Origin of the sequence: Streptomyces oceani, from assembly GCF_001751245.1 — a bacterium.
Taxonomy (GTDB): Bacteria; Actinomycetota; Actinomycetes; order Streptomycetales; family Streptomycetaceae; genus Streptomyces; species Streptomyces oceani.
The window spans coordinates 22,106-137,448 of the sequence record NZ_LJGU01000148.1 but is presented as its reverse complement, the minus strand read 5'-3'; the positions used below and the strand labels follow the sequence as shown (position 1 = coordinate 137,448).

The 115,343-nt window shown below is 68.9% G+C and carries 98 protein-coding genes, 2 tRNA genes and 2 pseudogenes (1 of these 102 cut by a window edge); 43 read left to right on the top strand and 59 right to left on the bottom strand.

From position 1 onward, the window contains the following. Together pknB and AN216_RS31145 are read left to right on the top strand one after the other, a co-directional pair. Nucleotides 1-970, top strand: the end of a protein-coding gene (gene pknB, locus AN216_RS22370; protein WP_070198506.1) for a Stk1 family PASTA domain-containing Ser/Thr kinase. 1,016 nt of this gene lie to the left of the window's left edge; the window shows 970 of its 1,986 coding nt (coding positions 1,017-1,986); its start codon lies off the left edge, out of view; it ends in the stop codon at nucleotides 968-970. Nucleotides 971-1,133: 163 nt separating this feature from the next. Then, a complete protein-coding gene (locus tag AN216_RS31145) occupies nucleotides 1,134-1,232 on the top strand; it encodes a hypothetical protein (RefSeq protein ID WP_244502597.1) in 99 nt (32 codons plus the stop codon). Here AN216_RS31145 and AN216_RS29430 read toward each other — a convergent pair. From AN216_RS29430 to AN216_RS22335, 6 genes are all read right to left on the bottom strand, one after another. Then, complete coding sequence (locus AN216_RS29430) at nucleotides 1,195-1,689, bottom strand: tetratricopeptide repeat protein (RefSeq protein WP_170843192.1); 495 nt, start codon at nucleotides 1,687-1,689, stop codon at nucleotides 1,195-1,197. The genes AN216_RS31145 and AN216_RS29430 overlap by 38 nt on opposite strands. Nucleotides 1,690-2,064: 375 nt before the next feature. Next, nucleotides 2,065-2,856 carry a class E sortase gene (locus tag AN216_RS22355; RefSeq protein WP_070198550.1) on the bottom strand — a complete coding sequence of 264 codons (792 nt, stop codon included), beginning with the start codon at nucleotides 2,854-2,856 and terminating at the stop codon, nucleotides 2,065-2,067. Between the two features lie 267 nt (nucleotides 2,857-3,123). Continuing rightward, nucleotides 3,124-4,830 (bottom strand): class E sortase, encoded by a 1,707-nt coding sequence (locus AN216_RS29820; protein WP_079166855.1) that lies wholly within the window; start codon nucleotides 4,828-4,830, stop codon nucleotides 3,124-3,126. After that, a complete protein-coding gene (locus tag AN216_RS22345; protein WP_070198503.1) occupies nucleotides 4,827-5,456 on the bottom strand; it encodes an aminodeoxychorismate/anthranilate synthase component II in 630 nt (209 codons plus the stop codon). Before AN216_RS22345 ends, AN216_RS29820 begins: the two co-directional genes overlap by 4 nt. Beyond that, entirely contained in the window at nucleotides 5,456-5,635 is a 180-nt protein-coding gene (locus AN216_RS22340; RefSeq protein ID WP_070198502.1) for a hypothetical protein, read from the bottom strand. Before AN216_RS22340 ends, AN216_RS22345 begins: the two co-directional genes overlap by 1 nt. 228 nt (nucleotides 5,636-5,863) lie before the next feature. Beyond that, nucleotides 5,864-6,601: a DUF881 domain-containing protein gene (locus AN216_RS22335; RefSeq protein WP_070198501.1), complete on the bottom strand. Its 738-nt coding sequence runs from the start codon at nucleotides 6,599-6,601 to the stop codon at nucleotides 5,864-5,866. 106 nt (nucleotides 6,602-6,707) lie between these two features. Between AN216_RS22335 and crgA the strand changes: the two genes are divergently transcribed. Continuing rightward, nucleotides 6,708-6,965, top strand: a complete 258-nt coding sequence (crgA, locus tag AN216_RS22330; RefSeq protein ID WP_070198500.1) for a cell division protein CrgA — start codon at nucleotides 6,708-6,710, stop codon at nucleotides 6,963-6,965. A 299-nt stretch (nucleotides 6,966-7,264) separates the two neighbouring features. Here crgA and AN216_RS22325 read toward each other — a convergent pair whose 3' ends face one another. Together AN216_RS22325 and AN216_RS22320 are read right to left on the bottom strand one after the other, a co-directional pair. Further along, a complete protein-coding gene (locus AN216_RS22325) occupies nucleotides 7,265-8,137 on the bottom strand; it encodes a rhomboid family intramembrane serine protease (protein WP_070198499.1) in 873 nt (290 codons plus the stop codon). A gap of 404 nt (nucleotides 8,138-8,541) precedes the next feature. Next, complete coding sequence (locus AN216_RS22320) at nucleotides 8,542-9,069, bottom strand: peptidylprolyl isomerase (RefSeq protein ID WP_070198498.1); 528 nt, start codon at nucleotides 9,067-9,069, stop codon at nucleotides 8,542-8,544. A 241-nt stretch (nucleotides 9,070-9,310) separates the two neighbouring features. On the opposite strand from AN216_RS22320, the gene AN216_RS22315 reads away from it, so the two are divergent. Together AN216_RS22315 and AN216_RS22310 are read left to right on the top strand one after the other, a co-directional pair. Then, the gene (locus tag AN216_RS22315; protein ID WP_070198497.1) at nucleotides 9,311-10,042 is read left to right on the top strand and encodes a DUF5324 family protein; all 732 of its coding nucleotides are present in this window, start codon (nucleotides 9,311-9,313) and stop codon (nucleotides 10,040-10,042) included. 14 nt (nucleotides 10,043-10,056) lie between these two features. Continuing rightward, entirely contained in the window at nucleotides 10,057-10,956 is a 900-nt protein-coding gene (locus AN216_RS22310; protein WP_070198496.1) for an ATP-dependent DNA ligase, read from the top strand. Nucleotides 10,957-11,045: 89 nt separating this feature from the next. Here AN216_RS22310 and AN216_RS22305 read toward each other — a convergent pair. After that, nucleotides 11,046-11,118 (bottom strand) — tRNA-Ala (locus AN216_RS22305). Between the two features lie 131 nt (nucleotides 11,119-11,249). Between AN216_RS22305 and AN216_RS22300 the strand changes: the two genes are divergently transcribed. Further along, nucleotides 11,250-11,801: a helix-turn-helix domain-containing protein gene (locus AN216_RS22300; protein WP_070198495.1), complete on the top strand. Its 552-nt coding sequence runs from the start codon at nucleotides 11,250-11,252 to the stop codon at nucleotides 11,799-11,801. Nucleotides 11,802-11,993: 192 nt separating this feature from the next. Here the strand turns inward: AN216_RS22300 and AN216_RS29815 are convergent, their stop codons facing one another. The 10 genes from AN216_RS29815 to dnaA all read right to left on the bottom strand — a co-directional run bounded on the left by AN216_RS29815 (nucleotide 11,994) and on the right by dnaA (nucleotide 25,283). After that, nucleotides 11,994-12,128: a DLW-39 family protein gene (locus AN216_RS29815; RefSeq protein WP_212732741.1), complete on the bottom strand. Its 135-nt coding sequence runs from the start codon at nucleotides 12,126-12,128 to the stop codon at nucleotides 11,994-11,996. Nucleotides 12,129-12,294: 166 nt separating this feature from the next. Then, nucleotides 12,295-12,371: transfer RNA gene (locus AN216_RS22295), tRNA-Ile, on the bottom strand. A 107-nt stretch (nucleotides 12,372-12,478) separates the two neighbouring features. Then, complete coding sequence (locus AN216_RS22290) at nucleotides 12,479-13,162, bottom strand: DUF3566 domain-containing protein (RefSeq protein ID WP_170843191.1); 684 nt, start codon at nucleotides 13,160-13,162, stop codon at nucleotides 12,479-12,481. A gap of 3 nt (nucleotides 13,163-13,165) precedes the next feature. Then, the gene (gene gyrA / locus AN216_RS22285) at nucleotides 13,166-15,805 is read right to left on the bottom strand and encodes a DNA gyrase subunit A (protein ID WP_070198493.1); all 2,640 of its coding nucleotides are present in this window, start codon (nucleotides 15,803-15,805) and stop codon (nucleotides 13,166-13,168) included. A gap of 51 nt (nucleotides 15,806-15,856) precedes the next feature. Continuing rightward, nucleotides 15,857-17,962, bottom strand: coding sequence for a DNA topoisomerase (ATP-hydrolyzing) subunit B (gene gyrB, locus AN216_RS22280; protein ID WP_070198492.1), 2,106 nt, complete (start codon nucleotides 17,960-17,962; stop codon nucleotides 15,857-15,859). Nucleotides 17,963-18,356: 394 nt separating this feature from the next. Further along, the gene (locus AN216_RS22275; protein ID WP_070198548.1) at nucleotides 18,357-18,935 is read right to left on the bottom strand and encodes a DciA family protein; all 579 of its coding nucleotides are present in this window, start codon (nucleotides 18,933-18,935) and stop codon (nucleotides 18,357-18,359) included. Nucleotides 18,936-18,952: 17 nt separating this feature from the next. After that, nucleotides 18,953-20,140, bottom strand: a complete 1,188-nt coding sequence (gene recF, locus AN216_RS22270) for a DNA replication/repair protein RecF (RefSeq protein WP_070198491.1) — start codon at nucleotides 20,138-20,140, stop codon at nucleotides 18,953-18,955. A 32-nt stretch (nucleotides 20,141-20,172) separates the two neighbouring features. Further along, a complete protein-coding gene (gnd, locus tag AN216_RS22265) occupies nucleotides 20,173-21,129 on the bottom strand; it encodes a phosphogluconate dehydrogenase (NAD(+)-dependent, decarboxylating) (protein WP_275522451.1) in 957 nt (318 codons plus the stop codon). A gap of 59 nt (nucleotides 21,130-21,188) precedes the next feature. Beyond that, nucleotides 21,189-22,319 carry a DNA polymerase III subunit beta gene (gene dnaN, locus AN216_RS22260; RefSeq protein WP_070198489.1) on the bottom strand — a complete coding sequence of 377 codons (1,131 nt, stop codon included), beginning with the start codon at nucleotides 22,317-22,319 and terminating at the stop codon, nucleotides 21,189-21,191. Nucleotides 22,320-23,252: 933 nt separating this feature from the next. Then, on the bottom strand, nucleotides 23,253-25,283 hold the full coding sequence (gene dnaA / locus AN216_RS22255) for a chromosomal replication initiator protein DnaA (RefSeq protein ID WP_070198488.1): 2,031 nt from the start codon (nucleotides 25,281-25,283) through the stop codon (nucleotides 23,253-23,255). 378 nt (nucleotides 25,284-25,661) lie between these two features. On the opposite strand from dnaA, the gene rpmH reads away from it, so the two are divergent. The 9 genes from rpmH to AN216_RS27470 all read left to right on the top strand — a co-directional run bounded on the left by rpmH (nucleotide 25,662) and on the right by AN216_RS27470 (nucleotide 32,104). After that, the gene (gene rpmH / locus AN216_RS27480; protein WP_079166853.1) at nucleotides 25,662-25,799 is read left to right on the top strand and encodes a 50S ribosomal protein L34; all 138 of its coding nucleotides are present in this window, start codon (nucleotides 25,662-25,664) and stop codon (nucleotides 25,797-25,799) included. 22 nt (nucleotides 25,800-25,821) lie between these two features. Beyond that, complete coding sequence (gene rnpA / locus AN216_RS22250) at nucleotides 25,822-26,187, top strand: ribonuclease P protein component (RefSeq protein WP_070198487.1); 366 nt, start codon at nucleotides 25,822-25,824, stop codon at nucleotides 26,185-26,187. Beyond that, nucleotides 26,184-26,471, top strand: a complete 288-nt coding sequence (gene yidD, locus AN216_RS27475) for a membrane protein insertion efficiency factor YidD (protein ID WP_079166852.1) — start codon at nucleotides 26,184-26,186, stop codon at nucleotides 26,469-26,471. The genes rnpA and yidD overlap by 4 nt, the downstream gene beginning before the upstream one ends. A 3-nt stretch (nucleotides 26,472-26,474) precedes the next feature. Beyond that, on the top strand, nucleotides 26,475-27,623 hold the full coding sequence (gene yidC / locus AN216_RS22245; RefSeq protein ID WP_070198486.1) for a membrane protein insertase YidC: 1,149 nt from the start codon (nucleotides 26,475-26,477) through the stop codon (nucleotides 27,621-27,623). A gap of 12 nt (nucleotides 27,624-27,635) precedes the next feature. Then, nucleotides 27,636-28,136, top strand: coding sequence for a Jag family protein (locus AN216_RS22240; protein WP_070198485.1), 501 nt, complete (start codon nucleotides 27,636-27,638; stop codon nucleotides 28,134-28,136). Beyond that, entirely contained in the window at nucleotides 28,133-28,876 is a 744-nt protein-coding gene (gene rsmG / locus AN216_RS22235; RefSeq protein ID WP_070198484.1) for a 16S rRNA (guanine(527)-N(7))-methyltransferase RsmG, read from the top strand. The genes AN216_RS22240 and rsmG overlap by 4 nt, the downstream gene beginning before the upstream one ends. 286 nt (nucleotides 28,877-29,162) lie before the next feature. Continuing rightward, entirely contained in the window at nucleotides 29,163-30,245 is a 1,083-nt protein-coding gene (locus tag AN216_RS22230; RefSeq protein ID WP_079166851.1) for a ParA family protein, read from the top strand. Next, nucleotides 30,245-31,423, top strand: coding sequence for a ParB/RepB/Spo0J family partition protein (locus tag AN216_RS22225; protein WP_079166850.1), 1,179 nt, complete (start codon nucleotides 30,245-30,247; stop codon nucleotides 31,421-31,423). The genes AN216_RS22230 and AN216_RS22225 overlap by 1 nt, the downstream gene beginning before the upstream one ends. Before the next feature lie 63 nt (nucleotides 31,424-31,486). Further along, the gene (locus AN216_RS27470) at nucleotides 31,487-32,104 is read left to right on the top strand and encodes a GNAT family N-acetyltransferase (protein ID WP_079166849.1); all 618 of its coding nucleotides are present in this window, start codon (nucleotides 31,487-31,489) and stop codon (nucleotides 32,102-32,104) included. 112 nt (nucleotides 32,105-32,216) lie between these two features. On the opposite strand, the gene trxA is transcribed toward AN216_RS27470, so the two are convergent. The 6 genes and pseudogenes from trxA to murJ all read right to left on the bottom strand — a co-directional run. After that, nucleotides 32,217-32,600 carry a thioredoxin gene (trxA, locus tag AN216_RS22220; RefSeq protein ID WP_338059279.1) on the bottom strand — a complete coding sequence of 128 codons (384 nt, stop codon included), beginning with the start codon at nucleotides 32,598-32,600 and terminating at the stop codon, nucleotides 32,217-32,219. Nucleotides 32,601-32,605: 5 nt separating this feature from the next. Then, nucleotides 32,606-33,607, bottom strand: a complete 1,002-nt coding sequence (gene trxB, locus AN216_RS22215) for a thioredoxin-disulfide reductase (RefSeq protein ID WP_070198481.1) — start codon at nucleotides 33,605-33,607, stop codon at nucleotides 32,606-32,608. A 118-nt stretch (nucleotides 33,608-33,725) separates the two neighbouring features. Continuing rightward, nucleotides 33,726-33,932 carry a hypothetical protein gene (locus AN216_RS22210; RefSeq protein WP_070198480.1) on the bottom strand — a complete coding sequence of 69 codons (207 nt, stop codon included), beginning with the start codon at nucleotides 33,930-33,932 and terminating at the stop codon, nucleotides 33,726-33,728. Between the two features lie 791 nt (nucleotides 33,933-34,723). Next, nucleotides 34,724-35,506, bottom strand: coding sequence for an RNA polymerase sigma factor SigM (gene sigM / locus AN216_RS27465; protein WP_079166848.1), 783 nt, complete (start codon nucleotides 35,504-35,506; stop codon nucleotides 34,724-34,726). 50 nt (nucleotides 35,507-35,556) lie between these two features. Next, a complete protein-coding gene (locus tag AN216_RS22200; RefSeq protein ID WP_070198478.1) occupies nucleotides 35,557-37,335 on the bottom strand; it encodes a protein kinase family protein in 1,779 nt (592 codons plus the stop codon). A 138-nt stretch (nucleotides 37,336-37,473) separates the two neighbouring features. Continuing rightward, nucleotides 37,474-39,597 (bottom strand): annotated as a pseudogene (gene murJ, locus AN216_RS30415) (murein biosynthesis integral membrane protein MurJ); the annotation flags it as partial. Between the two features lie 42 nt (nucleotides 39,598-39,639). On the opposite strand from murJ, the gene AN216_RS30740 reads away from it, so the two are divergent. Continuing rightward, nucleotides 39,640-39,774 carry a hypothetical protein gene (locus AN216_RS30740; protein ID WP_275522464.1) on the top strand — a complete coding sequence of 45 codons (135 nt, stop codon included), beginning with the start codon at nucleotides 39,640-39,642 and terminating at the stop codon, nucleotides 39,772-39,774. Nucleotides 39,775-40,152: 378 nt separating this feature from the next. Here AN216_RS30740 and AN216_RS22190 read toward each other — a convergent pair whose 3' ends face one another. Then, nucleotides 40,153-42,909, bottom strand: a complete 2,757-nt coding sequence (locus AN216_RS22190) for a DUF6049 family protein (RefSeq protein ID WP_070198477.1) — start codon at nucleotides 42,907-42,909, stop codon at nucleotides 40,153-40,155. 175 nt (nucleotides 42,910-43,084) lie between these two features. Here AN216_RS22190 and AN216_RS22185 point away from each other — a divergent pair, with 175 nt between their 5' ends. Then, entirely contained in the window at nucleotides 43,085-44,638 is a 1,554-nt protein-coding gene (locus tag AN216_RS22185) for a CCA tRNA nucleotidyltransferase (RefSeq protein WP_420855788.1), read from the top strand. 120 nt (nucleotides 44,639-44,758) lie between these two features. Here the strand turns inward: AN216_RS22185 and AN216_RS22180 are convergent, their stop codons facing one another. From AN216_RS22180 to AN216_RS22165, 4 genes are all read right to left on the bottom strand, one after another. Further along, the gene (locus AN216_RS22180) at nucleotides 44,759-45,115 is read right to left on the bottom strand and encodes an LppU/SCO3897 family protein (protein ID WP_244502589.1); all 357 of its coding nucleotides are present in this window, start codon (nucleotides 45,113-45,115) and stop codon (nucleotides 44,759-44,761) included. A gap of 278 nt (nucleotides 45,116-45,393) precedes the next feature. Further along, nucleotides 45,394-46,731: an MFS transporter gene (locus AN216_RS22175; RefSeq protein ID WP_070198474.1), complete on the bottom strand. Its 1,338-nt coding sequence runs from the start codon at nucleotides 46,729-46,731 to the stop codon at nucleotides 45,394-45,396. A 92-nt stretch (nucleotides 46,732-46,823) separates the two neighbouring features. Next, a complete protein-coding gene (locus tag AN216_RS22170; protein WP_107402063.1) occupies nucleotides 46,824-48,302 on the bottom strand; it encodes a glycosyltransferase family 87 protein in 1,479 nt (492 codons plus the stop codon). A 102-nt stretch (nucleotides 48,303-48,404) separates the two neighbouring features. Further along, on the bottom strand, nucleotides 48,405-51,065 hold the full coding sequence (locus AN216_RS22165) for a transglycosylase domain-containing protein (RefSeq protein WP_070198472.1): 2,661 nt from the start codon (nucleotides 51,063-51,065) through the stop codon (nucleotides 48,405-48,407). 421 nt (nucleotides 51,066-51,486) lie between these two features. Between AN216_RS22165 and AN216_RS22160 the strand changes: the two genes are divergently transcribed. After that, nucleotides 51,487-52,146 (top strand): PadR family transcriptional regulator, encoded by a 660-nt coding sequence (locus AN216_RS22160; protein ID WP_070198471.1) that lies wholly within the window; start codon nucleotides 51,487-51,489, stop codon nucleotides 52,144-52,146. Nucleotides 52,147-52,193: 47 nt separating this feature from the next. Continuing rightward, nucleotides 52,194-53,276 (top strand): inositol-3-phosphate synthase, encoded by a 1,083-nt coding sequence (locus tag AN216_RS22155; RefSeq protein WP_070198470.1) that lies wholly within the window; start codon nucleotides 52,194-52,196, stop codon nucleotides 53,274-53,276. A 136-nt stretch (nucleotides 53,277-53,412) separates the two neighbouring features. On the opposite strand, the gene AN216_RS22150 is transcribed toward AN216_RS22155, so the two are convergent. From AN216_RS22150 to AN216_RS22140, 3 genes are all read right to left on the bottom strand, one after another. Continuing rightward, the gene (locus tag AN216_RS22150) at nucleotides 53,413-54,444 is read right to left on the bottom strand and encodes an alanine racemase (protein WP_070198469.1); all 1,032 of its coding nucleotides are present in this window, start codon (nucleotides 54,442-54,444) and stop codon (nucleotides 53,413-53,415) included. Between the two features lie 173 nt (nucleotides 54,445-54,617). Further along, entirely contained in the window at nucleotides 54,618-55,736 is a 1,119-nt protein-coding gene (locus AN216_RS22145) for a lipid II:glycine glycyltransferase FemX (RefSeq protein ID WP_070198468.1), read from the bottom strand. A 233-nt stretch (nucleotides 55,737-55,969) separates the two neighbouring features. Next, a complete protein-coding gene (locus AN216_RS22140; protein ID WP_070198467.1) occupies nucleotides 55,970-56,305 on the bottom strand; it encodes a hypothetical protein in 336 nt (111 codons plus the stop codon). Between the two features lie 237 nt (nucleotides 56,306-56,542). On the opposite strand from AN216_RS22140, the gene rpsF reads away from it, so the two are divergent. The 4 genes from rpsF to rplI all read left to right on the top strand — a co-directional run bounded on the left by rpsF (nucleotide 56,543) and on the right by rplI (nucleotide 58,216). Continuing rightward, nucleotides 56,543-56,833 (top strand): 30S ribosomal protein S6, encoded by a 291-nt coding sequence (rpsF, locus tag AN216_RS22135; protein ID WP_070198466.1) that lies wholly within the window; start codon nucleotides 56,543-56,545, stop codon nucleotides 56,831-56,833. A gap of 66 nt (nucleotides 56,834-56,899) precedes the next feature. Further along, entirely contained in the window at nucleotides 56,900-57,439 is a 540-nt protein-coding gene (locus AN216_RS22130; protein ID WP_070198465.1) for a single-stranded DNA-binding protein, read from the top strand. Nucleotides 57,440-57,510: 71 nt separating this feature from the next. After that, entirely contained in the window at nucleotides 57,511-57,747 is a 237-nt protein-coding gene (gene rpsR / locus AN216_RS22125) for a 30S ribosomal protein S18 (RefSeq protein ID WP_070198464.1), read from the top strand. 19 nt (nucleotides 57,748-57,766) lie between these two features. Continuing rightward, nucleotides 57,767-58,216 carry a 50S ribosomal protein L9 gene (rplI, locus tag AN216_RS22120; RefSeq protein ID WP_070198463.1) on the top strand — a complete coding sequence of 150 codons (450 nt, stop codon included), beginning with the start codon at nucleotides 57,767-57,769 and terminating at the stop codon, nucleotides 58,214-58,216. A 130-nt stretch (nucleotides 58,217-58,346) separates the two neighbouring features. Here the strand turns inward: rplI and AN216_RS22115 are convergent, their stop codons facing one another. Then, on the bottom strand, nucleotides 58,347-59,678 hold the full coding sequence (locus AN216_RS22115; RefSeq protein WP_244502588.1) for an MATE family efflux transporter: 1,332 nt from the start codon (nucleotides 59,676-59,678) through the stop codon (nucleotides 58,347-58,349). Between the two features lie 542 nt (nucleotides 59,679-60,220). Between AN216_RS22115 and AN216_RS22110 the strand changes: the two genes are divergently transcribed. Further along, nucleotides 60,221-64,057 carry a replicative DNA helicase gene (locus AN216_RS22110; RefSeq protein ID WP_079166864.1) on the top strand — a complete coding sequence of 1,279 codons (3,837 nt, stop codon included), beginning with the start codon at nucleotides 60,221-60,223 and terminating at the stop codon, nucleotides 64,055-64,057. A 448-nt stretch (nucleotides 64,058-64,505) separates the two neighbouring features. Here AN216_RS22110 and AN216_RS22105 read toward each other — a convergent pair whose 3' ends face one another. Both AN216_RS22105 and AN216_RS22100 read right to left on the bottom strand, forming a co-directional pair. Beyond that, nucleotides 64,506-65,063, bottom strand: a complete 558-nt coding sequence (locus AN216_RS22105) for a DUF3291 domain-containing protein (RefSeq protein WP_070198461.1) — start codon at nucleotides 65,061-65,063, stop codon at nucleotides 64,506-64,508. Between the two features lie 570 nt (nucleotides 65,064-65,633). Continuing rightward, a complete protein-coding gene (locus tag AN216_RS22100; RefSeq protein WP_244502587.1) occupies nucleotides 65,634-66,320 on the bottom strand; it encodes a LysE family translocator in 687 nt (228 codons plus the stop codon). A gap of 62 nt (nucleotides 66,321-66,382) precedes the next feature. Here AN216_RS22100 and AN216_RS27455 point away from each other — a divergent pair. Beyond that, nucleotides 66,383-66,583: pseudogene (locus AN216_RS27455) on the top strand (Lrp/AsnC ligand binding domain-containing protein); the annotation flags it as partial. A 458-nt stretch (nucleotides 66,584-67,041) separates the two neighbouring features. Here the strand turns inward: AN216_RS27455 and AN216_RS22095 are convergent. Then, the gene (locus tag AN216_RS22095) at nucleotides 67,042-67,992 is read right to left on the bottom strand and encodes a LysR family transcriptional regulator (RefSeq protein WP_070198460.1); all 951 of its coding nucleotides are present in this window, start codon (nucleotides 67,990-67,992) and stop codon (nucleotides 67,042-67,044) included. 170 nt (nucleotides 67,993-68,162) lie between these two features. Here AN216_RS22095 and AN216_RS22090 point away from each other — a divergent pair, with 170 nt between their 5' ends. Then, nucleotides 68,163-68,729: a sugar O-acetyltransferase gene (locus AN216_RS22090; protein ID WP_070198459.1), complete on the top strand. Its 567-nt coding sequence runs from the start codon at nucleotides 68,163-68,165 to the stop codon at nucleotides 68,727-68,729. Between the two features lie 792 nt (nucleotides 68,730-69,521). On the opposite strand, the gene AN216_RS22085 is transcribed toward AN216_RS22090, so the two are convergent. The 3 genes from AN216_RS22085 to AN216_RS22075 all read right to left on the bottom strand — a co-directional run bounded on the left by AN216_RS22085 (nucleotide 69,522) and on the right by AN216_RS22075 (nucleotide 72,090). After that, nucleotides 69,522-70,586, bottom strand: coding sequence for a restriction endonuclease (locus AN216_RS22085; RefSeq protein ID WP_070198458.1), 1,065 nt, complete (start codon nucleotides 70,584-70,586; stop codon nucleotides 69,522-69,524). A gap of 230 nt (nucleotides 70,587-70,816) precedes the next feature. Further along, nucleotides 70,817-71,218 carry a GNAT family N-acetyltransferase gene (locus tag AN216_RS22080; RefSeq protein WP_070198545.1) on the bottom strand — a complete coding sequence of 134 codons (402 nt, stop codon included), beginning with the start codon at nucleotides 71,216-71,218 and terminating at the stop codon, nucleotides 70,817-70,819. Nucleotides 71,219-71,481: 263 nt separating this feature from the next. After that, the gene (locus tag AN216_RS22075; RefSeq protein ID WP_244502586.1) at nucleotides 71,482-72,090 is read right to left on the bottom strand and encodes a DUF2269 domain-containing protein; all 609 of its coding nucleotides are present in this window, start codon (nucleotides 72,088-72,090) and stop codon (nucleotides 71,482-71,484) included. A 248-nt stretch (nucleotides 72,091-72,338) separates the two neighbouring features. On the opposite strand from AN216_RS22075, the gene AN216_RS22070 reads away from it, so the two are divergent. The 3 genes from AN216_RS22070 to AN216_RS31140 all read left to right on the top strand — a co-directional run bounded on the left by AN216_RS22070 (nucleotide 72,339) and on the right by AN216_RS31140 (nucleotide 76,140). Beyond that, nucleotides 72,339-72,980, top strand: coding sequence for an HAD family hydrolase (locus AN216_RS22070; RefSeq protein WP_070198457.1), 642 nt, complete (start codon nucleotides 72,339-72,341; stop codon nucleotides 72,978-72,980). Between the two features lie 189 nt (nucleotides 72,981-73,169). Next, complete coding sequence (locus AN216_RS22065; protein ID WP_079166844.1) at nucleotides 73,170-74,807, top strand: globin domain-containing protein; 1,638 nt, start codon at nucleotides 73,170-73,172, stop codon at nucleotides 74,805-74,807. 79 nt (nucleotides 74,808-74,886) lie between these two features. Then, entirely contained in the window at nucleotides 74,887-76,140 is a 1,254-nt protein-coding gene (locus AN216_RS31140) for a pyridoxamine 5'-phosphate oxidase family protein (RefSeq protein WP_079166843.1), read from the top strand. 17 nt (nucleotides 76,141-76,157) lie between these two features. Here AN216_RS31140 and AN216_RS22055 read toward each other — a convergent pair whose 3' ends face one another. Beyond that, complete coding sequence (locus AN216_RS22055; RefSeq protein WP_070198542.1) at nucleotides 76,158-76,664, bottom strand: NUDIX domain-containing protein; 507 nt, start codon at nucleotides 76,662-76,664, stop codon at nucleotides 76,158-76,160. A gap of 573 nt (nucleotides 76,665-77,237) precedes the next feature. Next, nucleotides 77,238-79,094, bottom strand: a complete 1,857-nt coding sequence (thiC, locus tag AN216_RS22050; protein WP_070198456.1) for a phosphomethylpyrimidine synthase ThiC — start codon at nucleotides 79,092-79,094, stop codon at nucleotides 77,238-77,240. A gap of 358 nt (nucleotides 79,095-79,452) precedes the next feature. Between thiC and AN216_RS22045 the strand changes: the two genes are divergently transcribed. Next, nucleotides 79,453-80,877 carry a YibE/F family protein gene (locus tag AN216_RS22045; RefSeq protein ID WP_107402067.1) on the top strand — a complete coding sequence of 475 codons (1,425 nt, stop codon included), beginning with the start codon at nucleotides 79,453-79,455 and terminating at the stop codon, nucleotides 80,875-80,877. On the opposite strand, the gene AN216_RS22040 is transcribed toward AN216_RS22045, so the two are convergent. Both AN216_RS22040 and AN216_RS22035 read right to left on the bottom strand, forming a co-directional pair. Next, a complete protein-coding gene (locus AN216_RS22040) occupies nucleotides 80,840-81,061 on the bottom strand; it encodes a DUF5326 family protein (protein ID WP_070198455.1) in 222 nt (73 codons plus the stop codon). The two genes, AN216_RS22045 and AN216_RS22040, sit on opposite strands and share 38 nt — an antisense overlap. A gap of 219 nt (nucleotides 81,062-81,280) precedes the next feature. Further along, complete coding sequence (locus AN216_RS22035) at nucleotides 81,281-81,598, bottom strand: cupin domain-containing protein (protein WP_070198454.1); 318 nt, start codon at nucleotides 81,596-81,598, stop codon at nucleotides 81,281-81,283. Nucleotides 81,599-81,637: 39 nt separating this feature from the next. Here AN216_RS22035 and AN216_RS22030 point away from each other — a divergent pair, with 39 nt between their 5' ends. From AN216_RS22030 to AN216_RS22020, 3 genes are all read left to right on the top strand, one after another. Beyond that, on the top strand, nucleotides 81,638-82,015 hold the full coding sequence (locus AN216_RS22030) for a phage holin family protein (protein WP_070198453.1): 378 nt from the start codon (nucleotides 81,638-81,640) through the stop codon (nucleotides 82,013-82,015). Between the two features lie 123 nt (nucleotides 82,016-82,138). Then, complete coding sequence (locus tag AN216_RS22025; protein WP_070198452.1) at nucleotides 82,139-82,717, top strand: low molecular weight protein-tyrosine-phosphatase; 579 nt, start codon at nucleotides 82,139-82,141, stop codon at nucleotides 82,715-82,717. Between the two features lie 13 nt (nucleotides 82,718-82,730). Then, nucleotides 82,731-83,657 carry a fructosamine kinase family protein gene (locus tag AN216_RS22020; protein WP_079166841.1) on the top strand — a complete coding sequence of 309 codons (927 nt, stop codon included), beginning with the start codon at nucleotides 82,731-82,733 and terminating at the stop codon, nucleotides 83,655-83,657. Between the two features lie 176 nt (nucleotides 83,658-83,833). Here AN216_RS22020 and AN216_RS22015 read toward each other — a convergent pair whose 3' ends face one another. From AN216_RS22015 to AN216_RS22005, 3 genes are all read right to left on the bottom strand, one after another. Continuing rightward, entirely contained in the window at nucleotides 83,834-84,871 is a 1,038-nt protein-coding gene (locus AN216_RS22015; protein WP_070198451.1) for a hypothetical protein, read from the bottom strand. Nucleotides 84,872-85,041: 170 nt separating this feature from the next. After that, nucleotides 85,042-86,343: a metallophosphoesterase gene (locus tag AN216_RS27440; RefSeq protein ID WP_244502593.1), complete on the bottom strand. Its 1,302-nt coding sequence runs from the start codon at nucleotides 86,341-86,343 to the stop codon at nucleotides 85,042-85,044. A gap of 673 nt (nucleotides 86,344-87,016) precedes the next feature. Beyond that, nucleotides 87,017-88,147 (bottom strand): LacI family DNA-binding transcriptional regulator, encoded by a 1,131-nt coding sequence (locus AN216_RS22005; protein WP_070198450.1) that lies wholly within the window; start codon nucleotides 88,145-88,147, stop codon nucleotides 87,017-87,019. A gap of 318 nt (nucleotides 88,148-88,465) precedes the next feature. Here AN216_RS22005 and hisC point away from each other — a divergent pair, with 318 nt between their 5' ends. The 4 genes from hisC to cydD all read left to right on the top strand — a co-directional run bounded on the left by hisC (nucleotide 88,466) and on the right by cydD (nucleotide 96,449). Continuing rightward, nucleotides 88,466-89,545, top strand: coding sequence for a histidinol-phosphate transaminase (hisC, locus tag AN216_RS22000; protein WP_070198449.1), 1,080 nt, complete (start codon nucleotides 88,466-88,468; stop codon nucleotides 89,543-89,545). A 283-nt stretch (nucleotides 89,546-89,828) separates the two neighbouring features. Beyond that, the gene (locus tag AN216_RS21995; RefSeq protein ID WP_079166839.1) at nucleotides 89,829-91,409 is read left to right on the top strand and encodes a cytochrome ubiquinol oxidase subunit I; all 1,581 of its coding nucleotides are present in this window, start codon (nucleotides 89,829-89,831) and stop codon (nucleotides 91,407-91,409) included. Nucleotides 91,410-91,481: 72 nt separating this feature from the next. After that, a complete protein-coding gene (gene cydB, locus AN216_RS21990; RefSeq protein WP_070198448.1) occupies nucleotides 91,482-92,483 on the top strand; it encodes a cytochrome d ubiquinol oxidase subunit II in 1,002 nt (333 codons plus the stop codon). A 12-nt stretch (nucleotides 92,484-92,495) separates the two neighbouring features. After that, the gene (gene cydD / locus AN216_RS21985) at nucleotides 92,496-96,449 is read left to right on the top strand and encodes a thiol reductant ABC exporter subunit CydD (protein WP_079166838.1); all 3,954 of its coding nucleotides are present in this window, start codon (nucleotides 92,496-92,498) and stop codon (nucleotides 96,447-96,449) included. Here cydD and AN216_RS21980 read toward each other — a convergent pair. Further along, nucleotides 96,433-97,377: an HAD hydrolase family protein gene (locus AN216_RS21980; protein ID WP_070198446.1), complete on the bottom strand. Its 945-nt coding sequence runs from the start codon at nucleotides 97,375-97,377 to the stop codon at nucleotides 96,433-96,435. The two genes, cydD and AN216_RS21980, sit on opposite strands and share 17 nt — an antisense overlap. Before the next feature lie 205 nt (nucleotides 97,378-97,582). Between AN216_RS21980 and AN216_RS21975 the strand changes: the two genes are divergently transcribed. Then, on the top strand, nucleotides 97,583-98,482 hold the full coding sequence (locus AN216_RS21975) for an LLM class flavin-dependent oxidoreductase (RefSeq protein WP_070198445.1): 900 nt from the start codon (nucleotides 97,583-97,585) through the stop codon (nucleotides 98,480-98,482). A gap of 36 nt (nucleotides 98,483-98,518) precedes the next feature. On the opposite strand, the gene AN216_RS21970 is transcribed toward AN216_RS21975, so the two are convergent. From AN216_RS21970 to AN216_RS21960, 3 genes are all read right to left on the bottom strand, one after another. Next, on the bottom strand, nucleotides 98,519-99,097 hold the full coding sequence (locus AN216_RS21970; RefSeq protein WP_070198444.1) for an RNA 2'-phosphotransferase: 579 nt from the start codon (nucleotides 99,095-99,097) through the stop codon (nucleotides 98,519-98,521). Nucleotides 99,098-99,220: 123 nt separating this feature from the next. Continuing rightward, nucleotides 99,221-100,240, bottom strand: a complete 1,020-nt coding sequence (locus AN216_RS21965; RefSeq protein WP_070198443.1) for an ion channel — start codon at nucleotides 100,238-100,240, stop codon at nucleotides 99,221-99,223. Between the two features lie 55 nt (nucleotides 100,241-100,295). Further along, complete coding sequence (locus AN216_RS21960; RefSeq protein ID WP_070198442.1) at nucleotides 100,296-100,865, bottom strand: MarR family winged helix-turn-helix transcriptional regulator; 570 nt, start codon at nucleotides 100,863-100,865, stop codon at nucleotides 100,296-100,298. A 190-nt stretch (nucleotides 100,866-101,055) separates the two neighbouring features. On the opposite strand from AN216_RS21960, the gene AN216_RS21955 reads away from it, so the two are divergent. Continuing rightward, a complete protein-coding gene (locus AN216_RS21955; protein ID WP_070198441.1) occupies nucleotides 101,056-101,781 on the top strand; it encodes an SDR family NAD(P)-dependent oxidoreductase in 726 nt (241 codons plus the stop codon). Nucleotides 101,782-101,984: 203 nt separating this feature from the next. Here the strand turns inward: AN216_RS21955 and AN216_RS21950 are convergent, their stop codons facing one another. Next, nucleotides 101,985-103,853, bottom strand: coding sequence for an SDR family oxidoreductase (locus AN216_RS21950; RefSeq protein ID WP_070198440.1), 1,869 nt, complete (start codon nucleotides 103,851-103,853; stop codon nucleotides 101,985-101,987). A 381-nt stretch (nucleotides 103,854-104,234) separates the two neighbouring features. Here AN216_RS21950 and AN216_RS21945 point away from each other — a divergent pair, with 381 nt between their 5' ends. From AN216_RS21945 to AN216_RS21930, 4 genes are read left to right on the top strand one after another with little or no spacing between them, the layout of a single operon-like run. Then, nucleotides 104,235-105,365, top strand: a complete 1,131-nt coding sequence (locus AN216_RS21945; protein ID WP_170843195.1) for an ABC transporter ATP-binding protein — start codon at nucleotides 104,235-104,237, stop codon at nucleotides 105,363-105,365. Continuing rightward, a complete protein-coding gene (locus AN216_RS21940; protein ID WP_070198439.1) occupies nucleotides 105,355-106,266 on the top strand; it encodes an ABC transporter permease in 912 nt (303 codons plus the stop codon). The genes AN216_RS21945 and AN216_RS21940 overlap by 11 nt, the downstream gene beginning before the upstream one ends. Further along, entirely contained in the window at nucleotides 106,263-107,180 is a 918-nt protein-coding gene (locus AN216_RS21935; protein ID WP_070198438.1) for an ABC transporter ATP-binding protein, read from the top strand. Before AN216_RS21940 ends, AN216_RS21935 begins: the two co-directional genes overlap by 4 nt. A 19-nt stretch (nucleotides 107,181-107,199) precedes the next feature. Continuing rightward, the gene (locus AN216_RS21930) at nucleotides 107,200-107,919 is read left to right on the top strand and encodes an ABC transporter permease subunit (protein ID WP_070198540.1); all 720 of its coding nucleotides are present in this window, start codon (nucleotides 107,200-107,202) and stop codon (nucleotides 107,917-107,919) included. Between the two features lie 104 nt (nucleotides 107,920-108,023). Here AN216_RS21930 and AN216_RS21925 read toward each other — a convergent pair whose 3' ends face one another. The 7 genes from AN216_RS21925 to AN216_RS21900 all read right to left on the bottom strand — a co-directional run. Next, nucleotides 108,024-108,521, bottom strand: a complete 498-nt coding sequence (locus AN216_RS21925) for a hemolysin XhlA family protein (protein WP_244502585.1) — start codon at nucleotides 108,519-108,521, stop codon at nucleotides 108,024-108,026. Between the two features lie 33 nt (nucleotides 108,522-108,554). Then, nucleotides 108,555-108,779, bottom strand: coding sequence for a hypothetical protein (locus AN216_RS30400; protein WP_244502584.1), 225 nt, complete (start codon nucleotides 108,777-108,779; stop codon nucleotides 108,555-108,557). Nucleotides 108,780-109,131: 352 nt separating this feature from the next. Then, the gene (locus AN216_RS21920; RefSeq protein WP_244502583.1) at nucleotides 109,132-109,977 is read right to left on the bottom strand and encodes an HAD family hydrolase; all 846 of its coding nucleotides are present in this window, start codon (nucleotides 109,975-109,977) and stop codon (nucleotides 109,132-109,134) included. Then, the gene (gene serS / locus AN216_RS21915; protein WP_070198437.1) at nucleotides 109,974-111,251 is read right to left on the bottom strand and encodes a serine--tRNA ligase; all 1,278 of its coding nucleotides are present in this window, start codon (nucleotides 111,249-111,251) and stop codon (nucleotides 109,974-109,976) included. The genes AN216_RS21920 and serS overlap by 4 nt, the downstream gene beginning before the upstream one ends. A 551-nt stretch (nucleotides 111,252-111,802) precedes the next feature. After that, on the bottom strand, nucleotides 111,803-112,732 hold the full coding sequence (gene pheA, locus AN216_RS21910) for a prephenate dehydratase (RefSeq protein WP_070198436.1): 930 nt from the start codon (nucleotides 112,730-112,732) through the stop codon (nucleotides 111,803-111,805). A gap of 144 nt (nucleotides 112,733-112,876) precedes the next feature. Continuing rightward, entirely contained in the window at nucleotides 112,877-114,115 is a 1,239-nt protein-coding gene (efeB, locus tag AN216_RS21905) for an iron uptake transporter deferrochelatase/peroxidase subunit (RefSeq protein ID WP_070198435.1), read from the bottom strand. A gap of 76 nt (nucleotides 114,116-114,191) precedes the next feature. After that, the coding region (locus tag AN216_RS21900; protein ID WP_212732740.1) for a CopD family protein at nucleotides 114,192-115,343 on the bottom strand (1,152 nt) is incomplete at its 5' end.

The window sequence follows — 115,343 nt, the reverse complement described above, 5'->3', positions numbered from 1 at the left end:
TACCTCCACCATCCTGCTGGTGATCGCGCTCGTCCTGGTGCTGGTCGGCGCCGTCTTCATGGGCAAGGCACTCTTCGGGCAGGATCCGGACCAGGGCGACGTGTCCGTGCCCGCACTGGCCGGCAAGACCATGAAGGAGGCCCGGAACCTCGCCGAGGACGGCGGCTTCAAGATAGAGAAGGGCCAGCGGAAGTACTGCGACCAGGACAAGGGCACGATCTGCTCGTCCAACCCGGGCGAGGGGACGCGGATGGACCGCGGCGAGACGGTCAGTGTGACCCTCTCGAAGGGGCCAGCGCCGACGGAGGTCCCGGACGTCGAGGGCGACGAGTTCGACGACGCCGAGTCGGAGCTCGAGGAAGCCGGTTTCAAGGTCAAGCGGAACAACACCGAGTCCGAGGAGCCCGCGAACACGGTCATCAGCCAGGACCCGGCCGGCGGCGGCAAGGCCACGCCTGGCACGACCATCACGCTGAGCGTGGCCGTACAGGCCAAGACCTCCGTCCCCAGCGTCGTCGGCAAGAAGTTCGATGACGCCAAGGCGCAGTTGGAGAGCCGCGGCTTCACGGTGGCCAAGATCGAGAAGGAGGACCCGGAGACTCCGGCGGAACAGGTGATCGAGCAGAGCCCGGCAGCACGCTCGCAGGCCGCCGAGGGCAGTCAGGTCACCCTGACGGTCGCCAAGGCACCCGAGGACGAGCCGGCGACGGTGCCGGACGTCACCAACAAGCTGGTCGCGGACGCTCGTACCGAGTTGGAGGGAGCGGGCTTCACCGTGGAGGTGCAGGGAGCACCGGACGAGAACAACAGCACCGTGGTCGGCACCAACCCGACGGCCAACACCCAGGCGAAGAAGGGCGACACGGTCACGATCATCGCCCGGCCGGGGAAGCCCGGCGGCCCGCAGCCGCCACCGCCGGGAGACGAACCCCCGGATGACGGCGGCCTGCTGGCCGGAGCCGGAGGCTGAGCTTGTCCTTCGCTCTGCAACTCTCGGGGGGATGACCGTCTTCTCACGTCGGACGGTTTTGCCCACGTCGTAGCGGCTTGCCCGGGGTCTGTTGCTCGTGCCGGACGGTCGAGCAGCCTTCCGAGGGCAAGAAGCGGTGGCCCTCTACGACGCCAACCGGCGGATGGGCAGGCAGGTCGAGCATCCCGTCTCGCCGCAGGGGAAGGTCACCGCGATCCACACGCTCACTCGCTCCAGTGGCTTGAGAGCGACTGGGCGTTGAGGGTGTGAGGGTGGTCGGGTCCCAGCACGCGCGCCAGGTCGGCGGCCAACTCGGCGGACAGCCGCGCAGCCTCCGCGTGCTCCCCCGCCCGTCCCAGCGCATGGGCATGGTTGAGGCGGGTGATCAGGGCGTAGGGGTGGTCGGCGTCGAGCGCACGTGCTGCGTCCGCGATCAGGTCAGTCAGCAGCCGGGCTGCTTCCGCGTGCTCCCCCACCCGTCCCAACACATGGGCATGGAGTCGGCGCGTGTTCAGGGTGTGAGGGTGGTCGGGTCCCAGCGCGCGCGCCCGATCTGCGGCCAACTCCGCGAACAGCCGCGCAGCCTCCGCGTGCTCCCCCGCCTCGCCTACCTCACGAGCATGGTCGCTGCGAGTGATCAGGTGTTCTCGTGCTGATGCGCTGTGTTCAATGTATGGCGCGGTGGCCGTTGTGGCGCGGGTTTGGATGAGGGTGGTCACTGCGTGGAGCCATGGCGGGGTGTGAGGGAGGACGGTACGCGGGTCCCAGTGGAAGGTGAGCTGGGCGAGGAGTTGCGCCGGGGTAGGTCGGTGAACTCCACCCCCTTCCACACGGACAGAACCGACCACGTATTCAACACCTACCCGAGTACCGACCCTTGCCTTCTCAATCGACGACACGTACGGAACGGCCGCGGACGCGGCGGTGCGCGCGGCGCCGGGCTGGCTGGTCCAGGGATCGGCCAGCCCGGTCGCGTGTCCCGTCACCGCTGATGCCGCTGGACGTGGTTGCCACCTCGTAGCACCCCACCCCCGGTGTTCGGGTGGATGCCGGTGCCTCGGCCAGGACGTACGACCGTGGGTGTGGACGTGTCGTCAGCGGATCTCCTTCGGCGGGGTGCGGTCCCCGTCGACGGGCACCGTACGGACCAACTCGCCCCAGACGACGTACCGGTACTCGGAGGTGTAGACGGGCGTGCAGGTCGTCAGCGTGATGTAACGGCCGGCTTCGTCCTTGCCGGACTCCTCGGGTATCGGGTCCAACACGTCGACGTTGTACCGGGAGGTCTCCGGAAGGATGCCGTACACCTCGTAGACATACCAGGTGTTCTTGGACTCGAAGACGACCGGGTCGCCCTTGGTGATCTTGTCTATGTCGTGGAACTTCGCGCCGTGCCCGTCACGATGCGCGGCCACCGAGAAGTTCCCCGACTGGTCCCAGGGCAACGCGGACTTGACCGGCTTGGTGTAGTAGCCGGCGACCCCGTCGTTGAGCTTGTCGACGTTGGTCCCCTCGGTGACGAGTATGTCGTCCTCGGTCATGGACGGGACGTGCAGGAATCCGACGCCGTTCTTCATGTCCCGCTCCCCGGCCTCCCCCCGGGTGTCCTCCCGTGACCACCCGTCCCGCACCTTCTCGCCCTGCCGGTCGGCGGCACGGTTCGCGACGACGTTCGTCCACCACAGCGAGTAGACGACGAAGAGCGCGAGAACGACTCCGGCGGTGATCAGCAACTCGCCGAGCACGCTGATGACGGTGCCTATTCGGCCGCGCGAGCGGGGCCGACGCGGGGTACGACTCCCGGCCTCCGGGACGGCCGGAGGGCCCTCCGGGTCCTCGGTCTCCGCGGGGGCCCCGGTCTCCGCGAGGTCCTCCGAGCCCTGGATCTCCGCCTGCTCGGCGTCGGGCGGGCCCGCTCCCTCACCGCCGGTGGCGTCATCCTCGTCCGAGTCGGCGTCGCGCTCCTTCTCCTCGGTGGCGTCCTCGACATCCCGCGCATCTGGCGGGTCCGAGGCACCCGGCGGGTCCGGCGGGACGGCGTTCACCCCCACATCCACCGGAACATCCCGCTCCGCGCGCCGCTCGCTGTCCGTAAAACGCCCCTCGGCGTCCCGGGAGTTGTCCGCCACCGTCCCGCCGTCCCCCTTCCGGCATCAGTCCACGAGCCCGTCCGGCTTGCCCTCCGCGCGTGGACGTTCGTCCACCATTTTGCCCCAGACGATGAGACGGTACTTGGACGTGAACTCCGGAGTGCAGGTGGTCAACGTGACGTACCGTCCCGGCTTCTCGAAACCGGACTGCGGGGGCACCGGTTCGATCACGCTGGTGTTGGACGGCGAGGTCGACGGCAGCCGACTGGACACCTCGTAGGTGTAGTACGTGTCAGCGGTCTCCACGATGATCTTGTCGTCACCCACCAGCTTGTTGATGTAGCGGAACGGCTCGCCATGCGTGTTCCGGTGACCGGCCAGGGCGAAGTTCCCGCTCTCGTCCCATGGCATCGCGGTCTTCAGTCCGGAGGACTTGTCGTAGTGCCCCACCAGCCCCTTGTCGAGCACCTGCTCCTTGTCGACGCCTTGGGCGATCGGCACCTTCACGTCCAACGCGGGGATGTGCATGATCGCGAAGCCCTCACCCGGCGTGAAGTTGGCCGGCTTGCGCTCCGGGGTCTTGTCCCAACGGTCGGTCAGGTCGTTGGCGGCCTTACCCGCCTGCTGATCCGCCAGTACGTTCGTCCACCACAACTGGTACGCCACGAACAGCAGCATCAACACGCCCAGCGTGATGAACATCTCGCCGATGAAGCGGCTGAGCACGACCACCGGGCCGTCCTTGGCGGCCCGCGCGGCGCGGCGCGCCTCAAGGCGCGTGCCGGCGGCGCCCGTCGAGGAAACGGGCCGGCTCTGCCCCGGGCGATGCTGCCTGCGCGCGGCGGCTTTACGCCGTGCCGCCCGCCCCAACTCCGCGGCGTCCGGCCGGCGCAGGCCGACAGTACTGCGCTCCTCGTCCCCGTCCGGCTGCCGGGCCGCTCGCACGTCGGCCTCCGGGGCCGCCACCGTCACGTCCGCGGTGGACAAGGGCAGTGTCCAGTCCTGACCCTCCGCGGAGACCAGGCCGGTGCCGTGTGACCCCGAGGAAGCCGGAGCAGCGGCCGCGGTGGTGACCGGATACACCGCGTGAGTCGTCGCCGCGGGCTGCCAAGTGCCGTGCTGCGCAGCGGAGTCCGGCCGCTGACCGGAGGTCTGTCCTGGAGCCGGCTCACCGGTTCGCTGCCGTGGCCACTGGGCGGCCGGCTGCGCGGCAGCGCCCTGCGGGTCGGCACCGTGCGGGTCGGCACCGTGCGGGTCGGCACCGTGCGGGTCGCTCGGGTGCGTGCTTCCCTGCGACGTACGGAACCAGGGTGAGGTGTGTCCGGGGAATCCCTGCGTCTCCGGGACGTCGGCACCCTCCGGGACGGGCCCGGGAGCGGGCGCACGACGCCGGCCCCGGCCGGGCAGCGGGTCGGTCAGCGGATCGTTCAGCGCGTCCACCGCGGCCTCGTACGTCCCGGGTCGCCACCCGGTGGACGCGGGGCTCCGGTAGTCACCGGCGGGCTCCTCGGCACCGTATGTCGACCCGTACGGGTCAGCGCCGTACGGGTCGCCTCGGTGCTCCGCCGTGTGCCCGTCCGGATCGTGCCCCCGCGGCTGGGCCGCGTGCCGGCCCGAACCGGTGCCTCCGGCGGCATGCCGGGGCGCGTACGTCCCCGCACCAGCGTCAGCCCTCGCCCCGTACGGGTCCTCCCCGTACGGATCGGCCCCGTGCGGGTCACCGTACGGGCTGCCCTGGTCGTCACCGTACGCCGAGGGCCCGCGACTCACGTGCCGACGACCGGTGCGAGGCCCGCGGACCGGTCAACCGCCTTCTGGTCACCGCATTCCACCAGCCAGTTCGCCAGCATCCGGTGGCCCCATTCGGTGAGTACGGACTCGGGGTGGAACTGCACTCCCTCGACGGGAAGTTCGCGGTGCCGTAGACCCATCAGCACCCCGGAGTCAGTACGAGCCGTGACCCGCAGCGCGCTCGGCACGGTGTCCGGCCGCACGCCGAGGGAGTGATAGCGCGTCGCGGTGAACGGCGACGGCAGGCCAGCGAAGACGCCCGCACCCTCGTGGTGCATCGCTGAGGTCTTGCCGTGCAGCAGTTCGGGGGCTCTGCCGACCACCGCGCCGTACGCGACGGCGATCGACTGCATGCCCAGGCACACGCCGAACACCGGCACACCATCGGCGGCACATCGCCGCACCATGTCCACGCACACACCGGCCTGTTCCGGAGTCCCGGGGCCGGGGGAGAGCAGCACGCCCGCGTAGCCCTCCGCCGCCTGCTCGGTCCGCACCGCGTCGTTGCGCATGACCTCGCACTCAGCACCGAGTTGGTACAGGTACTGGACGAGGTTGAAGACGAAACTGTCGTAGTTGTCCACGACCAGGATTCGCACGCCCATCAGCCACCGCCCGCCCCTCCACCGTCATCGACGGTCACGTTGTTGAACGGCAACAGGGGCTCCGCCCACGGAAAGACATACTGGAAGAGCAGGAACACAGCGCCCATTATCAACAGCGCCGAGAGCAACGACCGCACGTACGTGTTGCCCGGCAGATGCCGCCAGATCCAGCCGTACATCCTCGGTTGCCGTCCCTTCCTCGAAACACCTCTGCGGCGCGTCCCCCAGACTAAGGGGTCCGCGCGGCACGGCGGAGCGGCGTCAGCGCGCGGGGTACCGCCGCTGACGCGCGTGTGTGCGGGGTTCGCGACCGAGTTCACAGCAGTGTTCGCGACCGTGTTCGCGGCGTGTCCACCGCAGTTGTCCACGCCGTGTCCGCGGCGGGTCCGCGGGGTCCGCTCGACGAGTCACTCGGCCGGGGTCGCGTGCTGCAGATCCACGGTGCCCTTGTAACCGGGAAGTGTCACCTCCTGGCGGGTGTCCACCTCCCAGCCCAGGCCGTACGCCTCCACGTACTGCAGGTAGCTCTGGATCGCCGGGGTGCTCTCCAACGCCTGCCGCAGCTCCTCCGTGTCCCCGACGGCGGTGACCTCGTACGGCGGGGAGTAGACCCGGCCCTGCAGGATCAGGGTGTTTCCCACGCACCGGACGGCGCTCGTGCTGATCAGGCGCTGGTCCATCACCCTGACGCCCTTGGCTCCCCCCTTCCACAGCGCGTTCACGACGGCCTGCAGGTCCTGTTGGTGGATGACCAGGTCGTTCGGCTCCGGGTCCGGGACTCCGGGGACAAGAGGAGTGGCGTCCGCGGGTGCGTCGGTGAGGGTGACGGTCAGCCCGGAGCCGGAGACCGCGCTGGTGCCGGCGGCACGCTTACGCTCCCGCAGCACGCGCCGTTCCTCCTCGGTGGACTCGCCGTCGCGTTCGGCGAGCGCGTCGACCTGTGCGCGGATGTCGGCGGCCGTGGCTTCGAGCGAGTGGTTCTTGTCGCTGCGGTCCCGGATAAGGTCGGACAACCGGAGGAGGGAGTCGTCGGTACGGATGTTCGTGCCGTCCGCGGTGCTGAAGCTGACCCAGAAGATGAGGCCGGCAAGTGCGAAGATACCGCCAGTGGCCAGCCGTGCGGGTCTGATGCGAAACTTGGACACCGTACCCTTGTCTCCTTCCGCCCCGGGTACGCACTACGCTATCGGACCACCGAAACCACGATTCACCCCACGCGGTGACGCAGCGCATCGACAGGAGAGCCCCCTCGTGCCGAAGTCACGCATCCGCAAGAAGGACGACTACACGCCCCCGCCCGCCAAGAAGACGGAGCTGGACCTGGGCGGCGGTGGTCGACGCTGGGTCGCGCCGCTGATGCTCGGGCTCTTCGGCATCGGGCTGGCGTGGATCGTGCTCTTCTACGTCACCAAGAGCGAGCTGCCGGTCGAGGCGTTCGGCAACTGGAACATCGTGGTGGGCTTCGGCTTCATCGCCGGCGGCTTCGTCGTCTCCACACAGTGGAAGTAGCACGCCCCTTCGAAGTTATCCACAGCCCGATCCACAGCCCTGGATAACTCACAAAATCTGTGGATAACTCAACGCCCGTTGACGCCAGTGCGATTCGTACGAACGCCGCGCGGCCCCTTCACCTGCCGTTCTTCCTGCACAAACGCAGTCCTCAGGGGGCTCGTGGCCGGCTTCGGGCTGTGTCGCACACTATCTCGATCACCCTGTGGACAACTGACGCGAGCCCTGCCTTCCCGTGCGGCGCTCCGTGTCCGGGCTGACGGATGTCCGAGGGTTTCCGTACGCGCAACGGCAGCGGTTCAGCCGGAGAGCATCAGCGTGCGTATGACGCACAGGGCCAGTATCAGGAGCACGGCACCGGCGCAGGCGGCAGACTGCACGAGCGTACGTCTGTCACGCGGTGCGTGCACCATCGCGGCCGCGATGGCGGCGCCGATGACGAGACCGCCGATGTGCGCTTCCCAGGCGATGTTCGACCAGGTGAACGTGAAGACGAGGTTGACGGCCAGCAGCACGAGGATCGGCCGCATGTCGTACTGCATCCGCCGCATCAGCACCGCAGTCGCGCCGAACAGTCCGAAGACCGCCCCGGAGGCGCCGAGCGACGGCTGTCCCGGGTCGGCGATCATGTATGTCAACGCACTACCGCCCAGCCCGGACAGGAGGAACAGCGCGAGGAACCGGATCCGCCCCAGGGCGGACTCCAGGGGTGGTCCGAGGAACCACAGACCCAGCATGTTCATCGCGATGTGCCAGATCTCCTGGTGCAGGAACACCGAGGTCAGCAGTCGATACCACTGGCCTTCGGCGACCCCCTCGGTCGGCTGGTAGAAGGAGTCGTGGGGCCACTGCCCGAGCATCACCAGATCCGCGGTGAGCTTGTCGCCGACAGCCTGCACGGCGACGAACAGGGCGAGATTGGCCGCGAGCAGGATCTTCGTGATCAGCCGGGGGTCGGCGGCGACACGCGCTCCCGCGAGCGTACGGGGCTGGTTCGCGTGTGGGGCATGGCCCGTGCCGGAGCCGGTCCGGACGCACTCCGGGCACTGGAAACCGACGGATGCCGTGATCATGCAGTCGGGGCAGATCGGCCGCTCACAGCGCGTGCAGCGGATGCCGGTCTCCCGGTCGGGATGCCGGTAGCACACTACCGCCGACTGGTGTTGATCCATGGGCTTCCCTTCGGTCTGACCTGCCAGACCACGTCTGCTGGCGACCCTCCGGAGGCACTGGTCCACGAACAGCGACCTCACGGCGTCACAACCTCGCTGCCCCGCGAACCCGCTACCCCACTCGGCGGAGTCGAGGAGCGGGAAAGCGTCCCCACTCTTCTACGGACGAGCGGGCGCCACAGTTCCCGTGTCCGGCCACGGGTTACCGCGGGCGGCGGACACGTCAGCCGGCCGACCTGACGGGCCGCTCCGGCAACCTCACCGATGCGCCGGCTCCCGCGCGACGGGCGGCGCCAGCACCCGCGGCAGGCCGTTCCACCTGCCAGCGAGGAGCACGAGCGGCGGAGTCCGTCCGGAAGCCGCCGCCCGACAGTCCCGCAGGCCGGGGCCCCGACTCGTCGGGGTCAGGCGTTTTCGATGGTCACCGTCTCAACCACAACATCGCTCAGCGGACGGTCGGTGCGCGGATTGGTCTCCATCGCGCCGATGGCGTCGACCACCTTCTTGCTCGCCTCGTCGGTGACCTCACCGAAGATGGTGTGCTTGCCGGTGAGCCAGGCCGTGGGCGCGACGGTGATGAAGAACTGCGAACCGTTCGTCCCCGGTCCCGCGTTGGCCATGGCCAACAGGTACGGCCGGTCGAAGACCAGGTCCGGGTGGATCTCGTCGGCGAACTCGTACCCCGGGCCGCCCGTGCCGTTACCCAACGGGTCACCGCCCTGGAGCATGAACCCGCTGATCACCCGGTGGAAGACGGTGCCGTCGTAGAGCCTGTCGCTCGACTTCTTCCCGGTCTCCGGGTGGGTCCACTCGCGGGACCCCTGGGCGAGTTCGACGAAGTTCTTGACCGTCTTCGGAGCGTGGTTCGGGAAGAGCTGGACCCGGATGTCGCCTTGGTTGGTCTTGAGGGTGGCGTAAAGCTGCTCGGCCACGGTCTACCTTTCCTCTGCGTGCAGTGCTCGACCGATACTCCCATGGACCAGTGGCCACCCGGCGCGCGCGTGACTCGGACGCCTGGGTACACCTGCCGGTGTTCGACCCGCCAGGCATGATCTGCAAAACGGGTGGAACGCGAGAGACTGTGTTTTCTCTGGAGATTCTCCGGAGCAGTCCGGGAGGATTCTCCGGAGGAGTCCCTTCGAATCACTGGACACATATCGAGGAGGAGGACCCGTGACCCGCATCGACAGCGCACGCGCGGCGGCCGACAGCGCCCGGGAGAGTGTGCGGCACGCCGCGGAGGCCGCGGCACCCTACGCGGAGAACGCCAAGGAGACCGCCACCCACTACGCGCACGAGGCCGGCGCCCGGCTGGGCCCCAGGGTGTCGGAGGCCGCGCGGCTGACCCGATGCTCCGCCCGCGAGGGATACGACAACCATGTCGCCCCCCGGCTGAGTAGGGCCTGGGACGCGCTGCCGCCGGAGGTCGACCAGACGGCGCACCGCGCGGCGCGCAGGACCCGACAGGCGGCGCGGGAGGCCACCGACTACGCCGCACCCCGGCTGGACGCGGCTCTGTCCGCGGCCGGTCCCGCCCGTGACGAGGCCCGTTCACGCAGTACCGCCGCCCTGGCTGCGCTGCGCGGCCGGGTGTCGGCGGACGAGGTCGAGCGGTTGGTGGCGCGTCGGCGCCGGTGCGACCGTGCGGGCCGCCTCGCGAAGCGGCTGGCCGTCGTCGGACTGCTCGCCGGTGGGGCGTACGCCGCCTGGCGCTGGTGGGACCGACAGGCCAACCCGGACTGGCTGGTCGAACCACCGCAGGCGACCGAGCTGGCTGACGGCCCCGGCCCCAGCCCCAGCCCGGGCACGGAGCACTCCCGGAGCGGCGAGGACCGTACGAGCGGCCCAGAGGGGACGAGCCGGGATGACGAATCCGACGCGGAACGTCCCGAGGGGCCACGCTGACTGGTTGCGGCGGCATGGTGGGTGACCAAGCCGTCACGGTGCCGCCGCCGGTGGACGTGATGCGCCCACGAGCGGCTCGTACCGTGCCGGCCACCAACGCACTGCCGGGTGGCGTGCAGTACTCCGTCAAGCTGGACGGCCTGCGCATCGTGGGCTTCGCGCTCGGCGCCGGCCGCGCGGTACTGCAGTCCCGCTCGGGCCGGGACCGCTCGGCGGACTTCCCGGCGGTCGCGGAAGCGATCGCGGAGCTGCCGGCCGGTGTGGTGCTGGACGGCGAGTTGTGCGCCTGGCGGAACGGCGCGCTGGCCTTCCGCGAGCTGCTACGTTCCCGGGCGGCTCGGGAACGGGACGGGGCCGCGCTGTCGTACGTCGCCTTCGACCAGTTGGCGGGGCCGGGCGAGGACGTCCGGGAGCGGCCGTTGAGCGAGCGCTGGGAGTTGCTGACCCGGACACTTCGCGGTGTACGACCGCCACTTCAGCTCGTGAAGGCGACCAACGTCCGTCCCGAGGCACTGCGGTGGGGACCGACGCTCGCTCCGCTGGGCGTGGAGGGCCTGGTGTGCCGCGGGCTGAACACCCGCTATCGGCCGTCCGACCCCCAGGCACGCTGGGTGAAGTTCCGGCACTCCGAGACGGTGGACGCCCAGCTTGTCGCCGTCGCCGGCCCGGCGGACCGGCCGCGCTGGGTACAGCTGGAACTACCGGACGGACAGCGGGTGATGTGTTCCCCGCAGCTGTCGCCCGTACAACGCAAGCAGGTCGGCGACGCTGTGGCCGGACACCTCGGCCCGGCCGAAATCCACCCGGAGCACGGCGAGTTCAGGCGGTTGAATCCACCGCTCCCGGCAGAGGGGGAGACCAGCACGGGGACGCACCGGCCGGTGCGGTTCGTGCGCGTACGGGAGGACGACTGACCAGGCGAGCGAGCATCACGGCCGGCCCGCCCGCCGTCCGAACAGCACGATGCCCGGGAGCGATCGAGAACTCCCGGGCATCGTCGGGGTGGAGCCTAGGAGAGTCGAACTCCTGACATCCGCCATGCAAAGACGGCGCTCTACCAACTGAGCTAAGGCCCCGCTGGCCCTAGCCTACCCGGTCCGTCGGCTGATTTCCGACCGGGTATCGCCGGGCCGCCATCACCCTCCGTAGGATGCACGACAAGTTCGCGCCAGCGAAGCGACACCCGCGAGTCCAGGGGAGAGACGTGATGGACGCAGCACAGCAGGAAGCCGCTGCCAAGGCGCAGGAACTGCAGAGCCAGTGGTACGGAGAGCCGCTCGGATCGCTCTTTCGCCGCCTGATAGACGACCTGGGGCTCAACCAGGCCCGTCTGGCCACGGTGTTGGGGCTCTCCGCGCCCATGCTCTCCCAGCTGATGAGCGGACAACGAGCCAAGATCGGGAACCCCGCGGTGGTGCAGCGGGTGCAAGCGTTGCAGGACCTCGCCGCGGACGTCGCCCGGGGCGAGGTGAGTGCTGGAGACGCTACGCAGCGTATGGACGAGATTCGAAGGACCGCCGCGGGAAGTGTGCTCAACAACACAGCCCAGCACACCGCCGCAGGCACCACGCAGACGCCCGTGAAGCGGGTCGTGCGGGAGATCCAGGCGCTGCTGCGGTCCGTTTCCGACGCCTCGGAGATCCTGGACGCCTCCGCCACCCTGGCGGGCACACATCCCGAACTGGCGGAGTTCCTACGGGTGTACGGCGCGGGACGGACCTCGGACGCGGTGAAGCACTACGAGGAGCACCAGAACTGACGGGGGTGGGACCGCTGACGCCTCAAGCCCGTGCGGCCGCGTACGTACGGGCGGTCCCGGCGCACGGACAGGTCACCGGAACGCCCGCTCCTCGCCAACCCGGTGAACTCCCCCGGTGAACGAGCGCCGTACACAACCAAGATGAGGCCCCGACCGCGCGACGCGATCGGGGCCTACGGGAATCTGCGGGGCTCACACACCCGAACCTGCGGGCACGGAGTCGGTCGCCTCCGTCCACAGATCCTGCTCGGCGCGATCCGCCTGGATCTGGCGGTACACGAGGAGCCCGCCGACGGCGGCCAGTGCGACCAGGAGTAGCTTCTTCACCGCGCTACCTCGTCATTCATAGACGTTGGGACCTTCTGGAGAGCGATGATACCCAAAGGTCGGCACACACAAAGCGATCGGCCCGAGTGGCGGTCGAGCGCCGGGACGGAGTCACCTGGCGCGACCACGAGACGACCCCCGGCGAACAACCGGCCGGGGGTCGTACTGGTGGGGCTAACAGGACTTGAACCTGTGGCCTCATCCTTATCAGGGATGCGCTCTAACCATCTGAGCTATAGCCCCGCGCGCTGCACCGAAAGATTAGCGCACTCCGGTCCCCGTCCCAAAATCGGTTACCCGGACTCCGGTGCGGGATCCCCGCGGGACTCCGCGGGGATCCCGGAAGTGCTTCACTCGTCCTCGGCCAGCGTGACCTCCACACCGCCCACGAAGCCCGCCGAGAGGTTGTAGATGAACGCGCCCAGCGTGGCCAGCGCGGTGGCCAGGACCACGTCGATCACCGCGACGATCGCGGTGAACAGCAGCACCCTGGGCAGCGACAGGAACGCCTGCAGGTCGAATCCGCCGCCGTCGTCCGAGGACGTCGCCTCACTGATGGTCTCGCCGAGCGTCGAGAAGACACCCATGCCGTCCATCACCATCCACAGCACCGCGACCGCCACGATCGTGCACAGCCCCAGCGCGATGGACAGCAGGAAACCGACCTTCATCACCGACCACGGGTCGACCTTCGCGACCCGGAGCCGGGCCCGACGAGTCTGCGGGATCGTACGAGCCCCGGTGCGGGAGCGTCGCTGGGACTCGCTCGTTCCCTGCCCCTCACCGGCCTCCGCCTGCTGCCGCGGTGAGACGTACGCCCGCGGAGGCTGCTGTGGCGGCGGGCCACCGGCAGCCGCCGACGCGGCCTGCGGCTGGGGCTGCTGCATCCCGGGCTGCGGCTGGGCCTGAGCCTGCTGTGCGTGTGGCTGCGCCTGGGTGTGTGGCTGCGCCTGGGTGTGCGGCTGAGGTTGGGGCTGCGGCTGCTGCACCCCAGGTTGCGGCTGTGCCTGCGGCTGGGGCTGGGCACCACTCACGCCTTACTCCTCGTCGCTCGACGTGGCCGAAGACTCGGACCCGGATTCCGGCTCCGCACCCGGTTCGCTCTCGGGTGCTTCCCCGGCCGCGTCCACGACGGCCTCGACTTCCTCGGCTTCACGACCGGCCTCGGCATTGCGGGCCACACCGACCACGGCGTCTCGCTTACCCAGGTTGATCAGTTGGACGCCCATCGTGTCACGGCCCGTCTCCCGAACGCCCGTGACCCGCGTCCGGATCACTCCACCGCTGAGCGTGATGGCGAGGATTTCATCGGTTTCCTCCACCACCAGGGCGCCGACCAGCTCACCGCGATCCTCCACGATCTTGGCTGCCTTGATCCCCAGACCGCCACGTCCCTGGACGCGGTAGTCGTCCACCGGAGTACGTTTCGCGTAACCGCCGTCGGTCGCGGTGAAGACGAACGTACCCGCTCGGACGACGTTCATCGAGAGGAGTTCGTCGCCTTCCCGGAAACTCATCCCCTTGACGCCGGACGTCGCCCGACCCATGGGCCGCAACGCGTCATCCGTCGCGGTGAAGCGGATGGACTGGGCATGCTTGCTGACCAGCAGCAGATCGTCCTCGGAGGAGACCAGTTCGGCCCCGATCAACTCGTCGTCGCGACCGTCCTCCATCTCCCGCAGGTTGATCGCGATGACACCACCGGAGCGGGGCGAGTCGTAGTCCTTCAGCGGCGTCTTCTTGACCAGACCGGACTTGGTGGCGAGCACCAGGTACGGCACCGCCTCGTAGTCCCGGATGGCGAGGATCTCGGCGATCTGCTCATCCGGCTGGAAGGCCAGCAGGTTGGCGACGTGCTGGCCCCTGGCCTCCCGTCCGGCGTCCGGCAGTTCGTACGCCTTGGCCCGGTAGACCCGACCCTTGTTGGTGAAGAACAGCAGCCAGTGATGGGTGGTGGAGACGAAGAAGTGGTCGACGATGTCGTCCTCCTTCAGCTTCGTGCCCCGCACCCCCTTCCCGCCGCGCTTCTGGGCCCGGTAGTCGACCGTCTTGGTGCGCTTCACATAGCCGCCACGGGTGATGGTGACGACGATGTCCTCCTCCGCGATCAGGTCCTCGACGGACATGTCGCCTTCGAAGGGCACCAGTTTGGAGCGCCGGTCGTCGCCGTACTTCTCGACGATCGCGGTCAACTCCTCGCCCACGATCTCCCGCTGCCGCTCCGGCGAAGCGAGGATGGCGTTGTACTCGTCGATCTTCCCCTGAAGCTCGTCGTGCTCGGCGGTGATCTTCTGCCGCTCCAGCGCGGCCAGCCGGCGCAGCTGCATCTCGAGGATGGCGTTCGCCTGGATCTCGTCGATCCGCAGCAGCCCCATCAGACCCTCGCGGGCCTCCTCGACGGTCTGGCTGCGCCGGATCAGGGCGATGACCTCGTCGATCGCGTCCAGCGCCTTCAGCAGTCCACGCAGGATGTGCGCGCGCTCCTCGGCCTTGCGCAGGCGGTACTGGGTGCGGCGTACGATCACGTCGATCTGGTGCTTCACCCAGTGCCGGATGAACGCGTCCAGCGAGAGGGTGCGTGGCACGCCCTCGACCAGGGCCAGCATGTTCGCGCCGAAGTTGGTCTGTAGGTCGGTGTGCTTGTAGAGGTTGTTCAGCACCACCTTCGCGACCGCGTCCCGCTTGAGGACGATCACCAGCCGCCGTCCGGTGAGCGAGGAGCTCTCGTCGCGTACGTCCGCGATGCCGCCGACCCGTCCCTCCTTCACCAGATCGGCGATCTTCAGGGCGAGGTTGTCCGGGTTGACCTGGTACGGCAGCTCCGTGACGACCAGGCACTGCCGCCCCTGGATCTCCTCGACCTCCACGACCGAGCGCATCGTGATCGAACCGCGCCCGGTGCGATACGCCTCTTCGATGCCGTGCCGGCCGACCACCAACGCACCGGAGGGAAAGTCCGGCCCCTTGATCCGCTCGATCAGCGCCTCGAGCAGTTCCTCGTTGCTGGCCTCCGGGTGGTCCAGGTGCCACTTGGCGCCGGCGGCCACCTCGCGGAGGTTGTGCGGCGGGATGTTGGTGGCCATCCCCACCGCGATGCCCGCCGAACCGTTGATCAACAGGTTGGGGATCCGTGAGGGCAGCACGGTCGGCTCGAGGTTCCGGCCGTCGTAGTTGTCCTGGAGGTCGACCGTCTCCTCGTCGATCTCCCGCAGCATCTCCATGGCCAGCGGCGCCATCCGGCACTCGGTGTACCGCATCGCCGCGGCCGGGTCGTTGCCTGGCGAACCGAAGTTGCCGTTCGAGTCCACCAGTGGCATACGCATCGACCAGGTCTGCGCGAGGCGTACCAGGGCGTCGTAGATGGAGGTGTCACCGTGTGGGTGATAGGTACCCATCACGTCGCCGACGACCCGGGCACACTTGTAGTAGCCCTTCTCCGGCCGATACCCGCCGTCGTACATCGCGTACAACACCCGGCGGTGCACGGGCTTCAGACCGTCCCGGATGTCGGGCAGCGCGCGCGAGACGATCACGCTCATCGCGTAGTCGAGATACGAGCGCTGCATCTCCGTCTCGAGGCTGACCGGCTCCACTCGGAGACCGGCCTGCGCGGCGAGCGGACTGAGGTCCCCGGGAGCGGACTCGAGGGGGCTGTCAGGGCTGTTGTCGTCGGCCATCGCTGGTCAAAGTCCTTGTCTGTGCTGCGTCTGTGCTGCGGGCGGGCCGACTCAGATGTCGAGGAAGCGGACGTCCTTGGCGTTGCGCTGAATGAACGAGCGCCGCGCGTCCACGTCCTCCCCCATCAGAATCGAGAACAGGTCGTCGGCGGCTGCCGCGTCGTCCAGCGTCACCTGGCGCAGCACCCGGTGGTCCTGGTCCATGGTGGTGACGCGGAGTTCCTCGGCGTTCATCTCGCCCAGGCCCTTGAAGCGTTGGATCGCGTCGTCCTTGATGCGCTTGCCCTGCTCCCGGCCGAGCCGGACGAGGCTCTCGCGTTCCCGCTCGGAGTACGCGTACTGGTACTCGTCTCGGCTCCACTTGATCTTGTACAGCGGCGGCTGGGAGAGGAACACGTGACCCGCCTCCACCAGCGGACGCATGAACCGGAAGAGCAGGGTCAACAGCAGCGTGTTGATGTGCTGGCCGTCGACGTCGGCGTCCGCCATCAGGATGATCTTGTGATAGCGGAGCTTCTCGATGTCGAAGTCCTCATGGATGCCCGTGCCGAACGCCGAGATCAGCGCCTGCACTTCGGCGTTCTGCAACACCCGGTCGACGCGGGCCTTCTCGACGTTGAGGATCTTGCCGCGGATCGGGAGGATCGCCTGGTACTGCGGGTTCCGGCCGGACTTCGCCGAACCGCCCGCCGAGTCGCCCTCGACGATGAAGATCTCGCACTTCGCCGGGTCGTTGGACTGGCAGTCGGAGAGCTTCCCGGGCAGCGAGGCCGTCTCCAGCAGGCCCTTCCGACGGGTCAGGTCCCGTGCCTTACGAGCGGCCACCCGCGCCGTGGCGGCCTGGATGCCCTTACGGATGATGTCCGCGGCCTCGTTGGGATGGCTGTCCAGCCAGTCCGAGAAGTACTCGTGCACGATCCGCTGGACGAAGGTCTTCGCCTCGGTGTTCCCCAGCTTCGTCTTCGTCTGGCCCTCGAACTGCGGCTCGCCCAGCTTCACCGAGATGATCGCCGTCAGGCCCTCCCGGATGTCCTCACCGGTGAGGTTGTCGTCCTTCTCGCGCAGCAGCTTGCGCTCGCGGGCGTAACGGTTGATCAGGCCCGTCATCGCGGCCCGGAACCCCTCCTCGTGGGTCCCGCCCTCGTGGGTGTGGATCGTGTTCGCGAAGGAGTACACACCCTCGCTGTACTGGTTGTTCCACTGCATCGCGATCTCGAGGGAGAGCATCCGCTCGGTGTCCTCGGCCTCGAAGTCGATCACCGTGGGATGGACCAGCTCGCCCTTGCGGGAGTTGAGGTGCCGGACGAAGTCCGAGATGCCGCCCTCGTAGTGATAGCGGACCGAGTTCTGGTTGCCGTCCTCGTCGACGTGCTCCGCGCGCTCGTCCGTGAGCGAGATGGTCAGGCCCTTGTTCAGGAAGGCCATCTCCTGGAACCGGCGGGCCAGTGTCTCGAACGAGTAGTCCGTCGTCTCGAAGACGTCCCCGTCGGCCCAGAAGGTCACCGTCGTGCCGGACTCGTCCGTCGCCTCGTTCCGCTTCAGCGGCGCCGTGGGCGCACCCAGCTTGTAGTCCTGTGTCCAGCGGTAACCACCCCGCTTGACCTCCACCGCCACCTTCTGCGACAGCGCGTTCACCACCGACACGCCCACGCCGTGCAGGCCGCCGGAGACCGCGTAGCCGCCCCCGCCGAACTTGCCGCCCGCGTGCAGCACCGTCATCACGACCTCGACCGCGGGCTTCTGTTCCGAGGCGACGATGTCCACCGGAATCCCACGTCCGTTGTCCACCACGCGCACTCCGCCGTCGCCGAGCAGCGTGACGTCGATGGTGTCGGCATGACCGGCGAGCGCCTCGTCGACCGAGTTGTCCACCACCTCGCTCACCAGGTGGTGCAGCCCGCGTTCCCCCGTCGAGCCGATGTACATCCCAGGGCGCTTACGAACCGCGTCCAGACCCTCGAGGACGGTGATGTCGCTGGCGTCGTACGAGGGTGGTGCCTCCGGCACCGGGCCGTTGCCCTGCTCGACGGACGACGGCGACAGCGCGGCTTCGCCGTGGCCTTCCTCCACCACGGCGCCCTCGGGACCGCTATCGGACGTATTGCTCTGGTTTGAGTTGCCGGAATCGGCCACGAAGCGCCCTTTCTGGCACAGCACATGCCCTCCCCGGGACATCCCGCGGACATCCTGGAGTGGCTGCGTCGTTCGACATGTTCCGCAACGGGGCGGGTTGGATCCAGTATACCCGTGGCTCGGCCATGAATGGGGCTTTGGCGGCACCTGAGTCCGCATCTGCCGTCCTGGGGTGGCCGCTGTCGACTCCCCATATGCGGGCCGGGGGCCCAAGAGCTTCACAGCGCCACTCAGCGCTTCCGCTCGTCAACGGTCCGCACCTGTGTGTGTTCCCTCACCCTTACGTGCTTTTTGCTGACTTACGCCTGTTTCTCCAGTTACGCCCCGCTACGCCCGGAAGCCGGCCATCCCCGACCAGCTCCACCCCCGTCACACGAAACCCCCAGGTCAGCAGCCAGCCGGTGAGCCAGCCAGCTGGTCAGCCGTACGTATCGCCCGGCCCACTACTGCCCGGAGCACGCAACGGACCCGCCGACCGATGCGGAGCCTCCGGACCCCGCACCTTGATCAGCTTCACCGTGCCCTGCCCCACCACCTCGTTCAGTCGCGCCACCAACCGGGGCGCCAACAGCCTCAACTGCGTGGCCCACGCGCTCGAATCACAGCGCACCAACAGACTGCGCTCCCGCTCGTCGTAGTGCTGCGGCGCACAGTGCTGCGCGACCTCCGGCCCCACCACCTCCGGCCACCGCCCCATCACGCCGCCCACCGCGGCCGGAGCCTCCCACCCCCGCTCCGTGACCAAGCGCCGCACCGCCGTCCCCAACGGAAGCGGATCGCGACCATCCCGGCCCGCCCCGGAACGCAAGCCGCCCCGGCGCGCCTGCTTCCGCTCCGTGGCCGCCGCGCCACGTTCCCGCGCCTGCGCCTTCGCCGCCCGCAACGCCACCCGTGCCAGATCCACACCGGACGGTTCCGGAGCCGTCTCGGGTGATGCCGGCGGCGGGTCGGCCGGCTCGCCTCCCTCCGGCCCGCCGCCCGACCCGCCGACACCCATGTCCGTACGCTCACCCATCAGTCATCACCCGGCACCCCCAACAGCGTGCCGTCCGCCACCCGATAACGCGCACCCGACAGGACCTCCGGGACGTCCTCCTCCACCGCGGCCGTCACCAGCACCTGTTCCCCCTCCGCCACCAGCTCCGCCAGCCGGGCCCGGCGTCGCACGTCCAGCTCGGCGAACACGTCATCCAGCACCAGCACCGGCTCGGGGCCCTCCCCCTTCAGTACCTCGTACGCCGCCAGCCGCAGCGCCAGGGCCAGCGACCAGGACTCCCCGTGACTCGCGTAGCCCTTCGCCGGCAACTGCCCCAACTTCAGCAGCAGATCGTCCCGATGCGGGCCCACCAGGGTCACCCCGCGCTCGACCTCCTGCCCCCGCGCCTCCGTCAGGGCGGCCAGCAACTGCTCGTACAGCTGCGCCGACGAGCCCCCGGCGACCGGAGAGCGATACTCCAACAGCACCGGACCACCTCCCGGCGCCAACTGCTCGTACGCCTTGTCCACCACCGGCTGCAAGGCGGTGACCAGTGACAGGCGCTGTGCCAGCAGTTCCGCACCGGCACGCGCGAGATGCTGGTCCCACACGTCCAGCGTGGCCAGCTCCGGCTGCGAGCCCGCACTCCCCCCAGCGCCCGCGGCGTCCGGCCCGCTCGTCGCCGTACGCCGCCGCGCGCCGCCCTGCCGACGCGCCATCGCCGCCGTCCGTAGCAGCGAGTTCCGTTGCTTCAGGACCCGGTCGTAGTCCGCGCGCACACCCGCCATCCGCGGTGCACGCGCGGTCACCAGCTCGTCCAGGAAGCGTCTGCGCTCGCCAGGATCGCCCTTCACCAGACTCAGGTCCTCCGGCGCGAACAGCACCGACCGCAGAATCCCCAAGGCGTCCCGCGGTCGCACCTGGGCGGAACGGTTGATCCGCGCACGGTTCGCCTGGCCGGGGTTCAGCTCCAACTCCACCAGCTGTTCCCGGTGGTCCTGGCGCACCACGGCTCGTACGACCGCGCGCTCCGCGCCCATCCGCACCAGCGGAGCGTCCGAGGAGACCCGGTGGCTACCCAGCGTCGCGAGATAGCCGACGGCCTCGACGAGGTTCGTCTTGCCCTGCCCGTTCGGACCTACGAACACCGTCACACCAGGCTCGAGCGCGACCTCCGCCCGGGCGTACGAGCGGAAGTCGGCGAGCGAAAGATGCCTGACATGCACGAACTTGCGCTGACCTCCCTGGACCGCGTGGCTTACCGCTGAGCGTTCTCCACCGCGTGGCCGCCGAACTGATGGCGCAGCGCGGCGATCATCTTCATCTGCGGCGAGTCCTCCTGCCGGGAGGAGAAGCGCGCGAACAGCGAGGCTGTGATGGCGGGTAGCGGCACGGCGTTGTCGATGGCGGCCTCGACCGTCCAGCGTCCCTCTCCGGAATCGGCGGCGTACCCGCGCAGCTCGTCGAGATGCTCGTCGTCGTCCAGCGCGTTCACCGCCAGATCGAGCAGCCAGGACCGGATGACGGTGCCCTCTTGCCAGGAACGGAAGATCTCGCGCACGTCGGTGACCGACTCGGCGGCCTCCAACAGCTCCCAGCCCTCGGCGAACGACTGCATCATGGCGTACTCGATGCCGTTGTGCACCATCTTCGCGAAGTGCCCGGCACCCACCTTGCCCGCGTGCACCGCGCCGTACGGGCCCTCCGGTTTCAGCGCGTCGAAGATCGGCTGTACCACCGCGACGTGCTCCGCGGCGCCTCCGTACATCAGGGCGTAGCCGTTGCGAAGCCCCCAGACGCCGCCGGACACCCCGCAGTCGACGAAACCGACGCCCTTCGCGGCCAGCTCCTCGGCGTGCTTCTCGTCGTCGCTCCAGCGGGAGTTGCCGCCGTCCACGACGACGTCACCCGGCGACAGCAGTTCGCCCAGCTCGTCCACGGTCGCCTGCGTGGCGGCGCCAGCGGGGACCATCACCCACACGACGCGGGGCGCCGGCAAGGTCTGCACAAGCTCCGCGAGACTGTGGACATCGGCGAGTTCGGGATCGCGGTCGTATCCGACGACGGTGTGGTCCGCGCGGCGAATCCGCTCGCGCATGTTGCCGCCCATCTTGCCCAGGCCGACGAGACCGAGCTCCATCTGTGAACGCCTCTTTCCCTGTTGCTCGCCTGCTGCGTGCTCGCCGGCGGTGCGCTGAACAGCCGGCGTCGACACGGGACGGGATGTCCCGACCAAGCGAGCCTACGCCTGCCGCCGCCTGCACATCTGTGGGCTCAGCCGCTCAGTCGCACCGGCATGATGAGGTACTTGTACGCGGTGTCCACCTCCACGTCCTTGGCCGGCTTGCCGCCCAGCAACGCCGGCTTGGTGGAGCTGGTGAAGGAGAGTTGCGCGACCGCGGAGTCGATCGCGCTGAGGCCTTCCAGCAGGAAGCCGGGGTTGAACGCGATGGAGACGTCCTCGCCCTCCAGGTCGGCGTCCACCCGCTCCACAGCCTGTGCGTCATCGCTCGAGCCGGCCTCCAGGGTGAGTACGCCCTGCTCGAAGCTGAGCCGCACCGGAGTGTTGCGCTCGGCGACCAGTGCCACACGCTTGACCGCCTCGACGAAGGGGGCCGTCTCGATCACCGCGACCGAGTTGAACTCGGTCGGGAAGAGCGTGCGGTACTTGGGCAGGTCGCCTTCCAGAAGACGGGTGGTCGTACGCCGCCCCGCACCCTCGAATCCGATCAGTCCCTCTCCGGTGCCCGAGCCGGACAGGGCCAGGGACACGCTCTCCCCGCCGCTCAGGGACTTGGCGGTGTCCAGGAGCGTCTTTGCCGGCACCAGGGCGACGGCGGAGGTGTCCGGCGCCTCCGGTTTCCACAGGAACTCGCGGACGGCGAAACGGTAGCGGTCAGTGGAGGCCAGGGTGACGGTGTCGCCCTCGATCTCGATACGCACTCCGGTCAACACCGGAAGCGTGTCGTCCCGGCCGGCCGCGATGGCGACCTGGGAAACGGCCGCGGCGAACACCTCGCCCGGCACGGTGCCGGTCGCCGTCGGCATCTCGGGCAGGGCCGGGTACTCCTCCACAGGCAGCGTGTGCAGGGTGAACCTGGAGGAACCGCAGACCACCGTCACCCGTACACCCTCTGTGGAGATCTCGACGGGTCGGTTCGGCAGCGAACGGCAGATGTCAGCGAGCAGCCGCCCCGAGACCAGGACCGTGTCCTCCTCCTCGACCTCGGCCTCGACCGAGACCCGGGACGAGACCTCGTAGTCGAAGCCGGACAGGCTCAGTGTGCCGTCCTCGGCCTTGAGCAGCAGTCCCGCCAGGACGGGCACGGGCGGTCGGGCGGGGAGGCTCTTGGCAGTCCACGCCACCGCCTCCGCGAGTACGTCGCGTTCTACCCGGATCTTCACCTTCAGCCGCCTCCTGCTGTCGCTGGCGTCTTGCCGGGGTCCAGTCTGACGTACGCCGCAGACAGTCGGGGCCCGGAGAGTCAAGTCATCGCCTCGGGGAGGGGTCCTGGCCGTCCCAAGTTGTGCACAGCACCCACTTCAAGAGGATTCCCGGGCTCTCTCTAGGTGGTCGTAGTAGTAGGGCTTGTGGAAACCGGGGATAACTCCGTTTTCCCTGCTCAGAGCGGCAGTTTTTTCCACCGCGGGCTGTGGGCCCGGTGGTGGACAAGTCAGGGTGGCTGTGGATCGCACGGCGGCGTACACAGGCCGTGCACAGCGACGGCTGACTTTCCCACAGCCAAGCCCACAGGTTTCGCCGACTTCTCAACAGGGAAACGGAGGGCCCGGTGTGAGCTGATTCACTCGGTCCAGTGAGCGGGCGCGTTGCGTTGCCGAACAGTGGACAACCATGTGGAGAAGCTGGGGACAACTTCCGAGGGGCTGTGGGCGGGCGGTGGACAACATCATCCGCGCCCTGTTGGCGACTCCCGTGTCCACAGCTTGTGGAGTCCTCGCGCCCACAAATCCCCAGGCCTCTGACCTGGCTTTATGGTTTCGTGCGAGGGCTGTCTGTGGAGGCTGTTGGGATAACTCAGTTCTCCTCAGGGTGTGGACGTGGGAAGTACGCCATTCCTGTGGAGTGTTGGTCTCCTGGCAGCGTGAATCGAACAGCGAGCAGCAGGTTGGATGCTGGCCCGGGGGCGCTGCGGCGCGACGTGGGCGCCGCAGCGCCCGTGATGGACGGCGAGTGACAGGCCGTGCCGCTCGGAGAGTGCGACCGAACGCACTGGCGCGCGTATGCCGTCCCGTCGCACCGTGCGTACGGCCGACGTGACGGGACGACGTGACGGGCTGGCGGGCCGGCGGGTCGGGCGGTGCGACGCTGAAGCGGTTTCAGCCGTTCTTGATGCGGTTGGTCAGCTCCGTGACCTGGTTGTAGATGGACCGCCGCTCCGCCATGAGCGCACGGATCTTGCGGTCCGCGTGCATGACGGTGGTGTGGTCGCGACCGCCGAACTGCGCGCCGATCTTGGGTAGCGAGAGATCGGTCAGCTCACGACACAGGTACATCGCGATCTGCCGGGCGGTCACCAGGACCCGGCTGCGGGACGAGCCGCACAGATCGTCGATGGAGAGCCCGAAGTAGTCCGCTGTGGCCGCCATGATGTCGGCGGCGGTGAGCTCCGGCGCCGCCTCCTCGCCGCCTGGGATGAGGTCCTTGAGCACGATCTCGGTGAGCCCGAGGTCGACGGGCTGCCGGTTGAGACTGGCGAAGGCGGTGACCCGGATGAGCGCGCCCTCGAGTTCGCGGATGTTCCGGGAGATCCGCGAGGCGATGAACTCAAGCACTTCCGGAGGCGCGTTGAGTTGTTCCTGCACGGCCTTCTTCCGCAGGATCGCGATGCGCGTCTCCAGCTCGGGCGGCTGGACATCCGTGATCAGACCCCACTCGAAACGGTTCCGGAGCCGGTCCTCAAGAGTCATCAACTGCTTGGGCGGACGGTCGGAGGACAACACGATCTGCTTGTTGGCGTTGTGCAGCGTGTTGAAGGTGTGGAAGAACTCCTCCTGGGTGGATTCCTTGCTGGCCAGGAACTGGATGTCGTCGACGAGCAGGATGTCCATGTCGCGGTAGCGCTTGCGGAAGGCGTCCGCCTTTCCGTCGCGGATCGAGTTGATGAACTCGTTGGTGAACTCCTCGGAACTGACGTAGCGGACCCGGGTGCCCGGGTAGAGGCTGCGGGCGTAGTGCCCGATCGCGTGCAGCAGGTGTGTCTTGCCGAGCCCCGACTCCCCGTAGATGAAGAGCGGGTTGTACGCCTTGGCCGGCGCTTCGGCGACCGCGACCGCGGCAGCGTGCGCGAAGCGGTTGGAGGCGCCGATCACGAAGGTGTCGAAGAGGTACTTCGGGTTGAGCCGGGCGGTGGGTTCGCCGGGCCCCGTCGCTGGCGCGGGTTGCGCCGCGAGCGGTCCCGGGGCACCAGAGGGGGCGGGCAGCCGGCTGGGGTCGTCGTAACGCCGCGCGGGAGGTTCGCCCTGGCGGGGCTGTGGCGGATGCGCGCCTCCGGGCGCGGTGCCGGGGGCGACCCCGGCACCGCCGGGGTGCTGCGGCGCGGCTTGGTGCTGTGTGGCTTGGTGCTGGGTTTGTTGGTGCTGGGCGGGCTGCGGGGCGTAGGCGTCATAGGGCGCGTACGAACGCTGCTGTGGTGGCCGCGGATGCTGCTGTTCGTACGGCTGCTGTTCGTACGGTTGGGACGTGGCGGGGTGCGGGGGGTCGTACGACGGGTGCTGCTCGTACTGCTGCGGGGGCTGTGTCTCGTAGGACGGCGGTGCTGGCTGTTGGGCGTGCTGGTGTGGGTACTGCTGGGGGGGCGAGTACGGCTGCCCGTGCGCCGGTGGTGGCCACGCGCCGGGGTGCTCCGGGGACGGTTGCGGCCGTGGGGACTGCGGGTGATCGGGATAGGCCGCGCGGGGGCTCGGCAGCTCCGGGGCGTCGTGGCCGTCCCGCGGTGGTCCGTCGTGTGCGCGGTCGTGCGGTGCTCCGTCGTGCGGTCGTCCGTCGTACGGAGGTGGTGGCTGACCGCCCGTGGGCGGTTGGCCCTCGGGCGCGGGACGCGTGTCCGAGGGAGCGCTGATCGCCTCGTCCCCCGGAGCGGTAGGGCCGGTCACGGTCACGGCCAGGCGTACCGACTGTTGGCACTCGCGACTGAGCGCTTCGCTGATCAGCGGTGCGAGCCGTCCTTCGAGAACGCCCTTGGCGTACTCGTTCGGTACGCCAAGCAGCGCCGTCCCGGACACCAGGACGAGAGGCTGACAGTCGTTGAGCCACCGTTGGTCCTTGGCCTCGACGATCTGTCCGTCGGCCAGGAGTTGGTCGCGGACACGTGGCCACACCGCAGCGAGGTCGGCAGGTAGGTCAGCCACGGGCACGCTCTCTCACTCGCTGGGCGGGTTCCGCTTCTGGAAGGACACGAGATCCCGCGAATGTGTGATTCTCGGGACGCTCGGGAAGGAACGGGAGTTGAGTCACGGTAGTCAGGCCGACCAGCAGGGTTCAAGTCGTTGTCCACAGGCTGTGCACGACTGGCGGAGGGGTATCCTCAGCCACCTGTGTTTGACCCGGTGCTGGGAGCGCACGTACCGTATCGAGGTCGAGTTGTCGATGGCTGCTGCCGCCTGCCTCCGATGGGCAAAGTTGAAGCGGTGCACACTCGAGCGTTACGAGCTACTCGTGGGCGCACGGTGACAGCCAGTCGACGCCCCAGTCCGTCTCGTTGAGACTCAAGCTTTCTGGAGCCCCGAGTGAGCAAGCGCACTTTCCAGCCGAACAACCGCCGCCGTGCGAAGACGCATGGATTCCGGCTGCGCATGCGTACCCGTGCGGGCCGGGCGATCATCGCGAACCGTCGCTCGAAGGGCCGCTCGCGCCTGTCGGCTTGAGCGTTCAGACCAGGTCCATGACGTGCTGCCCACCGAGAACCGGCTGAGGCGGCGCGAGGACTTCGCGACAGCCGTACGGCGAGGACGCAGAGCGGGACGCCCGCTACTCGTCGTGCACATGGTCAAGCGCGCGGACCCGTACGCCGCGGGGGGATTCGGTCCTCCCGCGCGTGCGGGTTTTGTCGTGAGCAAGGCCGTCGGGGGAGCGGTCGTACGCAACCTCGTCAAGCGTCGACTGCGTCAGCTCATACGTGACCGGCTTGGTTCACTTCCGCCGGGTAGCCTGGTGGTCGTACGGGCGCTGCCCGGTGCGGGTGAGGCGGGTCACGACCCATTGGCCCGAGACCTGGACACCGCGTTGCAGCGGTTGCTGGGGAGGGCACCGTGAAATATCCGTTGCTCTGGTTGATCAAGCTTTACCAGTGGACCATCAGTCCGATGCTTGGGCCGGTCTGCCGGTATTACCCGTCCTGTTCCCATTACGGGTATGGCGCTATCGATCGCCATGGTGCGGTCAAGGGCACGGCGCTCACCGCCTGGCGCATCCTGCGCTGCAATCCGTGGTCGCCCGGTGGAGTTGATCACGTCCCTGCCCGGAAGCGCCCGGTGTGGCATCAGCGGCTTCGCAGCCGGTGGGAGCACCGGGCACAGTCCCACGCCCAAGGAGTCTGATTCGTGGACACGATCCTCGGTCCTCTCTATACCGTTGTTTCCTGGATCATCGTCCAGTTCCACGCGCTGTACAGCCTTGTGTTCGACAAGGACAGTGGCTGGGCCTGGGGTCTGTCCATCGTTTCACTGGTGGTGCTGATCCGGATCTGCCTGATTCCGCTCTTCGTGAAGCAGATCAAGTCGACGCGGAACATGCAGGCGCTCCAGCCCAAGATGAAGGCGATCCAGGAGCGTTACAAGAGCGACAAGCAGCGTCAGTCCGAAGAGATGATGAAGCTGTACAAGGAGACGGGCACCAATCCGCTCTCCAGTTGTCTGCCGATTCTGGCTCAGTCTCCGTTCTTCCTCGCGCTCTACCAGGTGCTGAACAAGATCGCCGGCGACAACCCGGTGGGCGTACTCGACGCTGAGCAGGTGGACAGCGCCCGTAACGCGCACATCTTCGGCGCGCCGATCGCGGCGAAGTTCCTCGACAGCGAGGAGAAGGTCAACGCCCTGCAAGCGACGCTCACGGATGTACGTGTGGTCACGGTCATCATGATCGTGATGATGTCGGCGTCGCAGTTCTACACCCAGCGCCAGCTGATGACGAAGAACGTCGACCTCACCGTGAAGACGCCGTTCATGCAGCAGCAGAAGATGCTGATGTACGTCTTCCCCGTCATGTTCGCCGTCTTCGGCATCAACTTCCCGGTCGGTGTGCTCGTGTACTGGCTGACCACCAACGTGTGGACGCTCGGCCAGCAGATGTTCATCATCAAGCGCAACCCGACGCCCGGCAGTGTCGCGTACACACAGCGTCAGGAGAAACTGCGTGCCAAGGGCAAGCTGAAGGAGGAGCCGGCCGAGGTCGAAGCCAAGCAGCTGGCCGAGGAGGCTCGCGCGAACCGTACGCAGCCGAAGCGGCAGACCAAGGCGCAGCGGCAGACGGGCGTGGAGGACCGGGAGGCTCCGGCCACGAAGCGCCCTGCGGGCCAGACCCAGAAGGCGGGCCAGGGCCAGAAGGGGGGCTCCGGCCAAGCGAAGACGGGGGCGAAGCAGTCCGGCACCGGAAAGAAGTCGGGGTCTGGTGGGAAGTCCGGCGCACAGCAGAAGAAGCCGCAGGGACAGCAGGGCAAGAAGAAGCCGCAGTCCGCGAAGTCGAAGAAATAAAGGAGTCCATCAGTGACGGAGACGACTGCCACGGAGGGCGCCGACACCTTGTCCCGTCTGGAACAGGAGGGTGAGGTCGCGGCTGACTATCTTGAGGGGCTTCTCGACATCGCCGATCTGGACGGCGATATCGACATGGATGTCGAGGCTGATCGTGCCGCCGTGTCGATCATCGGTGACGATTCGGGGCGTGCGCTGCAGAAGTTGGTGGGGCGGGATGGCGAGGTCCTGGAGGCCCTTCAGGAGCTCACTCGTCTCGCGGTGCACCGTGAGACGGGCGAGCGGAGCCGACTGATGCTGGACGTGGGCGGTTTTCGGGCGCGCAAGCGTCAGGAGCTGGCCGAGCTGGGTGCGAAGGCGGCTGAGGAGGCCAAGGGCTCCGGTGAGGCAGTGAAGTTGCGGGTGATGACGCCGTTCGAACGCAAAGTGGTGCACGACGCCGTTGCGGAGGCCGGACTGCGCAGCGAGTCCGAGGGCGAGGAGCCGCAGCGCTGTGTGGTTGTGCTGCCATGAGTGGACCACTCCCGGAGCGGGAGCAGAGTCTCCCAGCGCCTCCGGAGGCGGCACGGGAGTTCTTTGGTGACGCGCTTCCGACAGCTGTGCGGTATGGCGAGTTGTTGGCGGACGTCGGGGTGCGCAGGGGTCTCATCGGGCCGCGTGAGGTGCCACGTCTGTGGGAGCGGCACCTGCTGAACTGCGCCGTGCTGGCGGAGGTCGTACCTGACGAGGTAACCGTGTGCGACGTGGGTTCCGGCGCTGGCCTGCCTGGGATTCCCCTCGCACTGGTTCGGCCTGATCTCAGGATCACGTTGCTGGAGCCGCTGCTGCGACGAACGACCTTCTTGCAGGAGACGGTGGAGCTGCTTGGCCTCGACCAGGTGGATGTGGTCCGAGGCCGGGCAGAGGAGGTTCTGGGCTCGTTGTCGCCGGTGCAGGTGGTGACCGCTCGCGCGGTTGCGCCGCTGGACCGGCTGGCCGGCTGGGGAGTGCCGTTGTTGCGGCCGTACGGCGAGATGTTGGCGATCAAGGGCGATACGGCCGAAGAAGAGCTGAAGGGCGCTCGGGCGGCCCTGCAGAAGCTGGGTGTTGTGGAGACATCGGTGGTGCAGGTTGGCTCGGGAGTCGTCGATCCACTGGCCACGGTAGTGAGAGCGGAAGTCGGAGAGAGCCCGGGTGGAGTCCGGTTCGCGGCCAAGCGGGCGAAGGCCGCGAAGGCTCAACGGCAGCGAGCGAGGAAGTCGCGCAGGGCCTGAGCTTAAAGATCATGTGTGAAAGGCTTCGTGGGCGGACGAGGGCATACACGGCGTTCGCGTGATTACTCCATAGCAGCGCCGTGCGCTTCCGCAGCGGAGTGTCGCCTACTCCGTCTACTGGTGCGGCTGCATGGTGTTTCACGTGAAACGACGCTCTCTGCTGCACGGAATCATCAGCCGCGGGCGTGCGGCTGCCAATCCACGCGATCGTGGCCATGTCGAAGCACGTACCGCGTCTGATTCATCCACAGGTAATCGGGGCTCGCTGGTTCATGACCCCGGAAGCATGGCAGGCTTTGAGTCTCAACAAGGTCCTGCTGAGGAGAGTGAACCCTTGCGGTCCGACGCCAACTTCGCGGGACCGATGGCCGACCCGGTCCCCGGTCCCCGCGCTGAGTCCACGGATGCTGCACGTGAGACGCCGCCCCCGATGGATGTCAGTCCGAGTACTGATGAAGCTGTCCCTTCTGCATCTGGCGGAGCTGTACCGCCAGTGGGCCGTGCGGCCCAGCAGGTGGTGGAGGCCATGCATCAGGCGGGCGAAGGGCTGCTCCGGCCGGAGCAGACGCGTGTGATGGTGGTGGCCAACCAGAAGGGCGGCGTGGGGAAGACCACGACGACGGTCAACCTCGCGGCCTCGCTGGCGCTGCATGGTGCCAGGGTCCTTGTGGTTGACCTCGATCCGCAGGGTAACGCCTCCACCGCATTGGGAATTGATCATCATTCCGAAGTGCCGTCGATCTACGACGTGTTGGTGGAGAACAAGCCGCTGTCCGAGGTCGTGCAGCCGGTTCCGGACGTGGAGGGTCTGTTCTGCGCCCCGGCCACCATTGACCTCGCTGGCGCGGAGATCGAGTTGGTATCCCTCGTGGCACGGGAAAGCCGGCTGCAGCGTGCGCTGGAGGCATACGATCAGCCACTGGACTACATCCTGGTCGACTGCCCCCCGTCTCTCGGCCTGTTGACGGTCAACGCGTTGGTGGCGGGTGCCGAGGTGCTCATCCCGATCCAGTGTGAGTACTACGCCCTGGAGGGCTTGGGCCAACTCCTTCGAAACGTTGATCTGGTGCGTGGTCATCTCAACCGGGACCTGCACATCTCGACGATCCTTCTGACGATGTACGACGGGCGTACCAGGTTGGCCTCGCAGGTGGCTGAGGAAGTGCGGAGCCACTTCGGCAACGAGGTGCTCCGGACGAACATCCCGAGGTCGGTGCGTATCTCCGAAGCGCCGAGTTACGGCCAGACAGTGCTGACGTACGATCCGGGCTCCAGCGGTTCGCTGTCGTATCTGGAGGCAGCCCGGGAGATCGCTTTGCGTGACCCATTTGCTCAGCAGGAGCAGCAGAGTATGGCGGAGGGTATGTAGTGAGCGATCGACGTAGGGGGTTGGGTCGGGGCCTCGGGGCCCTGATCCCTGCGGCTCCGAAACCTACCGATGATTCGGAAGGCCCCACCTTGCAGGAGGGGGGCGTTACTTCACCGTCTGCTGTGCCTGTGCTTTCTCCGGAGCGAGGAGTGGCCGCGGCCAAGGTGGCTGGTCTGCCGGACAGCGGATCGGTGTCGACCGTTTCACATGAAACGGCGTCCGGCGAGCCGGCGTTGGATGGTTCGACCGTGTCGCAGGAAAGCATGACGGAAGAACATGCGGCCGAGACGCCAGGGGCTCACTTCGCAGAGCTACCGCTGGATGCGATTACGCCGAACCCACGGCAGCCACGTGAGGTGTTCGACGAGGACGCATTGGCCGAGTTGGTCACCTCCATCAGCGAGGTTGGACTGCTGCAGCCAGTGGTGGTTCGCCAGTTGTCCTCTGATCGCTACGAACTCATCATGGGTGAGCGGCGGTGGCGGGCTTGTCGCGAGGCGGGCTTGGAGGCCATCCCCGCGATCGTGCGCGCCACCGAGGACGAGAAGCTGCTGCTGGACGCGCTGTTGGAGAACCTGCATCGCGCGCAGCTGAATCCTTTGGAAGAGGCGGCTGCGTACGACCAGCTGTTGAAGGACTTCGACTGCACGCACGACCAATTGGCTGACCGGATCGGTCGGTCTCGCCCGCAAGTGTCCAACACCCTGCGTCTCCTTCGTCTGTCTCCCTCCGTGCAGCGGCGGGTGGCCTCGGGTGTGCTCTCGGCCGGACATGCTCGGGCGCTCTTGTCAGTGGAGGACGGTGGCGAACAGGATCGGCTCGCTCATCGAATCGTGGCCGAAGGTCTTTCGGTCCGCGCGGTGGAGGAACTGGTCACCCTTCTCAACTCAGACCCCAAGGCGGCCCCGAAGGCGAAAAGTCCCAGAGCTGGCAAGCGCGTGTCTCCAGCTCTGGATCAGTTGGCTGGTCGCTTGTCAGATCGCTTTGAAACGCGCGTGAAGGTGGACTTGGGGCAGAAGAAGGGGAAGATCGTCGTCGAGTTTGCTTCCATGGAGGACCTGGACAGAATTCTGGGAGAACTCGCGCCGGGAGAAGACGGCGTCTTCGAACAGTTGCAGGCTGGGACGAGTGCGCAGTCAGAGGGCGGTCAGACGACGGAAGAGGACGACCATCGGTAGGGCTCTCATCTCGGCGTGCTCCGATTGCGGAACGAGCTGGCGCCCCATGGATACGATGTAGCCATGGGGCGCCAGCTCGTTCCGCTTACCTTGGACAACCTTCCGGATCTTCCTGATCCTTGCCGTCGCTGCGCCTTCTGGGAGCTCGGTCCGGTAGGTGGTGAGCCAGTTGCCGGAAACGGATACTCAGCCACAGAGAAGGAAGCCTGGATCTCGACGGTGCTTCTGGAGTGGGGGTCTTGTGGTCGGGTGCTCTATGTGGACAATACGGCGGTTGGCTTTGTCCTCTACGCGCCACCGGCGTACGTACCGCGGTCAAGGAGCTTTCCCACCAGTCCCGTATCTCTGGACGCGGTTCAGTTGATCACAGCCTTGGTGCTGCCGCACTACCAGTCCCAGGGGTTGGGCCGAGTGATCATCCAGACGGTCGCGAAGGATGTGATGCGCCGAGGCTTCAGAGCGGTGGAGGCGTTTGGGGATCTCCGTTGGAGCGAGCCCAACTGTGTCCTACCTGCTGACTACTTGCTTGCGGTGGGTTTCAAGACGGTACGTTCACACCGCGCTCTCCCTCGGCTGCGCTTGGATCTGCGCTCGACACTCTCATGGAGAGAGGATGTGGAACGGGCCTGGGGGCAACTGATTGGAGCGGTGCAGAAGGACCCGATACTACGTCCGTTGTAGGGTGACGGCCCGCGGAGGCGCCCGGCAGCGCTGTAGAGAGCCTCGGGGCACGTGGTGTTTCACGTGAAACGGGGCCCGTGCGTCACGGGCCCCGTTGTGAATCTCTGCGTGGTCAGGCGATGTAGTCGGAGAGATCGCGCTCGATGGCCGCCTTGGGCTTGGCGCCGACGATCGTCTTGACCACTTCACCGCCCTGGTAGACGTTCATGGTGGGGATCGACATGATGCCGTACTTGGCGGCAACGGCTGGGTTCTCGTCGATGTTCAGCTTCACTACGGTCAGCTTCTCGCTGTGTTCGCTAGCGATTGCCTCAAGGGACGGGGCGATCTGACGGCACGGACCGCACCACTCCGCCCAGAAGTCGACGAGAACGGGCTTGTCACTCTTGAGCACGACCTCGTCGAACGTCGCGTCAGTTGCGGTCACGGTGGCGCCAGCCATAGTCATTCTCCTCTGCGTGGTTCTGCTGTGGTGTGGTTGTGACGGTTGGAGGATTGGACTCAGACCGCTGCGGCATCGGCTGGTGCGGGGGTCTGCTCGAGCTTGGTTTCCGAAGAGGATTCGTCCGCCTGCGCTGAGAGGAAACGTTCGGCGTCCAGGGCTGCGGCGCAACCCGTGCCAGCAGCGGTAACGGCTTGCCTGTACGTGTGGTCCACCACGTCCCCTGCGGCGAAGACACCGGGGATCTTCGTGCGTGTGGAAGGCGAGTCGACCTTGAGGTAGCCCTCCTCGTCGAACTCAAGAACACCCTCAAAGAGTTCCGTGCGCGGATCATGGCCGATCGCGACGAAGAGCCCGGTTACCGGAAGCTCCGTCGTCTCTTCGGTGTGAGTGGTGTTTCGCAGGGTCAGTCCCGAGAGCTTGCCGTTCTCCTCATGGATCTCGGCTACTTCGCTGTCCCAGGCGAAACGGATCTTGGGGTCAGCGAAGGCACGCTCCTGCATGGCCTTGGACGCGCGCAGGGCGTCACGGCGATGAACGACGGTGACCGACTTCGCGAAGCGAGAGAGGAACGTAGCTTCCTCCATAGCCGTGTCACCACCTCCGACCACGGCGATGTCCTGGTCACGGAAGAAGAACCCATCGCACGTGGCACAGTAGGACACGCCGCGGCCCGAAAGCTCCTCCTCACGCGGCAGCCCCAGAGTGCGGTGCTGAGAGCCCGTCGAGACGATCACCGTCCGGGCGCGGTGCACTGTCCCGGCTGAGTCGGTGACGGTCTTGATCTCACCGGAAAGATCCACGGCGGCGACATCGTCAGGGACGAGTTCCGCACCGAAGCGCTCAGCTTGGGCACGCATCTGGTCCATGAGTTCAGGACCGAGGATGCCGTCTCGATAGCCCGGATAGTTCTCCACATCCGTGGTGTTCATGAGCGCGCCGCCAGCGGTGACGGAGCCCTCGAAGACCAGTGGCTGCAGCGACGCGCGCGCGGTGTAGAGCGCAGCTGTGTAGCCTGCGGGACCTGAGCCGATAATGATCACGTTGCGGACGTCGCTCACAGGAACTTCCTTGTCTGTCGGCTGTATGTGTGGATCTCCGTGGCGCAGGATTTCACCTACTCCAACGGATGCCCAAGCGCAGACATTCCCAGGTGGTGTCGACGCACGCGAGGCCGGTTCAGCCTCGCGGGTACGTGTGTTTCGTGAACACTTCCGCGGGACCCTGTGCCGCACCCGTGGAACACCGCGGATCGACCAGGTAGGCGTCCACGGCGTCAGCGTTCCCAGGATGCGGTAGGACGACGAGATAGGCGTTGCGGCCCTTGTACGGGGAGTTCGGGTCGGCGGCGAGCGGCTCCTCGTCCCGACCGATACCTTCGGTCACGCAGCTGGGTAGCGCGGTCGCAGAGTCGCCCTGGAGCGGGGCGTCCTCGGTCGCGCTGCGCTGTGGCTGGGCGCCGGGCGATTGCGTGTCTTCAGCTCTTCCGCGCCGCTCCGACAGAAGTTCGTGGACCCGCTCGCCGAGCGCTCGATCCTGTGACTGGTGGCGGGGGCCTTCCGCTGAGGAGTCCCCCGCCTCAGTGGTCCTGTTCGCGGATGATTCGGAAAGTCCTGACACCAGGAGACTGCCCAGGCCGAGCGCCCCTACTGCTCCCGCGGTCGCGAAGAGCGTCATTCGCCTGCGTTTCCGCCGTTGGCCGGGCCGGCCAGGACCCGTCGGCGCGGACGAATGCCCCTGTGGGCGGTCGGGTGGCTGTCTACGAGGGGACGCGCTGTCCTGAGACAGGTTGACGGCTGCGTACTGTCGGTCTGGTCCGGCCTCTGTTTCACGTGAAACGGTGGCGTTGTTCAGCGAGCCGGTCTCCTCCCAGGAAGCAGCTGCTGCCTGGTCATCAAGGGAACCGTTCGTGGGAACCGTGGGCCCCGGAATGTTGGCCTCACTCGACAATGCGGTAGAGATGCGGTCGCTGACATCAGCGGGCATGGGGCCGGGTCCGGGCGCCTCGCCGAGAAGGGTGCGGACGCTCTCCAGGGAGGTCAGGACGTCGGCACAGGACTGGCACTCCCCGAGGTGCTCTTCCAGCGCCCCCCTGCCGCTCTCGGCAAGTTGATCCTCCAGGTAGTCCGAGATCTCGTCGACCTCAGGATGCTCGCCGAATCCCGCTGCGGATTGGGTCATGTGTGGGTGCCACCTCCGTCCTTGACCGTGCCTGTCTTTCGCGTATCCGTATCCCCATGTCTCGTCGATGGGACGGATGTCCTCGGGCTGGGGTTCCGTGGGGTGTGGGCATGTGTGGCGCCCGGGCCATCCTCGCCGCTCGGTGACGTGTCCCGACGGGTCCGCGCCGGAGTCTCCGAGCCTTCAGGTCGTAGATGGCTCAGCAGTGGCAGCAGCCGGGCTCGGCCACGAGCGCAACGGCTCTTGATGGTCCCAACAGCCACCCCCAGCATTTCCGCGGCCTCGGAGACCGAGTATCCGTGCATGTCGACCAGTACCAAGGCCGCCCGCTGGTCCGCCGAGAGCTGACCGAGCACGGAGACGAGCTGCCGATGGAGATCCCGTCTCTCAGCCGGAGCGGCAGCCGACTCGTGCGGGTCGATCAGTTGCTCAAGGCGTTCCGTGTCATCGGTGAACGTGGTGCGCCGTGAAGCCGTCTTACGAGCGCGATCCAGACAGGCGTTCACGGTGATCCGGTGGAGCCAGGTGGTGACCGCGGACCGTCCACGGAAGGTGTGGGCAGCACGGTAGGCAGAGACGAGGGCGTCCTGAACCGCGTCGGCCGCTTCATCGCGGTCGCCGAGCGTCCGTACGGCCACGGCCCACAAGCGGTCCCGGTGCCGGCGGACAAGCTCGTTGAACGCGTCCGGGTCGCCGTCGACATGGCGCTCCAAAAGCTCCCGGTCGCTGACTGCGGTGACCTCCCCCGCGGCGGCAGGGGGCTCTCCGTCCGTGGCCACAGGTCGCACCCCTTCTACGCCTATCCCGGGATTCGCTGGTCGCTTCCCACTTAGCCGAATACGTTGACCTCAGTGATCCGGCCACGGTAGTTGCCGTCCTCGGCCAGCGGGAGTTCCGTGAGCCAGACCAGTACAAACCGCGTGGTGACGGGCTTCTTCGTGCGGTAGTTCAGCTTGTCCCCGGTGCTTTCCGTGAGCTTGCGGAAAGCACCGGGGTTACTGGGCGCGGAGGTGGTGTTCTTCGGCGCGGCCCGCACCTCGGCGGATGTCTGTCCTTGGAACCGCACCTGGACCTTGTTGATCGGCTGTGGCTTATCGAGGTCCAGGACCAGGCCGACGCCGGACTTGAGGTTGCCGAAGTCGGACTGACCGTAGTAGTTGCGTGTGTACCAGGACGTTTTCGGATCGTCGTCAATAGCATCGCGGACGGTCTTCGGGTTCTCCGAACCGTCGCCCTGGGGGTCGATGTCCTGAGCATCGACGATCTTGATGGGAGAGCTGCTGATGGGCTCTTGATCGGATTCGTCCTCGGTCTGATTACCGGGAGAGTTGCCTGGGCTGTCGCCCTTGAGCAGCGTGTCGGCGACCTGCCAGCTGCCGAGGCCGAGCGCGATGATGAGCAAGGCCGAGACGCCCCACTTCAGCGTCTTTCCAGTACGCCCGGGCAGCGTCGGAGGTGTGGGTTCGGATGCCGCGGCGGCGTCGGAACCCCCGTGTGGCGTTGGGCCGATCCCCCGGCCACCAGCCTGCGCCCGGCTTGGCTGGGGCGCGACGGGCGACGCGAGGGAGTGCTCCGGGGGACGGATGCGTGGTAGCTCGGCGACTGCTGTGCGGAGTTCCTCCGGAGTGGAACATGACTGGTCGTCCTGTCCACCGGCACTCTCCTCCCGGAGGGCCCGCATCGCCAGTCGTGAGAGCCCGCGATGCACTCCGGCACGCACCTGTTCGGGAGCGATCAGCTGGCCCCCGCTCAGGTTGCCTACTCCGCTGAGACCGTGGGCGCCGTCCGCGTACGGCCAGCGCTGGGTGAGCGCGGCGTACAACAGGGCACCGATGGCTGCCGTATCGGCGCGCTGCGGCCGATCGCTGCTGGTACCGCGAAGTGCCGCACTCACCGCCAGGCTGCGGATGCGGTACTGGCCGGCTCCGGTGCGGAGCACGGAGGACGGATTGATCCGCAGATGGGCCAATCCTTCCCGGTGGGCCGCGGTGAGGGCTTCCGCCAGTTGTCTCACGAGCTGATATGCCTCGTGTGCGGGCAGAGGCGCGGCGGCCAGCAACTCGCTCAACGGGGTGGCGTCGGGAAGCCATTCATGGACGACGTAGACGAGGCCCTCCTCCTCGACGGCGTCCAGGACCTGTACGAACCGGGGATCACCGAGCAGAGCGGCGGAGCGGGCGGCGGCGAGCACGGAGCGTGCTCGTGGGTGGTGAGCGGCGAGTGCGTGCACGCCCACCGCCCGGCGCAGCATCTCGTCGACGGCCCGCCAGCTGCTGAATCCGTCGCGCCGGGTGATGCACTCCTCGAGGCGGTAGCGCTGTGCGAGTTTGTGTCCGCTGTGCAGGTCGGGTGGCTCGGGGAGGACGGTCTCCGGGGAGTGGGGCCGGGGGTTGGTGGCGAGATCTCTGGTGGCGGTCGTTGAGCTGGTATCGGTTTCGTGCTCGGTCTCGGAGGTCGGTGTCTCTGTGGTGGCAGCCGTATCGCTCCCATCACCGTCGTACTGTTCGGTCGCACCGTCGGCCGTGGCCTCGTCCGCCTGTGCGGACTGCGCTTCGTGCTCGCCGCTCGTGCTGGCCACGTCGACGGCAGCTGTGTTCCGTTCCGCCACCGTCGTTCTGCCTCCCCATTCCGTTTGTTCGGCTGATTGCCGGAACCAGCCCGAAACGATTGTCCCTACAGCCGCCGTTATGCACGACACGCAGTGTCGGCGGATGGTTGTGTTCCGCGTCTGCTGTTCATGCTCGTGTCACCTGCCGAGACGAGAACGGACCATGCCGATCATCGCCGTCATTTCCTGGATACGCATTCGCTTGGAGGTCCATACGAAGACCACCGCCAGCACGATTCCTCCGGCCAGCAGCGCGCAGAGGGAGCCGATCATGTCCTGGCCGAGTGCGTGGGTGACCGCGTACGCGGTGGCGCCGGAGGCGAGAGCGGCGGGCAGGCTGGCGCCGCCCAGCCGCGCGTAGGTGCGGACGACACGGGCCCCGTCCAGGTCACCGTCCAGCTTCCGCCGCAGTCGCCGCCACGCCACGCCCACACCGATGACGTACGCGATGCCGTACGAGGCCGCCATGCCGACCACGGCCCAACGGGCCGGCAGGATGAGGTAGCACGCCACCGAGGCGGCGGCGTTGACGGCGGCGACGATGACCGTGTTGTAGAAGGGCGTGCGTGTGTCCTCGTACGCGTAGAAGGCGCGCAGCACGATGTACTGCACCGAGTACGGCACCAGGCCGAGGCCGAAGGCCATCAGCATGTAGCCCATGGTCTCGGCACCCCCGATGCCCCCTGAGCCGTAGATGAAGGTGCACATGGGGATGCCGAGGGCGATGAAGCCGAAGGCGATGGGCACGATGGCGACGCCGGCGTTCCGTAGGCCCTGCGAGATGTCCTCGCGGACGGAACCGGTGTCGCCGTCGTTGGCGGAGCGCGAGAGTCTGGGCAGCAGGGCGGCCATCACGGAGACGGTGATGATGGCGTGCGGCATGGTCCAGATGAGTTGGGCGTTGGAGTACGCGATGTAGTTCGTGCCGAGGTGGCCGTCGTCGATGGCGATCGAGCCGGCCTTCGTGGACAGCTGGGTGACGACGAGGACGCCGGCGTGGTTCGCGAGCACGAACAGCACTGTCCACTTGGCCAGCTTGGCGGCCTTCCCCAAGCCGTGTCCGCGCCAGTCGAAGCGGGGCCGGACGCGGAATCCGGTGGCGCGCAGGTACGGCACCATGGCCAGCGCCTGGGTTACCAGCCCGAGCAGGGTGCCGACTCCCAGCAGCGTTACGCCCTCGGGCGGGACCGTGTCCTCGTTCAGACCGGAGGTGCCCGCGGTGCCGTAGACCCAGAGGAAGAGGCACACGGTGAAGATGATCACGATGTTGTTGAGGACGGGTGTCCACATCATCGCGCCGAACCGGCCGCGGGCGTTCAGGATCTGGCCCATCACGACATGGATGCCCATGAAGAAGATGGAGGGCAGGCAGAAGCGGACGAAGGTGACCGCGATGTCGTCGGCCTCCTTGTCGGTCGCGATCTCTACCGACATCATGCGCACCAGCAGTGGCGCAGCCACCACCGCCAGCACGGCGAGACCGCCGAGGATGACCGCGACCAGTGTGAGAAGGCGGTTGGCATACGCTTCGCCGCCGTCCTCGTCCTCCTTCATCGCCCGGACCAACTGGGGGACGAAGACCGAGTTGAGGCCGCCGCCGACGGTGAGGATATAGATCATCGTTGGCAGCGTGATGGCGAGCTGGTAGCTGTCACCGAGGAGCGTCGCACCCAGTGCGACGAGCACGAGGGCGGAGCGTACGAAGCCGGTGAGCCGGGAGACCATGGTGCCCGCGGCCATCAGAGTGCTGGACTTCAGCAGGCCGGATGCCTTCCCACCGGACTGCTGATCAGCGGGACCGTCGGCGGGTTCGCCGGTCGCGGGAGGTTGGGGCGGTCCCGGGTGCTGAGGTGCGGAGTACCGGTGACCAGGCTGCCGGATCTGCTGGGTCTGTTGGCTTTGCTGTGGCGCGTAATGCTGCTGCGGATGGGCGTACTGCTGCTGTCCGGGGTGCCCGCCGGCGGGGACTTGCCCCTGGGCATGGCCCTGCCAGTACTGCTGGTGCGGGTGAGGAACCTGGGCGTGTTGCGGATACTGATCACGGAACAGGTGGGCGAAGGCGTCCTGCGCATCCGGTTTCGAGCCCATAGGGGGGCCGCCGGAGGGCGCGGCTCCGGAGCCTGGTCCCGGCACGTCCGGGGAGGCAGGCGCGGAGTGCCGTTGCTGCCACCAGGGCGCCTGAGTGAGCAGGTCGTCGACGCCGGTGAACTGCACAGTCGCCGGATCATCACCGTACGGGAAATACTGTGAGGTGCGCTCGGGCTGCGGCATCGGCTCGGGGGCCCAGGAGCGCGGGTCGGCTGCGTGGGAACTGGGCGGCTGCTGAGCCTGGTGGTGCGGGTGTTGCCCGTAGGGGTCTTGGCTGTACTGGTTGTACTGGCCGTGAGCCCCCTGTGCGTACGGATCGTGCTGGGCGGCTGCCTGGTGGTGTTGTGCTGAATGCCCGTAATGCGGTCCCTGAGGGTAACGACTCTGGTGGTGCGGGTGTTGCCCGTAGGGGTCTTGGCTGTACTGGTTGTACTGGCCGTGAGCCCCCTGAGCGTACGGATCGTGCTGGGCGGCTGGCTGGTCCCCGTAGGGATCGGGGGGGTACCGGCTGGCGTCCGAACCATGCGGCGTGTAGTACTGCTGATACGGTGCGTACTGGTCTGGGTGCTGCTCAGGGGCGCGGGGATCGGAGGCGCGCGGGTCCTGCCCCCGGCGATCGTGGGCGTGGGTGTCTTCCGGCGGCGGGGAGCCGCCATGGGGCCTGTGGCTGCGATCACCGTCGTACGGTGCGTTCATCTACCTACCCCTGCCCCTGTTCGGCCGGCTGACTCAACGCTCCACTTTCTCACCCGTGTCCTGCGGCCCGCTGCTTTCCGCTGCGGTGTCCGAGCCCCGCTCACCCGCCTGCTCCGGGCGGCCGGAACCATCGGCCGCTACCACCTGGGCTGTCGAGTCCGAGCCCTCCACCTCGGCTTCCGGTGCCGATCCCCGGCGCGCGGTCGCGGCTGGGCCTGACGCCCTTTCCGACTGTGACGCATCCGGAGGCCCTTCCCGCTCCACCTCGGTTGTGTCATGCGTCGCACGCCCAGCAGAGGCGGGGCCTTCCCGCCGCCCAGAGGCCTCTGACTCCTCCGGGCTTTCGACGTCCGCCGTACCCGTCCCTTCCGGGCTGTCGGAGTCGTCCGACCCGTCGTCCTCACCGTCGGCTCCGTCCGGCCCTTCCGCGCCACCGCCCGAGGGACCCGCACCGGGCGGACCCGACGTACCGGCTGGACTGTCGTTGCCATCCGGGTCCGATACGGTCGCGCCCCTTCGCTTGCGCTGGGTGTACATACGGACGCCGGCCAGCACGACGAGCAGCACCCCACCGGCGATTACCAGCAGCACTGTCGACGTGATCGACGTGACCTTCACCTGGAACGTCATGGGCGGGCCGTACGGCTTGCCGTCCTTCGTGTACAGCTGAGCGGTGACCGTGGTGCGACCGTTGGCCTTGGCCGTGGTGTCGAACTTGACGGACTGGCTGTGCCCGCCGTCCACGACCACCGCCTGGGTCTCCCCGACCTCCAGACCGATGCTCCTGCTGGACTCGAGCCGCAGGACCAGGCCGTCCACGCCCTGCACGAGGTTGTTCTGCACCGTCACCGGAATCGTGGCGCTGCGTCCGGACAGGGTGAGGTCGGACTTCTGAATCAGGTGTACCTCGCGGGTCAGCCCGAGCAGGTAGTCCTGCACCGACTCCCGGAACCGCGCTGCCTGCTCGGCTTCGCCCCGCCAGGAGTTGGAGACCTCGCGCTCTATGGCATTGCCGAAGGGTGCGACGACCCGGTCCTCGCGGGAGAGGATCTCGCTGAAGTTGTCCAGCGTGTGCTGCGTCTTCTGCACCTGCTCGAACGCCTCGGTCGGCAGTTCGTGCTCACGCAGCGCCGCCGGATACGCGCCGGGGCCGGGGAGCGTACGTCGGGCCGACGGGTCTGGTTCGGCCTTGGCGGCGTCCGAGAGGCTCGTGCCCACGGTCCAGCCTCCGTCCGTGTCCAGGGCGGCCAGCGCCTCGGCCATGGCTCGTGCCTGCGAGACCGTCGGCTGACGCTGTGGTGCCACGACAATGCTGCGCTGCTTATTGGGCACCTGCTGTGTGATCGACAGGGTCTCCGCCAGGAAGCGCTGCACGGCCTGGGTGGACTTGCCGGCGCGAGTCAGGTCCCCGTCGAAGGCCGTTGACAGCCGGTGGTCGGCCACCACCGCGGTCGTACCGCCACCGACGGGCCGTGCGGCGGTCGGGGTGTACGGGATGCGGCCCCGCTCGCCCATGCTGTCACTGCGCGCGATGACATTGGAGGCGCCGGCGGAGGTGGCGACGCCCACCACGGACGGGTCCACGGCTCCCTCGACCGGCCAGGCGAAGTCCGTGTTGGGTTTGGTGTGCAGGATGGCCTGGACGGTTTTCCGGGCCAGCTCGGTGGCGGGACGCAGCCGTCCGAGGGCGCCTGGCACCTGCTTGCCCTGGTGCGCGAGCGAGGCCAGATCCGGGTCGGCGAAGGGCAGGGCGACGATCTCCTCCCCGTCGACTGCCTCCTGGAGGTCGTTCAGCCACTGCTTGGCGTTTGCCTGTGCCTTGCCCGGTTCCGTACGGCCGTCCTCCGTACGCACCTCGTAGGGCTGCGTCATGGCCTCGACACTGGCCAACAGATCCGGATCGATGACCCAGGTGATCGGCAGTTCGGCACCCAGGGCCACCAACTGCTGCAACCTGCCACCGGGGGCGATCGCCTGCTCGAGGTCGTCGTTCCGGAAGACCGAGGTCTGCTGCTCGTTCGACTCGGTACGGGCGGTGAGGTGGGAGGAGGAGATCAGCGGCCACATGTAGGTCAGCTGGGTCCTCTCCTGGGGCGCGGAGGTTTGCCAGGGCAGGAAGCTCCGTTGGGACCCGAGGACGTGGGCGTACGGTTTGGCCCTGGTCTGGCCGGTGAGGGTCACGGCCAGGGGATAGACGCCGTTCTCGTCGAGAGCGAGTTCGTCTGCGGGGATCTTGAGCGTGAAGGATCGGGTGACCCCCGGAGCCAGGCTTTCGAGCTTCGTGCTCTGGCCCTTGGCCGGGGTCGCTCCCCCTCCGGTGAGTGGTCCGTTCGAGCCGCTCGTCTCCTCTATGGCGCTGCGGCTGTTCATGGCGGGGCCCAGCTGTACGCCGACCCGGCTGTCCGAGACCGCCCGGTTGCCGGTGTTGGTGGCGGAGCCGGCGATCGTGACGGTGTCGCCGGGCCGGGGCACGGCCGGATCGAGATTGTCGACCGAGATGTCGACCGGACGGGCGGAACGGGTCGAGGGGGCGGTGGGCGCGCTCTGACTCGCCGGAGTAACCCGTTCCGCGGAAGCCTGCCGTACGGACGCCGGGGAATCCGCCGCATGCGAGGCCCGGGCCGGTTGGTCGGCGCTCCCCGGGGCGGACCGCGAGGGGTCGAGTCCCGTCGCCTGACTCGTCGGCGCGGCGCTCGCGAGCAAGATGCTCAGCAAGGGCAGGATCGTGAGCAAAGCGACCGCCGCGCGTCGCAGCGTGCCGCGAAGGGGAGCGGTCGGAGTGCCCCGCATCTCTGCCGCTTCGGCCACGCTTGTCCGTCCCGTCGTTCAGTCGTGGGTGTCTGGTCGTCCGGACCTCTGATGGTAACGATCGCTTGGCGAGTGAAGTGCCGTGGCTTCCGCATCCTGTCATGATCCACGGGGGACGGCGGCATCGAAGAGGGCGCTCGACGTACCCTGTGCTGCTGTGCCGAATGCCATGGATGACCACCAGCAGACCGAACAGTCGCCGCCCCCCGCGGCCCAGGAGCTGAACGAGGTGCAGCACCGTGCGGTGAACGAACTGTTGCGGGTGTCCCCCGTGGCCGACGACCTGGCCAGCCGGTTCCAGCGGGCGGGGCACAGCCTGGCCTTGGTGGGTGGCTCAGTGCGGGACGCCTTGCTGGGCCGGCTGGGCAACGACCTGGACTTCACTACCGACGCTCGCCCCGAGGAGATCCTGGCGCTCGTACGCCCCTGGGCGGACGCGGTCTGGGATGTGGGCATCGCGTTCGGCACGGTGGGCTGCAAGAAGTACGTTCCGGGACCGGAGCAGGGCAGTGAGGCTCCGGAGGCCGCGGTTCCCCGTGGCTCGGAAGGGGGCACTGACAGGCAGTGCTTCGACATCGAGATCACGACCTACCGTTCGGAGGCGTACGACCGTACGTCCCGTAAGCCCGAGGTTTCCTACGGTGCCGTGATCCAGGATGATCTCGTGCGGCGGGATTTCACGGTTAACGCGATGGCGGTGGCGCTTCCGGAGAAGGTCTTCATCGACCCCCATGGTGGCTTGAACGACCTCTCGGAGCGGGTGCTCCGTACGCCTGGTACGCCCGAAGCGTCGTTCTCCGATGATCCGCTTCGCATGCTGCGTGCGGCTCGTTTCGCCGCCCAACTGGACTTCGAGGTCGCGGGTGACGTGGTCGCCGCCATGCAGGCCATGGCCGAACGCATCGAAATCGTCTCCGCGGAGAGGGTCCGCGACGAGTTCAGTAAGTTGATCTTGGCATCGCGGCCACGCAAGGGTCTGCGACTGCTGGTCGACACCGGGTTGGCGCAGCGGACGGTGCCGGAGGTGCCCGCCTTGCGGTTGGAACGGGACGAGCATCACCGGCACAAGGACGTTTACGAGCACTCGCTCATCGTGCTGGAGCAGGCCATCGACCTGGAAGAGGACGGTCCGGACCTGACGCTGCGGCTGGCCGCGCTTCTGCACGATATTGGCAAGCCGCGCACGCGACGTTTCGAGAGTGACGGTCGGGTTTCCTTTCACCATCACGAAGTGGTGGGGGCAAAAATGGCGCGGAAGCGGATGACAGCCCTGAAGTACTCCAACGAGCTGGTGAAGGACGTCTCTCGGCTGGTCGAGCTGCATTTGCGCTTCCATGGCTACGGCACGGGCGAATGGACCGACTCAGCCGTCCGCCGGTACGTACGGGATGCGGGGCAACTGCTGCCCAGGCTGCACAAGCTCACACGCTCGGACTGCACGACCCGGAACAAGCGCAAGGCCGCCGCGTTGTCCCGGGCGTATGACGGACTGGAGGAGCGGATCGCGCGTCTTCAGGAGCAGGAGGAACTGGAGGCCATTCGGCCGGATCTCAACGGCAACGAGATCATGGAGGTGCTGGGTGTGCCGCCGGGGCCGGTTGTGGGCAGGGCCTACCGGCAGTTGCTTGAACTGCGACTGGAGAAGGGGCCCATGGAGCGGCACGAGGCTGTGGCCGCGCTCAAGGAGTGGTGGGCCAACCAGCAGGGGTGACACGTCCGCGCATGGTGGATGTGTCGGACTGCTGCGGCGGTTGTGGGTCGTGACGCATGTGCGAAGAAAGCTGGGTGGTGTTTCACGTGAAACACCACCCAGCTTCGCGTCTCGGTTACGTCAGCTGCCGCTGCCCCTGTGAGGCGTCAGGCAGAGGGTGAACGTGGTGTCGCCGTTCTTGGTTTCGGAGTACTGCGCGTACTTCTCGCGGTTGCACTGGAAGTCACCGTCGTGCTTCTCGGCTACCTTGAACTCCGCTTTGGACGAGGTGCAGTCGACCACCTCGACGTCGGGCTGGATGTCCGTACCGTTGTTGATCACGCAGTCACCCTGGGCCGCCGTGTCCGCATCGTCTTGCCCGTCGATGACGCTCCAGGTGACTACCGCGCCGATGCCCAGGACGATGACCATGCCTATGATCGTGAGCGCCTTGAACACGCTCCTGGCCCCGCCACGCTGGGGCGGTGGAGGAGGCATCGGGCCTCCGCCACCGTACGGGTTCTGGCCCTGCGGCTGATGCCCGTAGGGCGGTTGGCCCGGCCCTGGCTGCTGCGGCTGGCCGTAGGGATTCTGGCCGGGAGGCGGCTGCTGGCCGTACGGGTTCTGGGGAGGCGGGTAACTCATCGGGGAGAGATCTTTCTGTGCTGGGACATGGATCGTTTGTCTTCCAGGGGACAGGGGTAAGTTACCCAGTCGCTCTGACATTGCCGAGCCCCAACCGAGAAGCTGTGGCGGCGATGTGACAGTTGGGACAGTCACGTTGCGGACGAAGACCGCCTAAAACGAGCCATTGTGAGCGCCACTGCCGCGTAGATCGCAGCGACGGTGAGCACCAGTGCGCTTGATCGCCCGTCAGCGGGCAGCATCAGAGCCGCTACGCCGGCGGCACCTACGAAGGCGATGTTGAACAACATGTCGTAGAGCGCGAACACTCGGCCGCGATAGTCGTCGTCCACGGAGGACTGGACGACGGTGTCGGTAGTGATCTTCGACCCCTGGGTGACCAGCCCGAGTACGAAGGCGGCCACCATCATGGGGGCAGGAGCGAACGGCAGCCCGAGGGCGGGTTCGAGTATGGCGGCGGCAGCCGCACAGATCGTGATCCAGCCCAACTGGCCCGTCCTGGAGACGACCCAAGGCGTGATGATCGCGGCGGCGAGAAAGCCGACCGCGGAGATCGCGAGGGCGAGGCCGAGCCACTTGAGGCCGCCGTCTTCGCCTTCGGGTGTGGGCGTGCCCGACGGGTCGCTTCCAGTGTCGCCGGCTCCCCCGGCGCCGTCGGCCCAGGCGTAGCGGCAGAGCATGAGCACGGTGACGGTCAGCGCTCCGTAGCAGAAGCGCATGAGCGTCATGGCTGTCAGCGTACGGGCAGCGAGCGGCCGTTCGGCGAGATGGCGCAGCCCGGCAGCCAGGCCACGGACAGTGCTCAGAAGCGTGGCTCGCACGCGGGCGGGGGAGGTCTGAGTTGGCTCGGGGCCCAACAGATCCCGTGACATGCGGAGGGACGCGATGCCGGCCAGCAGGTAGACCAGGGCTCCGACCACCACGATGAGGGCGTCTCCGGCGCTGCTGGAAGGCGCGAGGAGACGCACCACGAAGGCGACCGCGCCACCGGCTGAGGCGGCGACGGTGCCGGCGGTGGGCGAGAGGGCGTTGGCCGTGACGAGTTGTTCATTGTCCACGACCCTGGGTAGGGCGGCGGAGAGGCCGGCGAGGATGAAGCGATTGACCGCGGTGACCGAGAGGGCGGAGAGGTAGAACAGCCAAGTGGGTACGGCGTTGATGATCAGAAGGGCAGTGCCGGCTGCCAGTACGGCCCGCAACAGGTTGCCGAACAGCAGCACCTGACGTCGTCGCCAGCGATCGAGGAGCACGCCAGCGAAGGGGCCAAGGAGCGAGTACGGCAGCAAGAGTACGGCCATGGCGCCAGCGATGGCGCCCGGAGAGGTCTCGTTTTCCGGGGAGAACACGACATACGTGGCGAGCGCGACCTGGTATATCCCGTCCGCGTGCTGGGAGAGCAGCCGTACAGCGAGCAGTCGTCGGAAGTTGGGAAGGCGTAGGAGCGTGCGGAGGACCTCCGTGAGTGGCACGCGCGCAGTCTCAGCTGGTGCCTGTTTCACGTGAAACGCGCCCTGGGGCGCGCTTTCCGGAGTCCGGTGTGTGACGGATTGATCCTCGCTGCTCATTGAGGCCGCCCCGCACCCCAGTGCACCTTGGGTTCCGTCGAGGAGGTCGATGCTGTGAGTGAGGAATGCCGGCGGAGGACGAACCTGTCCGGGATCCCGTCGAGCGGGCCGCCAGCCGGATCGTCCGCGCCGCTGCTGCGCACCACGTCGTGCTCGGGCAGCAGGATGTCGCGGATCACCACGGCGCTCAGGTACAGCGTCCCGAGCAGGTGTACGAGGATGATGACCTGATAACCCTCCGGCGGTAGTCCTTGATGCTTGTCTCCGCTGCCCGTGTAGGCGAGGTACATCCAGATACCGACGAAGTACATGACCTCGCAGGCCTGCCAGATGAGGAAGTCACGCCACTTGGGTCGGGCCAGGACCGCCAGCGGGATGAGCCAGAGGACGTACTGCGGGGAGTACACCTTGTTGGTGAGCACGAAAAGGGCCAGGACGAGAAACGCGAGCTGCGGGAAGCGCGGTCGTCGGGGAGCGGTCAGGGTCAGAGCGGCGATCGCCGAACAGCCCAGCAGCATCAGGATCATGGCGTAGTTGTTGACGTCGGTGCTCTCCAGGGGGAGATCCGTACGTTGGGAGAGGATCAGCCAGATTGAGCCGAAGTCGACGGGACGCTCCTGACTGAAGGAGTAGAATTTCAACCAGCCGTCCCAAGCACCGATCATGACCGGGACATTGACGCAGCTCCAGGAGAGTGCCGCGCCACCCAGCGCGGTGCCGAACGCCCGCCAGCGACCCCCTCGCCAGCACAGCACCAGCAGTGGTCCCAACAGGAAGAGCGGATAGAGCTTCGCCGCGGTGGCGAGTCCCAACAGCACGCCGGTGGCCAGGGGCCGACTGCGGGACCACATGAGCATCGCGACCGCTGTCAGGGCGACAGCCAGCAGATCCCAGTTGATGGTCGCGGTGAGCGCGTAGGCGGGAGCGAGCGCGAGCAACAGCGCGTCCCAGGGACGGAAGCGGTGTGTACGACTCACCGCCACTGTCGCCACCACCGCGCAGATCATCAGCATGGCGGCGTTGATCATCCAGTAAATCTGCTCGCGCTCCACGATGTCGCCGCCACCGGGAGTCATCCAGCTGGCCACCGTCATGAACAGGCCGGTCAGTACCGGGTACTCGAGATACTCCATGCCACCGGAGACCTCATCGGGGATGCGCTCGAAGTACGGCATGATGCCGTCGGCGAAGCCGCGACCGTTGTAGAGATGGGGGATGTCGGAATAACAGGCGCGGACGTACTGGCTGGTCTGGCCGGAGAACCACGCGCCGTCGTAGCACGGCAGCTTCTGCACCATGCCCAACGCGAACATCCCGAGCGCCAACAGCACGATCACCCGCAGCGGGTTCCACCAGCCCGCGCTGCCGGCGCGCCGCCCGTGCGGGCCGCCGATCACCTCGCTGCCCGCGGCGGCCACCTCATCCTCCTGGGTAGGCCGCACGCTCGCCTGCTCGTCGGTACGCACGCTCGTCATGGGGCACATCCTGCCGTACGAAGGACCCCGCCGGTCTGGCCGGCGGGGTCTTCCCAGGGGTACAGGCGTGTGTCCCGCCGAGAGTCCGGCGGGACACGGCGGTCATTCCCGCCTGGCTTCCGCGTTGGGTCCGGCGAAGATCCCACCGTCGGCGTCCCCGCCGCCGTCCGGTTGCCCCGGGCCGCCGGTCTGGCCGCCGTCCGGCTGTCCTGGACCGCCGGTCTGGCCGCCGTCCGGTTGCCCCGGACCGCCGTTCTGGCCGCCGTCCTCCTCACCGCCGCCGGGACCACCGATCGGCCAGCTGTCGCTCGGTGACGGATCTGGGACGGAGGGTGAATCGCTCGGCTCGGAAGGCTTGTCGGACGGACTCTTGGTCGGTGAGGGCTCGTCGGACGGGGTCGGTGTGGGCGTCGGCGAGGGGTCCGGACAGTGGCTGCACACCTTCTCACCGATCGGAGACGGCTCGGGGAAGCTCTTCACCGGGTCGCCCTTCGTCGCTCCCTGCATGTACTCCGTCCACACCTCGGCGGGGAAGGAGGCACCGTGGATCTTCTCCCGGCCCGCGGTGCCGTACATGGACAGGAACTCCGGGCTCTCGATCTGGTCGTTCAGCCGCCACATGCCGATGGCGGTGGACAACTGACGGGTGTAGCCGGCGAACCAGGCGTGCTTGTTGTCGTCCGTCGTGCCCGTCTTGCCGGCGACGGGGCGCTGCAGCACGCCGGCCGCCTTCCCCGTCCCCTTCTCGTCCTCGACGACGGCCTCCAGCATGTTCGTCACGGTGTCCGCGACGTTCGCGTCGAAGTTGCGCTCCGTCTGCTTCTCGTGCGCGTACTCGACCTTGCCGTTGTCCTTCACCTTGCTGACCGAGTACGGCTCGGCCTGCACGCCGCTCTCCGCGAAGGTGGCGTATCCCGTGGCCATCCGGATCGCGCTCGGAGCCGAGGTACCCAGTGAGAAGGTCGGCGTGAGGCTCGCCAGACTCTCCTCGTTGACTCCCGCGTCCAGCGTCGCGTCCCGAACCTGATCCAGGCCGACGTCCATGCCCAGCTGGATGAACGGGGTGTTGGCGGAGACGATCATGGCTTCGCGGAGGCTGATCTTCCCGTAGTCCTTGTCACCCTCGTTCTTCTGGTGCCACTCGTCGTTCTCCTTGTTGAGCCAGGTGTCGCCGTCGTACTCCAGCAGCTTCACCCTGTTGTCGCCGTTGTAGACGCTCTTGGGCGATACCGGGGTGCGCAGGTCGGGGCCCTGTTCCTCCGGGCCCTCCGGGTCGCGCACGCCGTCGCGCAGCGCCGCCGCCATGACATACGGCTTGAAGGTGGAGCCGACCGAAGCACCGGTGTAGTCGGCGTTGTTGGTGTAGTGCGTCACCGCGCTCTCACCGCCGTAGATAGCCACGATCGCGCCGTCACCCGGCCGCACGGAGGCCCCGCCGAACTGCACGTGCTTGTCCTTCTCGCGCTCCTTCGGCTTGAGGTTCTCCTCCTTCACCTTCTTCACGGTGTCCTCGAGGGCCATCGTCTTCTTCTTGTTGAAGGTGGTGTAGATCTGGTAGCCGCCGGTGTTCAGCTCCCGCTCGGTGATCCCGCTGTCCGGGTTGCTGATGACGTCACTGTTGGCGAGGTTGACCAGATAGCCGATCTGTCCCTTGAGGTTGGTGGACTTCTCCGGCTCGTTGGGCATCGGGAACCCGTCGATCTTGTCGCGCTTCGCCTTCGACAGCCGGCCCGTCTCGACCTCGCGGTCCAGGATCCAGGCCCAGCGGGTCTCGGCCCGCTCGCGGTTCTTCTTCGGCTGCTGCGCCGGACCGCCACCCTCGCCGCCGTGCGGGTCGTAGAGGTTGGGGCCGTTCAACACGGAGGCAAGGAAGGCGCTTTGGCTTTCGCTGAGGTCGGCGGCGTCCTTGTCGTAGTACGCCTGCGCGGCGGCCTGGATGCCGTACGCGCCGCGCCCGTAGTAGGCGGTGTTGAGGTAGCCCTCGAGAATCTTGTCCTTTTCCTCGTTCGCGCCCACCTTTATGGAGATGAGCAGTTCCTTCGCCTTACGGGACAGCGTCTGCGACTGGTCGAGGTAGAGGTTCTTGACGTACTGCTGGGTGATCGTGGAGCCGGACTGGGTGTCGCCGCCGGTCGCCATGTTGAACACGGCTCGGCCGATGCCCATCACGTCGATGCCCGGGTCCTCGTAGAACGACTCGTTCTCCGCGGAGATGACGGCGTCCTGCATCGAGCTGTCGATCCTCTTCAGCGGGACCGTCTGACGGTTCTGGTCACCACCGCCCGCGGTGACCATGCGCTCGCCGTTCGCCCAGTAGTAGACGTTCTTCTGGGAGGTGGCCGCCTCGTTCGGGTTCGGGATGTCGACCATCGCGTACGCGATGCCGACCAGCCCCATCATCAGTCCGGCGAAGGTGACGAACATCCCCAGCCACTGCTTCCAGGACGGCAACCAGCGCCGGGCACCGTGCCGGTCCGAGCGCGGGTAGTCGATGAAGCGCTTCTTGGCTCGCGCCTGGGCGCGGCCACGCGCCGCCGCTCGTCCTCCCGCGGCCGCTCCGGCCGCCGCGCTGGCGTTCGCCGCGCGCCGTCGCCCCCCGCCGCCCTGGGGCTCCGAAGCCCGGCGTGCCGCGGCGCGACCGCCCGAACTCGGCCCGTGCGAGCTGGTGGTGGCTTCCCGGGGCGGTGCCGCGCGGCGGCCGGATGGCGGCTGCGCCGCCCGCCGGCCACGCCCCTGCGGCTGCTTTCGACGGTGCTCGCTCATTGGAAACAGCTACTCCTCGGGCAGGCGGCACGCGCTCGCCTGACGGCGGCAGTTGACTTCTGGTCCCCCCGGAGAACGCTCCTCAGCCCACTGCCTCGAAGCGCACAGCACCCAGGACGAGGACGCGTAACCGCGCCCCACAGTTCCCGGCCGTTGGTCTGCACAGCGACAGACTACGCAGCCACTCAACTTCGTTTTCCGAAGATTCGCCTCATTCGGTGCAAGCTGCCGCCAGGAAATGCGGATGTGACCCCCTTCACCATGAGCCCCGCCGGCAGCGCCTTGCCGCAGGAGCCATGGCGTTCTATCGTCGAGATGTATCGCGGCGATACATCGAGTCGTTATTTCGGCTCGAAACCTCGCCGCTCATCCAGCAGCAGCCGGAATCGCCGGCGCGGCACGTCGGGAGGTGGGACGGGGCATGAGCAGACGCTCCGGCATCCTCGAGTTCGCCGTCCTCGGGCTGCTCAGGGAGTCCCCGATGCACGGGTACGAGCTGCGGAAACGGCTCAACACCTCGTTGGGCGTGTTCCGGGCCTTCAGTTACGGCTCGCTCTACCCGTGCCTCAAGGCACTGGTCCAACAGGGCCGGTTGATCGAGGAACCGGGGAACACGTCCGAGGACGCCGTACCTCTCTCCGGACGCCGGGGGCGGATCGTCTACCGGCTCACGGCCGAGGGCAAGGAACACTTCGAGGAGCTGCTCGCCCAGACCGGTCCGGACGCTTGGGAGGACGAGCACTTCGGCATCCGTTTCGCGTTCTTCGGTCAGACCTCCAGGGACGTACGGGTCCGGGTGCTCGAGGGGCGCCGCAGCCGCCTCGAGGAACGGCTCGCGAAGATGCGCGCCTCGCTGTCCCGTACCCGTGAGCGACTGGATGACTACACCCTCGAGCTGCAGCGCCACGGCATGGAGTCCGTGGAGCGGGAGGTTCGCTGGCTCACCGAACTGATCGAGAGCGAGCGGGCCGGGCGCGACCGGCGCACGGACGCACCGGAAGAGCGCCAGTCGGAAGAGACGGGCGGGCAGCCCCGGCACCAGGGTGGCAACCCGCCGGACCCGTCCGAAGAGACCACCTGAGGCCTCGCACTGGGCGAGGCTCATCGATCACACAGGGAGCAACCGGAATGGGTTCGGTTCGCGTAGCCATTGTCGGCGTGGGCAACTGCGCCGCCTCGCTGGTACAGGGCGTCGAGTACTACAAGGACGCCGACCCGGACAGCAGGGTTCCCGGGCTGATGCACGTCCAGTTCGGCGACTACCACGTGCGCGACATCGAGTTCGTCGCCGCTTTCGACGTGGACGCCAAGAAGGTCGGCCTGGACCTGGCGGACGCCATCGGCGCCAGCGAGAACAACACCATCAAGATCTGCGACGTGCCGCGCACCGAGGTGCGGGTGCAGCGCGGTCACACGTACGACGGGCTGGGCCGCTACTACCGCGAGACCATCGAGGAGTCGGCTGACGAGCCGGTCGACATGGTCAAGGCGCTGAAGGACGCTCAGGTGGACGTCCTCGTGTGCTATCTCCCGGTCGGCTCCCAGACGGCCGTCGAGTACTACGCCCAGGTCGCTGTGGACGCGAAGGTCGCGTTCGTCAACGCGCTGCCGGTGTTCATCGCCGGTACGAAGGAATGGGCCGACAAGTTCACGGAGGCCGGCGTCCCGATCGTCGGCGACGACATCAAGTCCCAGGTCGGGGCGACCATCACGCACCGGGTGATGGCCAAGCTCTTCGAGGACCGGGGCGTGATCCTGGACCGTACGATGCAGCTGAACGTCGGCGGCAACATGGACTTCAAGAACATGCTCGAGCGGGAGCGCCTGGAGTCCAAGAAGATCTCCAAGACCCAGGCGGTCACCTCCCAGATCCCCGACAGGGAGCTGGGGGCGGACAACGTGCACATCGGTCCGTCCGACTTCGTCGCCTGGCTGGACGACCGCAAGTGGGCGTATGTCCGGCTGGAGGGCCGGGCGTTCGGCGACGTCCCGCTCAACCTCGAGTACAAGCTGGAGGTCTGGGACTCGCCGAACTCCGCGGGCGTCATCATCGACGCCTTGCGCGCCGCGAAGATCGCCAAGGACCGGGGCGTGGGCGGGCCCGTGCTCTCCGCGTCCTCCTACTTCATGAAGTCGCCGCCGGTGCAGTACTTCGACGACGAGGCGCGGGCGAGCGTGGAGGCGTTCATCGAGGGCTCGGCCGAGCGCTGAGCCTGTCTCTGCGTCCCGGGTCCCAGCGCCCGGAGCTGCGGCCGGAAAGCGATGTTCCGGCAAGCGAAGTGCCCGTCGGCCACCCGCACGCGCGGGCGGCCGACGGGCACTTCAGCGTCGAGCCGTGGAGCGTGCGTCAGCGGTCGACGGTACGGTCCACCGTCGTCGTGGTGTGCCGCAGGCTGGCCACCAACTCCTCGCCGACCTTCGGTTCGGGTGCGTCGTCCGGCACGAACAGGATCGAGACCTGCATGTGCGGCGGTTCCGCGAACCAGCGCTGCTTGCCCCCCCACACGAACGGCGAGAGGTTCCGGTTCACCGTCGCCAGACTGGCGCGCGCCACGCCCTTCGCGCGTGAGGACATGCCGTGCAGCGCCTTCGGTGCCTCCAGGCCCACCCCGTGCGAGGTGCCGCCTGCGACGACCGCCAGCCAGCCCTCGCCGGCCGCCTTCTGCTGCCGGTATCCGAACCGGTCGCCCTTGCTCACCCGGGTCACGTCCAGCACCGCGCCGCGGTACTCCGTCGCCGCGTGGTCCCCGAGCCACAGGTGGGTGCCGACCCGTGCCCGGAAGCGCGTCTGCGGGAACTGCTGCTGGAGTCGGGCGAACTCCTCCGGGCTGAGGTGGCTGACGAACATCGTGTCCAGCGGCAGCCGAGCCGTCCGCAACCGGTCCATCCAGCCGATCACCTCGTCCACCGCGTCCGTGCCGTCCTGCCGGTCCAGCGGCAAGTGGATGGCGAAGCCCTCCAGCCGGACCTCGTCGATCGCCGCGTGCAACTGGCTCAGATCGGCCTCCGTGACGCCGTGCCGCCGCATGCTGCTCATCACCTCGATGACGACCCGGGCGCCCCGCATCAGTCCGACGCCCTCCACCGAGGACACCGAGCGGATCACCCGGTCCGGCAGCGGCACGGGCTCCTCATCCCGGCGGTACGGCGTGAGCACGAGCAGGTCGCCGCCGAACCAGTCCTTCGTACGGGCGGCCTCGTAGGTGGTGCCGACGGCCAGCACATCCGAGCCGAAGCGGGTGACCTCCTCGGCGAGCCGCTGATGGCCGAAGCCGTAGCCGTTTCCCTTGCAGACCGGGACGATTCCGGGGAACTGTTGGATCACCGCCTGCTGGTGCGCCCGCCAGCGATCGGTGTCGACGTAGAGGGTGAGCGCCATGTCGGGTCCGGGACCTTTCTCTCAGGGGTTCGCGGAGGGGACGGTACGCCATCGGCGAGCAGCGGGGACGGGAGCAGGCCACGGGCCGGAGGCGGGCGTGGTCCGTAGCCACCTGTGCCGTCGGCACGGGCGGCAGCGGGGAGGAGGGGGAGCCCGGTCGGCCGGCGGGTCGCTCAGCGCCGATTCATGTACATGTCCAGCGCCTTGTGCAGAAGCTTGTTGAGCGGGAAGTCCCACTCGCCCAGGTACTCCGCGGCTTCTCCGCCGGTTCCCACCTTGAACTGGATCAGCCCGAAGAGGTGGTCCGACTCGTCGAGCGAGTCGCTGATGCCGCGCAGGTCGTACACCTTCGCCCCGAGCGCGTGCGCGTCCTGCAGCATCCGCCACTGCATCGCGTTCGAGGGGCGTACCTCACGCTTGTGGTTGGCGGAGGCGCCGTAGGAGTACCACACGTGCCCACCGACGATCAGCATCGTCGCCGCGGCGACCGCCTCCCCCTCGTGGCACGCGAAGTAGAGCCGCATCCGGCCCGGGTCCTCGGCGTTGAGCGTGCGCCACATTCGCTGGAAGTACGCCAGCGGGCGGGGCCGGAAGTGGTCGCGCTCCGCGGTGATCTCGTACAACCGCTGCCACTCTGCCAGGTCGTCGTACCCGCCCTGGACCACCTCGACGCCGGCCTTGTCCGCCTTCTTGATGTTGCGCCGCCACAGCTGGTTGAAGCTCTTCTGCACCTCTTCCAGGGTGCGGTCGGCCAGCGGCACCTGGAAGACGTAGCGCGGTTGCACGTCCCCGAAGCCGGCGCCACCGTCCTCGCCCTGCTGCCACCCCATGCGCCGCAGTTGGTCCGCGACCTCGAAGGCGCGTGGCTCGATCTGGGTCGCCTCAACGTCCCGCAGCCGCTTCACGTCCGGATCCTGGATGCCGCGCTTGATCGCCGCGGAGTCCCAGCGCCGGATGACCACCGGCGGGCCCATCTTCACCGAGAACGCGCCCCGTTCCTTGAGGTGCGCCAACATGGGCTTGATCCAGTCCTCCAGGTTCGGAGCCTGCCAGTTGATCACCGGGCCCTCCGGCAGGTACGCGAGATAGCGTTTGACCTTGGGGAGTTGGCGGTACAACACCATCCCGACGCCGACCAGCTGTCCCGAGCTGTCGAACCAGCCCAGGTTCTCCGGGCGCCACTCGTTCTTCACATCCGCCCATGCCGGCACCTGGCAGTGGCTGGCCGACGGCAGGCTCTGGATGTACGCCAGATGCTGCTCGCGGCTGATGGTCCTCAGGGACAGACTCATTCGGGACGCTCCTCCGGCGACGGGCGGAACCCCAGGCGCGGTTCTGGGGTGAGGCTCGCCGGAGAGCCTACTTCGCGACGGGACCCGGCATGTGGCGTAGGGCGGCGGGAGGCGCGGACACGCGGGTGTGGGGCGTGGCCCGTACGCCGCCCTCGGGGACCGGTCGGCCCTTGTCGGGTCTGTCCGCCCGGCCACCCCAACGCCCCGGGGAGCGTTGGGAGTCGACCAGCGGGTCAGCCGAGGAGACCGCCGAACAACCCGCCGTACGCCATGCCCAGGAACAACCCGAGAGCAGCCGCCCCCAGCCCGATGACCAGGGGGAAACGCTCCGCGGTCGTCTCGGAGACGAACTGCCCCCAGGCGCCGGTGAGTACCCCGGCCAGGCCGGACCAGGACGCGAGCAGGTGCAGGTCCGCCGCGCCTTGGTAGGTGCTGAGACCGGTGGCGAGGGCGAGCACGCCCAGCAGCACGGTGGCGACCACGAGGGCGTTCTGTACGGGATGCGCCTTGCCGTCGGTGTTGAGGCGGGAGAGCGGTCCAGTGCGCTGCTGCCCGGTTGCCTGTGCCATGGGGCCACCTCCGTAGCTCGGGGAGCGGCGCCCGGTATGACGCCGGTCACACCTGATACCTACAGATTGCGGGCATCTCGTAGCGGATTTCAACCGGGAGGACCGTTGCGGGTATCCTGAGCGGTCTGCACACGCGCCCGCGGTACGAGCGCGGGCGTGGGCTGTGCCGACACGCATCAAACCCTCCTGCCACGGAGCGCCCGTGGCCGCCTGAGTCCAGAGGAGGTGGGTTCTCACATGCGTCACTACGAGGTGATGGTGATCCTCGACCCGGATCTCGAGGAGCGGGCCATCGCCCCGCTGATCGAGTCCCTGCTGACCGTCGTCCGTGAGGGCGACGGGAAGGTGGAGAAGGTCGACACCTGGGGCCGTCGTCGTCTGTCCTACGAGATCAAGAAGAAGCCCGAGGGCATCTACTCGGTCATCGACCTGCGGGCCGAGCCCGCGGTCGTGAAGGAACTCGACCGTCAGATGAACCTGAACGAGTCGGTCCTCCGTACCAAGGTCCTCCGTCCCGAGATGCACTGAGCCTGACGGTTCGGCACTCGGAATCCGAGCAGCAAGCAGCCAGCAGCACCCGCCGAGAGGTACACCATGGCAGGCGAGACCGTCATCACGGTCGTCGGCAATCTCGTCGATGACCCCGAGCTGCGCTTCACCCCCTCGGGCGCGGCGGTCGCGAAGTTCCGTGTCGCGTCCACGCCCCGGATCTTCGACCGACAGACCAACGAGTGGAAGGACGGCGACAGCCTCTTCCTGACCTGTTCGGTGTGGCGGCAGGCGGCGGAGAACGTCGCGGAGTCGCTGACCAAGGGCACTCGTGTGGTCGTCCAGGGCCGGCTCAAGCAGCGGTCGTACGAGGACCGCGAGGGCATCAAGCGCACGGTCTACGACCTGGACGTCGACGAGGTCGGCGCCAGCCTGCGGAACGCCACCGCGAAGATCACCAAGACCTCTGGTCGTGGTGGTGGCGGCGGTGGCTGGGGTGGCGGCCCGGGCGGTTCCGGCGGCCAGCAGGGCGGCGGCGCACCGGCCGGCGACCCGTGGGCCACCGGTAGTGCCCCGCAGGGTGGCGGTGGCGGCGGTGGCTGGGGCGGTGGCTCCGGCGGCTACTCGGACGAGCCTCCCTTCTAGCGCCTCGTGCCGGCTTCGCCGAGCACGGTTGGCCGGATGGGCACACTTCTTGAACACACTGGAGAAAGACAATGGCGAAGCCGCCTCCGCGCAAGCCGAAGAAGAAGGTTTGCGTCTTCTGCAAAGACAAGATCAACTACGTTGACTACAAGGACACGAACCTGCTGCGGAAGTTCATTTCCGACCGCGGCAAGATCCGTGCCCGCCGAGTCACCGGCAACTGCACGCAACACCAGCGGGACGTCGCCACGGCCGTGAAGAACAGCCGTGAGGTCGCCCTGCTGCCGTACACCTCGACCGCGCGCTGAAGGAAAGGGTGACCCGACCATGAAGATCATCCTGACCAACGAGGTCTCCGGCCTCGGCAACGCCGGTGACGTCGTCGAGGTGCGGGACGGATACGCCCGCAACTACCTGCTTCCGCAGGGCTTCGCCATCCGCTGGACCAAGGGTGGCGAGAAGGACGTCGAGCAGATCCGCCGTGCCCGCAGGATTCGCGAGATCGTCACGATCGAGCAGGCCAACGAGGTCAAGGCGCAGCTCGACGGCATCAAGGTGGCACTCGAGGTGCGCGCTGGTGCCGGCGGCCGGCTCTTCGGCTCCGTGACCCCGGCGGACGTCGCCACCGCGGTGCAGCGCTCCCAGGGACCCGAGCTGGACAAGCGCCGGGTGGAGCTGGGCGCGCCGATCAAGACGCTGGGCTCGCACCAGGTCTCGGTACGGCTGCACCCGGAGGTCGTAGCGACCTTCGACGTGGAGGTCCAGGCCGCGGCCTGAGCCGCGAGCATGTGCCGCTGAACCGGTCCGCGTTCCCGATCGACGGGACGCGGACCGGTTCTCGTGCTTCGGGGTCCGGGATTCCGGGTGCCGGCGGGGGCCGTACGAGCGCCTCGCACGGGACTGGGGCTCAGGCTCGTACGGCGCCGGTGACGATCCAACGCCCCGAGCGGCTGCGCAGCCACAGGGTCACCAGACGCACCGTCATCATCAGCCCAGCCACCGTCCACCACAGCGCGGCCAGCCCGCCGCCGAGGTCGGGCACGAGCAGCGCCACCGGGGTGAAGACGGCCAGGGTGAACAGCATGGCCCAGGCGAGATACGCGCCGTCGCCGGCGCCCATCAGCACCCCGTCCAGGACGAACACCACCCCGGCGATCGGCTGCGTCACCGCCACCACCAGGAGTACGCCCCACAACTCCGCGTGCACGCTTGAGTCCGTGGTGAACATGGGCAGAAGCAGCGGCCGGGCGGCGACGACCGCCACGCCCAGCACGACGCCGGAGACGATCCCCCACTGCACCATGCGACGGCAGGCCGCCCGGGCCCCCTCGGCATCGTCGGCTCCCAGATATCTCCCGATGATGGCCTGACCGGCGATCGCGATCGCGTCCAGGGCGAAGGCCAGCAGGGACCACAGGGTGAGGGTGATCTGGTGCGCCGCGATCTCGGCGTTCCCCAGGCGTGCCGCGACCGCGGTGGCGATCAGCATGACGGCGCGGAGCGAGAGCGTACGGACCAGCAGTGGTGCCCCGGCCTGGGCACAGGCGCGGATGCCGGCGGCGTCCGGGCGGAGGGAGGCGCCGTGCCGGCGTGCGCCCTTGACGACGACCGTCAGGTATGCGGCGGCCATTCCGCACTGGGCGAGGACGGTGCCCCAGGCGGAGCCGGCGACGCCCAGTCCGAGGCCGTAGACGAGCAGTACGTTGAGCACGGCGTTCGCGGAGAAGCCGGCGATGGCGACGTACAGCGGGGTACGGGTGTCCTGCAGGCCGCGCAACACGCCGGTGGCCGCCAGTACGACCAGCATGGCCGGGATGCCGAGCGCGCTGACCCGTAGGTACGTCACCGCGTGCGGCGCGGCTGTGTCGGAGGCGCCGAAGAGGTTGACGAGCGCGGGCCCGGCGGGCAGCACGACGGCAATCACCAGCGCGCCGAGCAGCAGGGCCAGCCAGATGCCGTCCATTCCCTGCCGGATGGCGGCGGGAAGGTCGCCGGCTCCCACCCGCCTGGCCACCGCGGCGGTGGTGGCGTAGGCGAGGAAGACGAACACGTGCACGGCGGTTTGCAGGAGCGCCGCGGCCACGCCGAGACCGGCCAGTTGGGGAGTGCCCAGGTGGCCGACGATCGCGCTGTCGGCCATGAGGAAGAGGGGCTCGGCGACGAGTGCGCCGAAGGCGGGGAGGGCGAGCGCGAGGATCTCGCGGTCGTGCTGGCGGACGCGGGTGGCAGTCTTGTGCACAGGTTCGATTCAAACATCCACAAGTAATAGACACAACTCATGATGAGTCATTACGAAAGCTGGTCGCGGTCGTGGCGTCGACGGTGGGGTGCCGCCGTCCGTGGACGAGCTTCGCAGTTTTTTCCGCGCACAGGCAGTGGATGCGATAACAGCAGGTCAGATGCTTGATGTGGGAGCTCTGGCAGAGTCCTCCACAGTGCTGTCCACCGTGTCGTGCACAGCTTGGCCCGACTTCTCCACAACTCTTGCCGTACTGTCCACACCCCCTGTGGATAACCTGATTGTTCGGGCGCCCCCGACCCACATAACGTAGCTCGACGCCCATGTGTCGTCGCCTGGTCTTCACCTCGTTCTCGGCTGGCCTCCACCGGCCTCAGCTGGTTGCGCCCTGCCGCAAGCGGCGTCGGAAGCCTCGCGTTGTCAGAGGCGCGGCGTAGGAAAGAGGCACGGCGTGGGAATCGTCCGCCGGCTGGACGACGAGTGGGAGGAGGCGCACGGTGACCCAGCAGCCCGATCACCTCGAGGACCATTGGGCGGTTGAGATGGACGGTGCCGCTGGCCCCGTCCCGCTCTCCGCCCAGCGACGGAACGGCACACCGGACTCCTCAGGATCACGGGGGTCCCCGGGCTCCTCGGGCGCATCGACGGCAGAGCAGCACGAGCGTGGCCGGGACGGCGGGGCCTGGACGGCGCCGGTGACCTTCGAGCGTGTGCCGCCCCAGGACCTGGACGCGGAGCAGTCCGTCCTGGGCGGCATGCTGCTGTCCAAGGACGCGATCGCGGACGTCGTGGAGGTGCTGAAGGGGCACGACTTCTATCGCCCCGCGCATCAGACGGTCTATCAGGCGATCCTCGACCTGTACGCCAAGGGCGAGCCCGCCGACCCGATCACCATCGCCGCGGAGCTGACGAAGCGGGGGGACATCGGTCGGGTCGGCGGCCCCGGTTATCTGCACTCGCTGGTGCAGTCCGTGCCGACCGCGGCGAACGCCGAGTACTACGCGGAGATCGTCCACGAGCAGGCGGTGCTGCGTCGTTTGGTGGAGGCCGGTACTCGGATCACCCAGATGGGATACGCCGCGGACGGCGACGTCGACGAGATCGTCAACTCCGCGCAGGCCGAGATCTACGCCGTCACCGAGGAGCAGACCAGCGAGGACTATCTCCCGCTGGCCGAGATCATGGAGGGCGCGCTCGACGAGATCGAGGCCATCGGATCCCGCAGTGGTCAGATGACGGGTGTGCCCACCGGCTTCACCGATCTCGACTCGCTGACGAACGGCCTGCATCCCGGACAGATGGTCGTGGTGGCCGCACGGCCCGCCATGGGGAAGGCGCTCGCGCTGGACACCCCGCTGCCCACGCCGCGGGGCTGGACGACCATGGGGGAGGTGGGGGTCGGTGACCTGCTGATCGGCGCCGACGGCCACCCCACCCGGGTGACCGCCGTCAGTGGGGTGATGACGGGCCGTCCGTGTTTCGAGGTCGGTTTCGACGACGGCACCACCGTGGTCGCCGATGCCGAGCACCAGTGGCTGACCGACACCCGCGGGGGCGAGGCGTACGCGGGCGGGGAGCCCGCCGTGCGTACGACGCGCGAGATCGCCGAGAGCCTGCGCGGGACGGGCACGGACCGGCGGCCGACCCACTGGGTGCGGAACGCCCCGCCGTTGACGACCGCGGAGCAGCCGCCGCCGGTTTCGGTACCGGCGTACGTGCTCGGAGTGTGGCTCGCGGGGGGCCACGCGGGTGCGGCGCGGGTCGGCGGTGTCGATCCCGAGATCATCCCGGGTGTCGAGGCCGAGGGCTGCGATATGCGGGAGACGGGCAGGGGGACGTACGACCTGTGCCAGCCGGCGGTGTCCCCGACTCCGACGCGGTGCGAGCGGCGCGGTGTTTGCGCTGTTTGCGGTGCGCGGCATGCCGTGTTCGAGGAGCGGCTCGCCTGTCTGGGCGTGCTGGGTGACCAGCACGTTCCCGTGGCGTACGCCCGGGGTCCGGTGGAGCGGCGGCGTGCCCTGTTGGCGGGTTTGCTGGACGTCGCCGGTTGGCCCGCTGGCGACGGGGCCGTACGCCTGAGCGTGCCGGGGCGGCGACTGGCGGAGGACGTACGGGAGTTGATCGTCGGCCTGGGGCACGGCTGTGAGGTGTTCGCTCCGGAGGACGGGCTGGGGCGGACCGCGTCGTACGTCCTGGTCTTCAGCACGTCCGAGGACGTCTTCCGGCTGGAGCGCAAGCGCCTGGCGCACAAGGAGGTCGCCCGGGAGCACGTTCCGAGCCGTGGTGGCCGTTACGTCACCGTGGTGCGGCCGGTGCCGAGCGTGCCGGTGGCCTGCGTACGGGTGGACAACGCCGCGCACATGTATCTGGCCGGCGAGTCGATGATCCCCACGCACAACTCCACGCTGGCGCTGGACTTCGCCCGCGCCTGCTCGATCAAGAGCAACCTGCCCAGCGTGATCTTCTCGCTGGAGATGGGGCGAAACGAGATCGCGATGCGGCTGCTGTCGGCGGAGGCCCGGGTGGCGCTGCATCACATGCGCTCGGGCAACATGACCGATGACGACTGGACGCGACTGGCCCGTCAGATGGCGGGGGTCACTGACGCGCCGCTCTACATCGACGATTCGCCGAATCTGTCGATGATGGAGATCCGGGCCAAGTGTCGGCGCCTGAAGCAGCGCAACGACCTGCATCTGGTCGTCATCGACTATCTCCAGCTGATGCAGACCGGCGGCTCGCGGCGTCCGGAGAGCCGGCAGCAGGAGGTCTCGGAGATGTCCCGTAACCTCAAGCTGCTCGCGAAGGAGCTGGAGGTGCCGGTCGTCGCGCTCTCCCAGCTCAACCGTGGTCCGGAGCAGCGTACGGACAAGAAGCCGATGGTCTCGGACCTGCGGGAGAGTGGCTGCCTGACCGCTGACACGACGGTCCTGCGGGCGGACACCGGCGCACCCGTCTCCTTCCGGCAGCTCATGTCCGGCGGATACGAGGGCGTGCTGGTGTGGTCGCTGGACGAACACCGCCGCCTGACGCCCGCGCCGATCACCAACGTGTTCTCCTCGGGCACCAAGCCAGTTCATCGGCTTCGCCTCGCCTCGGGACGGGAGGTCAAGGCGACCGGAAACCACCCGTTTTTGACCTTCGGCGGCTGGACGCCGCTGGACGACCTCGCCACGGGGGATCGGATCGCCGTCCCCCGACGTACTCCCGAGCCGGTCGGGTCGGGGCTCGGCTGGTCGGAGCACCGGATCGGCTTGCTCGCTCACCTCCTCGGCGAAGGATGCGTGCTCGGAGAGCGGCCCGTCCACTACACGTCGCGGGACGAGGCCAACCTGGACTTCGTCGAGGCGGCGGCAGCCGCGGAGTTCGGGGTCACACCGCGACGCGTCGCACGGGGTGCGTGGTGGCGCAGCTACCTTCCAGCGCCGCACACGTGCCCGCCCGGCAGGCGTGATCCGCTGCACGTGTGGTTCGCCGAACTGGGCATCGAGGATCTGCGGGCGTACGAGGCGCGGATCCCCGACGCGTTGTACTCCGCCAGCGACGACGAGGTGGCCACGTTCCTCCGACACCTGTGGGCCACGGAGGGCAGCGTGTGGCTTCCGAAGCCGGATGAGCGGCAGGGACCCCGGGTCTTCTACTCCACGACGAGCCGTCCGCTCGCTGACGGCGTCGCCCGCCTGCTCTCCCGCTTCGGGATCATCGCGTGGATCAGGGAGGACACCACCGACCAGGGGCTTGAGCACCCCCGTTACGAGGTGGACGTCTCCGACGGGCCGGGTACGCGCGCCTTCTGTCGGCATATCGGGGTGCATGGTCAGCGCGATGGGACCGCCGCCGGCCTCGGGACCGAACTCGACGACCGGGCCGCGAGCACGCAGGTCGACTCCCCGTCCCGAGAGGCGTGGGGCCTCGTCGAGGCCGAACGCCTCCCGGGTGCCACGGAGCGCCCGGTCCGGGACGCCGTCGGTACGGAGCCCGGTGGCGCCGCCCCGTACGAGAGCCGCGACGCGCGGGAGCGCAGGCAGCGTTGTGCGGAGGGACAGGACTCGGCGGAGCCGCGGGCTGTCGCGAGCGACGACGTGTTCTGGGACCGGGTGGTGGAGATCGAACCGCTCGGAGAGCAGCCGGTCTACGACGCGACGGTCAAAGGCACGCACAACTTCATCGCTGACGGCATCGCCGCCCACAACAGTATCGAGCAGGACGCCGACATGGTGATCCTGCTGCACCGAGAGGACGCGTACGAGAAGGAGTCGCCGCGTGCGGGCGAGGCGGACCTGATCGTCGCGAAGCACCGGAACGGTCCCACGGCGACCATCACCGTCGCCTTCCAGGGGCACTATTCTCGCTTCCAGGACATGGCGAACGGCATGTGAGCGACCTTGTGGGTTCTCAGATTTCGTGGCCAGATCTCAGAAATGATGGCCAGGTGGTGGTCGAACCGCCGCGAATGGGCGGTCAGATCGTGAGTAGACCCCCATAGGCCAACCCTCGGTAAGGCGGCTTTCGCGCGAGTCAGATGTTGGGTGTTCGAGCCGACGGTGGCTTCACATTTCCGTGGACTCGGCGGGCCGTGGAGTTTGAGGAGTCGTCGGCTGCTCATGCTCGCTCGAGATTGGACACGTAACTGCCCGCGATTCACGTACATCAGGAATCATGACGTATGGGCACGGACAGCAGCAGTGTGCCAGAGCGTGAGGGTAACCCGAAAGTTCCTTCTCACAGCGTCGGCGCATGACATGGAAGTTGGTAATGTACAGCTTCTTTGGGGCCTCATTAGATCGAGACTCTTTGACAGCGAAAAAGGTCGTTCAGGCGTCCTTGTCAGCGAACGTGGTCGCTCTTCGGCTGGATTCCTTTGATCCGGGTCGGAGTACCGTCCGGGTCGAACGAGTGGTGGAAAGTGAAGGCGTGTGGCGCGGGGCCGTGGTCATGGAGGTGTTCCAGCCGGGAAACCCCGTCTTGCCAGGTGGGTATCGTTCCGTCGGAGACCCACCAGAACACGTAACTCGGGTGTCCTGTCCTCTCGAACCAGTCGTAACGCCTGTTCAGCGCCTCACGGTGCAGACCGGTGTAGATGGCGTCGAAGGCGGGGCGCAGGTCGGTCCAGAGTGAGAGGGTCGTGGCCAGGGCGATGGTTTCCACGGTACGACCCTTGCCGTACCAGGGCGGTACGGCGAACTCTCCCCAAGCACCCCAGTCCAAGTCGAAGAAAGTTCCCCGGGCGCCGTCTGCCGCTTTGGCGTGGGCGAGGTATCCGGGGTGCTGGCTGATCTTCTGGTAGACGGCCTCGCCGCTGTCGTGGAATTCGCGTGTGAGAGGTGCGGGATCGGCAAGAGGCGACTTCAGGACGCCGAATGTGTACAGCGCAAGGTGGGGCATGCGTCTCTCCCTGGTTGGGGGTGCCTGATGGGTACCCGTTCGGTGGCTTACGCATGGGAGCGAGGATTCATGGGGCTGACCAACCCCTCACGGGCGCCTCAGCCTGAAGGAACTCCGGTGCGACCGTGGGCGATCGCCGAAGACCAGGTGAAGGTAGCTGCCTCCGCGGGCCATGTCTAAGTTGCGTTTTCCCTGTCCAAGTGGCCTCTTGCACAGGACCTTGCGGCGCTCGGAGGGTGGTGCTGTCTGCCGTCGTGAAATTCCGCCTTGGCTCAGCAACTGGGGAGGAGCAGCCTCGACAATTGGGCGTTGGCTGGCATGTCAGCCGTACTCATGGTGCGTGGTGCCTGTTTCAGGGTTTGACGCGGCCGAGATGCCCGCCTCTTCCTCGAGCCAGCATCTGGTCTTCCGGTTTGGTTGCGTGGGGTGACATCGCGGCCCAGCTTCGCCCAGGCAGCACCGCGCGGGGATTCGATCCGGATCGATGCCTCCAACGCAGGCGGCGCGCGTGTCAGTGTGCTTCGGCCGCCGGCCAGGCGCGGGGGTAGGGGAGGCGCAGAGCGTCGGCCGTCACCGGGGTGTGATCGGCGGCGGCGTGCAGACGTCCCTCACGCAGGACGATCGCGCCGCTGGCGAGCATGGTCGTGACCAGTTCGGCGGCGAGGGCATCGGGGGGCGTGTCCAGAAGGTGGGCCGCGTCGCTGCGCCATGCGCGAGCATGGAGGTACGGCTTGAGCTCGGCGGCCGTAATGCCTTCTGGGAGGCCGAGGGCCGTGCGTTCAGGACTGTGCGGGCCAGAACGCCGACGGCCAGGTAGACGACGGTGCACGCGGTCAGATGCACCGTGCTGAGCAGCCCGGTCTGCGCGGCAACCGGCCAGCCGTCGGCGGAGTCGTTGAACTGCGGGAACAGCGAGAAGTACAACAGGAGCGCCTTCGGGTTCAGTCCGCTGATCCCGGCCCCTTTGAGCATGACCTGCATGCGGGAGCTATTCGTGCTCCTTCCGGTGGCTGCCGGAACGACCGGTTGCCGCAGGACGCCCCAGCCGAGCCACAGCAGGTAGCCGGCCACGGCCACGGTCAAGGCGGTGAGTGCGGCGGGTGAGCTTGCCACGATCACCGCGAAGCCCGCGACGGCCACCAGTGCATAGGCCGCATGTCCGGCGACCAGCCCGACAACGGCGGGAGCGACCGCGCGTTCCCGCAGTCCGGCAGAGATCGCGTAGGCCCAGTCCGCACCCGGAGTGAAGACCAGCAACAGATCTACCGCTAGGAAGGCAGCCAACGTGGCGGTGTTTATCGATCGTCCCCTCTTGAGAGGCCGTGACCGCCGTCCCGCACGTGCTCCAGGCTCAGCGCCTGTTCGGAGAGCCTGACTATCTCCTGCGGGTCGCAACCACCGACCTGACCGCGCTCCAACAGCTCTACGACCAGCAGCTCGCTCGACTCCCTGGCGTCCAACGCCTGACTTCGACCCTTGTCATGAAGAACGTGGTCCAGGACAGACCACTGCCCGAATAGCTGCCGGCTGGACGTGCGGAGGTCCACCGTCCCTCCTGGCATGGCTCCGCGCGGAGCGCAGGTCGGCATACGGGTCTCAGTCGGGCATGGCCAGAAGGAGCCGGGCAGGCCGACCGCGGCGAAGTAGGTCCCGGCGACGGTAGGGGCGCGGCGGGTGTAGCCCGGAGCCAGGTGTCCGGCGTACCAGTCACCGGCGAAGCGCCAACCGCGTGCGTGTCCTCGTGGCGGGGAAGCCGCACGGTACGGATGCGAAGGGTGGGCCCTCCCAGTGGTGGTCGCGACCAACGAGAAGAACCGCGGTTCACGGAACTGCCGCCCGGGGCAGCGAAGCTGAGGACCTCCAGACTTCGTACATGTTTCGGTCGGAACCAGGGCTGATGTCGGAGCAGAGTCGGACGCGACATGCGGTGGGGTGGGCCGGACTCTGGTCGTGCCACTGGTTTGTTCGTGGGCGGGAGTCAGGCGCGTTCAGGTCGTACGGGATGGGTCCACGCTGGGGCCCAGATCCCGCTGCCAAGGCGGCCGGGGTAGGCGGCGGTGAGGTAGCGGCGTAGGACGGCCAGGGCGGGATGCGGATTGTCGCCGCTCCAGATCAGGAAGTGGGGGTAGACCGGGGTGGGGTCCTTGATGGGGATACGGCGCAGGCCGTGGTCGGCGGGCCAGACGAGGGGGGTCTGTTCGCCGACGAAAGTGGCCAAGGTCGTGGAGTCGGCGATGGTGTCGAGCAGGGGCTCGATCCCGAAGTCCGGGCCGACCGAGTCGATGACGAAGCCGAAGGCGGCGGCGAGGTCGTCGTAATAGGCGGCCCACTCGGTGCCGGGCCGGTTCCCGGGCATCCAGATCCGGCGGCCGGCGAGCTGGGCGGGAGTGATCGCGGTGGCGTTCGCGAACTCGTGTCCGGGTCCGGTGAACAGGTGCAGCGGTTCGTCGAAGACGGCGGTGGCTTCCACGCCGCGGGGCAGCCGCCGGCCCGGCATGGTCACGGCACGAAAAGTCGCGTCGATCGTCCCCGCCCGCACCGCGGCGACGGCCGCGTCGGAGTCGAACAGCGTCACGACATCCAACGCGGTCTGGGGATGGGCCAGGTGGAAGCCGCGCAGCATACCCGCCAGGGAGAGTTGGCGGCCGATAACGTCGACACGCAACGTCCGGCTGCCTGGTCGCACCGAGGTGACGGCCCGTTCGGCGGCCTGGAGGAACGCACGGGCGTGGGGCAGGAACGCCTGCCCGTCGATGGTGGTCCGCGCTCCGCGCGCGTCCCGGGTGAAGAGCTGGACACCAAGCTCGGTCTCCAGCGTGGCAACGCGCTTGGACACCGCCTGCGGGGTGATCGACAGATCGGTGGCGGCCTCCTGGAACTGTCCCGCGTCCACGACGGTGACGAAGGTCCGCACGGCAGTGACGTCCATGCCGCTCATCCTAGGAAGACAACCAACCGTTGATTCTGGTCAGCGTGATGGTTGTTTGATCCCGGCCCGCCCAGCTCGTTTTGATGACCGCTGTCAACCGGTGGTTGATCACCCGTCATCCCGCTGTCCGTCACTCGACGGCACCCCCGCGCGCCTCGTGAGGAACCCCTATGTCTGACCAAGACCGTCTGTACGTCCGCACAGCGGAGTTCGCACGCGTAGCCGAGCGCATCGAGTACGTGAACACGCTCACGTCGCGGCTCAACGCGCTGCCCTACGACGACAAGGGCTCCCGTGACGCCCTGTTGTCCGAGATCATCGGCAAGCCGGTCCCCAGCTCCGTCACCGTCTATCCGCCCTTCCACACCCACCACGGGCTCGGCATTGACTTCGGCGAACACGTCTTCGTCAACCAGGGCTGCACCTTCATGGACAGCATGGGGCAAGGCGGCATCCGGCTGGGCGACGGTGTCCTGATCGGCCCGAAGACCAACCTCATCGCCACCGATCACCCGGTGGAAGCCAGTCAGCGGAGCGAGTACCTCACGATGGCGTCCATCACTATCGAGGCCAACGCATGGCTCGGCGCGGCGGTCACGGTTCTCCCCGGGGTCACGATCGGACGCGGTGCCGTAGTCGGTGCCGGAACCGTCGTCACGAAGGACGTGCCCGCCAACACCCTGGTGACCGGACCGGCCGCGTGCGAACGCAAGCGGTGGGACGACTCAGCCACGTGACCACGCGGCGGCCCTGCCGGGCTCCCGAACGCCGTATGGGTCGCTTCGGCCCGCTCGTTAGGGCACGCCTCGTGCAGCCGGAGGCGCGTACGTACCCACCGAGTGGCCGCCGCCCGCACGCCACGCCGACGCACAACAGGGTCAGCACCAGGGGCCGTCATCCGTGATGGCGACGGTGTGTTCCCTGTGGGCGGGCTGCCGTTGAGGGTGTGCATGGTCCAGCCGTCCGCGTTCATCCGGTACGCGTCCCCGCCGCCCGCCATGAACATCGGCCGGGCACGTGTGGGTCCTCGTGCGTCCGGCGGCCGATGCCGTGGCCGCCGAAGTTCGCGGGCAGGCCGGAAGGGCGCTGCGTAAGATCGAGACCGGTCGAGCGCCTAACCCTGCTTCTCCACCGTGGCCGCGGTGGCCGCCGTGCTCGACGTGCCCTGGACATGCTGGCCGAGGAACGCCTGCCCGAGGACGGAGCGGAGCCGACGCGGGCGCTTTCCGCGTGCCGGGACACGTGTGCCGGGTGACGGGCGCTGCCGGCGGCGGTTGCGGGACGACAGTCACGGCCCGGACTGGTTCCGCTCCCAGCTTCAGCGATGGGCCAGTCGGCACCGTGAGGTCACCGCTGCTCAGCTCCGCCACTCGACGGGCTGAAATCCGCCCGGTGCCCCTGGGGTTCTGCTGCGGCGCTCGCTAGACTGCGCGAGCCCGAAGCCGCGACCACGTATCGCGGCTTCGGGACCAAACGCTCCAGGAGGCCCATCGCAGGGGGCCGGCCGGTGCCGCGTACCCCATCGCGGTCTAACGCAGCACCTGGAGGGCCCTCCCCGCGCTCCACCTCTCCAGCAGCCCGCGGTGCACGGCCGTCACGCCGTGCCGTACGGCCAGGTCCACGGCGGCGGGAGTGAAGGTCGCGGTCGTGACGAAGAGCGCGATATCCGCCGTGTACTCCACCTTCGCCATGCCGATGAACTTCTGCATCTCCCCGCTCTCGACCTTGCGGTACGGCGCGAAGTGCTTGCACTGCACGACGAGCGTCCGTCCGTCGGCGGTACGCCCCACCAGGTCGGCGCTCAGGTCGCTGGTACGGCTGGTGTTGGCGACGCTGACACACCCGTCTCGTCGGCAGAGTCCGGCGACGTGCTCCTCGAACTCCCGCCAGCTCATGGCGTCCATGGCGGCCATGCCGCCCACCGGCATCCGCGCCCGAAGCGCCCGGTCGATCGCGGCCACCTCGCGGCGGATGTCCGAGATCTCGCGCCGTCGCTCGTCGTCGGCCCGTATCGCGTGGTTGAGCAACGGGACGACGGTCTGACCGATGACGGTGCGCACCGAGTCCTCGGCGATACGGGTCATGCGGGCGTCGTGCTGCCCGAGTTGGTGCGCGACGGTCTCCCGGATGCGCGCGTCGAGCCAGGCGACGAGGTTGTGGATAACTGAGTTATCCACAGGGGCGGTGGTGCTTGCCGTGCGTGCCCACTGCTCGGTGTCGAGCAGGTTCGTACGTACGTGACGTGCGACGATGCTGTCGCGGAGCAGCATGGCGACGTTCAGTACGGTGCGGCGCGTGAAGAGCGCGAGGTGGCGACCTGTGTACTTGTCCAGGGAGGTAAGGTCCTTGAAGGACTCTACTTCTGCCCCGGTCAGGACCCGGTAGCCGTTCTCTGACAGTTCCGCGCGGTGATCCTTCACCAATGAGCGGATGGCTTCGATTCCCACCTCGAAGTAGTCGGCCACCATACGGGTCGTGACGTGCATGCCGTCGGGCAGCAGGGACAGGGTCTTCGCCCTGTCGAGCGCCTCCGTGTGCTCGGCCACGCTCGCGCGCATCGTCCGCGACTCGACCAGTACGCCTTCGTGCACCATGCGGTGATCTCCCTGCCTCCGTGGGCGTTCATGCCCGGTCACGGGGCGGGCCGTTGGACATGGCCGTGCCCCCTTGCACGGGGCAACGAGCGACGCGGCACGAAGACACGACCGGCGTACGAGCGTTCATCCGAATTCGTGACCGTTGGGGCGCGAGGGGTCAACCACACGGCAGTGGAGCGCGCGCTCCGTGGATGTCACCCGGGCTTCACCAGAGGTGCCTCCTACGGTCAAAGCGCCATCTTGAAGCCCAGGTGGGACGCCTCGAAGCCCAGACGCTCGTAGAACCGGTGCGCGTCGAGGCGTTTGGCGTCGGTGGTGAGTTGGAGCAGCGCGCAGCCCTGCCGACGGGACTCCTCGATGGCCCATTCGATGAGCCGGCTGCCCAGTCCGGTGCCGCGTGCGTCGGAGTGGACCCGTACCCCCTCGATCAGGGCTCGGCTCGCACCCTGCCGGGAAAGGCCCGGGATGAAGGTGAGTTGCAGGGTGCCGACGACGCCCGGGGATTCGGCGTACTCCGCGACCACGAGGCGCTGGTTGGGGTCGGCTTCGATGAGTGCGAAGGCGGTCTCGTACGCGGTCAGGTCGCGCGGGTTCTCCCGGGTCGCCCCCAGGGGGTCGTCGGCGAGCATCCCGACGAGGCACGGGAGGTCCGCGCGGGTGGCGCGCCGTACGGTCAGCTTGGGGGCGGACGGGGCAGACGCGGCGTGGGCCCCGGAGGCTCCCGCGATGTCGTCGCCGGGCTCGGGCGGCCGGTGGGCGCCGGGTGGCCGGTGTTCGCCCGTGTACGGCGTGCTGTCCATGACGGCATGCTACGTCTGGGTCGGGCCGGGGCGTGCGGCTCCCGGCGGGCCCGTGGCCACGTGGTGTCGTGGTGGCTGGGCGCTCGTGGACGTCATGCCGCTCGTTCCGGGGTTCCCCGCCCCGCTCGGCGCGCGGCCAGTTCCGCGTCCCGTTTCCGCTGTCCGTGGCGGGTGAGGCCCCAGGGCTTGAGTACGGAGATCGCGGTGAGGAAGACGTACGCGGTCAGCGAGACGGCCGGCCCCATGACGAGGTCCTGCGCATGCACCTCCGCACCGGCGGCCACCTGGTCTGCGGCGTGACCGATGACGCCCCGGAGGGCCAACAGCGAGGCCGCTATCAGGGCCAGGGTCAGGACGAACTTGATCCAGACCCACCAGTGCCGTGCCAGGCCCCAGGGTGTGCCGAGCGAAAGGACGAGCCCGGAGAGTGCCGTGAGCAGCGCGAGGGGAGCGAGCAACCAGTCGCTGAAGGTCCGCATGGCGCGGTAGGCCATCTCGTCCGTGGTGCTGGCCTCGCTCGTCGCGCCGGCGATGGCCAGGGTGAGGAGACAGAGGGTGAGACCCAGCCAACCCACGGAGACGATGACATGGGTGACCAGCCAGGCCCGGCGGGTGTGGCGGCGGAGTCGGAAACGTGTGGTGGGGCGCGGTGCCGTTCCCGTTCCCGACTCGGGCCCCGGTCTCGGAGGCGAGTGCGTCATGTTTCCACCGTCTCGCCGCGGTGCGGGCCGGTCGTCTGCCGGTGGGAGTATCCGCCGCTACTCGCCGCCGAGTAGCCGGGTCAGCGCCGCGTGCGGGAGGTGCCGGCGGGGCCGGCGGTGGAGGGGTGTCGGAGGTGCTGCCCCGAGGTTTCGCGTCCTGGTCCGTCGCGGCGACCCGCGCACGGGTGGGCGCCAACTGGCCGCATCCGGGCTCCTGAGGAGCCGAGCCGTCGATAAGCTCGGGGGACATGACTCGACTCCACTTGTTCGATCTGGACGGCACGCTGCTGCACGGCTCGGCCGCACCGTTGGAGATCTCACGTCAGCTGGGCCTGGATGCCGAGATAGTCCGTGTCGAACGGGCCTTCGCCGCCGAGGAGATCAGTCCCGTGGACTTCGCGCGTCAGGTGCACGCGCTGTGGTCCCGGCTCACCGAGGCACATGTCGAGGCGGCGTTTCGTACGGCGCCGTGGCTGGACGGGATAGCCGAGGTGTGGGCGGAGATTCGGGCACGGGGAGAGAAGAGCGCCGTCATCTCCCTGTCACCGGACTTCTTCGTGCGGCGCCTGCTGGAGTGGGGGGTGGATGCGGCGTTCGGCTCGCGCTTCCCGGAGGTGCCGTTCCGTACGCCCGTCGACCCGGCGGGGATCCTGTCCCCCCGGGCGAAAGTGGATATCGCGTATGAACTCTGTGACGAGTTCGGGGTGACCCCCGAGCAGTGCGTGGCGTACGGCGACTCCCGCTCCGACGCGGAGCTGTTCGCGGCGGTGCCCGTCTCGGTCGCGGTGAACGCGGACGAACACCTGCGTGGACTCGCCTCGTTCGCTTACACCGGACGGGACCTGCGTCGTGTCTACGACCTCGTGCGGGCCCCGCGACCACTCGCGTAGGAGGCGGTGGGGAGGGTGTTGCACGGAACGAAGTACGGGACTTGTGCGTCGTTGCCATAACGGTATGGTCGACTCCGCATCAATGGCTCATTGAATCGCCATGGGTGTCATGGACCCCGGAGATTGCAGAGATCACGCGGTGAGGGATGAGCGCATCCCGCCGGAAGACGTTCGAGGCGAGGCAGTGCGATGACCACCACGTCGGCCGGCAACGGCGACGCTTCTGGCGACGGCGGCGAGTGGAGTTGGTTCGCCCCGGCGCAGAAGACGACTGACCAGGAAGCGCGTCCGTCGGCCGACGAGTCCGTACCGCCCCTTCCCCAGCCGGACGCCCAGGCGGCACGTGCGCGTCCGGCACAGCGCGGTGACGGCCCCAGTCGCCCGGTGACGCCCATCCGCCCGGTCCGCTCGGGTGCGGCTCGGGATGCGGCCCGACGGCAGACAGCGGAGTCCGCGGGTCCGTATGAGTCGCCTGGACCACACCAACCTCGTGGATCACACCAACCCCCCGGGCCCCAGGGCAGCGGCGAGTCGGCGAGCGCCGAGACACCCGCGGCCGACGTCCGTACGCAGCAAGCTCCGCCGCCCGCGGCGGGCGGCGTCAGCCCGGCCGCGAGCCGCCCCCGTCCTGCCGGTCCGAAGCTGGTGGACGACCAGGACACGGCGCTCATACGTGCCACGCTGGACGAGATAGAACCCGTCGCGGACTCCGCGACGGCCTACTTCTACGCGATGCTCTTCGTCGAGCATCCGCATCTGCGCGACCTCTTCCCCATCTCCATGGACACCCAGCGGGACCGGATCTTCCGGGCGCTGCTCACCTCGGCCCGACTGATCGACGATCCGGACGTGTTGGTCCAGTACCTCTCGGGTCTGGGCCGCGGCCACCGGAAGTACGGCACGCTGCCGGAGCACTACCCCGCGGTCGGCGAGTGCCTACTTGCCGCGTTGTCCCAGTACGCGACGCTGACCTGGAATGACGCCTCCGAGGCGGCATGGGTGCGGGTGTACACGCGGATCTCGCAGATCATGATCGACTCCGCCGCCGAGGACGAGAAGCACGCGCCCGCCTGGTGGGACGCCGAGATCGTCGGGCACGAGACGCGTACGCCCGGCATCGCCGTGCTGACCGTGCGTCCCGATCGTCCCTACTCCTTCCGGGCGGGGCAGCACACGAGTGTGGAGACGCCGTGGTGGCCCCGCGTATGGCGGCACTACTCGTTCGCCTCCGCGCCGCGTTCCGATGGTCTGCTCACCTTCCACGTGAAGGCGATCCCGGCCGGCTGGGTGTCCAATGCGCTGGTGCAGCGCGCGCGGCCGGGCGACGTCATCCGGCTCGGCCCGCCGAACGGTTCGATGACCGTCGACCACTCCACGGACAGTGGGCTGCTCTGCCTGGGTGGCGGCACCGGCATAGCGCCGATCAAGGCGCTGGTCGAGGACGTGGCCGAGCGTGGACGTCCGCGACCCGTCGAGGTGTTCTACGGTGCTCGCAGCGAGCATGATCTCTATGACCTCGACACCATGCTGGGCCTTGAGGCGCAACACCGCTGGCTGTCCGTACGGCCGGTGGTCTCCGACGCGCGACCGGCTTCGACGGGGCACCAGGGCCTCGGCGTTGGCCCGGCGGCCGGGCGAAATGAGAGGCTGGCGGGCCAACTTCCCGATGTCGTCATGCAGTACGGTCCCTGGTCGCGCTACGACGGATATCTTTCCGGTCCGCCCGGCATGGTGCGGGTGGCCGCGGAGGTGCTGCGCGGCGCGGGCATCCCGACTGACCGGATACGGCACGACTCGATCGAGGAACTGGCCGCCGCCGCACGTTAGAACCTGGTTCGCCGGGGCCGTACCAGATCGGCGGGGCGACGGCCGAGGGGCGACCACAGAGTGAGGAAGGACAGCGTAGGTGGCACACTCCGAGGCGCCGGGCGTGCGGGGCGGGCATTCCAGGGCCGCTGAGGGCGGGAACCGGCCGGGCAGCGAGGGCGAGCACCGGCTACAGGAGCAGCTTGGCACCACCGCGCGGGCCGACCGGTTCTACGACGAGCAGGTGCTGGACCATCTCAACGAGCGCATGTGTGAGTTCACGGAACGTCAGGAGATGTTCTTCCTGGCGACCGCGGATCAGCACGGGGAGTGCGACAACAGCTTCCGGGCCGGGCCGGCCGGTTTTCTGCGGGTGTTGGACTCCCGCACCCTGGTCTTTCCCGAGTATCGGGGCAACGGCGTGCACGCCAGTCTGGGCAACATCCGGGAGAACCCTCATCTGGGCATCCTGATGGTGGACTTCGTACGGGCGCGGATCGGTCTGCACATCAACGGGAACGCGGAGATCGTCGAGGACGAGGAGATGCGGACCTGGCATCCGGACCTGCCGGTGGACCCGATACCCGGGCGCCGGGCGCAGTTGTGGGTGCTCGTCGGCGTGGAGGAGGCCTATATCCACTGCGCCAAGCACATACCGCATCTGCAGAAGGCGCCGAAGCGCTCGACCCGTGACTGGGGCACCGACGACTACAAGCGCAAGGGTGGCGACTTCTTCGGCGCCGCCCGGGATGCCAGGGAGCGCGGGCCGTCCGAGCATCCGTCCGGCGGGGAGGAATCCGCCGCGCCCGCGCCGCAGTACGGTGCTGTGCCGCCGGTCTCGGTTCCGGGGCAGGCCAGCGAAGCCAGCGAGGGCGGCCGGGCCAGCGAAGCCAGCGAGGGCGGCCGGGTTCGCGAGGTACACCAGGAAGAGCGGGTGGGCCCGGAAGGTCAGGTGAACCAGGCCGGTCACGCCGGCCTTCGCGAGCTCGACGCTCTCGACAGCCACGCCGACTGGGCCACGATGGGCCTCACCACCGTCTCCCCTGCGGGCCGGACGGCCGGGGAGAGCACGTCGCCGGCCGAGCCGCCGGCGACGGGGTTGCCGGAGCGGACGACCGGGTCCCAGGAGTGGACGCCGTGGGCCCCGACGCCCGCCGGGCCGGCGACACCTGCCGAGCCCAGCTCGGCGGGATCGTCATCGTTGGGCGACCCGGCCTCGTACTCCGCGCATCCGCGGAACTTCGACCAGGAGGTGTGGCGCGAGGAAGCCGCGCGTGCGCTGGCCGAGGCGGAGCGGCGAGCGCAGGAGAACGCCCGGCGGGACCCCATCCCCTTCCAGGGGTGGTTCAGCTGAGTCGGCTCCGGCGGGGGTCAGCCGAGGTCCGGAGCGAGTAGGGCCCGTACGCCCTCGATGTTGCGGTCGAGGTACTCCCGCAGGGACGGGGGCACCACCTCGACCGAGGCGACGCCGGCGCGGCTGAACGGGATGCGCACTATCTCGTACTCGCCGCACGGCTCCTCCACCTCCGGTCCGTGCCGCCGGGTGGGGTCCATGAACGCGAGCCGGCAGACGAAGAAGTGCTGTACCTTCACACCCTGCGGGCTCGGCTCGCTCAGCGCCGGCGAGTCGTCCGTAAGGGGATGCGGCACAGTGTCGACGAAGGCCGGCACGACGTCGGTCACCTTGGCCCCCAGCTCCTCGCTCACTTCCCGGTGCAGGGCTGCGACGACCGAGGTGTCGATCTCCGGCTCGACCCCGCCGCCCGGTGTGATCCAGTACGGCTGCTGGCCGGGCTTGGTGCGCTTGATGAGGATCATGTCCCGCCCGTCGAGCAGGATGGCACGGGCGGTGCGCTTGACCACGGGGCGCTCGTTCATGGAGAAGGTCTGGCCCGTACGGCCTCCGGCGAAACCCGGGGCGGCGGACACCCGTTACCGGCCCGTCCGGAGGCTGTCGTACGTCGGTGCGGGCTGTCAGCGGTCGAGCACGGTACGCACCAGCCACCTGCGCGTACGGGAGGCTCCGCTCGTGGGTTCAGGGAGGGAGTCGAGGCGCGTCGTGGGTGAGCCGCCCGGGGATTGGACGATGTCCATGCCACCTTCTTCGACGTGCTGGGACTCAACGCGTGGTTGAGCGGGTGCACCTGTGTGGAGCCCGGTTCTCGTCGCCGACCGAGGACTGGTCTGGGATGTGTGTGCTCGGAGCGACAGGTATCTCGATAGAAGTATATCGATAAGGTGATTGAACACTGACGGAGAGTCAACTACCCTTATGAGAGCGGTCGTTCGAATTCACGACTGGCCGCCGGGTCGGTTCGAGGCAGGAGGGGGGGAGCCTCGAACCGCCCTGGTTCCACGCGAGCGCTCGCTCTGTCCGGCGTCGCCGGTCGAGCACCAGCACGTGGCGGGGAGGCCCCTGAGGCCGCCCCACCACGCGTCATGGCTCGCCGATCAGTCCGCCAGCGGCAGGTACACCCGGTTCCCCCCTGCCGCGAACTCCCGTGACTTCTCGAGCATCCCCGCCTCGATCTCCTCGGCGGACGCGCCCTCCTCACCGCCGAACCGCTCCGTGATGTCCCGACTGATCTTCATCGAGCAGAACTTCGGCCCGCACATCGAGCAGAAGTGCGCCGTCTTGGCCGGTTCCGCCGGCAGCGTCGCGTCATGGAACCCCCGCGCGGTATCCGGGTCGAGGGCGAGGTTGAACTGGTCCTCCCAACGGAACTCGAACCGTGCGTCCGACAACGCGTCGTCCCACTCCCGCGCTCCGGGATGCCCCTTTGCCAGGTCCGCCGCGTGAGCGGCGATCTTGTACGTGATGACGCCGGTCTTCACGTCGTCCCGGTTCGGCAACCCGAGATGTTCCTTCGGAGTGACATAGCACAGCATCGCTGTGCCCCACCAGCCGATCATGGCCGCCCCGATGCCGGAGGTGATGTGGTCGTACGCCGGCGCGATGTCCGTCGTCAGCGGCCCCAGGGTGTAGAACGGCGCGTCCTCGCAGATCTCCTGCTGGAGCTCGACGTTCTCCTTGATCTTGTGCATCGGCACATGGCCGGGGCCCTCCACCATGGTCTGTACGTCGTGTGCCTTGGCGACGGCGGTGAGTTCGCCGAGCGTACGCAGCTCCGCGAACTGTGCCTCGTCGTTCGCGTCCGCGATCGACCCGGGCCGTAGCCCATCCCCGAGCGAGAACGTGACATCGTACGACCGCAGGATTCCGCACAGCTCCTCGAAGTGCGTGTAGAGGAAGCTCTCCCGATGGTGGGCGAGACACCAGGCCGCCATGATGGAGCCACCGCGCGAGACGATGCCGGTCTTGCGGCGCGCGGTCAGGGGGACGTGCCGCAGCAGCACGCCCGCGTGCACGGTCATGTAGTCGACGCCCTGCTCGCACTGTTCGATGACGGTGTCCCGGTAGACCTCCCAGCTCAGCTTTTCGGCTCTGCCGTCCACCTTCTCCAGGGCCTGGTAGAGCGGCACGGTGCCGATGGGCACCGGGGAGTTGCGCAGGACCCACTCACGGGTGGTGTGGATGTCCCGTCCGGTGGAGAGATCCATGACGGTGTCCGCGCCCCAGCGGGTCGCCCAGGTCATCTTCTCCACCTCCTCCTCGACGGAGGAGACGACGGCGGAGTTGCCGATGTTGGCGTTGACCTTCACCAGGAAGTTGCGACCGATGATCATCGGCTCGGTCTCCGGATGATTCACGTTCGCCGGGAGCACGGCCCGGCCGGCGGCGATCTCCTCTCGTACGAACTCCGGGTCGCGGTGCTCGCGCAGGGCGACGTACTCCATCTCCGGGGTGATCTCGCCCCGTCTGGCGTACGCCAGTTGGGAGACGGCAGCCCCGCGCCGAGCGCGCCGGGGGCGGCGCGGCCGGCCGGGGAAGACCTCGTCGAGGCCGGTCGCGACGGGCGTCTCCGCCTCGCCGGAGCGCGGGCGGGCGCGTACGACCGCGCCGCGTGGTGTGGTGTGCTTGACGCCGTCGTCCTCCGGCTGGAGCGCGCGGCCCGGATACTCCTCGGTGTCTCCCCTGCTGATGATCCAGTTGGTCCGCGAGGGCGCCAAACCGCTGCGGACGTCGGTGTCCTGTGTGGGGTCGGTGTACGGTCCCGAGGTGTCGTAGAGGATCACGTCGGTACCGTCGGTGAGGTGCACGCGGCGCACCGGGACCCGGATGTCCGGGCGCGATCCGCTCAGATGGTCCTTGTGCCAGCCGGCTGCTTCCTGTGCCTGCCGTGGATTTTGGGTGGACTCGCCCGACTGGTGGGCGGTTTGGAGGTTATGTGCGTGATGTGCGGTCATCAGACCCACTCCCTACGCCGGCATTACCCGGTAACAGGTTCGGCGGTCGACGCAGCGCTGGTCAGCGTCCTCTCAGCCCCGTGCTCGGAGCTCCCGCGATGGCAAAGCCCTTTCACGTTAACCGGGTCGGGGTGGCAGTTGCCAGAGGGGCCGACCGGGTTGGGATGATCCAACGGTGACGACTTCTCAGCCGCCGCAGCCGCCCGGCGGTCCGAACGGCCCGCCGCCGCAGCCCGCGTCCGGACCGCGTACCCCCGCTGGTCGAGCAACGCCGGTGCCCCGTGCCGGCTCGACCAGCTCCGGCACGTCATCTCCGCCTCCCGAACGGGCCGAGCATCCGTCCACCCGTCGGGAGGAGTTGGCCGGGCGACGGTCGGCGACCGGCGACCCGGGTCACGGACCCGGCCACGGCCATGCGCACGGCCACGGCCACGGACACGGGCCCGCCGCCCCCGTGTCCAGGACCTTGCGGAAGCTCATCGCCGCCGTCCTGCTCCCGTTCGCTGCGGCAGTGGCGGTCGGGATGGTCGTGCTGTGGCCCGGTGACCTCGGCGGACAGACCGACGGGTCGAGCGGGGTGGGCTTCGACCGTCCGACGTACGACGCTCGGGTGACCGCCGTGCGTGAGGTGGACTGCTCGGAGGTGAACGCCCAGCCGCAGCCACCGGGCGAGCAGCCACAGCCGGGCGGCCAGGGCGGATCAGGCGGTCAGTCGGCTGAGGGCGACCAGGGCGGCGAGGGTGCGTCCGGTAACGGCTGTCACAAGGCGACCGTCGAGGTCATCAACGGTAAGGACGCGGGGCACTCCTTCACCGAGGTCGTCATGCCCGACGCGATCCGCACCTACACCACCGGTCAGCAGGTGGTGGTGGCGTACGCCGAGAACGCGCCGCCGGAACTCCGCTACAGCGTTATCGACGTGGACCGCACCACCCCCATGCTGCTGCTGGCCGGAGCCTTCGCGGTGGTGGTGGTACTGGTGGGTCGCTGGCGCGGGATACTGGCGCTGGTCGGACTGGCCATCAGTTTCGCGGTGCTGACCCTCTTCATCCTGCCCGCGATACTGGATGGCTCAAATCCACTGCTGGTGGCGGTGGTGGGCGGCAGTGTGATCATGCTGGCCACGCTGTATCTCTGTCATGGTCTGTCCGCACGGACCTCGGTCGCCGCGCTCGGCACCCTCTCCTCGCTGCTGCTGATCGGACTGCTCGGCTCGCTCTTCATCGACTGGGGCGAGTTGACCGGGAACACCGACGACCAGACCGGCTTGGTGCACGGGCTCTTCCCGGAGATCGAGATCCAGGGGTTGCTACTGGCGGGCATCCTCATCGGCTCGCTGGGCGTGCTGGACGACGTCACCGTCACCCAGACGTCCGCCGTATGGGAGTTGCGGCAGGCTGATCCCTCGGCCAGCCGACGCACACTGTACGGCGCCGCCATGCGAATCGGCCGAGACCACATCGCCTCGGTGGTGAACACCCTGGTACTCGCCTACGCGGGCGCCGCGCTGCCTCTCCTCCTGCTCTTCACCATCGCGGACAGCAGCGTCGGTACGATCGCCGGCAGCGAGTTGGTCGCGCAGGAGATCGTACGGACACTGGTCGGCTCCATCGGCCTGGTGGCCTCCGTGCCGCTGACGACGCTACTGGCCACCCTCGTGGTCTCAGCCGACCGCGGCCATTCGGCACAGCCTTCCGCCACCGAACCAGCCAGGGGCAGGGGTGACCGGAACAGGGGCGGGACGGTCACCAGCGGTCGTGGGAAGAGGCGGAAGCCGAGATGAACTTCCGCACCACAAAGATCAGGCCACCCACGAGCGCGACGAAAACCAGCGCCTTGAAGAGCAGCCCGAGGACGATGCCAACGAGCGAGAGGATCAGGCCGCCGAAGACGAACAGCGCTATCGCTGGTATCGCGATCCAGGTCACCCACCACGGCAGATTCGCGAACACGTCCTTGAAGGGCATCAGCACTCCCGTCGTCATGCGGGCCGCCGACTGACGACCCGCGCCCTAGCCGTAGACGTTGTCGAGGGTAGTCGGGTTGGTCGGCCGGTGGGAGGCGCGGAACCCGGGTATAGCCCTGATCCTCCCCCTAAGGTCTCTCGTCCCGCGCAGTCGCGATCCCCCACCCGCAAGAGCGGCCCAGGGCAGGGCGTCGCGCCGCTCGGACTCCGGCGCCCGCCGTCAGGTCTCCGGCGGTGAGAACACCACCAGCACCCGCAGGTCCTCGCTGATGTGATGAAAGCGATGCGGCACGCGGGCTGGGACGTACACCACACTGCCGCGCGCCACCTGCGTCGTCTCGTCACCGACGGTCAGTGAGCCGCGTCCGCTCATCACCACGTACATCTCGTCCTGCTGGTGCGGCTGCTGGGTGTCCACGGTGCCCTTGTCCAGGGCGTACAGACCCGCGGACATGTTTCGTTGGTGCAGGAAGCGGAGATACGCGCCGTCGTTCACGCTGCGCTCGGCCTCCAGCTCCTCCAGGCGGAAGGCCTTCACCTCTGCCCCTTCCCCACGGTGATCTGGAACGATCGAGTCATGCAGAACTTCCTCATCAAGACGCTCGCCAATGCCGGCGCCCTCGCCGTGGCGATCTGGCTGCTCGCCGACATCACGCTGACCGGGGATGACACGGGACGCAAGGCCATCACGCTGATTGTCGTCGCACTGATCTTCGGTGTCGTGAACTTCGTGGTCAAGCCGATCGTGAAGCTCTTCTCGCTACCCCTGTTGATTCTCACCCTGGGCCTGTTCACCCTGGTGATCAACGCCCTGATGCTGCTGCTCACCTCCTGGCTCGCGGACCAGTTCGACCTGAGCTTCCAGGTCGACGGCTTCGGTACGGCCCTGCTCGGTGGCCTGATCATCTCCATCGTGTCCTGGGCGCTGAACATGATCCTGCCCGATGACGACTGACCGCTCCCGCGGGCGGCCGTCGTCCGCTCGCCGGCACGGCACAGCCGCTCGCCGGCACGGTCACGCCAGCGCACACGGCCCCGCCCACAGCCCCGATCCGTCCGCCCGCACAGAAGGATCATGATGTCCGACAGCTGTCTCGTGTGCTTCGTCTGCACCGGCAACATCTGCCGCTCCCCGATGGCCGAGGTGGTCTTCCGGGCCCGGGTGCGGGCCGCCGGGCTGGCCGACCGGGTGCGCGTGGACAGCGCGGGCATCGGCGACTGGCATGTCGGCGACGAGGCCGACCCGCGTACGATCGCCACCCTGGCCGCGGCTGGTTACGAACAACGGCACAGCGCACGGCAGTTCACCGCGGACTGGTTCGCCGAGCGTGACCTCGTGATCGCCCTCGACCGGGGTCATCAGCGCGGCCTGCGCGCCATGGCACCGACCGCGCGGGAGGCGGCCAAGGTGCGGCTGCTGCGATCCTACGACCCGGCGGCTCGTGAGGACTTGGACGTGCCCGACCCGTACTACGGCGGCACCCGTGGCTTCGACACCTGTCTGGAGCTGGTGGAGGCGGCCATGCCCGGGCTGTTGACCGAGGTCGGCACGCTGCTGAACGGCCGAACGGCTCCGATCGGCTCGGGTGCCCCGGTCGGTCCGGGCGACGAGCCGCCGATCCCGGACGCCGGTACGGACCCGCCGACGCCCGGCTGAGGGGAGGACCGCCATGCACGCGCACCGGGACGAACAGCCCGGTGACTCGGTGGTGGCCCGGGTGGCCGCTCGGACCGGTTTCCCGGCCGGCCACACCAGCGCGCTCGGTGGCGGCTCGATCTGTCAGGCGTGGCGGGTCGAACGGGCCGCCGGTGCCCGGCACGGCAGCCAGTACGGCACCGTGTTCGCCAAGACGCTCCCGGACGCGCCCCCTGACTTCTTCGCAGCGGAGGCGGCCGGGCTGCGCCTGCTGGCGGAGACCGGCACGGTGGCCGTGCCCGAGGTGCTGGCCGCCGAACCGGACCTGCTGGTGCTGAACTGGATCGAGCCCGGCCCGCCCAGCGCCACCGGAGCTGAACGCCTCGGCCGTGATCTGGCCGCGCTGCACTCGACCCCCGCGCCCGGGTACGGCACTCCGGGCCGCCCGGCCTACCTGGGCCCGCTGCCCCTGACCTCGCCCGAGCGTCCGGTGACCGACCCCGGCCGGTGGCCGACGTACCACGCCGAGCATCGGCTGCTGCCGTTCCTGCGGCTCGCCTATGACCGGGGCGCCGTCGACGACACGGACCGGCGGGACGTGGAGCTGCTGTGCGCCCGCCTGGACGAGGTGGCGGGTCCGCCCCAGCCGCCTGCCGTCACGCACGGCGACCTCTGGTCCGGCAACGTCCTGTGGGCGGCGGACGGTCCGGCGCACCTGATCGATCCCGCGGCACAGGGCGGACATCCGGAAACGGATCTCGCGCTGCTGGAGCTGTTCGGCTGCCCGCGACTGCCGCGCGTGCTGGCGGCGTACGAGGAACTGCGGCCGGTGCCCGGGCGCGCTGCCCGGGTGCCGCTGCACCAACTACAGCATCTGCTGGTGCACGCGGCGTTGTTCGGCTCGGGCTACGGCACGCGGAGCGGGGCGGCGGCCCGAGCCGCCCTGTCCGGTCGTCCGTAGCGGGCCGTCGCCCCGTGCCGCTCATCCGGCGTGGGTGTCCGGGGTGGCGCGGTCCCGGCGTCCGGCGCGGTCCCGTTCGGCCAGGTCCGCTGGATCGGCTGGATCGGCCGGGACTGTCAGCCGAAGCGCCCGGTACGGCGCCGGGCTCCTCCGCCCACGGTCAGTCCGCCCCGCGGTCAGTCCGGTAGGTGCTCGGGACCGCCGTAGTTCGGGCCGTCGTAGTCCGGACTGGAGAAGTTCGGGCTGGCGAAGCGTGGCTTGGCCCTGATGTGGTCCGCCGGTTCCGGCTCCGCCGTCTCGGTGCCGTCGGCCGGGCTGGAGTAGTCGGGGTGCGAGTAGCCCAGCCGTGTCGTGCGCTGCGGCTCGTACGGGACGAGGTGGCCGGCGTCGAAGGTGTCCAGCGCCGCACGCGGATCGGTGACCGCTTCTCGTAGGAAGGGCAGGACGCCGCGCTCCAACAGGGCCTGCCGCCAGGTGTCCTGGGCCTCGCCGACCGCCGTGAGGAGTTCCGCGCGGGGGTCCGGGCCAAGTGGTGGGGAAGCCGGATCGGCGCCCGAGTTGCGTACGGCGGCGAGGAGCACCCCGGTCATGCCGGCCAGCGCGGTGGCGGCGGCCAGCACGGCGAAGGCCCAGCCGGCGGTGCGCAGCGCGGCTCCGAGGGACGGTTCGGGTGTGAGGAGCTGCAGGGAGTAGCCCACCAGCAGGAAGATGACGGCCGCCGCGCCCGCGAGCAGGGGCGCCAGCACCGAGACGACGGCCAGCACGCCGGCGCCGGCCGTGTCGCCGAGCCCGGCGCTCATCGCGCCCGCGAGACCGAGTTGGGCCGCCTTGTCGTGGTGCTGGGCCGCTCCTCCTGACGAGGGCGATGAGGTTGACGGGGACGGTGAGCCTCGTGGAGCTGGCGGGGTCGCTGTCTCGGTCGGTGTGGCCGGGCCAGCGGCCTCCGTGCCCGCTTCGACGGGGCTGGCTTGTTCGGCGGCGTCGAGGTCGCGCAGCTCCTGACGCAGCGCCACGTAGTCGTGGTACTCGGCGGCGGCGCAGGCGGCGATGGGGACGGCGGCGGCCAACGCCATGCTCCGCAGCCGCTCGTGGTCGAGCTGCTGCGGCCCCTGCACCGTCAGTTCGGGACGGCGGTCCGCGGTATGCAGCACATCGTCGAGAACTCGCTCGAACTCGGGCTGGTCCTCCACCAGTAGGTGCGGAGCGCTGTTCATGACATCCCCCGATGCTCCGTCGGGCCGTAGGGCCGCGCTGACGGTTGTCGACTGCGAAAACGGAGGGGAACTCGCTACGGCAGGACCGATGGTAGAGCGCCCCGGTGGGAGGTGACAGGAGTTTGCGAAATTACTGCCGCACCGGGCGCGTTCGGCCGGACCCCTCTGATCTACGTTTGCCCAGTTGCCGGCTTTCCAGCCAGGGGGAGCTGGGTCACCAGTAGCTTTCCGGCCATCGTCACGCCGCCGTCCATCGCGATCGCGAGCCCGTCGGCGTACACGTGTGGCTCGGTGACCGTGGGCGCGCCGGACTCGTCCTCGCTGCCCACCTCGTCCAGCAGATACGGAATCGGGCTGTGGCCGTGGACGATGCGCTCGCCGCCGAAGATGTCCAGGAGCTCGCGGGCGGCGGTGGCGCCGGCTCCCTCGTCACGGAAGGCGAAGCGCTTGGTGAACTTCCGGAAGAGGTCCCAGGTCTCGTCCGCGTCGTTGCGTCGCAGTGCTTCGGTCACGGCGTCGTTGACGGACTCCACGGTGTCGCCGTAGTCCAGATAGCAGGTGGCGTCCGAGTGCACCAGCAGGTGGTTGTCGGCGACGGCCATCGCGTCCAGCCGGGACATCCACTGGACGTGGTGTTCCTGTAGCCGCTCCATGTCCGTGCGCTGGCCGCCGTTCAGCAGCCAGGCCGCCTGGAAGGAGGCGGTGCCGGCGCCGGAGTTCACGGGCGTCTCCCCGAAACGCTTGGCGCCGATGAGCAGGAGTTCGTGGTTTCCCATCAGGGCTTTGCAGTATCCGCCGGCGGCCGCGGCCTCCGCCGACAGGTGCATCACCAGCTCGATGACGCCGATGCCGTCGGGGCCACGGTCGGTGAAGTCGCCGAGGAACCACAGCCGGGCGTTGCCGGCGATCCAGTGGTTGTCGGCGTCGATGAGTTGCGCGGAACGGAGCGCGGCGCACAGTTGGTCGAGGTAGCCGTGCACGTCACCGACCACGAAGAGCGGGCCCTCGCCCGGGGCGCCGGGGGAGGGTTCGGCGGCCGGTGCCGGGGTGTCGACGAGCGTGCGCTCGTAGTCGGTGGAGTTCTGGCCCAACACCGGGAGGTCCCGCTTGGTGGGGGTGTATCCGGCTGGTTCCGGCGGTTCGGGAGCGGGCAGCGGTTCGGGGCCGGGGGCGACCGTGCTCCGCTGTGGCGGGGACGTTGACCACGCCGGAAGCTGCCCGCCGGGAGCCTCGGCCGGATCTCCGGCGACAGGACTGGTCGGGACCTGGTGAGTTGCTGGCGCCCCGGGGCGGGTCGGGCCGGCGTGACGTGCTGGTCCTGCTGGTCCTGTCTGCCGGGGTGTCGCCGCCGGCCCCGGGGGTGGACTCGGCGTGTGGCTCGGTGCGTCGGCCGATCCCGGTGGCTCGGCCTGCCGAGGCTGGTACGGGCGGGGGCGGGGGTCGCTCGTGGAGGCGTTCGCCGCTTCGGGCAGCGGTCCACTGCCCGGTGTGGCTCTCGCTGGCGGGTCCGCCGGACGCCGGGCCGGGGGCTCCGGCCGCGAGTTCGGGGCGTGCGCGGGTGCGGTCTGGTGCGCGGGTGCGGAGTGCCTGTCGCCAGGGTCACTGGCGCGGCCGTACTCGCCGAGCGGCTCGCCCGCCTGCCGGCGGCTCCCCGGACTGCCCCCGTCCCGGTCGCCACGTCCGCTGGCCGGGCGGTGGTGGTACGCGCCGTTCTCGCCGCGGCCCTGCTGGGCGGGTTCGGGCGACCCGGCGTGATACGCGGCGTCCACGCCACGGTTCCCTTCGTCGGGTCCCTGACCGGCCCCCTGAGTCATAGACCCCTCCACCATCTTGCGTTGCCGTGCACCTGCCGGACGCTGCCCTGGTCGGGAGGCGGACCGGTGTCGTCACCCATCATAGGAACGCTGAACCGGCCTTGTGACGCACCTGGGGGATGGCAATTGGCCAGTGTGCCGGACGCTCTGGTCATTCCTCCCGTTTTCGTCCGTTACCAGAACAGCCACCGCGCGACCGCGGAGCGCGTCGGCTGTCCGCGTCCCCGCTGATTCCCCGTGATTCCCGCTGATTCGCGCTGAACGGTCTCCGGCGGAACGCCTGCGGGCCTCTGGCTGCCTCCTGCCCGGCCTCGTACGCCACCGCCGCCCGTCACTCGTCGGCGCGGGGCGAGCGCGGCGGGCTGACGGTGGTGCGTGCCGGGCGTCGCTGCGAACTCGTACGCACGATCAGGTCGGTGGGCATCACCTGCTCGACCGGACCGCCGCGTCCGGTGCCTTCGATGGCGTTGATGAGCAGGTCGATGACCGTGTTGCCGATCCGCCCGGGCTTCAGGGACAGCGTCGTGATGGGCGGTTCCGTGCTGGCGTACACGGTGGACTCGCTGCAACAGACGAGCAGGAGATCGTCCGGGACGCGAAGCCCGTAGCGGCGGGCGGCGGCGAGGAGGTCGGTGCCGTTCGGGTCGAACAGGCCGTAGACCGCGTCGGGTCGGTCAGGACGCGCCAGCAGCCGGTCGGCGGCGACCGCGCCGGCGCACGGGTCGTGCGCGGGATAGCTCTCGACGACCGGGTCCTGGCCGACGCGTTCACACCAGTCGAGGTAGGCGGTGGTGGACAACCGGGTGTAGGTGTCGGTGCTCGTGCCGGTCAGCAGCCCGATACGGCGGGCCCCGGATTCGGCGAAGTGGTCGAGCAGCCCGCACACGGCCGCCTCGTGGTCGTTGTCGACCCAGGCCGTGACCGGGAGCGAGCCGGCCGGCCTACCGTCGGAGACCACCGGGATACCGGAGCGCATGAGTTCGGTGACGACGGGATCCTGGTCGGAGGGGTCGATCACCACGGTGCCGTCCAGTGCGACGTTCGACCAGATGTCGAAGGCGCTGTGTCGCGAGGTCGCGGGCAGGATGACCAGCGCGTAACCGCGGTCCAGCGCCGCCGAGGTGGCAGCCCGTGCCATCTCCGCGAAGTAGGCGAACTCCGTGAAGGTGAACGGCTCCTCGCCGTAGGTCGTGACGGTCAGGCCGATCAGCCCGGACTTGCCAGTGCGCAGCGTACGAGCGGCGGCTGAGGGGCGGTAGCCCAGTCGCTCCGCGACGGCCCGCACATGGCTACGGGTGGCGTCGGGCAGTCTGCCCTTGCCGTTGAGCGCGTCGGAGACGGTGGTGATGGAGACTCCTGCGGCGGCGGCCACATCCCGGATGCCGGCTCGTGCGCCCACACGACTTCTCGGGTGGGTACCGGCGCTCGGTTGGCTCACCTGATGCTTACCTGCTGCTGTCATGGCGACCCGATCGTAGGCCCGCAGTGGTGTGTTCGCGGGGAGTTACTAGCAAAGAGGGGGAGGCACGATTCTGCATGATGTGCATGCCCGAACAGCCTTGGAATTTCTGCCAGTTGTCCTATTGGCTGAGCGGATTCTCCCAGATCCGAGCGGTTGCACCCGCAGAATCAGCCAGTCGGGGAACGCTCTTCAACTCACCTTCACGAGCGATGCGCGCCACCGCGCTCGCCACCCGCGCACGCGCATTCCGCACCGCGCGCCCGTGGGCGCGTGAATCCTCATAAGGTGTGCAGTATTCGACGACAAGGAGGCCGCCAAATGTCCGAGAACATCCCGAAACTGCGTGCCGCGCTGGAGGGCATGCCCGCCTACAAGCCCGGCAAGCGGGATGCCGCCGGAGGCCCGGTGTCGTACAAGCTCTCCTCAAACGAGAACCCCTATCCGCCGTTGCCCGGCGTGCTGGAGGCAGTCGGCGAGGCGGCGGGTGCGATGAACCGCTACCCGGACATGGCGTGCTCCGGTCTGCTGGACGAACTGGCCCTGCGCTTCGACGTGCCGGTGGAACGGCTGGCCACCGGCACCGGTTCGGTGGGGGTGGCCCAGCAGTTGTTGCAGGCCACATCCGGTCCGGGGGACGAGGTGATCTACGCGTGGCGGTCCTTCGAGGCATACCCGATCATCACCCAGATCTCCGGAGCCACTCCGGTCCAGGTGCCGCTGACCCCGGATGAGGAACACGACCTGGACGCGATGGCTGACGCCATCACTGAGCGGACCCGGCTGATTTTCGTCTGCAATCCGAACAATCCGACCGGTGTGGCCATCCCAGCAGCCGACCTGGAGCGTTTCCTGGACCGGGTGCCACGTGACGTCCTGGTGGTGCTCGACGAGGCGTACCGGGAGTTCGTACGGGACGAGCGAGTGGTGGACGGGTTGGAGGTGTATCGGGATCGCCCCAACGTCTGCGTCCTGCGTACGTTCTCGAAGGCGTACGGTCTCGCCGGGCTCCGGGTCGGCTTCGCTGTCGCGCACGAACCGGTCGCGGCGGCGCTGCGGAAGACCGCGGTTCCCTTCGGTGTGAGCCAGCTGGCGCAGGACGCCGCGGTCGCGTCACTCCGCAGCGAGGACGCGCTGCTGGAGCGGGTGGAGGCCCTGGTCGGGGAGCGGAGCCGGGTCGCGGACGAGCTGCGTGCCCAGGGCTGGACGGTGCCGCCGACTGAGGCGAACTTCGTCTGGCTGCGGCTCGGCGAGCGTACGGACGACTTCGCGATGGCCTGCGAGCGGGCGGGCGTGGTCGTACGACCGTTCGCGGGCGAAGGGGCCAGGGTGTCGATCGGGGAGGTCGAGGCGAACGACCTGTTCCTGCGCGCGGCCGAGGTATTCCGCAAGACGATGTGACGTCCGGCCGGCGGGCCCGGGGCACGTGTGCTGCCCCGGGCCCGCTCGCGCGTCTTGAGCCGCGCCCCTCGGGCGGGGTCCAGGAGCTGTGATCCCGGGGCCCGACTCGCGAGCGTCGAAGGTCCGCCTCCTACCCGGCGGTGACCGTGTGGGTTGGCTGGCCTTCCGGAGTCCGACCCCTCTGGGAAGTGCGATGAGGCTATGGGTCATAATGTCTTGTGAATGTGAACTCATTCACAAGCTTGGGCGTGCTTGCCCATGGCGACCGTCTGGAGACAGCGACGTGGATCTCGCACTGGCGCCGGAGACCCTGGCTCGATGGCAGTTCGGCATCACGACCGTCTACCACTTCCTGTTCGTCCCGCTCACGATCTCGCTTGCCGCGCTGACCGCCGGACTGCAGACCGCGTGGGTGCGTACGGGCAAGGAGAAGTACCTCAGGGCCACGAAGTTCTGGGGAAAACTCTTCCTGATCAACATCGCGTTGGGTGTCGTCACCGGCATCGTGCAGGAGTTCCAGTTCGGCATGAACTGGTCGGACTACTCGCGTTTCGTCGGTGACGTCTTCGGTGCCCCCCTGGCCTTCGAGGCACTGATCGCGTTCTTCTTCGAGTCGACCTTCATCGGTCTGTGGATCTTCGGTTGGGATCGACTCCCCCAGAAGATCCACCTCGCGTGCATCTGGACGGTCGCGGTCGGCACCGTGCTGTCGGCGTACTTCATCCTGGCCGCCAACTCCTGGATGCAGCACCCCGTCGGCTACCACATCAATGAGGAGACCGGACGAGCCGAGCTGAACGACTTCTGGGCCGTGCTCACCCAGGACACGGCCCTGGTCGTGGTGTTCCACACGCTCACCGCCGCGTTCGTGGCCGGCGGAGCCTTCATGGTCGGGATCTCCGCCTATCACCTGATGCGCGGGAAGCATGTGGAGGTCATGCGCACCTCGCTGCGGCTGGGACTCGTCACGCTGGTCGCCGCCGGCGTCCTCACCGCCGTCAGCGGCGACCAACTGTCCAAGGTGATGTTCCAGCAGCAGCCCATGAAGATGGCCGCCGCCGAGGCGCTGTGGGAGTCCGAAGCACCCGCGCCCTTCTCGCTCTTCGCCTACGGGGACGTCGACGAGGGGCACAACACGGTGGCCGTGGAGATACCCGGACTGCTCTCCTTCCTGGCGGAGAGCGACTTCTCCTCGGAGGTGCCGGGCGTCAACGACCTCAACGAGCAGAGCCAGCAGCGGTACGGCCCGGGCGATTACCGCCCCAACATCCCCGTCGCCTACTGGGGCTTCCGCATGATGATCGGCTTCGGCATGGCCTCGGTGGCCGTCGGCGCCCTCGGGCTCTGGCTGACCCGGCGGAAGCGCTTGCTCGCATCCCGCCTGCGTACGGGCGCGGACGAGGTCCCGCATCTCGCGCTCACCAGGAACCGCGCCCTGGGCCCCACGCTGAGCCGCTGGTACTGGCGGGTCGCCGTGCTGACGCTCGGCTTCCCCCTCATCGCCAGCTCCTGGGGCTGGATCTTCACGGAGATGGGCCGCCAACCGTGGGTCGTCTACGGGGTGCTGCGCACCCGGGACGCCGTCTCCCCGAGCGTCTCCCAGGCCGAGGTGCTGATCTCCATGTCGGTCTTCACCCTGCTGTACGCCGTGCTCGCCGTCATCGAGGTGCGCCTGCTGGCCAAATACGTGAAGGCCGGACCGCCGGAACTCACCGAGGCGGATCGCAACCCGCCCACCCGGATCGGTGGTGGCCCCGGAGCCCGTTCCGGCGGTGGGCCCGGTGGTACGGGCTCCGGCGACCCGGGCGACCCCGGCACGGACGAGTCCGAGGACGCCGACCGGCCGATGGTCTTCTCCTACTGACCCACCAGCCGTAGTCGCCCAGCCGGTGCCCAGGCAGGACGCCGGCCCACCCGCCCTAGTGAAAGAGGCGTGATGGAACTCCACGACCTGTGGTTCGTGCTCATAGCCGTGTTGTGGACCGGCTACTTCTTCCTGGAGGGCTTCGACTTCGGGGTCGGCGTCCTCACCAAGGTGCTCGCCCGGAACCGCCCCGAGCGACGGGTCCTGATCAACACCATCGGCCCGGTATGGGATGGCAACGAGGTCTGGCTGCTCAGCGCCGCCGGCGCCACCTTCGCCGCCTTCCCCGACTGGTACGCCACCCTCTTCTCCGGCTTCTACCTGCCGCTGTTGCTGGTGCTGGGCTGCCTCATCGTGCGGGGGGTCGCCTTCGAGTACCGCGCCAAGCGGACGGAGGAGCGTTGGCAGCGCAACTGGGAGCACGCGATCTTCTGGTGCTCGCTGCTGCCCGCCTTCCTGTGGGGCGTCGCCTTCGGCAACATGGTCCGCGGCGTGGACATCGGCCCGGACAAGGAGTACGCGGGCACCCTTCTGGACCTGCTCAACCCCTACGCGCTGTTGGGCGGGCTGGTCACGCTCACCCTCTTCACCTTCCACGGAGCGGTGTTCACGGCGCTCAAGACGGTCGGAGAGATTCGCGTACGCGCTCGTCGGCTGGCCACCGTGCTCGGTTGTCTCGGCACGGTCGTCGTCCTGGGCTTCCTCAGCTGGACCCAGGTTGAACGGGGCGACGCCGCGAGCGTCCCGGCCATGGCCGTGGCCGTGCTCGGCTTGGTCGTCGCGGTGGTGGCCAATGTCCGGGGCAGGGAGGGCTGGTCGTTCGCCTTGTCGGGCGTCGCCATCGTGGCGCTCACCGCGATGCTTTTCCTGGCGCTGTTCCCCGAGGTCATGCCCTCCAGGCTGGACCCGGACTGGAGCCTCACGGTGCGCAACGCGTCCTCCAGCCCGTACACGCTGGAGATCATGACCTGGTGCGCGGGGATCGCGGCGCCGCTGGTGATGCTCTACCAGGGCTGGACCTACTGGGTCTTCCGGAAACGCATCGGTACACAGCACATCGCCGAGAGTCACTGAGGGTAGTTTCACGTGAAACCCGTCGATCCCCGATTGCTCCGATACGCGCGCGCCACCCGTCGTTTCCTGCTGGCCAGCGTGGCGCTTGGGCTGATCAGGGCCGTCTTGCTGATCGCGCAGGCGATGCTGATCGCCCAGCTGGTGGTCGCGGCCATTCAGGAGGGCGCGGGGGTGGCCGAACTCCTCCAGCCCCTCCTGCTGTTGGCAGCGGTATCGCTCGGGCGGGCGCTCGTCGGATGGCTCACCGAACTCGCCGCGCATCGGACGAGCGCCGCGGTCAAGTCCGAGCTGCGGCTTCGGCTGCTCACCCACGCGACGACGCTCGGCCCGGGCTGGCTGAGCGAACAGCGCAGTGGCGAGCTGACCGCGCTCGCCACCCGGGGCGTCGACGCGCTGGACGACTACTTCGCGCGGTACCTGCCCCAACTCGGCCTGGCCGTCGTGGTTCCCACGGTGCTTCTCGGCCGTATCCTCTGGTCCGACTGGATCGCCGCGCTGACCATCGCGGCCACCCTGCCGCTGATCCCGATCTTCATGATCCTGATCGGTTGGGCGACTCGGGCCCGTATGGACCGCCAGTGGCGGCTGCTCACCCGACTGTCCGGACACTTCCTCGACGTGGTGGCCGGTCTGCCCACGCTCAAGGTGTTCGGACGAGCGAAGGCGCAGGCGGAGAACATCCGGGCCATCACCGCCGACTACCGACGCGCCACCTTGCGCACCCTGCGGGTCGCGTTCCTGTCCTCGTTCGCCCTGGAACTCCTCGCCAGCATCTCCGTCGCGTTGGTGGCGGTCGGTATCGGGATGCGCCTGGTCTACGGCGAACTCGATCTGTACACCGGGCTGATCGTCCTCGTGCTCGCCCCGGAGGCGTATCTCCCGCTGCGCCAGGTCGGCGCGCAGTACCACGCCGCGGCCGAGGGGCTGGCCGCTGCTGAGCAGGCGTTCGCGGTGTTGGAGACCCCCTCGCCGGAGGTCGGTGACCGGCCGGTGCCGGCGGCACGTACGGCGAGCATCACGTTGGACGGCGCTGAGGTGTGGCACCCGGGACGCCACCACCCCTCGTTGCCCCGCACCGACCTGACCGTCGCGGCGGGCGAGACGGTCGCTCTGGTCGGTCCGTCCGGAGCGGGCAAGAGCACCCTGCTCAATCTGGTGCTCGGCTTCGCCCGACCGGAGACCGGACGGGTACGCGTCGGCGGTGTCGATCTGGCCGAGCTGACGCTGTCCGACTGGCACGCGCAGATCGCCTGGGTCCCGCAGCAGCCGCACCTCTTCGCTGGGACGCTCGCGGAGAACGTACGCCTCGCTCGCCCCGACGCGGACACGCCGAGCGTGGTCGAGGCGTTGCGCGAGGCCGGCGCGGCGGATCTGGACCCCGACACCGTCCTCGGGGAGGGCGGAACCGGTCTCTCCGCGGGGCAGCGGCAGCGCGTCGCGCTGGCCCGCGCCTTCCTGGCGGACCGACCGATCCTGCTGCTGGACGAGCCGACGGCTGCGCTGGACGGTGAGACGGAGTCCACCGTGGTGGCGGCCGTACGGCGGATCGCCGCCGGTCGTACGGTGCTGCTGGTCGCTCACCGACCGGCCCTGGCGCAGCTCGCCGACCGGGTGGTGACGCTGCGCGGCGCCGAACCTGACGGGCCATGGCGGACGGCAGGCGTCCGCCCGGCCGTGGCGCTCGGACCGAACGCCCAAGAGGCTTCCCCACGTCGGGAGGAGCCCGACGGCCCGTACGGCCCGCACGACCCGCACGACCGAGCTCGTTCCCGCCGTCGTGGCGCGCCTGCCGATCCGGAGCCCGCTGGTTCCGGGTCGGACAGCGTGCGCCCGGTCGGTACGGAGTCCGTCCGGGCACGGGAACCGGGGCCACTGGCACGGGTACGGCGCACCGCGCGGCCGCTGGCCGGCCGGTTCGGACTCGCGCTGCTCCTCGGGGCCCTCTCGCTGGCCAGCGCCGTCGGTCTGCTGGCCTCCTCCGGTTGGCTGATCGCCCGAGCCGCCGAACAGCCGCCAGTGCTCTACCTGATGGTCGCCGTCACGGCCACCCGCGCGTTCGGCGTTGGGCGGGCCGCCTTCCGCTACGCCGAGCGGCTGGTCTCGCACGATGCCGTCCTCCGGGTGCTGGCGGATCTGCGGGTCGCCGTCTACCGGCGGCTGGAGCGCCTGGCTCCGGCCGGACTGGGGCGTGCGCGTCGGGCCGACCTGCTCTCCCGTCTCGTCGCGGATGTGGACGCCCTGCAGGACTACTTCCTGCGCTGGCTGCTGCCGGTCGGGACCGCCGGCGTGGTCTGCGTCGCCTCGATCGTCTTCGCCCTCGTGTGGTCCCCGGTCGCCGCCGGCATGCTCGCCCTCGGTCTCGCGCTGGCCGGGATCGGCGTCCCCGCGCTCACCGCCGGTCTCTCCCGGCGGACCGAACGACTGCTCGCGCCGGCCCAAGCCGCGCTGGCCACCCGTACGTTGGACGTGCTCACCGGTACCGCCGAACTCACCGTGGCGGGCGCTCTCGGAGGCCGCCGGGCGGCGGCGCGGGATGCCGACACCCGGCTCACCCGGATCGCCTCGCGCAGCGCCAGTCGTACGGCCCTCGGCACCGGACTCGTCGAGCTGCTCACCGGCCTCACCGTCGTCGCCGTTGCCTGGGGTGGGATACGGGCGGTGAACGCGGGGGAGTTGGCGGGGGTGTGGCTGGCCGCGCTGGTGCTGCTGCCGCTCGGGGCCTTCGAGGCGGTGTCCGGGCTGCCGCTCGCCGTACAGCACCGGCAACGCAGCCGGCGGGCCGCCGAGCGGGTGCAGGAACTGCTGGACGCGCCAGCGCCGGTACGCGAGCCGACCGGCGCTGGTGGGAAGGCTACCGGCGGGATCGATGGCGTGGGCGGGACCGGTGACCCGAGCGGCGTGGGCGGGACCCGTGCGGCGGAGGCCGGCAGCGGCGCGGCGGGGCTGTCGCTGCGCGGTGTCACGGCGCGCTACCCGGGTCAGCGGCGGCCCGCGCTGCGTGATCTCGATCTCGAGCTGACCCCCGGCCGACGGGTGGCTGTCGTGGGAGCCTCCGGCTCCGGGAAGTCCACCGTGGCGCAGGTGCTGCTGCGCTTCCTGGACGTGGAGCGGGGCACGTACGAGTTGAGCGGCGCGGACGACCCGACCGCGACGGGCGTCCCGCCCGGCGGCTCGGTGGCGACGGGTGACTCGGCTGGGCCGGGGGCTGGTAGTTCCGTCGACGCCACGTCCGTGGACGGGGACTTCGTGCGTCGCCGGGTCGGGTTGTGCGCCCAGGACGCGCACATCTTCGACAGTTCGTTGCGAGAGAACCTGCGTCTGGCCCGTACGTCCGCCGACGACGCGCGGTTGTACCGGGCTCTCGCCGCCGCCAGCCTGGACGGCTGGGTGGCCACGCTGCCGGATGGCCTGGACACCATGGTCGGCGAGCACGGGGCGCGACTCTCCGGCGGGCAGCGGCAGCGGCTCGCGCTCGCGCGGGCGCTGCTGGCCGAGTTCCCGGTGCTGGTGCTCGACGAGCCCGTGGAGCACCTGGACCTGCCCACCGCGGACGCGCTGACCGCCGACCTGTTGGAGGTCACGAGGGGACGTACGACGCTGTTGATCACTCACCGGCTGTACGGCCTAGAGGCCGTGGACGAGGTGATCGTGCTGGCCGAGGGGCAGGTCGTGGAGCGTGGCACACACGCGGAACTCGCCGCCGCCGACGGCTACTTCCGACGGCTGCTGGAGCGGGAGCGGGTGACGGCGGCGGGCGGCTGGCGTACCGATGTCGGGACTACCGGGAGTGCCGGGAGTGCCGGGAGTGCGGGGATTACCGGGAGTGGTGTGGAGAGCGCGAGTGGCGGGGAGACCGCGACAGCTGGAGGCGCCGTGGACGAGCCCGCGGATCGGGTTGACGGCGACGGCGACGGCGACATCGGCGGCGGGCCGCCGGACCGCCGGGTCGTCAGTCGTCGGAGCTGAGCAACCGCTCAATCACCGCGGCCACGCCGTCCTCGCCGTTCGTCGACGTGCGGTGGGTCGTGGCGGCCAGCACGGCGGGATGCGCGTTGGCCATGGCGTACGACGTGCCCGCCCAGGTGAGCATCTCCAGGTCGTTGGGCATGTCGCCGAAAGCCACGACCTCCTCGGGTGCGATGCCGCGCTCCGCACAGCACTGGGCCAGGGTGCTGGCCTTGCTGACCCCACCGCCGCTGATCTCCAGCAGTGCGGAGGGGCTGGAACGGGTGAACTCGGCGTGCCCGCCCGCGTGCGTACGCCCCAGGGTGAGGAAGTCGTCCGGGTCCAGGTCCTGGTGGTGGGCCAGGACCTTCAGCACGGGGTGTGCCGGCCCGTCCTGCACCCCGGAGTCAGCTCCGACGGCGCCCCGCGCCCTGGGCTCGTCGTACGGCGCGGCGTCCTCGTCCGCCTCGGGGACGTCCATAGTGAGCAGCTTCTCGGCCGGGGCCGTCAGCGCACCGGGGTCGAGCGGGAACGCCGGGTAACCGGGCTCGTAGTAGATGCCGCTGGTCCGCTCGACCGCGAAGGTCACGCCGGGCGCCGCCTCGCGCAGAGCGTCCACCACCGCGAGCCCGTTGTCCCGCTCCAGCGCGCGCACCCGTACGAGTCGCCCGCCACGGTGCAGATCGACGACTGCCGCGCCGTTGGCGCAGATCGCCAGCCCGTGGCCGTGTACGTGGTCGCTGACGACGCCCATCCAGCGGGCCGGGCGGCCGGTGACGAAGAAGACCTGGACGCCCGCGGCCTCGGCGGCTGCCAGCGCGGCGACCGTGCGGTCGGAGACGGTCTTGTCGTCCCGCAGGAGCGTGCCGTCCAGGTCCGTGGCGATCAGCCGAGGGCGAGGGCCGGGGCGGGCTCCGGCATCTGAGGGGCGTACGAGAGGGTCAGTCACGCCCCTATCTTCCCGTATTTCCGTGCACAGGAGGGCGGCGGGGCGCCCGCATGAGCAAAGGCGTATGAGCAGGGGGTGGTTGCTTCGCACGCCTCCGCGTTCCCGTGGGCAGTGCTTCCCCATGACCGCGCTCTCCGCGACCGTCCCCCGGGGGTATCCGCCGTCCACCCGGGGCCGCGGGCCTGCTGGCTCGTACGCTGGTCCCATGCGACTCAGCACCTGCGTCCTCCCGGTGCACCGGTGGACCGACGGCGGACGCGAGGTGTGGCGGCGCGCCGAACAACTCGGCTTCCACACCGCCTACACCTACGACCACCTGTCCTGGCGTCCGCCCTTCCGGGACGGTCCGTGGTTCGGCGCCGTGCCGACCCTGGCCGCGGCGGCCGGCGTGACCAGTCGGGTACGCCTGGGCACCCTGGTCAGCTCGCCCAACTTCCGGGACCCGGTCACCCTGGCCAAGGAGCTGATCTCGCTGGACGACCTCTCGGAGGGACGGATCACGCTCGGCATCGGTGCGGGCAGTTCGGGTGCCGACGCCACCGTCCTCGGACGGGAAGCCTGGTCACCGGCGGAACGGGCCGACCGGTACGCCGAGTTCGTCGAGCTGCTCGACACCCTGCTCACACAGGACGTCACCTCGCACTCCGGCCGGTACTACGCCGCGCGCGACGCCCGGAACATGCCGGGCTGCGTGCAACGCCCGCGGCTGCCCTTCGCGGTCGCCGCGACCGGCTCCCGGGGGATGCGGCTGGCCGCGCGCTACGGACAGGCGTGGGTGACCACCGGGGACCGACGAGTGCTGGAGGATCCCGCGGCCACCGCGGAGCAGTCCCGTACAGCGCTCGCACGGCAGGTGGAACGGCTCGCCACCGCCTGTGCCGAGGAGGGGCGCGGCGCGGACGAGGGGCCGCGCCGGATTCTGCTGGCCGGCTTCACACCGGACCAGGTGCTCGACTCGGTGGCCGCCTTCGTGGACTTCGCCGGTGCGCACGGGCGGCTCGGCTTCGACGAGATCGTGCTGCACTGGCCGCTGCCGGACTCCCGGTTCGCCGCCGACCAGGCTGTCTTCGAACGGATCGCCACCGAGGGCCTGGCGCAGCTCTGAGGCCGTACGCGCCGTGCCGTACGGGTCGCGGCCTCGTCACCGACGCGGGGGAACGGGTGGGGTGAGGGTATCCGGGAAGCTCAGGTAGCGCGGCGGTACCGCCGACACGAGCCAGACACCGTTGACGCTCACCTGGAACACGTGCCCGTCCCGGTGCATGTCCGCGGCGGCGACCGGTAGTACGACGGGTCGACCGCGCCGTGTTCCGACCCGGCGTGCGGTCTCCCGGCGCGGGGACAGATGGACGGCGTGCCGGTTCATCGGCCGCAGCCCCTCCTTCTGGATGGCCGCCACACTACGGGCACTAGTGCCGTGGTAGAGCCAGTCGGGCGGTCGCGTGGCCGCGAGGTCCAACTCCACCGGCACGGAGTGCCCCTGGTTGGCGCGGATACGGTCCTGACTTGTGTCGAGGGAGTAACGCTGCTTGTCGTTGTCGGCCACGACCTCGGCCAACTCGGCGCGGCTGAAGCGGAATCCGTGCTGGGCGGCGGCTCGTAGCAACTCCTCGACCGGTACCCAACCCCGTGCGTCCAGGGTGATGCCGATGCGCTGCGGATCGTGGCGCAGGTGGCGCGCGAGATACTTGGAGATCCTGGTCGAACGTGTCACGTTCATCGCTCCAGAGTGCCCGTGCCGGCCGCGGTTGTCGCCCCGATTTCGGGCGGTGCCGGGCGGTGCCGCCGCGGCGGGCGTACGGCAGGGGAGCTCGGCGAGCGCCGGACGCCCCCTGCCGTAGCCTCAGCGCAGGCTGTGGTCCTCGATCCGTCGGTTCGCCACGTAGTAGAGCAGCGCCCCGGCTCTCAGCGGCTTCTCCCAGGTCGGGCCCACCACCAGGTCGCCGTCCTGCCGGATGGCTATCACCGTCGCGCCGAACTCCCGCCCGAGGCGGGTCTGGCAGTCGCCGAAGGGCTTTCCGGTCAGCGTGGTCGGCAGCTTCATGGAGTACGTGTTGCCGCCGCCGGTGCCGCTCATCAGGTCCGCGTAGACCTCGGTGATGCCCGGGTCGAGGGTTTCCTCGGTGAGCAGGCCCGGCATGTGCCACTGCACGCACTGGGCTTCCGGGCTGACGTACCGCACGTGGCGGGTCCGGCTCATGTCCCGCAGCGCCGCCACCAAGTGCACCTCGGGGGCGAGGTGGTGGACCGCGACCGCCAGTGCCAGTGCCTCGTTGTCGTCCCGGGCGTCGATCAGCACCGTCGCCGCGCGGTGCACACAGGCGCGGGTCAGCACGTCGACGTCCGTGAGGTCGCCGCGCACGAACAGCACACCGTCGCGTTCCGGCATGGGGTGCTCCACGACCTCGTCCCAGGCGCAGAGCACCATGTCCGCCTGGTCCTCCAGGCGGAGCTCGGCGACGATGCCCTCCGTACGCCCCGAGGTGTACCCGAGGATGACGATGTGGCCACCGAGGTCGAGGTCGACGGCGCCCTTCATACGCTTTCCTTTCGCGGCCTGGATGGTGGCGGCCAGCTGGGTGAAGAGGATGGTCAGCGCGACGATGCCGCCGACGATGACGTAGCCGCCGACGGCGTGGCCGAGGCCGGTCTCGGGATAGTGGTCGCCGTAGCCGACGGTGGCGGCGGTCACGAGGAACCACCACCAGTAGTTCTGCGGCTCGGTGATCTTGTTGTCCGGCTCCACCAGCCACATCGCGAACCAACTGGTGGCGAAGACGAGGAAGCCCACCGCGAGCGCGGCCCGCCAGCCGCGTACTCGGGCACGTAACACCTGGGCCAACCTCGCCATGATGAACGGCACTTGGGGCTCCTCCAGGATCGTCGTCGACGCGATCCGAGCACTTTATCCGTCCGTCTCAGTCGGCGAGGCCGACGTGGGAGATCCGATCGTCGCCCAGGCGCTGCTGGACGTCCCGCAGTAGTACGCCGAGCAGTTCGGTGAGCTGGGCCTGCTGTGCCTCGGTGAGGCCGCCGACGAGTTCGGCCTCTCGCCACAGCACCTGGTCCACCGTGGCTTCCACCAGGTCGTGGCCTTCCTGCGTCAGGCTGACGTCGACCGTACGCGCTCGGCTCCGCCCCGGAGCGCGGGTGACGAGTCCCTGGCGTTCGGCGCGGGCGACGCGTTGGGAGACGGCCCCGGCGGTGACGAGGGAACGGCGGCTGAGTTCCCGGGTGGTGAGGGTGTACGGGGCACCGCTGCGCCGTAGCACGCTGAGCAGGTCGAGGGTGGCGGCGTCCACGTCCGCCTGGGTCAGGACGCGGCGCCGGTCGTCACCGAGGAGCTTCGCGAGTCGCCAGATGGGGGTGACGATCCCGATCGAGGTGACCGGAGTGCCGGGGCGTTCGCGTTCCCAGGCGGCGGCAATGTCGCCTACGGGGTGGTCGGTCGCCTGGTCCAGCGGGTAGTCGTCGCTCTCTTTCGACACGGTGACTGTCTCCTTCGGGTTTGACGGGGGCGAGGGTGTGCGGTCAGGGTACGTTCAGGTCTATATTTAGACCTGAATAAACTGTCGCGTGAAGCTCGCACCATGCCCACACCTCGCGTGGCGCCCGGTCCGCGCCATGCCTCACGCGGCACACATCACGCCTCACCTCCCGGAACCAGGAGTCATTCACATGTCCCGTAATATCCTCGTCACCGGCGGCGGAACCGGAATCGGCCGTGCGGTGGCCCAACACTTCGCCGAACAGGGCGACACCGTCTTCGCCACCGGACGCCGACCGGAACCGCTCGCCGAGCTGGCCTCGAAGAGGGTCGGGGACATCCGTACGAGGCCCTGTGACCACACCGATCCGGCAGCCGTCAACGGACTGCTGGGCGAACTGCCCGGAACGCTTCACGTGCTGGTCAACAACGCGGGCGGGAACACCGGATTCGACGCGGACGGCAAGACCGACCTCGCCTCCTACGTGCGGGACTTCCGCGCCAACCTCGACGCCAACCTGGTCAGCGCGGCGCTCACCACGCACGCACTGGACGAGCGGCTGGCGACTGGAGGAGCGATCGTGCACATCGGTTCCATCGCCGCGGACAAGGGAGCGGGGTCTTACGGAGCCGCCAAGGCCGGGCTCGCGAGCTGGAACCTGGAACTGGCCGACCGGCTTGGTCCGCGCGACATCACGGCGAACGTCGTCTCGCCCGGATACATCACGGACACGGAGTTCTTCCGGGACCACCTCACCGACGCGCGTCGGGAGAACCTGGTGGCGGCCACCTCGTTGGGCCGTGCCGGGCTGCCGGACGACATCGCGGAAAGTGTCGGCTTCCTCGCTTCGCCCGCCGCGCGCCACATCACGGGCCAGGTGCTCAACGTGAACGGCGGTGAGCGGAAGACCCGTTGAGTCACCGCCGCAGGCCCGGTGGGCCGCTGTCGCTGGCCGCGGTGGCCAAGCGCAGCAACTCGTCGACCGACCACGGGTCATTGACATGCTCTGCGTACCCGCGGGCGCAGAATCCCGTCCCGTGGCAGCTCGGCTTCGTCGAGTCCCGCTCGCCGAAGTGCCCCTCTCCGGACAGGACATTGGCTCGTCGCTCCAGTGCCCTGTCAGCTCGGCGGGCGCATGCGGGACAGCCCTCGCGTGACCCGGGGAGCGATCCGCGAGACAAGCCGCGCGCCACGCGCTGCTGGCGAGACCGGCACCGTGGACTGGTTCCGCAGCACCGCCCTCAGCACCGCCTCGGCGATCTGCTCGGACGGTTGGTGCCGCGGGCGGAACAGCCTTGGCACACGCTTCCGCCGCGGTGGCCCCGCCGAGGCACCGCTGCCCGAGGTGCCGCTGCCCCGGACGGATCGAGCGGTACTGGAACGTTCGGTCTCGACCGCTCCGGGACAGATCACCGACACCCCGATGCCCGTGGAGGCCAACTCCGCCCGAAGGCACTCGCTCAGCATCAGCACGGCCGCCTTCGATGTGGCGTACGCCGACCGTGACCGGGAGGGCCGGAACGCGCTCACGGACGCGATGTTCACGATGTGCCCGCCCTGCGCCCGTCTGGCCATCTGGCCGCCGAAGGCGCGGCAGCCATGCACGGTCCCCCACAGGTGGGCGTCGAGGGTTCGCTGCCAGTCGGCGACGGTGGTGTTCAGGAAGTCCTTGGTGATGCCGGTGCCGGCGTGGTTGATCAGTACGTCCACCGTGCCGTGTTGCTGCTCGAGCCGGGCCGCCAACCGCTCCATCGCCTGCCCGTCGCTCACGTCCACGGTCTCCGCCTGGGCCTCCGGCGCGCCGATCAGCCGGGCCATGCCGGCGGTGTGCGCGGCGGCTTCGCCGCTGGCGTCGACGGCGATGACCCTGGCGCCAGCCGCGGCGAAGGCCAGCGCGGTCGCCTGCCCCGCCCCCTCGCCCGCCCCGGTGACCAACACCAACTGGCCGGCGAAACGCTGCGCGTACCGCCCCTGCGGCACCGATCCCGCCGGCGACTCGCCCGCCTCGCCGGCGTGGTGCGCGGAGGCGAACTCGCTGATCCAGGCGGCGAGCTGGTCCGGGCGCGTACGCGGCACCCAGTGTCTGGCGGGCAGCGTGCGCCGGGTCAACTGCGGGGCCCAGCGCCCCAGGTCGTCGTACAGCCGCTCGCTGAGGAAGGCGTCCCCGGTCGGTGTGATCAGCTGTACCGGCGTGTGCGCCTGGCAGTCCGTCCGGGGGTGGCGCAGCCGGGAGCGTACGTTGTCGCGGTACAGCCAGGCCCCGTGTGCCGCGTCGCGGGGCAGCGAGCCGGTGGGGTAGCCGGTGGACGGAGCCTTCTCGAAGCGCTCCAGCAGCCGTGGCCACCACCGCCGGCCCAGCGGGCCCCGCCATGCCAGCTCCGGCAGGGCGGGCGTGTGCAGCGCGTACACATACCACGACTTGGCACCCTGGCCGAGGAGTTGGACGACCCCACGGGGCGTCGGGCGGCGGAGGCGCTCCCTCATCCAATGGCCGAGGTGGTCCAACGAGGGCCCGGAGATCGAGGTGAACGAGGCGATCCGGTCACTGGCGTGACGGGTCGTCACGAACTCCCAGCCCTGCACCGAGCCCCAGTCGTGACCGACCAGATGGACCGGCTCCGTCGGGCTCACCGCGTCCAGCACCGTCAGGAAGTCATCGGTCAGCTTCTCCAGGGTGAAGCCGCCACGCAGCGGCTTGGGGGCGCCGGATCGTCCGCAGCCACGCACGTCGTAGAGCACCAGGTGGAAGGCGCCCCGCAGGGCCCGCGCGACCTCGGACCAGACCTCCTTGCTGTCCGGATAGCCGTGCAACAGCACGACGGTCGGCCGCTCCGGGTCGCCCAACTCGGCGACACGAAGCTCGAATCCCTCGGCCGTACGGACCCGACGCTCCCGCGCTCCCTCGAGGCCGCCGCTCGCCGCGGAGGGGTCGCCGCCGGCGTGGTGGGGGGAGCGTGCCGCACCGAACGCCCGCTTGCTCCGGTCCATACGGACTCCTCCGCTCCTTCGCTGGCGACCCTGGAGTCGCCGCTGTCCCGAGCGCTCCCGAACCGGGGGCCGTGCGACCTGGTGCCACCCAGGCGCAGTCAGCTTCAACCCTCCGCGCGACAAGAGCGCATAACGTGGCAGGCACGACTCTGGCAACGTCGAATCCGGTGGTCAAGAGACGTACACATGCTGTGGATACCGCTGGTAACACATCTTTCGTCGGGTGACGCCCCTGAGACTCACGCGACTTCCGTATGGGGGCCTCTCGGGGGTGTCTCCCCCTGCGGTACTAGCGGCATCGCCTCCCGCAGGGGGACGTGTGGCCGCGACCCCGGCGATAGTTTCTCGTACGTGACTGTGATCGCGACCCAAAGCCTGACCATGCGGTTCCCTCGGGTGACCGCGCTCGATCGGCTGACCGTAAACATCGCACCGGGAGTGACCGGGCTGGTGGGGGCCAACGGCGCCGGGAAGTCCACCCTGATCAAGATCCTGCTCGGGCTGTCCCCCGCGACGGAGGGCAGCGCGACAGTCCTGGGACTCGACGTCTCCACCCACGGCGGGACCATCCGGGAGAGCGTCGGCTACATGCCAGAGCACGACTGCCTGCCACCGGACGTCTCCGCGACCGAGTTCGTCGTCCACATGGCGAGAATGACCGGTCTGCCCGCCGCGGCGGCGCGCGAGCGCACCGCCGACACCCTGCGACACGTGGGCCTCTACGAGGAGCGCTACCGCTCCATGGGGAGCTACTCCACCGGTATGAAGCAGCGGGTCAAGCTCGCCCAGGCACTCGTGCACGACCCCCAGCTGGTGCTCCTCGACGAGCCAACCAACGGCCTGGACCCGGTCGGCAGGGACGACATGCTGGACCTGATCCGGCGGGTCCACACCGACTTCGGCATCTCGGTCCTCGTCACCTCGCACCTGCTTGGCGAGTTGGAACGCACCTGCGACCAGGTCGTCGTCATCGACGGCGGCACCCTGCTGCGCTCCTCCGCCACCGCCGACTTCACCCAGGACACCGCCTCACTCGCGGTGGAGGTCACCGACACCGACACGCACCCGGACGGGACCGCCGCGCTGCGCGCCGCACTCGCCGAGGCGGGGCTGCGGCCACAGGAGCCCGCCACCGTCGGCGCGCCCGGCAGCGGACACGTGCTGCTGCTGGACACCGCGGAGGAGGACGTCTTCGACACCGTCCGGGACACTGTCGCCGGGCTCGGCCTGGGACTCGTGCGGATGGAACAACGCCGACACCACATCTCCGAGGTCTTCGCCGACTCGACCGAGCACCCGACCACTCACCCGACCGACGAGCCGGGCTCGGCCACGACCTCGCGGTCCCCGGGCGTAAGCCCCGACCCCGGCGGCGGCGCCACTGACGGGCCCGCTCCGACGGGAAGCGGGCCCGGCAGCTCCGGGCTCGACGGCGCAGCCACCCCGCGGCAACCCGTACGGCAGCACACAGCGGCCCACCCGCAGAAAGGGGGCGGCGGCGATGTCGCCTGAGCCCAGCCCGGCAGCCGCCACGCGCGGCGGCACGGACGTCATCCACAACATCGGCTACCGCAAGTACGACGGGCCTCGACTCGGCCGCTCGTACGCCCGCCGCTCGCTCTTCGTGCACTCGCTGCGCGGCACCTACGGACTCGGTCGAGCCGCCAAGTCCAAGGTGCTCCCGATGATCCTCTTCGCCGTGATGTGTCTGCCGGCGCTCATCATGGTGGCCAGCGCGGTGTACGCGGGCGCCGACGAACTGCCCGTCGACTACACCGCGTACGCCACCTTCCTGCTTCCGGTGACCAGCATCTTCGTCGCCGCGGTGGCACCTCAGGTCGTCTCGCTCGACCTGCGGTTCAAGACCGTCCCGCTCTACTTCTCCCGCCCCATCGAGCGGTCGGACTACGTCGCCGCGAAGTTCGGCGCGCTCATCGCCTCGCTGATCGTCTTCACCGGCACACCCGTCCTCATCCTGTACGTCGGCGCGCTTCTCGGGAAGCTCGACTTCGCGGACCAGACCCTCGGGCTCGGCCAGGGCCTCGTGTTCACCGTCGTGTTCGCCCTGCTGTACGGCGGGATCGCGGTGTCCCTCGCCGCGCTCACCCCTCGCCGTGGCTTCGGGGTGGCCGCGGTCATCGCCGTACTCACCATCCCCTACATGCTGGTCGGCGCGCTCCAGGGCATCGCCCAGCAACAGGGCGAGAGTGACCTCACCACATGGATCGGCCTCGGATCGCCCGGCACGCTGCTTGACGGCTTCCAGGACAGCGTCCTCGGCGGCAGCAGCAACTTCCCCGGCGGACACCAAGTGACCGGTGCGGAAGGCATCGTCTACGCCCTCGTCATCGCCGTGCTCATCGCCGGCTCGTACGCCCTGCTCCTACGCCGCTACCGAAAGGCCGGGCTGTGACCACCCTGCAGATCGATCACACGTCCCGTTGGTTCGGGAACGTCGTGGCTGTCAACGACGTCACCATGGACATCACACCCGGCATCACCGGCCTCCTCGGCCCGAACGGCGCCGGCAAGTCGACCCTCATCCACATGATGGCCGGCTTCCTCGCCCCCTCGACCGGAAGCGTCACCCTGAACGGCGAGACGATCTGGCGGAACGAGGCGAGCTACCGGCACATCGGGCTGGTGCCGGAACGCGAGGGGATGTACGACTACCTCAGCGGCGGCGACTTCGTACTGGCCAACGCCGAACTGCACGAGCTGCCCGACCCCCGGGCAGCGGCCGCGCGCGCCCTGGCCACCGTGGAGATGGAGCACGCCGCGGACCGCAGGATCTCCACCTACAGCAAGGGAATGCGGCAGCGAGTCAAGATGGCCTCCGCGCTGGTGCACGACCCCTCCGTGCTGCTGCTGGACGAGCCCTTCAACGGCATGGACCCGCGTCAGCGGATGCACCTGATGGAGCTGCTGCGCCGGATGGGCGACGAAGGCCGCACCGTGCTGTTCTCGTCCCACATCCTCGAGGAGGTCGAGCAACTCGCCTCGCACATCGAGGTGATCGTCGCCGGGCGGCACGCGGCCAGCGGCAACTTCCGCAAGATCCGCCGACTCATGACGGACCGGCCACACCGGTACGTCGTACGCTCCAGCGACGACCGCAGGCTCGCCGCCGCCCTCATCGGCGACCCCTCCACGGCGGGCATCCAGGTGAACCAGGACGACCGGGAACTCCACATCCAGGCCGTCGACTTCCCGCGCTTCACCGAGCTGCTGCCGAGGGTCGCCCGGGACCAGGGCATCCGACTGCACTCCGTCTCGCCGTCGGACGAGTCCCTGGAAAGCGTCTTCTCGTACCTCGTCGCGGCCTGAAGGAGACTGAGCGATGTCCGTGTACCACCCCACCGTCGCCCGGCTCACCTACCGGGCGCTCCTCGGCCGCCGGCGGGCGCTGATGCTGTGCGCGCTGCCCGCCCTGCTGCTCCTCGTCGCCCTGGCCGTACGCGTCCTGGTCGGCGCGGACGACGCGGTCACCGCCGAACTGCTCGGCGGCTTCGCCCTCGCCACCATGGTGCCGCTGATCGGCGTCATCGCCGGTACGGGAGCCATCGGTCCGGAGATCGACGACGGCTCGGTCGTCTACCTCCTCGCCAAACCGCTGAAGCGGCCCACCATCATCCTCACCAAGCTGGTCGTCGCGATCGGCGTCACCGTGACCTTCTCCGCGGTCCCCACCCTGGTCGCCGGCTACCTGCTGAACGGCAACAGCCAACAACTCGCCGTCGCCTACGCGGTGGGAGCCGCGGTCGCCTCGGTCGCGTACAGCGCGCTCTTCCTGCTGCTGGGCACGATCAGCCGGCACGCGGTCGTCATCGGCCTCGTCTACGCGTTGATCTGGGAAACCCTCTTCGGCAGCGTGATGCCGGGCGCCCGCGCCCTGTCCGTACAGCAATGGGCGCTGTCGGTCGCGGAGAGGATCGGCCCGGAGAGCCTGATCAGCTCCGAGGTCAGTCTGCCGGTCGGCCTGCTGCTGCTGGTGGCGGTCACGGCGGCGGGCACCGGGTGGGCCGGTCGCAAGCTGCGCACCCTGACCCTGGCGGGCGAGGACTGAACCGAGAGCGGCAGCGGGCGGGGCCTCCCGCCGCGTCCTGCGCACACGGTGCCCGGCCCGCCGTACGGAACTCGCCGTACGGCGGGCCGGGCACCGATCGACCGTCACGAGGCGGACGACTCCCGCCGGGCACGGTGGACGGCCTGCTCACGCATCACGTGGTTGAGGTCGCTGCGCATGTCGGCCAGCCGATGGCTCATCTCGCACACCACGCGGTCGGTGTTCGCAGAGCGGCGGTTCACCTCCGTCAGACGCCGATCCACGTCCTCCAGCCGCTGATCCACCCGAGCCAGCCGGATCGACATGTGGTGAATCACCGGCCCCAGCTCCTGAAGGACGGAGCCGATCTCGCTCAGCGCCCGCTCGGTCCCGCTGACCCGGCTCGCGAGTGCCGTGTGCGCGCTGAGCGGGGTGCACGTCGCAGGGGCAGGCGTGTGGTCTCCGCCATGCTCCTCGGCGTCCAGGAGGTACGCGCGAACCTGCCGGGCGACGGCGCTGTCCCGCAGCAGCATCGCCACGTTGAGTACGGTGCGACGGGTGTAGACGGCGAGCCGAGTCTGCCGGTGTGGATAACTATTTGCGTTTGCGGATGACAACCTCATGTTGAGGTTCTGATATTCGCGCAGTTCAGAGCCTCACAGCACGCGGAGGCCGTTGTCGGTCAGCTCCTCTCGATGCCGATCCAGTAAGTTGTTCACAGTCGATTCGGTCACCTCGAAGTAGTCCGCGACGTCCGGTGTCGTCGCGTGGACGCCGTCCGGGGCCAGGGCCAGTGCCTTGACCTTGTCGAGCACCTCGTCCCGATCACTCAGACCGGTACGCATACTCCGCGATTCCAGCAGCACGGATTCGTTGTACATGCACACCCCTCGGGGGCTCGTACGGACATGGTGGGAGACCCCACTCACCCGGGGGTCGCTCGGGGACGTCCGTATCCAGGAACCAGGAGCGGAAGCCGCGAAAGGGTGTCCAACGCGCCCCATGGGGCGCGCCTCGCGGGTGGAGCAGTAACTATTGACCGGGCACACCTGGCCCGTGCGCTCTCCTCGAAGCGGAGCGCGGCGGGCCGGAATTGCTTCCACGCACCGGGACCAACGATCCGATGGTCATACGGTTACGGCGTGCGTCACCCGAATTCGCCCGCGTCCGCGCGCATCCCCAGGCGCGCAGCGCTGCCGGGCCACACCGCCCAGATCCGAGCCGCTCCCCCGCTCAGCGGTCGAGCAGCTTCTCCAGCACCACCGCGATGCCGTCGGTGTCGTTCGACGCGGTGACCTCGTCCGCCACCGCCAACAACTCGTCGTGTGCGTTGGCCATCGCGACCCCGTACGCCGCCCAGTCGAACATCGGCACGTCGTTCGGCATGTCCCCGAAGGCGATCGTGTCGGCGGCACGCACCCCCAGCCGTCGGGCCGCCAGAGACAGCCCCCGGGCCTTGTTCAACCCGGGAGGCAGCAGCTCCACGATCCCCTCGCCGGAGACCACCACGCCCACCAGGTCGCCTGCCGCCTCCCGCGCGCGCAGGGCGAGTTCGTCGTCACCGAGCTCGGGATGCCGCAGGTACATCTTGGTCAGCGGCTCGGCCCAGAACTGCGCCGGATCGGTGCAGGCCACCACTGGCAGCGGCCCGTCATGCATCCCGTATCCGGGTCCGACGAGCACCGCGCCGTCCAGACCGTCCCGGGAGGCGGCCAGCCGCAGTGGCCCGACCTCCGCCTCGATCCGGCGCACCGCCAGCGCGGCCACCCGCCGGTCCAACGTGACCGAGGTCAACAGCCGCTGCTCTCCCGCGTGGTAGACCTGCGCCCCCTGTCCGCAGACCGCCAGCCCGGTGTGGCCCAGCTCCGCCAACACCCGCCTGGTCCAGGGCACCGCCCGCCCGGTGACCACGATGTGCGCCGCGCCCCGCGCGCACACCGCCGCGAGCGCTTCGGACGTACGAGGGGAGACGCTGTCGTCGGAGCGCAGCAGCGTACCGTCGAGATCGGTGGCGACCAGCTTGTACGGGAACGGGGGGCTCGGCTCGGGCAGCAGCGCCGCGGAACGGTCGGCGGTCACCTGGCGACCGGGTCCAGCGACGTGCGCCCGCCCAGATACGGCCGGAGGACTTCGGGCACGCGCACCGAGCCGTCCGGCCGCTGGTGATTCTCCAACAGCGCGACGATGGTGCGTGGTACGGCGCACAGGGTGCCGTTCAGGGTGGCCAGCGGCCGCACCTGCTTGCCCTCCCGGAGCCGCGCGGACAGGCGCCGCGCCTGGAACTCGTCGCAGTTCGAAGCGGAGGTCAGCTCGCGGTACTTCTCCTGGGTCGGAATCCACGCCTCGCAGTCGAACTTCCGCGAGGCGGAGGCCCCGAGGTCGCCGCTGGCCACGTCAATCACCCGGAACGGCAGTTCCAGCGAGGTCAGCCAGGCCTTCTCCCAGTCGAGCAGCCGCTGGTGCTCGCTCTCTGCCTCCTCGGGCGCGACGAACGAGAACATCTCCACCTTGTCGAACTGGTGCACCCGGAAGATCCCCCGGGTGTCCTTGCCGTACGAGCCCGCCTCCCGCCGGAAGCAGGGCGAGAAGCCGGCGTAGCGCAGCGGCAACTGGTCCGCCTCGATGATCTCGTCCAGGTGGTAGGCGGCCAGCGGCACCTCGGAGGTGCCGACCAGGTAGAGGTCGTCCTGCTCGAGGTGGTAGACGTCGTCCGCTGCCTGGTTCAGGAAGCCGGTGCCCTCCATGGCGTGCGGTTTGACCAGGGCCGGCGTCAGCATGGGAGTGAATCCGGCGGCGGTGGCCTGCGCCATGGCGGCGTTCACCAGGGCGAGTTCGAGCAGGGCGCCGACTCCGGTGAGGTAGTAGAAGCGGGAGCCGGACACCTTCGCCCCACGCTCCACGTCGATGGCCCCCAACAGCTGGCCCAGCTCGAGGTGGTCCCTGGGCGGCGAGCCCTCTGCGGCGAAGTCCCGAAGCTCGCCGTGTGTCTCGCGGACGACGAAGTCCTCCTCGCCACCGACCGGCACGTCCGGGTGCACCGGGTTGCTCAGCAGCCGCAGCAGGCGCTGGGTCTCCTCGGCCGCGGCGTCCTGTTCGGCGTCGGCGGCCTTCACGGCCGCGGACAACTCGCCCGCCTGTCGCAGCAGCGTGGCCTTCTCCTCGCCCTCGGCACGCGGGACGCGCTTGCCCAACTGCTTCTGCTCGGAGCGCAGCTCGTCGAAGCGAATGCCGGAGGAGCGGCGACGCTCGTCGGCGGCGAGCAGCATGTCGACGACGTCGACATCCTCTCCACGCGCCCGCTGGGAGGTACGCACACGGTCCGGGTCGGTACGGAGAAGGCGAAGGTCGATCACTCGGCCAGGGTACCGGGGTCGGTTACTCGCGAGCGACGTGTTGCGGAATTTCGAGATGAAATGTCCGTTTTGCCATTTCACTGTCCTCGAGACGTGTGATCAGACTCGGGAGATCGGCGATTCTCCAGCCTTCCCCTGGGTGCCCTGCGCCATGCTTCCAGTGGCCTTCTTGTTGTGGCCGCCGAGCGCGTCTGACGAGGGAATTCGGAGACTGAGGGCTGCCGGCCGTGAAGTTATCCACAGGGCTGTGGGGATCTTTCTCCTAAGTTTTCCACAGGACGGGCGGGGTTGTGGATACTGTGCGGCGGGGGCTCGGTCATGTGCTTGAAGCGACTCGATGACCTGGTGAAACGGCAAAGGGTGAACGATCCGCGACGCCCCGACCTCGATGCGGGAGATCGCCGGGGTAATTGCCCGTGAACTTTGTGTTTTGAAATCTCTGAAATGCTTTGTGCGATAGAATCTATTTGTCTGGGAAGTCCGTTTTGTCTAGTAGTTTGTGCACAGGTTTCCGCGAGCCTGTGGATAACTTTGAGAAGCCGGGGCCGCCCTCATCCACGCCCGTCCAAGCACCGTGTGAGCCAGTCCGAGGCCGCGACGAACTCCTCGTCCGTCGTCCCGACGCGCGGGATCGGCCGTACCTCGTCCGCACGCGGATACGACCCCAGGAAGCGCACCTTCTGGCAGGCACGCTTCAGTCCCATCAGTACGTCCCCCACCCGCCGGTCCGTGACATGCCCCTCGCAGTCGACCGAGAAGCAGTACTGCCCGATCCCCTCGCCCGTGGGTCGGGACTCGATACGCATCATGTTCACGCCCCGGGACGCGAACTCATGCAGCAACTCCAGCAGGGCTCCCGGGTGGTCCTCACGCAGCCACATCACCACGGAGGTCTTGTCCGCGCCGGTGCGCGCCGCCGGCCGGGCCGGGCGGCCCACCAGGACGAACCGGGTGGTGGCGTTCTGCGCGTCGTGAATGTCGGTCACCAGCGGCTCCAGCCCGTACCGCCCGGCGGCGAACTCCCCGGCGAAGGCCGCATCGTAGCGTCCCTCCTGCACCAGGCGCGCGCCGTCCGCGTTGGAGGCCGCCGACTCCCAGTGCGCCTCCGGCAGGTGGTTCCGCAGCCAGCCTCGCACCTGCGGCTGGGCGACCGGATGCCCCGTCACGGTCTTCACACTGTCCAGCGTGGTCCCCGGACGCACGAGGAGCGCGAAGGCGATGGGAAGCAGCACCTCCCGGTAGATCATCAGCGGTTCGCCGCTCGCCAGTTCGTCCAGGGTCGCGGTGACGCCGCCCTCCACCGAGTTCTCGATCGGTACGAGTGCCGCCGCGGCCTCCCCGGCCCGTACGGCGTCCAGCGCGGCCGGGACCGAGACCATCGGCAGCAGCTCACGGGTCGCGGCCTCGGGCAGGCCGCGCAGGGCGGCTTCGGTGAAGGTCCCCTCGGGACCGAGGTAGGTGTAGCGACTCGCGGGTGACATACCGCCAGACTAAGTGCTGGGCGGTGGGGGATCGGCCCGTGACCGGCTCGCCCCATGCCGCCCGCGCGGGCGCACGCGCCCCGTACGACTACGCGCCCCGTACCGTCCCGCGCTCCGGCCGTACCCGTCCCGCGGCTCGCGCCGTCACGCCTCCAGCAGCCGCTGTCCGACGTACTCCCCCTTCCCCGGCCCGCCGGGCACCGCGAACAGGGCGCTCGCCTCGTGCCGGATGAACCGGGACAGCGCGTCGCCGCTGTCCAACCGGCGCTGCACCGGCACGAAACCGGTCAGCGGGTCGGCCTGCCAGGCGATGAAGAGGAGCCCCGCGTCCGGTGCCCCGTCGTCCAGGAAGCCGTCGTGGTAGGAGAAGGGGCGGCGCAGCATGGCGGCGCCCTGGTTGGCGTCCGGCGGGGTGATCCGCACGTGCGCGTCGGCGGCGATGGCCAGGTCGCCGTCCCCGGTCCGCGCGGTCATGTCGACCGGGGTGCGCTCGGTGCCGCCGGAGAGCGGGGCGCCGTCCGACTTGCGGCGGCCGATGACCTTCTCCTGCTCGGCACGGGACTGCTCGTCCCAGCTGTCCAGCAGCATGCGGATGCGGCGGAACACGGCGTACGACCCGTGCGCCATCCAGTCGGGGGAGCCGTCGGCGGGGACGAAGACACGCTTGTCGAAGTCCTCGTCCGAGGGCTTCGGATTGTTGGTGCCGTCGACCTGACCCATCAGGTTGCGCTGGGTCATCGGTTCCGGGGTGGCGCCGAGGGAGCGGTTGAATCCGCTCATCTGCCAACGTACCCGGGCGGTTCCGGCGGCGTCGCGTTGCAGGACACGCAGGGCGTGGAAGGCGACCAGTCCGTCGTCGGAGCCGATCTGTATCCAGAGGTCACCCCCGGAGCGGTCCTCGTCGAGCGCGTCGGCGGAGAACTCCGGCAGGGGTCTCAACGCGTCGGGTAGCCGTGCCTCGAGTCCCGTACGTTCGAAGAAGCCGCGTCCGAATCCGAAGGTCACGGTGAGCGAGGACGGGCCGGCGTCGAGAGCCACGCCGGAGTGGTCACCGTCCGGCGGGTCGCCGGCCATCATCCGTTCGGCGGCCCGTGACCAGCGGCGCAGCAGCGCGGCGGCCTCCTTGCGGCCGGCGGCCGGCGTCAGGTCGAAGGCGACCAGCTGGCCGGCGGCCTGTTGTGGGGTGACGATTCCGGACTGGTGCCGGCCGTGGAAGGCCACGGCGGTGCTGCCGACGGTCGCCAGGTCGGTCGGTGGATCGTCCCGGGTGACGGCGGCGCCGGCGACTCCGCCGGTGGCCCCGAGCGCGATCCCGGTGGCGCCCGCGGCGCCGACCGTGCCGAGGAGCCGGCGCCGGGAGAACGTGGTGTCGTCGTCGGTCAAGATGCACCGTCCTGGGTCACTGTTCGCTGCTGGTTCGGTTCATGGTTCTGGCCGGTCCGACGGCGTCCTGTGGACATCAGCCGATCCGTACCGTCCTGGTCTCGGTCACCTGGTCGATCTCGGAGGTGCGGACGGTCACGGCCAGGCGCCATTCGCCCGGCACCGGCAGTCGTAGCTCGCGCTGCTTCCAGTGGCCGATGCCGGCCCGTTGGAGCGAGCCGCGCAGCGGGCCGATGTCCCGCTCGGCCTGGGTGAGGGCGATCCGGACCTCGGCGACCGGCAGCGGTTCGCCGTCCGGGTCGAGGGCGCGTACCTCGAGGGTGTTGTCGCCGGTGCGTCCCGGGTCCAGGGTGACCCGCGCGCTGCCCGCGCCGTCCGTGCCACCGGTGTCGAAGGGGACGCGCACGTCCAGTGGCCCGGCCGGCACGGCGGGGGCCGCGTCGGACGTACGGGCTCCTTCGGAGGCACGGGCCGTGTCGGCGGTGCGGGCTGGTTCGGTGGCGGCGAGCAGGGTGGCCACGGCGAGGACGAGGACACCGACGCCGGTCTCCAGAAGGACGCCGCGGCGCAGTTCGACCCGGTCCGGGTCGGCGTCCCGGACGCGGTTGCGGCGGGCGGTCTCGGCGGCTCGGCGCTGCCGGGCGAGCTGTGCGGCGCGTACGGGGTCGAGGGGCGCGGGTGTTCCGGACGCGGGTGTTGCCGTCGCGCCCGTGCCCGGTACGCCCGTGCCCGGTGCGGTCTCCGCGGGCACGGCTTCCGCGACGCTCTCGGCCGCCGGCCGCTCGGTCAACTGGTCGGTCGGCCGGTCGGTGAGCCGTGCGGTCCAGCGACGGGAGCGCCAGCCCAGCGCGAGGAGCGCGGCGACCAGGGCGATCTTCAGCAGCAGCCAGCCGCCGTACTCCGTACTCGTCAGCGCGGACCAGGAACCGACCTGTCGCCAGGACCGGTAGAGCCCCGTGGCTCCCAACACCAGCACCGCGCCGCCGGCGGCGCCGGAGAAGCGGCGCACGGCGGTGGCCGGGACGCGCGTGGCACCGTGCAGCGCGACCAGCAGGGTCGCCAGTCCGCCGAGCCAGACGGCGACGGCGAGGAGGTGGAGGATCGCGACGGGCACCGCCAGCGCGGTCTGCGGTCCGCTCGAGGCGTGCTCGGACAGCGCCCAGGTGGCGCCGATCCCGGTGGCCAGCGCGAGGCAGCCGAGCGCCAGCATCGGTCGGCCGTACGGGCG

Bases quoted from the DNA above. Each gene is read 5' to 3' on its own strand.
- AN216_RS22310 (WP_070198496.1), top strand. From the start codon at position 10,057: ATGGTGGGTGACCAAGCCGTCACGGTGCCGCCGCCGGTGGACGTGATG.
- rplI (WP_070198463.1), top strand. From the start codon at position 57,767: ATGAAGATCATCCTGACCAACGAGGTCTCCGGCCTCGGCAACGCCGGT.
- AN216_RS21940 (WP_070198439.1), top strand. From the start codon at position 105,355: ATGTCGCCTGAGCCCAGCCCGGCAGCCGCCACGCGCGGCGGCACGGAC.
- AN216_RS22345 (WP_070198503.1), bottom strand. From the start codon at position 5,456: ATGGGCGTGCGAATCCTGGTCGTGGACAACTACGACAGTTTCGTCTTC.
- AN216_RS22090 (WP_070198459.1), top strand. From the start codon at position 68,163: ATGTCTGACCAAGACCGTCTGTACGTCCGCACAGCGGAGTTCGCACGC.
- AN216_RS22020 (WP_079166841.1), top strand. From the start codon at position 82,731: ATGCACGCGCACCGGGACGAACAGCCCGGTGACTCGGTGGTGGCCCGG.
- AN216_RS22155 (WP_070198470.1), top strand. From the start codon at position 52,194: ATGGGTTCGGTTCGCGTAGCCATTGTCGGCGTGGGCAACTGCGCCGCC.
- rpsR (WP_070198464.1), top strand. From the start codon at position 57,511: ATGGCGAAGCCGCCTCCGCGCAAGCCGAAGAAGAAGGTTTGCGTCTTC.
- AN216_RS22150 (WP_070198469.1), bottom strand. From the start codon at position 54,444: ATGGCGCTCACCCTCTACGTCGACACCGATCGCTGGCGGGCGCACCAG.
- AN216_RS22180 (WP_244502589.1), bottom strand. From the start codon at position 45,115: ATGCCTCCTCCACCGCCCCAGCGTGGCGGGGCCAGGAGCGTGTTCAAG.
- AN216_RS22140 (WP_070198467.1), bottom strand. From the start codon at position 56,305: ATGGCACAGGCAACCGGGCAGCAGCGCACTGGACCGCTCTCCCGCCTC.
- AN216_RS31145 (WP_244502597.1), top strand. From the start codon at position 1,134: ATGGGCAGGCAGGTCGAGCATCCCGTCTCGCCGCAGGGGAAGGTCACC.
- AN216_RS21970 (WP_070198444.1), bottom strand. From the start codon at position 99,097: ATGAACGTGACACGTTCGACCAGGATCTCCAAGTATCTCGCGCGCCAC.
- AN216_RS22095 (WP_070198460.1), bottom strand. From the start codon at position 67,992: ATGGACGTCACTGCCGTGCGGACCTTCGTCACCGTCGTGGACGCGGGA.
- AN216_RS22275 (WP_070198548.1), bottom strand. From the start codon at position 18,935: ATGGGTGTCGGCGGGTCGGGCGGCGGGCCGGAGGGAGGCGAGCCGGCC.
- AN216_RS22160 (WP_070198471.1), top strand. From the start codon at position 51,487: ATGAGCAGACGCTCCGGCATCCTCGAGTTCGCCGTCCTCGGGCTGCTC.
- AN216_RS22130 (WP_070198465.1), top strand. From the start codon at position 56,900: ATGGCAGGCGAGACCGTCATCACGGTCGTCGGCAATCTCGTCGATGAC.
- AN216_RS22230 (WP_079166851.1), top strand. From the start codon at position 29,163: ATGGCAGGCTTTGAGTCTCAACAAGGTCCTGCTGAGGAGAGTGAACCC.
- AN216_RS21925 (WP_244502585.1), bottom strand. From the start codon at position 108,521: ATGAGGTTGTCATCCGCAAACGCAAATAGTTATCCACACCGGCAGACT.
- AN216_RS22300 (WP_070198495.1), top strand. From the start codon at position 11,250: ATGGACGCAGCACAGCAGGAAGCCGCTGCCAAGGCGCAGGAACTGCAG.
- AN216_RS22085 (WP_070198458.1), bottom strand. From the start codon at position 70,586: ATGGTGCACGAAGGCGTACTGGTCGAGTCGCGGACGATGCGCGCGAGC.
- AN216_RS22070 (WP_070198457.1), top strand. From the start codon at position 72,339: ATGACTCGACTCCACTTGTTCGATCTGGACGGCACGCTGCTGCACGGC.
- AN216_RS22075 (WP_244502586.1), bottom strand. From the start codon at position 72,090: ATGACGCACTCGCCTCCGAGACCGGGGCCCGAGTCGGGAACGGGAACG.
- gyrA (WP_070198493.1), bottom strand. From the start codon at position 15,805: ATGGCCGACGACAACAGCCCTGACAGCCCCCTCGAGTCCGCTCCCGGG.
- rsmG (WP_070198484.1), top strand. From the start codon at position 28,133: ATGAGTGGACCACTCCCGGAGCGGGAGCAGAGTCTCCCAGCGCCTCCG.
- rpsF (WP_070198466.1), top strand. From the start codon at position 56,543: ATGCGTCACTACGAGGTGATGGTGATCCTCGACCCGGATCTCGAGGAG.
- AN216_RS22015 (WP_070198451.1), bottom strand. From the start codon at position 84,871: ATGAACAGCGCTCCGCACCTACTGGTGGAGGACCAGCCCGAGTTCGAG.
- AN216_RS22325 (WP_070198499.1), bottom strand. From the start codon at position 8,137: ATGGATCAACACCAGTCGGCGGTAGTGTGCTACCGGCATCCCGACCGG.
- hisC (WP_070198449.1), top strand. From the start codon at position 88,466: ATGTCCGAGAACATCCCGAAACTGCGTGCCGCGCTGGAGGGCATGCCC.
- AN216_RS21945 (WP_170843195.1), top strand. From the start codon at position 104,235: ATGCGGTTCCCTCGGGTGACCGCGCTCGATCGGCTGACCGTAAACATC.
- AN216_RS27470 (WP_079166849.1), top strand. From the start codon at position 31,487: ATGGGGCGCCAGCTCGTTCCGCTTACCTTGGACAACCTTCCGGATCTT.
- AN216_RS22145 (WP_070198468.1), bottom strand. From the start codon at position 55,736: ATGAGTCTGTCCCTGAGGACCATCAGCCGCGAGCAGCATCTGGCGTAC.
- AN216_RS22110 (WP_079166864.1), top strand. From the start codon at position 60,221: ATGGACGGTGCCGCTGGCCCCGTCCCGCTCTCCGCCCAGCGACGGAAC.
- AN216_RS22105 (WP_070198461.1), bottom strand. From the start codon at position 65,063: ATGCCCCACCTTGCGCTGTACACATTCGGCGTCCTGAAGTCGCCTCTT.
- AN216_RS22190 (WP_070198477.1), bottom strand. From the start codon at position 42,909: ATGCGGGGCACTCCGACCGCTCCCCTTCGCGGCACGCTGCGACGCGCG.
- AN216_RS22065 (WP_079166844.1), top strand. From the start codon at position 73,170: ATGACCACCACGTCGGCCGGCAACGGCGACGCTTCTGGCGACGGCGGC.
- AN216_RS22170 (WP_107402063.1), bottom strand. From the start codon at position 48,302: ATGACGAGCGTGCGTACCGACGAGCAGGCGAGCGTGCGGCCTACCCAG.
- thiC (WP_070198456.1), bottom strand. From the start codon at position 79,094: ATGACCGCACATCACGCACATAACCTCCAAACCGCCCACCAGTCGGGC.
- pheA (WP_070198436.1), bottom strand. From the start codon at position 112,732: ATGTCACCCGCGAGTCGCTACACCTACCTCGGTCCCGAGGGGACCTTC.
- AN216_RS21950 (WP_070198440.1), bottom strand. From the start codon at position 103,853: ATGGACCGGAGCAAGCGGGCGTTCGGTGCGGCACGCTCCCCCCACCAC.
- AN216_RS21955 (WP_070198441.1), top strand. From the start codon at position 101,056: ATGTCCCGTAATATCCTCGTCACCGGCGGCGGAACCGGAATCGGCCGT.
- AN216_RS22030 (WP_070198453.1), top strand. From the start codon at position 81,638: ATGCAGAACTTCCTCATCAAGACGCTCGCCAATGCCGGCGCCCTCGCC.
- AN216_RS22080 (WP_070198545.1), bottom strand. From the start codon at position 71,218: ATGCTCGCCGACGACCCCCTGGGGGCGACCCGGGAGAACCCGCGCGAC.
- AN216_RS22055 (WP_070198542.1), bottom strand. From the start codon at position 76,664: ATGAACGAGCGCCCCGTGGTCAAGCGCACCGCCCGTGCCATCCTGCTC.
- AN216_RS22040 (WP_070198455.1), bottom strand. From the start codon at position 81,061: ATGCCCTTCAAGGACGTGTTCGCGAATCTGCCGTGGTGGGTGACCTGG.
- AN216_RS22165 (WP_070198472.1), bottom strand. From the start codon at position 51,065: ATGAGCGAGCACCGTCGAAAGCAGCCGCAGGGGCGTGGCCGGCGGGCG.
- AN216_RS22340 (WP_070198502.1), bottom strand. From the start codon at position 5,635: ATGTACGGCTGGATCTGGCGGCATCTGCCGGGCAACACGTACGTGCGG.
- cydB (WP_070198448.1), top strand. From the start codon at position 91,482: ATGGAACTCCACGACCTGTGGTTCGTGCTCATAGCCGTGTTGTGGACC.
- AN216_RS21975 (WP_070198445.1), top strand. From the start codon at position 97,583: ATGCGACTCAGCACCTGCGTCCTCCCGGTGCACCGGTGGACCGACGGC.
- AN216_RS22025 (WP_070198452.1), top strand. From the start codon at position 82,139: ATGTCCGACAGCTGTCTCGTGTGCTTCGTCTGCACCGGCAACATCTGC.
- AN216_RS30400 (WP_244502584.1), bottom strand. From the start codon at position 108,779: ATGTACAACGAATCCGTGCTGCTGGAATCGCGGAGTATGCGTACCGGT.
- AN216_RS22005 (WP_070198450.1), bottom strand. From the start codon at position 88,147: ATGACAGCAGCAGGTAAGCATCAGGTGAGCCAACCGAGCGCCGGTACC.